This is a genomic window from Reyranella sp., from assembly GCF_965279465.1.
Taxonomy (GTDB): domain Bacteria; phylum Pseudomonadota; class Alphaproteobacteria; order Reyranellales; family Reyranellaceae; genus Reyranella.
The window spans coordinates 1289836-1401359 of record NZ_OZ257242.1 but is presented as its reverse complement, the minus strand read 5'-3'; the positions used below and the strand labels follow the sequence as shown (position 1 = coordinate 1401359).

Genomic DNA, 111524 nt, shown 5'->3' with positions numbered 1-111524 from the left:
AGCCGACCGGCAGGCCGCGACGGCGAATCGCATCCTCGACCCCCCATTGCCTGAAGAGCTCCATCGTTCGGGAGAAGCACCCGCGCGACTTCGGGTGATCCGTCGTCGTGCTGGATTTCTCCACGACGACGGCAGGTATGCTGAAGCGATGAAGGAGGACCGCGGTTGCCAAGCCAACCGGCCCGCCACCGACCACGAGCACCGAAGTGCGCTTTTCTGTTTCGACCATGCATGAATAGGATGGGCCGGCGCGGACTTTGCAGGCCAATACAATAAAGCGAGCCGCCCGATCTCTTTGGGAGATGAATTTGGATTTGCGCCAATTGCGCTACTTCGTGGCGATCGCCGAGTGCGGTGGTTTCAGCGCGGCATCGGAAGTCCTGCACATCGCGCAGTCGGCCTTGTCGCGGCACGTCCAGAATCTCGAGCAGGAATGCGGTGGCCCGCTTTTCGAGCGCGCCTCGCGCGGCATTCAGCTGACGACCGCCGGGCTTCTCCTGCTCGATCGCGCGCGCCGCCTGTTGCGCGAGGTCGACAGCATCCGCCTCGACGTCCAGGCCGAGAACGAGGAGCCCACGGGCGTCGTTCGCATCGGCACGACACCGAGCGTGGCAGAGGCGCTGTTCACGCCGCTCGCGGTCCACTTCCTGAACAGCTTCCCGAAGGTGCGTCTCGAACTCGTCGAAACGATCAAGCCGGATCCCTCCGCGCTGCTCAGCCGCGGAGACCTCGACCTCGCCATAAGCTCGCCCAAGGAAGCTTATGGCTCGCTGCATTTCGAGCCGCTCTTCATCGAGCAGATGTGCGTCTTCGGACCCGTTGGAGGGGAGGGGCCGCCGACCCCGGCGCAGGACGGGCTCGGGATGCTGCTTGATACACCGCTGGTCGTACCTGTCGGCACGGGCTGGATGCCCAAGCTCGGCCTGCTGCTCGGTGAGCGTGTGTCGCGCCTGCAGGTGCGCCTAGAGGTGGTCGGCATGACCTGCATGAAGCAGATGGTCGCAGCCGGCCTCGGTCGTGGAATCGTTCCGCACTGGACGCTGAGCCGAGAGCTCGCCGAGAAGCGGTTCTGGGCCGTCCCGATCAAAGGTTTCACGCAGGTTCGCGCGCTCGCCCGCTCGCGCGATCGGCCGATCGGGCGGATCGGGATCGAGTTCGCCGGTGCGGTGCGCCACGTCGTGCGCGACATGGGCAAGCTCGACGGCATCAAGCTCATCGGCGACGACGCGGCGCGGGCGCTTGCCAGGGATCGGACCAGGGCGAATATCCAAATGTGATCGCAAGCTTCGCGCAAAAGCATTGGAAAGCGCCGCCCTTTGCCGCGCATTTTCCCCGAAGAACCGTCGGATGAGGGAAGATGATGAGGCAAGCCAGCGACCGCGTGATGCGCGCCGTCGTCACCGCCCCCGGCGCGGCGGACCCGCTGAAGATCGCCGAGGTCGCCCGTCCCACTCCACTTCCGCAGGAAGCGCTGGTTCGGGTGCAGGCATTCTCGCTCAACGCCGGAGAAACGCGCACGGCGTTCGCAGCCGACTGCGTCTATACCCCGGGCTGGGATTTCGCCGGCATCGTCGAGCGCATCTCGGACGACGGAAAGTCTCCGGCGACCGGCACTCCCGTCTTCGGCTCAATTCCGCTCGGTGCCTGGGCCGAGCATATTTGCGTGCCGGGACCGGAGCTGGCGGTCATTCCGCCCGGCGTGACCTTCGAACAGGCGGCCGCTCTTCCGGTCGCCGCGCTGACGGCCCTGCACGCGCTGGAGTCCTATGGTTCGGCGCTCGGCCGGCGCGTCCTGATCACCGGCGCCTCGGGCGGCGTCGGGCGCTACGCCGCCCAACTCGCCCATCTGGGCGGCGCGAACGTCTTTCTGGTCAGCCGGCGACCGACTCTCGCGAGGTTGATCCAGGGCGACGGAGTCGAAGGCGCGACAATCTTTGCCGATGTGTCGGCCGCCTCTCGCCATGGTTCCTACGATCTCATTCTCGACTCTGTCGGCGGTCCGATGCTTGCCAGCGCCCTCGACTCACTGGCGCCCGGCGGCACCTGCATCAACTTCGGCAATTCGTCGAACGAGCCGACGACCTTCGATGTCCGACGATTCTACCTGAAGGGAAACACCACGCTGCGCGGGCTATATCTCGGGGCCGAACCTGCTGGTCGAGCACAGCCGTTGACCCGCCTGGCACTGCTTGTCGCAGAAGGAAAGCTGCGCACGCCAATCGATCGAACGCGTTCGTGGGTCGAGATTGCGGAGGCCGCCCGCAGCCTCGTCCTGCAGGCGGTCGACGGCAAGTCCATATTGGTCGTCGATTGATTGATCGACCAGTTGCGGGCCGGCAGACGCCGAACCTATCCAAGCCAGAGCTACTGGATATTTGAGGTCGCAGCGGACTTGTCGCATCCTCGCCAGGTGAGACCCCAGCGTCCCTCAGATTCGTTACAACCGCTTCAGCTCGCTCGACGCCGCCCAGTTGACCTCCGATGTCGTCGGGCAGCGCGCCTGGGCGAGCTGGAGCTGCTCGCGTGCCCGCTGCTTGTCGCCGCGGCGCACGGCGTCCATGCCGATAAAGTAGGCGGCCAAGCACTTTCCGTTGCTCTTCTTGGCGGCGTCGTCGGATTCAGCGGCGACCTCGAGCTCGCCCGCGGGCAGGCGGCCCATCAGGAACTTGGCGATCGGGCCGGGCCATTCGTAGAGATTCTCGTTGCCGATGTCGCGGATCAGCACCCCCCGTGCGTCCTGCCGGCCGCGCACCTGGGCGGCGTAGCGCCACAGCACGACGCCGAGGCGGTTCTTGAGCGCCGTCTGGCCCTCGAGCGCGGCATCGAAGTCCCGGGCAGCCTGCGCGAAGTTGCCGAGGTCGAGGTTGGCATGGCCGCGGAAATAGAAGGCAGGGCGTCGCTCGACCGCGCTGGTGGCGGCGGCGACCGCCCCATCGAGCGTCGCGAGCGCGTTGGCGAAGTCGGCGATCTGCATCTGGACCTGGGCCTGGGCGATCAGCAGCCAGGGGTCGTTGGGCTTGCGCTCCAGCCCGTAGGCCAGCGAGCGCAGCGCCGCCCCTCGGTCGCCGCCGCCGGCCAGCGCCGGCATGGTCATCCACATCATCACCGGCCAGCCCTGCGGGTTGATCCGGCCCATCTCGGCCACGTCCTTCTGGCTGTCCGCCTCGCGGCCCATCCGGCTGAACACGAAGGCGCGCAGGCTGAGGTAGAAGGTGCGGTTGGCCGGCGACAGCTGCGAGGCCGACAGGATCTTGCTCAGCTCCTCGACCGAGGTATTGCGCGGCGCCGACGGCAGGCTGCCGGCGCCGCGCAATTCGCGCGCCGTAGGGTCCCAGTCCGCGCCGCCGCCCTGGAACTGCGCCCGTGCCGTACCGCAAACCGTCAGCAGGGCGGCAAATGCACCGAATAGTCCAAGCCATGGGCGTTGCATCGGTGCAATCTGGCACAGCGGTCAACGCTCTGCATCCGCCGATTGCCTGACCCCGCGCCGCCCCCTATTTTGCCCACCACTTCGCCAGACAGCCCTCCAGGAGTAAGCCCGATGCCCGCCGTCCATCCCAATAGTTTCAAGGCCCGTAAGACGCTGGCGGTGGGGGCCAAGAGCTACACCTACTGGAGCCTGAAGGCGGTCGAGAAGGAGGTCGGCGACCTCTCCCGCCTGCCCTTCTCGCTGCGCATCCTGATGGAGAACCTGGTCCGGCACGAGGACGGCACCACGGTCAAGAAGGAGGACATCGCCGCCTTCGCCGACTGGGTGAAGAACGGCGGCAAATCGACCAAGGAGATCAACTTCCGCTGCGCCCGCGTGCTGATGCAGGATTTCACCGGCGTGCCGGCCGTGGTCGACCTCGCCGCAATGCGCGACGCGATGCAGAAGCTGGGCGGCGACGCCAAGAAGATCAACCCGCTGGTTCCGGTCGACCTGGTGATCGACCACTCGGTGATCGTCGACAATTTCGGCAACAACTCGGCCTTCAAGGCCAACGTCGCGCTCGAGTACGAGCGCAACCTCGAGCGCTACCAGTTCCTGCGCTGGGGCGCGATGGCGTTCGACAATTTCCGCGTCGTGCCGCCCGGCACCGGCATCTGCCACCAGGTCAACCTCGAGTTCCTGTCGCAGGTCGTCTTCCAGCAGAAGAACGGCAAGGAGACGGTGCTCTATCCCGACACGCTGGTCGGCACCGACAGCCATACCACGATGGTGAACGGCTTGGCCGTGCTGGGCTGGGGCGTCGGCGGCATCGAGGCCGAGGCTTCCATGCTTGGCCAGCCGCAGCCGATGGTCATTCCCGAGGTCGTAGGCTTCAAGCTCACCGGCAAGCTCAAGGAGGGCGCCACGGCGACCGACCTGGTGCTGACCGTGACGCAGATGCTGCGCAAGAAAGGCGTGGTCAACAAGTTCGTCGAGTTCTACGGCGACGGCCTCGAGGACCTGCCGCTCGCCAACCGCGCGACCATCGCCAACATGGCGCCGGAGTATGGCGCGACCTGCGGCTTCTTCCCGATCGACGAGATCACGCTCGGCTACCTCAAGACCACCAACCGCGGCAACGCCGCGAAGATCGTCGAGGCCTATGCCAAGAAGCAGGGCCTGTGGCGCTCCAAGAAATCCCCCGAGCCGGTCTTCACCGACACGCTGTCGCTCGACCTCGGCGACGTGGTGCCGAGCCTGGCCGGCCCCAAGCGCCCGCAGGATCGCGTGCCGCTCGACGAAGCGGCCCAGCAGTTCGTCGCCAACATGGAGAAGGAGTTCGAGCGCAAGGACGACGGCAAGCGCATCGCGTGCGAGGGCACCGACTACGACCTCGGCCACGGCGACGTGGTGATCGCGGCCATCACCTCCTGCACCAACACGTCCAATCCCTACGTGATGCTGGGCGCCGGCCTGATCGCGCGCAACGCGGTCAAGCACGGCCTCAAGGTCAAGCCTTGGGTGAAGACCTCGCTGGCGCCGGGCTCGCAGGTCGTGACCGAATATCTCGACGCCTCGGGCCTGACCAAGGACCTCAACAAGATCGGCTACAACCTGGTGGGCTACGGCTGCACCTCGTGCATCGGCAACTCCGGCCCGCTGCCCGATCCGGTCACCAAGGCGATCGCCGACGGCGACCTCGTGGTCTCCTCGGTGCTGTCGGGCAACCGAAACTTCGAGGGCCGCGTCAATCCGCTGACCCGCGCCAACTATCTCGCCTCGCCGATGCTGGTCGTGGTCTACGCGCTGGCCGGCTCGATGAAGATCGACATCACCAAGGATCCGATCGGCATGGGCAAGGGCGGCAAGCCGGTCTATCTCAAGGACATCTGGCCCTCGAATGCCGAGGTCGCGAAGTTCGTCGACAAGTTCGTGACCGCCAAGGCCTTCAAGAAGCGGTACGCCGATGTCTTCAACGGCGACAGGTTCTGGCGCTCGATCAAGACCAAGCCGACCCTGACCTACGCCTGGGACGACAATTCGACCTACGTCCGCAACCCGCCCTACTTCGAGGGCATGGGTGCCACGCCAGGCGGCCTGTCGAACATCGCCGGCGCCCGGCCGCTCGGCCAGTTCGGCGATTCGATCACCACCGACCACATCTCGCCCGCCGGCTCGATCAAGAAGGACAGCCCGGCCGGCGCCTATCTGATGGAGCACGGCGTCGAGGCGAAGGACTTCAACCAGTACGGCACGCGGCGCGGCAACCACGAGGTGATGATGCGCGGCACGTTCGCCAACATCCGCCTCAAGAACGAGATGGTGCCAGGCATCGAGGGCGGCTTCACCCACCACTACCAGACCGACCAGCCCGAGCCGATCTTCGACGTCGCGATGCGCTACAAGAAGGAGCACACGCCGCAGATCCTGATCGCCGGCAAGGAATACGGCACCGGATCGTCGCGCGACTGGGCGGCCAAGGGCGTCAACCTGCTCGGCGTCAAGGCCGTGGTGTGCGAGACCTTCGAGCGCATCCATCGCTCGAACCTGGTCGGCATGGGCGTGCTGCCACTGCAGTTCAAGGACGGCATGACGCGCAAGACGCTGAACCTGACCGGCCACGAGAGCTTCGATGTCGAGGGCATCGAGGGCGGCCTGCGTCCGGGAATGGACATCCCGCTCACCATCCATCGCCGCGACGGCACGAGCGAGAAGGTCACCCTGACCTGCCGCATCGATACCGCCGAGGAGATCGAGTACTTCAAGAACGGCGGCGTGCTGCACTACGTGCTGCGAAACCTCGCGCAGGCGGCGTAATTTGGCCGCGCCGCAAGCGCGCCATGCCGGTGGTGCTCTTCGTCTGAGTGCCTCGGCAGCCGCGTGCGCCCTGGCATGACGTCCGCGCTCGCAGGCCACATGGTCGCCATGGCGCGCAACAACGCCTGGTCGAACCACCGCCTGCTCAGCGCCTGCGAGGCGCTGACGCCGGAGGAGTTCGCCGCCCCGCGGGTCGGTTTCTTCCCGTCGCTGCGCGCGACCTTCAATCACATCCTGTGGGTCGACCAGTACTATATCGATGCCGTGGCGGGGCTCGACGCGCTCCGCCGCTACAGCGAGCCTGATCCCGATTTCGCCGATGCCCGCTCGATGCGCGAGGCGCAGGTCGCGAGCGACCGCCGGCTGATCGAGTTGTGCGAGCGCCAGACCGACGAAAGCCTGGCGCGCGACTGCGTCCTGCCGCGGCCCAACCGCAAGCCGCCGCCGACCCGCACCGACTTCGTGCTGGCCCACCTCTTCCAGCACCAGATCCATCATCGCGGCCAGGCGCATGCGATGCTGTCGAGCACACACGTCAAGCCGCCGCAGCTCGACGAATTCTTCCTCGCCGGCGAGGAAGGTTTGCGACGCGAGGAACTTCGCGCGCTGGGCCTCCCCCTGCGCTGATGAAATCAGCAAGGATCGCTGTATCCGATCCTTACCTCCCCCGTCTTGGGGGAGAGGCAGAGATTTCGAGGTGAAGCCACGGGCGTCCTTCGCTGGCGCCGCGGTCGAAGTGAGCGACCTCGGCCGCTCGATCGCTTTCCATCGTTTGTGGCTGCCCATGTTGGGATTCCACCGCGTCTGGGCGAGCCCGGACCGGGTGCTTTGGTCGCGCGGCTACGATCACTTCGTGATGCGCCAGGCCAAGGACGGCATCTCCTACGGGCCGGGCGCGCTTTGGCTCGCAGTCTCGGCCGAGAGCCGCGGCCAGGTCGACCAGGTCCATGCTGTTATGCGCGAGGCGGGGGCCGAAATGCTGCAGGCGCCCAAGGAACTCGACTATTTCGCGCCGGGCTACTATTCGGTCGCCTTCCGCGATCCCGACGGCGTGCCGATCGAGGTGGCGCATCGTTGGGAGGATCTGCCCGACCTGCCCGATGCCGAGCTGGTCAAGGTGGCGGGACACGGCGTCACGCTCGGTGGCTACCTCTTCAAGCCCCAGGCCGGCAAGCCGCCCTATCCGGCCGTGATCCTGTTGCATGGCTTTGCCGGCCACGCCTTTCAGCTCGCCGCACTGGCGCGGCTCACCGCGGCAAACGGCTACGCCGTGCTTGCGCTGTCGCTCCGTGGCTGGCTGGGCTCGGAAGGCGAGAACGATCAGGGACTCCGCCAGCCGCTCGATGTCCTTGCAGCGATCGACTGGCTGGCCAACCGGCCGCTGGTCGACCGCGAGCGGATCGGGCTGGTCGGCGCCTCGATGGGCGGCCAGGTCGCGCTGCTCGCCGCCGCGCACCACCCGCCGATCCGCGCCGTCGCCTCCTACTTTGCGCCGACCGATCTCGCACGATGGCGCGACGGCAATCCCTTCGTGCGCGACTATCTCGACGATCTGTGCGGGCCCGAGGGCCTGCCGGTGCGGTCGCCGATCCTGCGCGTCGCGCAGATCGATGCGCCAGTGCTGCTGATCCATGGCGACCATGACGAGAATGTTTCCGTGCAGCAAACCCTCGCTATGGCCGAGGCCCTGCAAAGCCACGGCAAGGACGTCGAGACCTTCATCGTGCCCGGCGCCACCCACTATTTTACCGAGCAGCAGAACGCCGACGCCCGCCGCCGGATGTTCGACTTCCTGCGCCGGCACCTGAACCGCGGCTGACCTCCTCCTGGATCAGATCCGGTCGTCATCGTGCGGCGGCTCGCCGCCCTTGCGTCGCATCAGCCGGTCAACGCCTTCATATCCGCGCGCGAGCGACGCTCGGCGAACCACGTCGCGGCATTCAATGCCGAAACCTTCTGGGCAACCGCCAAGGTTATGAACTGGTTGACGCTGATGCCCTCGCGCTTGGCGAGCTTCGCCACTTCGGCCCGGATGCTCGCGGGCAGCAGCCGTAACGGATAAGTCGTCGAAGCTCTCACGTCGTGTTCCTTTTCAGGATGTCGCTTGGCTTTTGAGGTTGGCCTCAGATCTGTCGTCCTGAGCGTAGCGAAGGAACTCGCAGAATGACCAGGAGCGGACCGTTGTCGCCAGCGAGAGATCCTTCGCTGCGCTCAGCGTTTGTGAATTTATTGGCCAGCGGTGAAATGACCGGTCTGGCAACCCTCCCGCCTCATCCTGAGGAGCGTAGCGCAGCGGAGCGTCTCGAAGGATGGCCACTCGAAGGACGTGGCAACGGTGCTGGAAACACGGGAGTTCAGCAAGGTCGTGCGCGTTGCCACCCTTCGAGACGCTCCGCTGCGCTGCGCTCCTCAGGGTGAGGCAAGTGGGAAGCGAGATCGTCATTGAGTCGCGACGTCGATTTTTTCACAAGCTCTCAGGATGACAATATCCTGGATCAGGATATTTGGGTCATTCCTCACCATAATTCTTCATGAGTCTCGTCATGCGGCCCATGGCCCTTCCACTCCTTCGAGGCGCCTCCCCTTGGCGGGTTCCGCCAAGGGGAGGAAAGCTGATACCGTGCGGCGCGAAAATGAATCAAAGGACGAGCGTTTGATGAAAGTGTCCGAAGCGATCAACAGCCGCCGTTCGATGCGGGTCTTCAAGCCGGATCCGGTGGCCCAAGCGGACATCGAATGGATCATTGCCAATGCCACGCGTGCGGCGTCGAACGGCAACCTGCAGCCTTGGCATCTCTACGTCACCATGGGCGCGGCGCGGAAGCGGCTGTCGGCGGCGATCCTCAAGGCGATGGACGACAACGATCACGGGCCGGGCGGCGAGTACGACGTCTATCCCAAGGAGTTCACGCCGGTCTACGACGCGCGGCGCAAGCTGGTCGGCAAGCAGCTCTATACGCTGCTCGAGGTGCCACGCGGCGACACGGCCGGCATGCAGAAGCAGTTCCGCAAGAACTTCGACTTCTTCGACGCCCCGGTCGGCATGATCCTGTGCGTCGAGCGCCGCATGGGCGGTGGCCAATGGATCGACTGCGGCATCTTCCTCGACCAGCTCATGCTGCTCGCCCGCGAGAAGGGCCTGCATACCTGCCCGCAGGCAGCCTTCAGCCGCTATCAGCACGTCGTGCGCCGCGAACTGGGGATTCCCGACGACCAGATCGTGATCTGCGGCCTGGCATTGGGCCAGGCCGATCCGGACGAAGTGCCCAACAACCTGATCACCGAGCGAGCGCCGATCGGGGATTTCACCAAGTGGTTCAGCGAGTAGCGAGTGCGGCCAAAGTCGAATTGCGGGGGGCGGGCGGCGCGCGCTAAGACTCTGTGCAATTCGCGCCAATAAGGCTTTCGGGAGGATTCCATGAGCGATGAACTGATCGCGGTCAGCGCCGAATGGGCCAAGCGCGCCTATGTCGACGACGCCAGGTACAAGAAGATGTACGAGGCCTCGGTGAAGGACCCGGCTCGGTTCTGGGGCGAGCACGGCAAGCGGGTCGACTGGATCAAGCCATACAGCGCCAACGCGGTGCGCGACGTTGACTATACTGGCGATGTCCGCATCCGCTGGTTCCATGACGGCGTGCTGAATGTGTCGGCGAATTGCGTCGACCGCCACCTCGCCAAACGCGCCGACCAGGTGGCGATCATCTGGGAAGGCGACGACCCGGCCAGGAGCAAGAAGATCACCTACCGCGAGCTGCACGCCGAAGTGAGCCGCATGGCCAACGCCCTGAAGGAACTCGGCGCGAAGAAGGGCGATCGCATCACGATCTACCTGCCGATGATTCCGGAGGCGGCCTACGCGATGCTGGCCTGCACGCGCATCGGCGCGATCCATTCAGTGGTGTTCGGGGGGTTCTCCCCGGATTCGCTCGCGAACCGGATCGTCGATTGCGAGAGCACGATCGTCGTCACCGCCGACGAGGGCCTGCGCGGCGGCAAGCCGGTGCCGCTGAAGGTCAACACCGACGAAGCGATCAAGAAGGCACCAGACGTCCGGAAGGTGCTCGTGGTCAAGCACACCGGCGGCAAGGTTGCCTGGGACGCCGGCCGCGACGTGTGGTGGCACGAGATCAGGGAGAAGGTCTCCGCCGACTGCCCGCCCGAGCCGATGGGAGCGGAGGATCCGCTGTTCATCCTCTACACCTCGGGCTCGACGGGTAAGCCCAAAGGGGTGCTGCACACGACGGGCGGCTATCTCGTCTTCGCCTCGATGACGCACCAATACGTCTTCGACTATCACGACGGCGACATCTACTGGTGCACCGCCGACGTGGGCTGGGTGACCGGCCACAGCTACATCGTCTACGGACCGCTGGCCAACGGCGCGACCACGCTGATGTTCGAAGGCGTGCCCAACTATCCCGACACCAGCCGCTTCTGGCAGGTAATCGACAAGCACCAGGTCAACATCTTCTACACCGCGCCGACGGCGATCCGCGCCCTGATGCGCGACGGCGAGGCGCCGGTGAAGAAGACCAGCCGCAAGAGCCTGCGGCTGCTGGGCTCGGTCGGCGAGCCGATCAATCCCGAGGCCTGGCTGTGGTATCACCGCGTGGTCGGTGACCACCGCTGCCCGATCGTCGATACCTGGTGGCAGACCGAGACCGGCGGCATCCTGATCACGCCGCTGCCCGGCGCGACGGCGCTCAAGCCCGGCTCGGCGACCCGGCCGTTCTTCGGCGTCACCCCGGTAATGGTCGATGCCGAGGGCAAGGAGCTGCAGGGCGCCTGCTCGGGCAATCTCTGCCTGATCAATTCCTGGCCCGGCCAGATGCGCACGGTCTATGGCGACCACCAGCGCTTCATCGACACCTACTTCAGGACCTACCCCGGCATGTACTTCACCGGAGACGGCGCGCGGCGCGACGAGGACGGCTATTACTGGATCACCGGCCGTGTCGACGACGTGATCAACGTCTCGGGCCATCGCATCGGAACCGCCGAGGTCGAGAGCGCGCTGGTCGGCAACACCAAGGTCGCCGAGGCCGCCGTGGTCGGCTACCCGCACGACATCAAGGGTCAGGGCATCTATGCCTATGTCACGCTCAAGGCCGGCCAGACGCCGTCCGAGGAGCTGCGCAAGGAGCTCAACGCCTGGGTGCGCAAGGAGATCGGGCCGATCGCCACGCCCGACGTGATTCAGTGGGCTCCCGGCCTGCCCAAGACCCGCTCGGGCAAGATCATGCGCCGCATCCTGCGCAAGATCGCCGAGAACGATTTCGGCCATCTCGGCGACACGTCCACACTCGCCGATCCCATGGTCGTCGACGACCTGGTTAAGAACAGAGGCCAATGAACCCCACCATCCAGCAGCTTGCGTCCGACCTCGCGGCCGGCCGCACCACCTCGCGCAAGCTCACCGAAGATGCGCTCCAACGCATCGCTGATCCGGCGGGCGAAGGTTCACGGACCTTCATCAAGGTCTACAGGGAGCAGGCGCTCGCCGCGGCCGATGCCAGCGACTCGCTGCGCAAGGCGGGGATCGTGCCGGGGCCGCTCGCCGGCATCCCGGTGTCGATCAAGAACCTGTGCGACGTTGCGGGCGAGACGACGCTGTCCGGCTCCCGGGCGCTCGACGACGCGCAGCCCGCCTTGCAGGACGCCCCCGTCGTGGCGCGGCTGCGCGCGGCCGGCGCTGTGATCGTCGGCAGCACCAACATGAGCGAGTTCGCCTTCTCGGGCGTGGGCTTCAATCCGCACTACGGCACGCCAGGCAACCCCGCCGACCGCAAGCGCGTGCCGGGCGGCTCCTCCGCAGGCGCCGCGGTTTCGGTCGCCGACCGGATGGCCGTGGCCGCCCTCGGCACCGACACTGGCGGCTCGGTGCGCATTCCGGCCGCCGTCTGCGGCATCGTCGGCTTCAAGCCGACCGCACGCCGCGTTCCAATCGACGGCGTGGTGCCCCTCTCGACCTCACTCGATTCCATCGGCCCTCTCGCCAACTCGGTCGAATGCTGCGCCATCGTCGACGCCGTGTTTGCGGCCGAGCCGATCGTCGTGCCCGAGCCCGTGCCGCTGGCCGGCCTGCGCTTCGGCGTGCCCCGGCAGTTCGTGATGGACGAGCTCGATCCGGTGGTCGAGACCGCCTTCGAGCGCGCCTGCAGGGCCCTCGTCGCCAAGGGCGTCGCGGTCGAGCACGTCGACCTGCCGCAGCTCAACGAGCTGCCGGCGATCAATGCCAAGGGCGGGTTCGCCGCATCCGAGGCCTTCGCCTGGCATCAGAAGCTGATCGCCCGGCGCGGCAAGGACTACGACCAGCTTGTCTATCCACGCATCATGCGCGGCAAGGAGATGAGCGCGGCCGACTACATCGATCTCCTCGCGGCACGCGCCGACCTGATCAAGCGCGTCTCGGCGATCACGGCGAACTACGATGCCGTCATCATGCCAACCTGCGCCGTCACCGCGCCGACGCTGGACGAGGTCTCGACGCCTGAAGGCTTCACGAAGAAGAACATGCTGCTGCTGCGCAACACCACGGTCGGCAACTTCCTCGATCGCTGCGCCGTCAGCCTGCCCTGCCACGCCGCCGGCGAGCTGCCGGTCGGCTTCATGCTGATGGGCGAGGCCATGGCCGACAAACGCGTGCTGGGCATGGCGCGCAGCGTGGCGCCCGTGGTCGGCGGCTGACCGGTCGATTGCACACTCCAGGCGAGAGGATTACGCTCGCGCGTCCTGACCTCGGAGGCGAGCATGAGTTCTCATCGCAGTCCTTCAGAAGTACGCGCAGGTCTGAAGCATCCCATCATCGACGCTGACGGCCACTGGATCGAATACAATCCGGTGTTCGCGGAACGTATGCGCAAGCTCGCGGGCGACAAGGCGGCCGACGGCTTCCTGGCCTCGCAGCGGCGTATCCCCGACGCGCTGAAGCTCTCGATTGCCGAGCGCAAGCAGCGCGGCATCGCCATGGAGGGTTACTGGACGCGGCAGACCACCAACACCCGCGACCGCGCCACCGCCATGCTGCCGCGCCTGCTCTACGACCGGCTCGACGAGCTTGGCATCGATTTCGGCATCATCTATCCGACCGCCGGGTTGAGCGTGCCGCGCATCGCGGACGACGCGACGCGTCGCGCCGTCTGCCGGGGCTTCAACCTCGTCACCGCCGAGTACTTCGACAAGCTCGGCGATCGCCTGACGCCGGCCGCGGTGATCCCGATGTTCACGCCCGAGGAGGCGATCGAGGAGCTCGAGTTCTGCGTCAAGCAGCTCGGCACCAAGGTCGCCATGTTCGGCAACGCCGCCCGCCGCATGGCAAAGGCCAAGGACATTGATTCCGACCTGAGCCGCCACACCGTGACCTACGAGCGGTTCGGTATCGACAGCGACCATGACTACGATCCGGTCTGGCAGAAGTGCCGCGAGCTCGGCATTGCGCCCACCTTCCACGCCGGCGGGCGCGGCTTCGGCCTGCGCAATTCGCCCAGCAACTTCACCTACAACCACATCGGCCACTTCGCCGCCGCCGGCCATGCCATCGCCAAGGGCCTGTTCCTGGGCGGCGTGACGCGGCGCTTCCCCGACATCAACTTCGCTTTCCTCGAAGGCGGGGTAGGCTGGGGCTGCCAGCTGTTCGCCGACTTGATCGAGCACTGGGAGAGGCGCGGCGCCAAGGGCATCGCCTACATGGATCCCAAGAAGCTCGACCGCAAGCTGCTGCGCAGCCTGGTCGAGAAGTACGGTCACAGCGACATGGCCGCCGAACTCGACAAGCGCGACGGCTGGCCGGCGCGCGACGAGGACGAGCCGACCGGGGGCGTGCCGGTGCTCGACGACTTCGCCGCCTGCAACATCACGCGCAAGGAGGACTGGGTCGATCTGTACGCCCGGCCGTACTTCTTCGGTTGCGAGGCCGACGATCGCATGAACGTCACCGCCTTCGGCCGCGCCAATCCGTTCGGCGCGCGCATCAACGCGGTGTTTAGCTCCGACATCGGCCATTTCGACGTGCCGGACATGCTGAACCCTGTGCCCGAGGCTCACGAGCTGGTCGAGGACGGGCTGATCACCGACGGCGACTTCCGCGACTTCACCTTCGCCAATGCCGTGCGGCTATGGGGCACGCAAAATCCGCACTTCTTCGAAGGAACGCGGGTCGCCAAGGAGGCTGCCGCCGTCCTCGCCGCGACGGCGCCGGTGCGCGCCGCTGCAGAGTAATCTACACAAACACCACTGTGCAGAATTGCAGCCTCGCTGCTATTCTATACAGCATGAAAGTGAAGCAGCAAGTCCGGGAGCTTTTTCCAACGCCGCTGTGGGTGCTCGACATCCCGCCGTCGGATGCCGCACCCTTCAATGCAAAGCTGCGCGACGAGATCGAGAAGATCATCTCGCCACGCCCCAACGTGCCGAGCGGCAGCAACTGGCAGACGCCGCACGACCTGCATACACGGCCGGCTTTCGCCGACTTCACGAAACTGGTCGAGATCTCGGCGCGCAGCGTCGCCCAGTTCCTGAATGTCGAGCGCTATCCGATGATGATCACCGGCTGCTGGGCCAACATCAATCCGCCCAGCGCCTATCACCCGACGCACAATCATCCGAATAACTACCTGAGCGGTGTCTACTACGTTGCCGTTCCCGAGGCGGGCCCGGACCTCATATTCCAGGATCCACGCCCATCCCTGATCATGCCATGGACCGGCAAGCTCAGTCCTCTCACCGCCAATGCTTCAGCCGAGCAGGCGGTGCCGGGCCGCATGATTATCTTCCCCTCCTGGCTCCGGCACCATGTCCCCTCCAACGAGGGCACGAGCGAGCGCATCAGCATCTCATTCAATCTCATGTTCAGGAACTTCGCCGAGACCGCCGCCAGCCCACGCTGGAAAGCAACGGCGGGCCAGGAATAGCGGCGGCGTCAGCCGCCGTACTGCAGCAGCGCCTCTCCGTTCTTTTTGAGCCAGGCCTGCGGCGGCTCCATCGGCCCGTCGCACAGGGCACGGGCCTGTGCCCAGAAGCGGGCGCTGTGGTTCATATGGACGAGGTGCGCGACTTCGTGCGCCACGAGATAGTCGAGCACCTCGGGCGGCGCGAACACCAGCCGCCAGGAGAACGACAGGCTGCCGTCGGGGCCGCAGCTTCCCCAGCGCGACCGGCCGTCGCGCAGGCTGATCTTCTTCACGAGCCGCTGCACGCGCCCGGCCTTGGCGTGGACCAGCGGGACCAGACGTCGCCGCAGCTCCGCCGTCAGCCAATCGCGCAGGCGGCGCGGCAGATACTCGGCGCGGCCGGCGACATGGATCTCCTGCGCCTCGAGCCAGACCGTACCGCGCGCGTCGGGCCGGTGGCGGATGCGATGCGCCACGCCGAACAGCGGCACCTCCGCGCCGTCGAGGAAGGGCTGGCGCGCCGGCAGGCGCTTGAGGCGGGCGGCGATCCAGCCGGCCTGCGCTTCCGCAAAGCCCACGGCCATGGCGCGCGACAGGCGCAGCGGTGCGGTGAGGACGATCCGACGCCGGGCCGAATCGACGCGCAGCGACACGCGCCGCGCCCGCGCGCTGCGCAGGAACGTCACCGGCAGCTCGGAATCGGCATGAACGATAGAGAGCTGCTCGGGTTCGGGCAGGAACAACGGCACGGCGGAATCATACGGCATTCGTCTGCCAACGCTACCAACGATATATTCAACAGACGCGGCGCAAGCGCCTACCATCGCCACCATGACTACCATCGATTTCCACTCCGACTCCAATCGCGGCACCTATGCCCGGCGCAAGGCCGACACCGGCTGGGCCGACGCCATGACCACGATCGTCAATCCCGTCGGCAAGCGCGTCGCCGATATCGGCTGCGGCGGCGGGATCTATTCGCAGGCCTGGCACGAGCTCGGCGTATCCGATGTCGTCGGTGTGGATTTCTCGGCGCAGATGGTGGCCGATGCGCGCGAGGAGATAGCCGGGTTGAAAGGCCTCGCCTTCCAGCAGGGCGATGCGGCAGACACCGGCCTCGCGCCAGCAAGCCGCAGCATCGTTTTCGCGCGCGCCTTGATCCATCATCTCGATAACTACGAACCGACCTTCACCGAGGCGCGGCGCGTTCTCGTGACCGGCGGCCGCCTGATCGTGCAGGACCGCACGCCGAGCGATGTCGCGCTGCCCGGAAGCCCGAGGCATCTCCGCGGCTGGTTCTTCGCACGCTTTCCCAGGTTGCTGGAGATCGAGAGGGGTAGGCGGCCGACATCCGATGCGGTGAAGCACGCCATGCGAGCGGCCGGTTTTCGCGCCGTCCAGACCCGGCACCTGTGGGAGGTGCGCCGGACCTACGCCACTGTCGAGGATCTCGAACGCGACCTCGCGGCGCGCACCGGCCGCTCGATCCTGCACGCCCTCGACGACGATGAGCTGCGTGATCTCATCGCCTTCATCCGTGAGCGTATCGGTGCACCGCCGATCATCGAGAAGGATCGCTGGACCATCTGGAGCGCCACGGCCTGATTGCTTTCCTTTGGCACGCGAATCGCACACCATGCACGCGGGGTCGAATGGAGAGCGGTATGATCGGTCGGCGGACGTGTGCGGGGGTCGTGGCCGCGCTGGGCCTGTTCCTTGCGGGAACGGCAGAGGCCCAATCGGTGCTGCGCGTGGCGCCCGAGACCCTGTCGCGTATCCTCGATCCGCATTTTACCACGTCCTTCACGACGCGTGATTTCGGCTACCTGGTGTTCGACACGCTGTTCGCGGTCGACAACCACTTCGAGCCCAAGCCGCAGATGGTCGAGCGCTATGCGCTGAGCGACGACAAGCTCACCTACACGTTCGTGCTGCGTCCCGGCCTGAAATGGCACGACGGCCAGCCGGTGACGGCCGCCGACTGCGTCGCTTCGATCCGCCGCTGGGCCTCGCGCGATCCGATGGGTCAGACCCTCACGAAGTTCACCGCCTCGCTCGAAGCGACCGACGACGGCACCATCAAGCTGGTGCTGAAGGAGCCCTACGGGCTGGTGCTCGACAGCCTCGCGAAGATCGGCGCGCCGGTGCCGTTCATGATGCCCGAGAGGATCGCCAAAACACCAGGCAACGAGCAGGTGAAGGAGATCGTCGGCTCGGGGCCCTACAAGTTCCGCGCCGACCTGCACGAGCCCGGCGTGAAGATCGTGCTCGAGAAGTTCGCCGACTATCGGCCGCGGCCCGAGCCGCCGGTCTGGGCGTCCGGCGGCAAGGTCGCTAAAATCGAGCGCATCGAGATGCTGGGCATGCCCGACGCACAGACCCAGGTCAGCGCCCTGATCAAGGGCGAGGTCGATTATCTCGAGCGCGTGCCGGCCGACATCCTCGAGTTGATCGACGCCAAGTCGGGCGCCAAGGCCGAGGTGGTAGGCGACTTCGGCTTCCAGGCGATCATGCGCATGAACCAACTGCAGCCGCCGTTCGACAATGTGAAGGTGCGCCAGGCGATCGCGCACGCCGTCGACCGCTCGCTCTATGCCGCAGTGGTCGCCGGCGATCCGCAATTCGCGTCGGCCTGTCCGGCCGTCTTCGGCTGCGGCATGCCGTACGAGAGCCGCGAGGGTGTGCCGGCCTACGACGTCACCCTGGCCAAGGCGATGCTCAAGGAAGCAAACGTCGATTTCTCCAAGCCGATCGTGATGCTCCACGTCGCCAACGCGCCCGGCATCGCGGCGCTGGGCAACGTGACGCGCCAGGTGCTGGTCGATCTCGGCTTCAAGGTCGACATGCAGGCAATGGACTTCCAGACCTTCGCCACCCGCCGGCTCAATACCAAGCCGGCGAGCGAGGGCGGCTGGAACATCGCCCACACCACCAACACCGTGCCCGACCAGGGCAACCCGCTCAGCAATCCGTTCCTGGTGGCGACTGGCCATCCGACGGCGGCCTGGGGCTGGCCGACCGATCCGAAGACCGAGGAGCTGCGCTTCAAGTTCGCGACGGCCGACAACATGGGCACGCGCAAGCTGCTCGCCAGCGAGATCCAGGTCCGCGCCTACGAACAAGTCCTCTACGTTCCGCTCGGTCAGTTCACCACGCCGTCGGCGTGGCGCAACAATCTCCAGGGCGTGCTGAAGTCGCCGGTCATGCTGCTCTACAACATCGAGAAGAAGTGATGGCGGATACTTTGGTGAAGAGGGCGGTTTCCGACGATTACCTGCGGCGCATCCCCAAGGCCGAGCTGCACTGCCATTTGGCCGGCACCTTGCGGGCAACGACCGTGGCCGAGCTCGCCAAGCGCGCCGGCCTGCCGTTGCCGCGGCCGGCAGACAAGCTTTACCAATGGCCGGATTTCAACGGATTCCTCGAGATACTGCGCCTCACTGCGTCGGTGCTCCGCACGCCTGAGGACTTCAGCCGGGCGGTCTACGAATACTGCGAGGATGCCAAGCGCGACGGCAACCTGCGTCACGTCGAGTTCTTCTTCAATCCCGACTATTTCTATCCCAACGGCATCGACTATCCGTCGATGGTGGCGGGCATGGCCGATGGGGTCGAGCGCGTTGCCCGAACCCTCGGCATCTCTGCCCGGCTGATCTGCTGCATCGATCGGTCGATCAACTCCCCGGCGCAAGCCGTCGAGATCGTCGAGACGGCGATTGCGCACCGACATGAGCTGGTGGTCGGGATCGGATTGGACGGCAACGAGGGTGTGGGCCCTCCCGCGATCTTCGCCGAAGCCTACGCCTTGGCCCGCAAGGCGGGGCTGCGCTGCACGGCGCATTGCTGCGAAGACTACCTGACACCCCTCGAAGCGCCGCCGACCAACTACCTGATCTGCCGCGACGTGCTGCGGTGCGACCGCATCGACCACGGCTACAATATGCTGGCGTCGGACTTCGTGATGAACGAGGCACGCAAGGACGGCCTGTACTTCACGCCCTGCGCCTGGACCAGCCTGCTCCATAACCGCCCGCACCGGCCGCAGCGCATCCGGCGCATGGTCGAGGCCGGGCTCAACGTCACGATCAACACCGACGACCCGGCGATGTTCGGAACCAACCTCGGCCACGGCTTCACGACGCTGTTCAACACGATCGGCTGGGGGCCGGACATGGCCCGCAAGTTCAGCCTGAACTCGGTCGACGGCTCATGGCTCGACGAGAGTGCGAAGAGCGCGCTGCGGATGGCCTTCCGCAAGGAGATCGCCGCGCTGGACAAGGAGTTCGGCTACGCGACAGCAGAGCCGACGGTGTGATGTCCCGTCATGCCGCCCTGGGAAGGCGCTCCATCGCGTCGATCATCGTGTGGGACAGCATGCCGTAGACAGAGGTCCAGGCCGCCTTCACCTCGGGTGTGAAGGCAGGGCCCAGGCCCTGCTCCAGGGTCCAGAGCAGCGCGGCGCCGACCGACGCGAAATGTGCGGCGGTAACACCGTATCCCGCATGCCGCTCGCCGAGCGCCTGGACGACCGGGATCAGCGCGTCGAGCCGATCGAGGGTGCCGACAGCGGCGCCCAGCATCTGCATAAGCTTCTTCTTCTGTCCCGCCATGTCCTCGGGGAAAAGGCGGCGGACATCCGGCGCGATCTCGAACAGTCGGCCGTAGAACAGATCGGCCGCTCTGGGAGCGATCGGGGCGACCTTGGCGAAGCTCGTCTGCACGAGCATGATTTCCTGCGGTGTCATGGGTAGCGGCTTACGCGCCGCCCGCTGCCGGGGCATTTCTGCACCGGCCCGAATTACTACGTGTGTTGCACGGCATCTTATTCCTCTCTCCGATATGGAGAGAGGTCGGGTGCGAGGGGTAGAGGGCGCGCCGCCTACTCGGCCGCGACGCCGAGACCGATCGGGCAGCTCACGCCGGTGCCGCCGAGGCCGCAATAGCCGCCGGGGTTCTTGGCGAGATATTGCTGGTGATAGTCCTCGGCATAGAAGAACTGCGGCGCGTCGATGATCTCGGTCGTGATCGCAGCCATGCCATGCTTGGCCAATTCCTTCTGGAACATGGCCTTCGAAGCCTCGGCCGCCTTCTTCTGCTCCGGCGAGAAGGTGTAGATGCCCGAACGGTACTGCGTGCCGACATCGTTGCCCTGGCGCATGCCCTGGGTCGGGTCGTGGCCTTCCCAGAACACCTTGAGCAGGGTCTCGTACGAGGTCTTCTTCGGGTCGAACCACACCATCACCACCTCGTTGTGGCCGGTGTAGCCCGAGCAGACTTCCTCGTAGGTCGGGTTGGGCGTCATGCCGGCGGCATAGCCGACGGCGGTCGAATAGACGCCCGGGACCTTCCAGAACATGCGCTCGGCGCCCCAGAAGCAGCCCAGCCCGAACATCGCCTGCTCGAGGCCGGCCGGAAACGGTCCCTGGATGCGGTTGCCATTGACGAAATGCTCCGCCGGCACGGCGAAGGCGGGCTTGGCGCGGCCCGGCAGGGCTCGATCGGCGGTCGGCATCTCAGCTTTCTTGCGAAGCATCTGCCACATGACGCAGCTCCTGATCTTTGGTGTCCCGCCAATATGGCCCTAGAGTGCCCCCAAATCGAGGGGGAGTGTGCCGTGGCGATCTTTTTCATCTGCGCCGGCCTGATCGGCGTCCTGGCGGTCCTGCTGACCCTCCATGTCGGCCGCGTGCGTACCCAAAAGAAGATCTTCCTGGGCGACGGCGGCGACGCGGAAATGGTCGCGGCGATCCGTGCCCACGGCAACCTGATTGAGTTCGCGCCGCTCTGCCTGCTCATCATCTGGCTGCTGCATGGGCCCTACGGCCACCGCACGATCGCCGTCATGGGCATCGTCCTGCTGGTCGCCCGCGTACTGCATGCCGGCGGCATGCTCGGTCTGATCCCGATGGGAAGGTTGTTGGGGGCCGCCGGCACAACGGTCCTGCTCGCCGTCGCCTCGATCATGCTCGCGCTGGCGGGTATCCGGGCGCTCTGATCGGGGGTCCGGCCATGGGCGAGCCGGTCTCCGTCCCGCTCTGGCTGTTCCTGGCCATCGTGGCCTTCGCGCTGTGGTCGCTGCTCGATCGGCTGCTGATCCCGAGCGCGCGTTGGTTCCTGCGCCGCCGCCTCAACCGCCTGATCGACCGCGTCAACCGGCGGCTCGATGTCGAGATCAAGCCGTTCCAGCTCACCAAGCGGCAAGTGCTGATCGACCGGCTGGTCTACGACCCGCAAGTCGTGGCCGCCGCAAACGAGCACGCGCGCACCGCCAACTTGCCGCGCGAAGTCGCGATGGCGGAGGTCCAGCGCTACGCGCGCGAGATCGTGCCGACCTTCAACGCCTATATCTACTTCCGCATCGGCTATTCGCTGGCCCGCACCGTCGCCCAGTTCTTCTATCGCGTGCGACTGGGCTTCGCCGACGAGAAAACCCTGGCTGGCGTGGCGCCCGGTACGACGGTGGTGTTCGTCATGAACCACCGCAGCAACATGGATTACGTGCTGGTCGCCTTCCTGGCGGCGGAGCGCACGGCGCTGTCCTACGCCGTCGGCGAATGGGCCCGCATCTGGCCACTGCAGCAGCTGATCCGCTCGATGGGCGCCTATTTCGTGCGCCGCAACTCGAATAGTCCGATCTATCGCCGGGTGCTGGAACGTTATGTCCATATGGCGACCGAAGCTGGCGTGGCGCAGGCGATGTATCCCGAAGGCGGCCTGTCGCGCGACGGGAAGCTGCGCGAGCCCAAGCTCGGCCTCTACGACTACATGCTGAAGTCGTTCGATCCGCAGGGCGCGCACGACATTGTCTTCGTACCGGTGGCGCTGAACTACGACCGCGTGCTGGAGGATCGCACGCTGCTCCGCTCGCTCGACCGCGAGCTGCCGCGGCGCGGCGTCTGGTTCGCCGCGCACACGACCCTGCGGTTCTGGCTCGGCCAGTTCGGCCTGATGCTGCGCAGCCGCTGGTACCGCTTCGGTTACGCCTGCGTGAACTTCGGCCGGCCGGTCTCGGCGCGCGACTGGCTGGCCGCCCACGGCGGCGACCTGCGCCCTCTCGACAAGGATCGCCGCTTCGAGGTCATCGGTCGGCTTGCCGCCGACGTGATGGCGGAAGTGGCGCGCCTGGTGCCGGTGCTGCCGGTGTCACTGATCGCCACCGTGCTGATCGACGCCGAGGCGCCGGTCGACGAGCTCGAGCTCAAGGTGCGGGCCGGCAGGCTGATGGCGCATTTCGAATGTAACGGTGCGCGGCTATATGTGCCGCGCGGGGATCGCGACTACGCCATCCATGTCGGCCTGCGCATGCTGGCGCTGCGCAACCTCGTCGAGGAGCGTGACGGTTTGTTCACGATGGTGGCGGCGGAGCGGCCATTGCTCGCCTACTATGCCAATTCGGTGGCACACTTGCGCTCTCGATGCTGAACAAGCTCTGGCAGATCTTCCTGACGTCGTTCTACGGCTTCTTCACCCACCGGCTGTCGACGTCGGCCGCGGCGATGGCCTTCTACACGATGTTCGCGCTCGGCCCGATCATGATCTTCAGCATCGCGATCGCCGAGCCGTTCGTCGGCAAGCTGATGGCGCAGCAGGCGATCTTCGACGCGCTGAGCACGCTTATCGCACCCGAGCACCTCAAGGGCATCCAGCGCTTCGCCTCGGAGGACCTGTTCCGCGGCGGCGGCCTCGCCGCGCTCGCCGGCGCGGCCGTGCTGCTCTACACCGGCAGCCGCGTGTTCGTGGAGCTCGACGATGCGTTCGACGTGATCTGGCGCGACGCCAGCCCGCGCCGGCTCCATCCGGTGCTGGCCGGCCTGCTATCGCGGCTGCTTGCGCTGGTGATGATGGTGCTGCTCGGCGTGCTGCTGATCGCGGTCATCGTGACCAGCGTTGCCCTGTCGGCCTATGCCGGCGCCCTGCAAGCCTTCCCGGTGCTCGGCCAATGGATCGGCCCGGCGATCTCGAGCTTCACCCACTACGGCATCCTCACCGGCTTCTTCACCTTGATCTACAAGTGGCTGCCGACCGGCGGCGTGCCGTGGCGCTTCGCGCTGGTCAGCGGCGCGGTCAACTCGCTGCTGTTCGCACTCGGCAACCGGGCACTGGTCTACTACTTCGAGGTGACGCAGATCACCTCGGCATTCGGGGCTACTGCCGGCTTCGCGGCGATCATGGTATGGATGTATTGGACCTCGCTCACCATCCTGATCGGTGCCCAAGTCGGCCGCGCGACGCGCGACGTGATCATGAACCCTTCGGGAGAGCGGATTGAAGTGCCGGAGGACAAGATCTAGACACGGTTGGTCTGTAGGTTCTCCAGTAACGAGATAACGAAACAATACTCACAATTATAAGTGGCATCGGAGATCATCATGTTGAATAGGGTTGGATTCGCAGTTCTCTTCTTGTCGTTCGTTCCCGCAGTGGCCCACGCCCAGGTCTATTGCCGGGCCGTCGGCATCCCCCACGGGTGCGTCGTGCGGCCGCATGATGTCGGCGCCCCCGGCGTGGGCGTCGCGCCGGGCGTCGGCGCAGGAGCGGCAGGTGTCGGCGTTGCTCCCGGCGTCGGTGTCGGCGCGCCCGGTGTCGGTGTCGCACCGGGAGTCGGAGCCGGAGCGCCGGGTGTTGGCGTAACGGAGGGACCCGGCGTCGGCGTGAACCGCGGCGGGCCGGTCAATCGCGCCGGCGTTCGTTAGAGTCGCTTACGCTTGGGGCGCGCCCCTCCGGTGGCGCGTTCTTGTCTTTTCTGCACGGTGCGGGCTCTCTCGCCTCAGTGATTTGGTCGGAAACGACCAAATCACGAGAAGGCGCTGCCGCCCGCCAGCGCATGTGAATGCGCTTAGAACATCGTGGCGAGGACCCGGTCCGGCGGCTTGTGGCCGTCTGCGAAGGTCTTGATGTTGATCAGCACCTTCTCGCCCATCTCGATACGGCCCTCGAGCGTCGCCGAGCCCATGTGCGGCAGCAGCACGACGCCGTCGAGCTCGAGCAGCTTCGGATTGACCTGCGGCTCGTGCTCGTAGACGTCGAGACCGGCGCCGGCGAGCTCGCCTGCCTTCAGCATGCGCACCATGGCGTTTTCGTCGATCACCTCGCCGCGCGCAGTGTTGACGATGATCGCGGTCGGCTTCATCAGCTTCAACCGCCGCGCCGACAGGAGATGGAACGTGGCCGGCGTGTGCGGGCAGTTGACCGACACGATGTCCATGCGCGCCAGCATCTGGTCGAGGCTTTCCCAGTAGGTCGCCTCGAGCTCGCTCTCGACGTCGGGATGGAGGCGCTTGCGATTGTGGTAGTGGATGGAGAGCCCGAAACCGCGCGCGCGCCGCGCCAGCGCCTGGCCGATGCGTCCCATGCCGACGATCCCCATGCGCTTGCCGAGCAGCCGTCCGCCCAGCATTGCAGTCGGGCTCCAGCCGGTCCACTTGCCGGCGCGCACCAGCCGCTCGCCCGCGCCCATGCGCCGCGCCGTGGCCAGCACCAGCGCCATCGTCATGTCGGCCGTGTCTTCAGTCAGCACGCCCGGGGTGTTGGTGACGGTGATGCCGCGCTGCCGCGCGGTGTCGAGATCGATGTGGTCGACGCCGGTGCCGAACGACGCGATCAGCTTGAGACGCGGACCGGCCTGCGACAGCACCCGGCTGTCGATCCGGTCGGTGACCGTGGGCACCAGCACGTCCGCCGTCTTGACCGCCTCGACCAGCTCCGGCGCGGTCATCGGTTTGTCGTCGGCATTCAGCCGCGTATCGAACAGCTCCATGAGCCGCGTCTCGATCGCGCTGGGGAGGGTGCGGGTGACGATCACCAGCGGCTTCTTCTTCGGACTGGACGGCATCCCTGCCCGGATAGCAAGTCCGCTCGGCGCTTGTCCAGCCGCGCGCCACAACTATCCGAATGCTCGAAAAGCCGGCGTTTCCAACTGGTTGAGAGCTCCTGTTTCCAACTGCTTGTCGTCCGAAGCGAAGAAATGCGGTATAAAGGGGGCAATGCGAATTCGCCGATCCCTCCCGCTCTGGGCGGCCTGTGTTGCGTTGATTTTGCTGGGCAGCCCCGCACAGGGGGCTGATCCCGCGAGTTCTGCCCAACGCAAGGGGTCGGGCCTGCCCATCCCTCGCTTCGCCTCCCTTCGCTCCGACGAGGTCAATGTCCGCACCGGTCCGGGCACGCGCTATCCCGTCGACTGGGTATTCAAGCGCAAGACCATGCCGGTCGAGATCGTCGCCGAGTACGAGAACTGGCGCAAAATCAGGGACTGGCAGGGCGCCAGCGGCTGGGTTCACCAGAGCCTGTTGACCGGCAAGCGAAGCTTCATCATCCCATCGAAAGCCGCCAGCCTGCACAAGACACCGGCCCCTGCGGCAGAGGTGATCGCCAAGCTCGAGCCCGAGGTGATGGGCGAGATCCGCTCCTGCTCCGGCGAGTGGTGCCGCGTGAAGGTCTCCAGCGTCAGTGGCTGGCTTGAACGGGCAGACATGTGGGGCGTCTACAAATCCGAACCGATAAACTAGCGGCAGGCCCAGCCGCCGCTTAGAACGGGGTCACCGTGGCCCACGCCGTCAGCGCCTCCTACGTCCGTTCCGACCACATGTCGCTCGTGGCCGCCGTCCTGGCGGCCGCGCTGCACGGGGTGGCTGCACTTGCCGTCTGGTGGATCTCGCCGCTGCATCGCCACGACATCGAGGACGATGCCATCGAGATCACGATGGAGGAGTCGAAGCCGCCACAAGAGACGCCGCCGCCTGCGCTGGAGATGGTGAAACCACCGCCACCGCCCGCTCCTCTCCCGACGCCCTTGCCAACCCCGCTGGCCGAGCAAGCCCCTGAGCCACCGGCCCCACCGCCGCCCGCCGCCGCGGCACCGCAACCGCGACCCACGCCACAGCCGTCCGTGGCAACGCGTGATCCTCTTGGCCTGCCACCGGAACCACCGGAGGCAAAGCCGTCGCTCGAGCCACCAAAGCTGGCCACGCCGGTACCGGAGCCGACGCCAGAACCGCCGAAGCCGGCCGTACAGCCCTCCGAGCCGAAGCCGGAACCTCCCAAGCCCGTTGCGCAAGCTGCCGAGCCGACACCCGAACCCGACCAGTCGACCGCGCAGGCTCCGGAACCGCCGGCCGCGCCGCAGCAGGAAGCCGCCGCTGCCCCGCCGCCTGAGCCGCCACCGACCCCTGCTGCGCCGGAGCCATCGCTCGAGAAGATGATTCCTCCGGTGGAGGCGCCTCCGGCCCCGCTGTCGATGCGCGATTTCGCCCGAGTGTTGCCGCCGCCACCGGCACCGCCCCGACCGTCTCCTCCGCCGCAGCACACGGCGCCGCAGCCCCGCGGGCCATCGCCCTCGCCGCTCCAGCATTCGCCTCTGTCATCGACGCCTCGTCAGCAACCGTCGACCGGCGCGGCGACCTCGACACTCGTCAACCCCGCACAGAATGCGGCCAGCACGCGGATCAAGGACGCCTATCTCTGGCAGGTCATCCGGAAGTTCTCCCAGTACCTGCCCGACCTGCGCCAGAAGAATGAAGGCGGGACCGTCGTCCTGCGCTTCGTCATCGCGCGCGACGGCCGCCTGGTGGATGCCAGCATCGTGCAGTCAAGCGGTGTGATCGCCCTCGACAGGGGATTGCTGGAGTCGCTCAGGGCAGCGTCACCCTATCCGCCCCTGCCTCCGGAAATTCCCGGCAGCCAGGTGGTGTTCACCCAGCCGATCGCCGCCCGGCGCTAATTCAGGCGAAGTCCCTCGACAGCGCTTGGCGCACGGCCGGCGGCATCACCGCCATGTGGCCGTAGTTGGGATGATCGAAGCCCACGATCACGTCGCCGGCACCGCCGCGGAACGCCTCGACCTGTGTCGCGGTGAAGGGAAAGCGCATGAACTGCACCGATGACGCCTTGCCGTCGTCGCGCGTGCGTTCCTGATCCTCCTCCGCCACGGCGCGGATCGTATCGGCGCCGACCCGCAGGAAGGCCTTGTGCTCGATCCCGCCCAGCATGCCCAGCACCCGCGCGCGGCGGACCGGGTCGTCGATCTCGAACATCACCGTCGCCACCAGTTCGCTGCCCTGCGGGATCAGCGGGTTGTAGGCGGCGAGCTCGTCGGGAAGCTGCTCGGCGCCGCCCTTCTCGATGAAGAGCATCTCGTGCACCTGGTGCAGCATGGTGTCGTAGGACTCGAAATAGAAGGTCGCGAAGGGCCCGACCTCGAGCCGGCGATCCTTCTTGATCTCCGACATGCGCCTGCGCCGCTCGGCGCGCAGGGGGCCGTACTCGGTGATCGGGATGATGGCCGAAGGCTCGATCTTGCGCAGCGTCATGACGATTGCTCCGTCAGCCCGTAGGCGCGGGCGAAAATCTCGATCGGATGATCGGCGCGGAACGGCTTGGGCGTCTCCTGGCCCTCGGCCATTTCCATCACCTGGACCAGATGCTCGGCCGCCAACGGACATTCCGACGCGACGTGGCTGGTATTGTTCTTCAGCGCCGCCTGCGCCGCCGGCTTGCCGACCTTCACGGCGATATCGAAGTTCTCGGTCCGCGTGCCCCAGATGCCGCCATGGCCGCTACAGCGCTCGATCACCGCGACCCGCGTCTTGGGAATGAGGCGCAGCATCTCCGCGCCCTTCGCACCCATGTTCTGCGCCCGCGCGTGGCAGGCGAGATGCAGGCTGACGCCGCCCTCGACCGGGGCCAGGCCTTCAGCCAAGCCATGCTTCTTGGCGATGTCGACGACGTATTCGGAGAGATCGAAGGTCGCCCGGGAGAGCCGCGCGATGGCGGGATCCCCGGGCAGGATCAGCGGCCATTCGAACTTCAGCATAAGCGCGCAGGACGGCGTCAGCGCCACGATGTCGTAGCCCTTGTCGACCCACGGCAGCAGCGCCTCGGAAACCGTGCGGGCTGCGGCGGCGACCGTCTCAAGATCGCCCAGCTCGAGCTTGGGCATGCCGCAGCATGCCGGATGCACGACCTCGGCTTGGACGCCGTTCCGAGCCAGCACGGCCAGCGTCGCCGCGCCGATCGCGGTGCTGTGGAAGTTCACGAAGCATGTGGCGTACAGCACCGCCTTGCGCTTGCCGTAGGCCGGTGCGGCCTTGTTGATCTCGACCGGCTCACGATGGGCCAGCTGTTCGAAGGTCTCCGCCGCCTGTTTGGGCAGGCGCGCGCCATGATGAATGCCGGCGACGTTTTCCAGCGTCCGGCGCGTCGCCTGGTTGCGCTCGTCGATCGCCCAGTTGATTAGGGGGGCTGCGAAGGTGCCGAGCCGGCCGACGAGGTCGGTCTCGGCCAGCCGGTTCTCGACGAAGCCGATCCCGTGCTTGCGCGCCTGGACGGCGCGATGACGCAGCATCAGATGCGGGAAGTCGACGTTCCACGCATGCGGCGGCACGTACGGGCACTTGGTCATGAAGCACATGTCGCAGAGCGTGCAGGCCTGCTCGACGTCGGCGTATTTCTCCTTCGGCACACCGTCGACCTCGCCGGTCGGACCGTTGTCGATCAAGTCGAACAGGCGCGGGAAGGAGTCGCACAGATTGAAGCAGCGTCGGCAGCCGTGGCAGATGTCGAAGACCCGCTCCATTTCCTTTTCGAGCGCGGCCTCGTCCCAGAACCAGGGGCTCTGCCAGTCGAGGGCGTGGCGGGTCGGGGCTTCGAGGCTGCCTTCGCGCATGGGTCAATCGCTTCGCTAGGGGTCGCTTCGCCAAAAGACGTCGGACGAAAAAGGGGACCCGGACGGGTCCCCTTCGTAACCCGGCGGCCCGTTCAGGCCATCGTGTCGAGGGCCTTCTGGAAGCGGCCAGCGTGGCTCTTCTCGGCCTTCGCGAGGGTCTCGAACCAGTCGGCGATCTCGCCGAAGCCTTCCTCGCGCGCAGTCCGCGCCATACCCGGATACATGTCGGTATATTCGTGCGTCTCGCCCGCGATCGCGGCCTTGAGGTTGTTGTCGGTCGCGCCGATCGGCAGGCCGGTCGCCGGATCTCCGCTCACCTCGAGAAACTCGAGATGGCCATGCGCATGGCCGGTCTCACCTTCCGCCGTCGAGCGGAACACGGTGGCGACGTCGTTGAAGCCCTCGACGTCGGCCTTCTGAGCGAAATACAGATAGCGGCGATTGGCCTGGCTTTCGCCCGCGAATGCAGCCTTCAGATTGTCCTCGGTCTTGGATCCCTTGAGATTCGCCATGGTGCTTCTCCTGAAAATGACGGGTGGATTTTGGGAAGCGGCGTCGGCGACGTCAAGCAGTTTAGAATATTTCTAAAGCTGCAAACGATTCTCAAGCGGTGACGTCAGCGGCGCACGCGCACGATAACATCGACGCGTGACACCTTTGTGCCCTGCGGCGGCGCCGGTACCCCGCCGACCGTCACATCGTCCGACGGGAAGTCGAGCAACTCGTTGTCGGTCTCGACGAAAAAGTGGTGGTGATGGCCGGTATTTGTATCGAAATAGGACCGTCCCGGCGCTACCACCACTTCGCGCAATAGTCCGGCATCCCTGAACTGGTTCAGTGCATTATACACCGTGGCCAGAGACACCGGGATCATCGTCGCCTTGACCTCTGCATGCAGGCTTTCGGCCGTCACATGGCGGTGGCCGCCCTCGAACAGCACGCCCGCCAAGGCTACCCTCTGGCGGGTTGGCCGCAGGCCAGCGTCGCGCAGGCGCGTGGCGAAATCGGAGCTGGGACTGGCGGAGGACATTGTTAACATCATATGTAGGATGCGAAATGAGGCGTGGGAAGGGCCCTTTGGGATCGATTCGGCGGTTTGCGCAACGCAGCCGCCGTCCCTATTCTGCCGTCCGCTCCGGTTGGGGCAGCCGTTAGGACGTGAACAGTGAGCGAACAGAAGCATAGTTACAGTTTCGAAGACCTGATCGAGTGCGCCAAAGGCCACCTGTTCGGCCCCGGCAACGCGCAGCTTCCGCTGCCGCCGATGCTGATGCTCGACCGCATCGTGAAGATCGACGATACCGGCGGCAACTTCGGCAAGGGCGAGGTCGTGGCCGAATTCGACATCAAGCCGGACCTCTGGTTCTTCGCCTGCCACTTCAAGGGCGATCCGGTGATGCCGGGGTGCTTGCCACTGGATGCCCTCTGGCAGATGCTGGGCTTCTTCCTGGGTTGGAAGAAGGCGCCCGGTCGTGGGCGGGCGCTCGGCGTCGGCGAAGTCAAATTTACCGGCATGATCGTGCCGACCGTCAAGAAGCTCACCTATCATGTGCATCTGAAGCGCGTCGTCCTGCGCAAGCTGGTGTTGGGCATCGCCGACGGCTTCGTCCATGCCGACGGCAAGCAGGTCTACGAAGTGAGCGGCCTCAAGGTCGGTCTGTTCCAGGACGGGGCTCCTGTTGCGGTGGCCGGCTGATATGAAACGCGTCGTCGTCACGGGTCTGGGCGTGGTGTCCTCGATCGGCAACAATGCCGCTGAGGTCACTCAATCACTGAAGGACGGCAAATCCGGCATCGAATTCATGCCGCAGTACAGGGAGCTCGGCTTCCGGAGCCAGATCGCAGGCACGTTGAAGCTCAACGCCGAGGCGCTGATCGATCGCCGCCTGATGCGCTTCATGGGCAACGGCGCAGCCTACGCCTATCTCGCCATGAAGGAAGCCATCGCCGACGCCGGCTTGAGCGACAACGAAGTCTCCAACGAGCGCACGGGCCTGGTCGCCGGATCCGGCGGACCGACCACGGGCGCGCTCGTGCAGGCGGCCATCACCACCAAGGAGAAGGGTCCCAAACGAGTCGGACCGTTCCAGGTGCCGCGCGCCATGTCGAGCACCGTCTCAGCCAACCTCGCGACCGCGTACAGGATCAAGGGACTCTCCTACTCGATCAGCTCGGCCTGCTCGACTTCGGCGCACTGCATCGGCAACGCCGTCGAATGCATCCAGCTCGGCAAGGCCGACCGCATGTTCGCGGGCGGCGGCGAAGAGCTCGAGTGGACGCTGTCGGTGCTGTTCGACGCCATGGGCGCCCTGTCGTCGAGGTTCAACGACACTCCGACCCGCGCCAGCCGCGCCTACGACAAGGACCGCGACGGCTTCGTGATCTCGGGCGGCGGGGGCATCCTGGTGCTCGAGGAACTGGAGGTCGCGCGCGCGCGCGGCGCCAGGATCTACGGCGAGGTGATCGGCTACGGCGCCACCTCTGACGGCGCCGACATGGTCGCTCCGTCGGGCGAGGGCGCACTGCGTTGCATGAAGCTCGCGGTCGATGGCTTTCCGGGCGCCGCGCGGCGCAATTCGCCGGTCGATTACATCAACAGCCACGGCACCGCGACGCCGGTCGGCGATATCACCGAGCTGGACGCGATCCGCGCCGCATTCGGCGACAAGCTGCCGACCGTGAGCTCGACCAAGTCCTTGACCGGCCACAGCCAGGGCGCGACGGGCGCACACGAAGCGATTTATTCGCTGCTGATGCTGAAGCACGACTTCGTCGCCGCCTCGGCCAATATCGAGAACCTCGACCCCGGCGCCGAGGGATATCCGATCGCCCGCCAGCGCATCGACAATGCCGGCCTGCAGACCGTGATGTCGAACAGCTTCGGCTTCGGCGGCACCAACGCCTGCCTGCTGTTCTCGCGCTACGATCACTAGAGGGGAAGATGCCTGACGCTGCTTCGGGGGAGGCGACCGAGACGTCGTCGAAAGCCGTCGCGCTACCCGCCGTCGCCAGGCTGATGGAGGGCAAGCGCGGCCTGATCATGGGCGTGGCCAACGAGCGGTCGATCGCCTGGGGCATCGCGCAGGCCGCCCATGCTGCCGGTGCCGAGCTTGCCTTCACCTACCAGGGAGCAGCGTTCGGCAAGCGCGTGCTGCCGATGGTCGAGAAGCTCGGCGCGAAGATCGTCCATGAAGCCGACGTCGAGAACGAGCAAAGCCTGCAGGCGCTGTTCGCCCGGTTGGAACGTGAATGGGGCCGGCTCGACTTCGTGGTCCATGCCATCGCCTTTTCCGACAAGGAAGAGCTGAAGGGCCGCTACGTCGACACGACCAAGGCCAACTTCGTCCGCAGCCTCAGCATCTCCTGCTACTCCTTCACCGAGATCGCACGTCTGGCCCTGCCCTTGATGACCCAGGGCGGCAGCCTGATCACCTTGACCTACGAGGGCGCCACACGGGTGATGCCGTCGTACAACGTCATGGGCGTCGCGAAGGCGGCGCTCGAGGCCAGCGTGCGCTATCTCGCCGCCGACCTCGGCCCGCAGGGCGTGCGGGTCAATGCGCTCTCGCCCGGCCCGATGCGCACGCTCGCCGGCGCGGTGATCGGCGGCGCGCGCTATGTCTATCGCGTCTCTCGCGAGGCCTCGCCGCTGCGCCGCAACGTCGAGCTGACCGACGTCGGCGGCGCCGCGCTCTATCTGCTGTCCGACCTCAGCGCAGGCGTCACCGGCACCGTGCACTTCGTCGATGCCGGCTACCATGCCATCGGACTCCCCCACGACGGCAGCGCTGTGCCGAGCGACATTGGCGAGAAGTAAGATCTACGGAGCCGCGCTACCAAGGGTGTGCGGCCAAATTTGAGCACAGATCTCGCGGACGCCGGATCCTTGTAGCGTCGTCGTGGCGGAGCTTCCTAGACTATCGAGAAGTCATTGGCAGCCACCGTAAGGCCGGCGTCTAGTTTTGCGAACTGGATCGAGCCGCCGGCAGCGCTGCCGTTGCTGTCGTAGAACAGCTTGCCGGTATCGGTTTCGTAGATGATGCGGTCGCTGGAATCCTGCGCCGTGCCGCTGGCACTGGCGGCGAATTGGGCCAGGCTCAGAACGCCAGTCCCGGTAATGGTGCTGAAAACCGTCCGATTGAGCTGGATGGTGTCCGTGGCGACGTTGAAGTCGGTGATCGTGTCGATGTTGGACGCGCCAAGGGCGTCCTTGAAGACGAATGTATCGGCGCCGAGCCCACCGGTCAGCATGTCGGAACCCGCCCTGCCGTCGAGGACGTTGTTGCCGGCGTTGCCGACGAGGGTGTTGGCGAGCGAGTTGCCGCGGCCGTTGATGTTGGCGCTGCCCGTGAGGGTGAGCCATTCGATGAACTTGCCGGTCAGGTCGAAGCCGACGGAGCTGTTGACCAGGTCGGTTCCCTCGCCCTCGTTCTCGATCACTTTGTCGCCGGCATTGTCGACCGTGTAGGTGTCGTTGCCGGCACCGCCTGCCATCGTGTCCGCACCCGTCCCGCCGCTGAGGCCATTATTGCCCGAATTGCCGGTGAGGGTGTTGGCGAGCGAGTTGCCGATTCCGCTGATGTTGCCGCTGCCGGTCAGGATCAACCGCTCGATGTACTGGCCACTCAGGCTGAAGCTCACGGAGCTGTTGACCAGATCGGTTCCCTCGCCGTTGTTCTCGATTGCCTTGTCGCCGGCATTGTCGACCGTGTAGGTATCGTCGCCGACGCCGCCCGCCATCGTGTCCGCACCCGTTCCGCCATTGAGACCATTATTGCCGGCATTGCCGGTGAGGATGTTGGCGAGCGTGTTGCCGGTGCCGTTGATGTTGGCGCTGCCGGTCAGGGTCAGACGTTCGATGTACTGGCCGACCAGGCTGAAGCTCACGGCGCTGTTGACCGTATCGGTGCCCTGGCCGTTTGCCTCCCCTGCCCGATCACCGGCATTGTCGACATAGTAGGTATCGTTGCCCGCGCCACCCTTCATCGTGTCCGCACCCGCCTTGCCGTCGAGCGTGTTCTTGCCGGTATTGCCGGTCAGCAGGTTGGCGAGCGCGTTGCCCGTGCCTTCGACGTTGGCGCTGCCGATCAGAGTCAAGTTCTCGATGCTGGCAAGAGCCGCAAGGCTTCGGCTGATCGTGGATGTGACGACGTCGATGCCGCCCGAGTCCGTGACGCTGTCGGCACCATCGGCGAGAACGAAGGTATCGTTGCCGAGACCGCCGATCAGCGTGTCGGCGCCGAGGCCACCCTCAAGCAGGTCGTTGCCATTGCCCCCGTCGAGCTTGTCGTTGCCGTCGCCGCCGAAAAGCGTGTCATTCCCGTCCAGGCCGCTCACGGTATCAGCGCCAGCATTGCCACGCAGGTCGTTCGCGGCGACATTGCCGGTGATCTTGTCGTTACCACTGCCGCCCAGCGCATTCTCGATCAGCGACCTGAGGTCGCCATTGAACTGGAGCGCGTTGAATATATTGCCCCGCGCCTTGATATCGTCTTCGGTATTGAGGATTGCGAGTTGCGCCTGCGACGTGATCGAGAAACTTCCGGGATTGAGGCCGATCGTGAGATTGTCGGTGTAGTTCGCCATGTCATAGGTGTCGATGCCGTTGCCGTCCCAGATCGTGAGGAACACGCGATTTGCACCGGGCGTCCCCTGTCCCACGCCATTGACGAACATCTCGCCTGTGGTGCGGCTCCAGCTGTAGGTGGTGTTGCCGGCGTTGGTGCTGAAGTCGGCACCGTAGAGATACTGCAACGCCGCGATATCGTTCATCATGTAGGTCTGGGCGTAGCCGAAGTCTTCGTTGCGATAATGGTCCGTTTGACCGCCCACATTCGAACGATAAGTCATTATCGAAAATTCCATCGAATCGTGTGCGGCGGGCAGCGCTGCAATCACGAAACTGCTACCCGGCGCGTTCTGCGCGATATGCCCGTGCTTCAGTCCAAGCGTGTGCCCTATCTCGTGAAGAACCGTGGCATAGGCAAAGTTGCCCTTTACCGGCGTGTTGTAAGTGGTGGTGTTGAAGAACATGTCGCCGTGCGCGAAGGACGGATAATTGACGTCGTCGGGCGGCGTGCCCACCGCGGTCGTGATGACGCCCGGCACAGGCAGGAGCGTGGTCTGGTCGAAGTACTGGAGAACGGAACTGGCTTCGGCAAAACGCAAATTCGCCTGTGAAGGGTCGTTGGTCAGCGTTATGCCGAGATTGAAGAGGCTATTGAGCTGATTGACGGCGCTCGTGGCCGCAGCCTTCTGACCCGCATTGAAAGCCTCGAACCCGCTTATGCTACCGACTTGATAGCCGGAATACTGGCTGGTTTGGGTTGCAAAGCCGTAGGTGAGCGAATTCAGGTTCCACTTCACCCCCCACAGGATACCGTCGATATCCGGATCTCCGCTCAACGCCACGAGGGGCATTACTCACCTCTTTGTCAGATGAATGAGTTGGCTACAGCAAAAAGCCTGGCCTCGAAAGTGTTACCGGTACAGATCAACTCGTTGGTACCCTCGGAGAGGTATGGTTTGGCTGGGTATCGTCAGCGACGGCCTCGCGGCGCACATGTCGATGTCGATGGACACAATTGCCTGCGGGCCTGACAGCCGACGAAGCAGAGCGAGAGCATCGTGCCAACAAAGGGAAGCGAGGGATTTCCAAGACCACGATCTCATACTCGTCCCAGCAGCGGACGAAGAGGTCGCTGCCCACCTGCATGGCCGGCCGGCACGCCTAGGCCGGCGGGCAACAGGCGCGCGCGACGGGCACGCAGGAACTTACCCAACGCGCGTTGCGGACGGCAGGAGCCGTCCGCCATGGCGGCATCCATGTTCCGCACCGAGCAGCTCACTCTCTCGATCAACGCGATGCCGGCGCGCGCCGGCCAGCTTCGCCGTCTCGGCTTCGAGGACCACGGAGCAACGGGCTTCTCCTCGGACCACGACGTCAACGGCATCGCATGGGAACTGTTCTCGCGATCCCGGCCGGGCCAGAGCGCACCGGTCATGATCGGCACGGTGCATTTCGTCGACACCGGCTATCGCGCGATCGGCCTGCCGCACGACGGCAGCACGGTGCCGAGCGACAACGGCGAGAAGTAAACGCCCCTCAAGCCCTGGGCGGACTCGAAGGCATCACGATGTCCATCCATGTCGTATAAGCGCCGGACTCCAGACTGTTGGCCGGTTCGAGGCGCATCTCGATCATAGCCTGATTGCGCGGATTCCCGCGGATCGCCTGACGCCAGACGAAGTCGCCCTCGTTGCGCGGATCGCCCGCGAGATAGAACTGGGTCGTGAGGCGCCGGGTCTCCGGCGTCTGGACCTTGAGATGGATGTGCGGCGTGCGACCGGGATAGGCGACCGGCTTCAAGGTGCGAAAGCTGTAGCGGCCGTCGGTGCCGGTGAGCACCGCGCCGTATCCCTGGAACGCCGCGTCGCGCTGCTCGCGCCCCGGCTGGTGCGGATGATCGTACAGGCCCTGCGAATCGCACTGCCAGATTTCGACCGTCGTACCGCCGGGCACGGGCACACCCGAAGCATTGAGGACGCGCCCGTGCAGATGCAGCACTGTGCCCATGGCACGCGCGGGGGAACCGCGCACCTGCACGAGGTCGTTGTCGGCGTCGACCGGAAGGGACGTCGGGTAGAACGGTCCCTCGGTCTGCAGCGGAGTCAGGGCTCGCATGTCCGCGAACGCCGGGCCTCGCGGCACGACGGCCGTCGCGGCGGTGGCCAGCACCAAGCGGCGGGACACGGTTGGCATGACACCTCCCTTTATCGGCCGATCAACATTACCAGCTTGAGATCGACCCGGCTCGCCAGGGTGAACGCAATCTGCTCATAGAGAAGCCGGCCATCGCGGGGGTGCTCGAAAGCGCGCTCCCCGCCCAGCGGGACCACCACCTCATGCTCGTCCCAGCAGCGCGCGAAGAAGTCGCTGCGTGTCCGCAGGTCGTCGACCAGCGCGACCAGAGCAGGGTCGTCGAGGCGTCGGCTCGACTCGGCGCGGAACTCCGCCAGCACGCGGCGAGCCCGCTCCATCCAGTCGGGAATGACCTGACGCGCGATGGGGTTCAGGAACACGTAGCGCAGCAGGTTGGGCTCTTCACCATCGAGCCAGCCGACGAACAGGCGGCGGGCCGCGTCGTTAGAGCGCGAACGAACTCGCCCAGCGCGCGCTGCTGACGGCCGGAACGGTCGGTCATGGTGCCATTTATACTCGTATAACTGGTTGCCTTGCACCAGCGTGTGCAATCTGGTGACCTACGCGGCGTCACCAAAGGGGAGGCCAACTTGCGCCGCTTTCATATCGCTCTCGCCGTCGCCGACCTCACAGCCTCGATCGAGGACTATAGCCGTCGCCTCGGAGTGACGCCCACGGCCGTCGTGCCCGGCAAGTATGCGCTGTTCCGCACCGAGCAGCTCAATTTCTCGATCAACGAGATGCCGGCGCGGGCCGGTCAGCTGCGCCATCTCGGCTTCGAGGACGACGTGGCAACTGGCTTCTCCTCGGACCACGACGTCAACGGCATCGAATGGGAGCTGTTCTCGCCGGCCGGCCAGGACGCCAAGATCCCGGAGGTCTACGGCACGAACGTCGTGTGGAGCCGGCGGGCAGCTGAATGAAAAACGGCGGCCCGAAGGCCGCCGTTTTCGTCTTAGGGTGGGTCCGGCCTACTCGGCGGCCGGCGCGTCGGCAGGCTGCGGCTTGATTTCCTCGCCGGTCTCCTGGTCGACCGACTTCATCGAGAGGCGGACCTTGCCTCGGTCGTCGACGCCCAGGACCTTGACCTTCACCTGGTCGCCTTCCTTGATCACGTCGGTCACCTTGGCGACGCGGCGCGGCGCCAGCTCGGAGATGTGCACGAGGCCGTCGCGAGCGCCGAGGAAGTTCACGAAGGCACCGAACTCGACGGTCTTCACGACCTTGCCGTTGTAGACCACGCCCACTTCGGGCTCGGCGACGATACCCTTGATCCAGTCGATCGCGGCCTGACCCTGCTTGGCGTCGACCGCGGCAACCTTGATCGTGCCGTCGTCCTCGATGTCGATCTTGGTGCCGGTTGTCTCGGTGATCTCGCGGATCACCTTGCCGCCGGTGCCGATCACTTCCCGGATCTTGTCCTTCGGGATGGTGAACTGGGTGATGCGCGGCGCGTTCTGGCTGACGCTCTCACGCGCGCCGCCCAGGCCCTTGGCCATCTCGCCCAGGATGTGCAGCCGGCCGTCCTTGGCCTGATCCAGCGCCACCCGCATGATCTCCTCGTTGATCGAGGTGATCTTGATGTCCATCTGCAGCGCGGTGATACCACGATCGGTGCCGGCGACCTTGAAATCCATGTCGCCGAGATGATCCTCGTCACCCAGGATGTCCGACAGGACGGCGAAGCGGTCGCCTTCCTTGATCAGGCCCATGGCGATGCCCGCGACCGAACGCTCGAGCGGCACGCCGGCATCCATCAGCGACAGCGCGCCGCCGCAGACCGAGGCCATCGACGACGAGCCGTTGCTTTCGGTGATCTCCGACACGATGCGGACCGTGTAGGGGAACTTGTCCTTGCCGGGCAGCATCGGGCGCAGTGCGCGCCAGGCGAGCTTGCCGTGGCCGATCTCGCGGCGTCCGGGCGAGCCCATGCGACGCACTTCGCCGACCGCGTACGGAGGCATGTTGTAGTGCATCATGAACGCCTCGCGGTACTCGCCCTCGAGCGCGTCGATGATCTGCTCGTCCTGGCCGGTGCCGAGCGTGGCGACGACCAGCGCCTGGGTCTCGCCACGGGTGAACAACGAGGAGCCGTGGGCGCGCGGCAGGATGCCGACCTCGGCCACGATCGGGCGCACGGTCTTGGTGTCGCGGCCGTCGATGCGCTTGCCGGTGTCGAGGATGGCATTGCGCACGACGTCGGCCTCGAGGTTGCCGAACTGCTCGCCGAACGCGAGGAGCTCCGCATCCTTGCCTTCGAACAGCTTCCGGGCCTCGTCCTTGACCGCACTTACCTTCTTCTGACGCGCCAGCTTGACGGTCTCGGTGTAGGCCTCGGCCATCTTCTCGCGCATCGTGGCCTTCAGCGTCTCGGCCACCGTCTTGGCGGCTTCCGGCGGCTCGCTGAGCGGCAACGGATCCTTGGCGGCATGCTCGGCGAGCTGGATGATCGCCTCGATCACCGGCTGGAACGAGCGATGGCCCTCCATTACCGCCGACAGCATCACATCTTCGGGCAGTTCCTTGGCCTCGGACTCGACCATCAGCACGCCTTCGGTGGTACCGGCAACGACGAGGTCGAGCGTGCTCTTCTCGGTCTGCTCGAGCGTCGGATTCACGACGAACTTGCCGTCGAGATAGCCGATGCGCGCCGCGCCGATCGGGCCCAGGAAGGGCGCGCCCGACAGCGTCAGCGCCGCCGAGGTGGCGACCAGCGACAGGATGTCGGGATCGTTCTCCATGTCGTGCGCGAGCGTGGTGATCACGACCAGCGTCTCGTTGCGGAAGCTTTCGTGGAACAGCGGCCGGATCGGGCGGTCGATCAGGCGCGAGGTCAGCACTTCCTTCTCGGAGGGACGGCCCTCGCGCTTGAAGAAGCCGCCCGGGATCTTGCCGGCGGCGAAGGCCTTCTCCTGGTAGTTGACGGTCAGCGGGAAGAAATCGAGGCCGGGCTTCGGCTTCTTCTCGAACACGACGGTGGCCAGCACCGTGGTGCCGCCGTAGGTGGCCAGAACCGCACCGTCGGCCTGACGCGCGATCTTGCCGGTCTCCAGGACCAGCTTGCGGCCGGCCCAGTCGATTTCCTTGCGGAACACTTTGAACATATCGCTCATATCGATCTTTCCTTTCCTACCGGCCGTGCGCCCCCGTTTGGCGACGACCGCCTGCCGACGCCCTTGCATCGGCAGGACCGGGACAGGCCTTTGCAACAGCCCCTGCCTTCCCGGTACCTGCGAGGTCGCATCGACCGGCCGTAAGAATCGGGGACCGGAAGATGCGACGCGAAAAGGCCCCGCCGAACGGGCGGGGCCATGAACTCAACGACGCAGACCCAGACGCTCGATCAACGATGCGTAGCGCTTGCTGTCCTTGGCCTTGAGGTAGTCGAGCAGACGACGGCGCTGGCCGACCATCTTGAGCAGGCCGCGGCGCGAATGATGATCCTTCGCGTGGCCCTTGAAGTGCTCGGTGAGGTTGGTGATGCGTGTGGTCAGGATCGCGACCTGCACTTCCGGCGAACCGGTGTCGCCTTCACCCTGGGCATACGACTTGATGAGCTCCGCCTTGCGCTCGGCTGTGATCGACATCGGACTCTCCTGAAAACTAGAGGTTGAACACGCGTACCGGCTGAAGGGCCACGCCGTCGGAACGGACGAGAGCCACCAGCTTGCTGCCTGTTTCGGCGCGGACCAGCGCGCCGGACGGCGGTACGTCCCGGGTCAAGAGCACCGGCTGGCCGTGGCGCAGCTGGTTCGCTTGGGTTTCCGTCAGGGCCAGCGCCGGGATGTCGTCCAGCGCGGTCGCGACGGGGGCCAGGGCCCCGAGAAGCGGCGGAATATGCCCGAGGGCCTCCAGTTTGGGAAGCGAAATGGCCGCGTCCTCGCGGAACGGTCCGGCGACGGTCCGACGCAGCGCCGAGAGGTGTCCGACGGTGCCAAGCATCAGCGCCAGATCCCGGCCAAGTGACCGGATATAGGTGCCCTTGCCACAGGCCACCACGAAATCTGCCTGGTCCGCGTCGAGACGGCCCAGCAGCTCGAGGCGGTCGATCCTCACCGTGCGCGGTTTCAACTCGACCGTCGCGCCGGCGCGCGCGAGGTCATAAGCCCGCTTGCCGTCGATTTTCAGCGCCGAGAAGATCGGCGGCATCTGCTCGATGTCGCCCAGGAATCGGGGGAGTGCCTGGCGGATCGCCTCGTCCGCCGGCCGCGCGTCGCTGGTTGCGGTCACCTCGCCTTCGCCGTCCTCCGTCGAGCGCGCCTCGCCGAACCGGAGGGTGAAGCGGTACTCCTTGCGGCCGTCCATGACGAACGGGACGGTCTTGGTCGCTTCGCCCAGGGCGATCGGCAACACACCGGTGGCGAGCGGATCGAGCGTGCCGCCGTGGCCGGCCTTCTCGGCCGAGAACAGCCAGCGCACGCGCCCGACCGCCGTGGTCGAGCCCATGCCCAGCGGCTTGTCGAGCACGACCCAGCCGTCGATCTTGTTCTTCGGTCGCTTCATGATTCAACGCTGGGAGCGCGGGTCTCCAGACCCGCTCGGATTCATCAGCGGGTCTGGAGACCCACGCTCCCAGCCTCACTCCTCTTCGATGTCGCGCGCCACGTCGGGACGGCGCAGGAGGGCGCCGATCTTGTCGGCCTCGTCGAAGGTGCGGTCGAGCTGGAAGCGAATCTCGGGGGCGCTTCGCAGACCCGCCTTCTCGCTCACCCGGGCACGGAACCACGGCGCCGCGCGCCGCAAGGCGGAGAGCAGCCGATCGGTGTCCTTGCCGCCGAGCGGCATCACGAAAGCGATCGCATTGCGCAGATCGGGGCTGACATCGACCGACGTCACCGTGATCGTCGCATCGCGCAGATCCGGATCGCGCATGTTGCCGCGCTCGAGGAGCTCCGCGAGCAGGTGGCGAATCTCCTCGCCGACGCGGAGCTGCCGCTGGCCAGGGGCGCGATTTTCTTTTTCAGGGGCGTGACGCCGGGGCATGGCGTGTTCCTCATCGTCTCGTGGACTGCGCCTCCTGCGCGCTCATGAGCTCGAGCGCGCAGGAGGCGCAGTTCGGAAGAGCAAGGCGCGCCACGTGTGTGGCGCGCTGCCAGCCTTTACAGGGTCGGCTTGACCTCTTCGACGTCGAAGCACTCGATCACGTCGCCGACCTTCATGTCGTCGTAGTTCTCGAACGCCATGCCGCACTCGAAGCCGTGCTGGACCTCGCGGACCTCGTCCTTGAAGCGGCGCAGGGTCTTCAGCGTGCCTTCGTGGATCACGACATTGTCGCGCAGCAGGCGGACCTTGGCGCCGCGCTTGACGATGCCTTCCGTGACCATGCAGCCCGCGACATTGCCGGTCTTGGTGATGCGGAAGATCTCGCGGATCTGCGCATTGCCGAGGAAGGTCTCCTTGTAGGTCGGATCGACGAGGCCGAGCATCAGCGCCTCGATGTCCTCGGTGACCTTGTAGATGATGCTGTAGTAGCGGATGTCGATCTTGTCGCGCTTGGCGATCTCACGGGCCTGCGGGTTCGCCCGCACGTTGAAGCCGATGATCAATGCGCCCGACGCCTTGGCGAGCGTCAGGTCGGCCTCGCTGATTCCGCCCACGCCGCTCAGCACGACGCGGGTCGCCACCTTTTCGGTCGACAGCCGCGAGATCGCGCCCGCGAGTGCCTCGGCCGAGCCCTGCACGTCGGCCTTGATCAGCACCGGCAGTTCCTTGGCCGTACCCTCGCGGATGCCCTTCATCATCTCTTCCAGCGTGCCGCGGCCACCGGCGACGCGGGCAAGCTGGGCCTGGCGGTCGCGACGGACGCGGAAGTCGGCGATCTCGCGCGCACGCGCCTCGCTCTCCACGACATGGAACTCATCGCCTGCCTGCGGCGTGCCGTCGAGGCCCAGGATCTCCACGGGGAATGCAGGCCCCGCCGACTCCACCACCTGGGCGTGATCGTCGACCAGGCGACGCACACGACCCCACACCGCGCCGGCGACGAGGACGTCGCCGACTTTCAGCGTGCCGCGCTGGACCAGCACGGTCGCGACCGAGCCACGGCCCGGATCGAGCTTGGCCTCGACCACGACGCCGTCGGCAGCGCGATCGGGATTGGCCTTGAGGTCGAGCAGCTCGGCCTGCAGCAGGATCGCTTCCTCGAGCTTGTCGAGGTTCATCCTCTTCGTGGCCGAGACCTCGATCGACTGCACCTCGCCGCCCAGCTCCTCGACCTGGATCTCGTCCCGCAGCAGCTCGTTACGCACGCGGCTGGGATCGGCGCCCTCCTTGTCCATCTTGTTGATGGCCACGATGATCGGCACGCCGGCCGCCTTCGCGTGGGCGATCGCCTCCCTGGTCTGGGGCATGACACCGTCGTCCCCCGCGACCACCAGCACCACGATGTCCGTCACCTTGGCGCCGCGGGCGCGCATGGCGGTGAACGCCTCGTGACCCGGCGTGTCGAGGAAGGTGATCTTCTGGCCCGAGGTCAGCGACACCTGGTAGGCGCCGATGTGCTGGGTGATCCCACCCGCTTCGCCGCCTGCCACATCCGTGGCGCGCAGTGCGTCGAGCAGCGAGGTCTTGCCGTGGTCGACGTGGCCCATGATGGTGACCACCGGCGGCCGCGCGACCCGCTTGTCGTCGGCATCGGCGGCATCGACCAGACCGGTCTCGACGTCACCTTCGGTGACGCGCTTGAACCGGTGACCCATCTCGGTCACCACCAGCTCGGCGGTATCGGGATCGATCACCTGGTTGATGGTGGCCATCACACCCATGCCCATCAGCGTCTTGATCACGTCGGCGCCGCGCTCCGACATGCGGGCGGCGAGTTCCTGGACCGTGATGGTCTCGGGAATGGTGACCTCGCGATAGACCTTCTGCTGCGGCTCGTTGGACGCATCGCGGCGACGCTCACGCTCCAGGCGGCGGCGCTGCTGCGCCACCGACCGGCTGCGGAAATCGTTCTCGCCCTCGACCGCGCGACCCACGTCGATCTTGTCGGAGCGGCGCTTCGGTCCCTCGCGGCGCGCACCCGGCGCTGCCGCCGGACGCTTGGGCGGGGCCAGGGGCGGGCGTGCCGGTGGACGACGCAGCGCGCCGGTGCCAGCACCTGCGCCGGCGGCCGGCGGCGGCGACCCCGGCGGGCGGCGCACGATGGTCGGACCGCCCGGATTCGGGGTCGACAGCGTCGGCCGCGCCGCGCCGATCTCCTCGACCTGCCGAGCCATCGGCGTCTGCGGCGCCGCGCCTGCCTGGTCCATGCGCTTCTGGACGAGCGCATCGGCCTTGCGCTTGATCTCGTCCTCGGTCTTCTTGCGCGCCTCTTCCTCGGCGAGGCGCTTCCTGTGCTCCTCTTCGGCCGCGGACCGCAGCTTCTCCTCGGCCTCGCGACGCTTGGCCTCCTCGGCCGCGCGCTGGCGCGCGATCTCGGCGTCCCGGTTGGCGTCGACCAGGGCCCGGGCGCGGGCGATCTTCTCCTCTTCCGTCAGCGTGCGCAGCACGATGCCGCGACCACCGGACTGGCCCGGACGGTTCGACGAGCCCGACCGCGGAGGCGCGGACGGCGACGAGGAGCGCTGCGACGTCGGGGCGGGCGCGGAACCACCGCCCGACCGAAAGCCGGGACGAGCGGGCGGCGCCGGTGCACGGCCCGACGGTGCGGGCGACGATGCGCGGACGGGCGGCGCGGGGGCGCGGACGGGCGGCGCGGGCGCGCGGACGGGCGGCGCGGGAGCGCGGACGGATGGCGCGGGCGCTGCAGTCGCCACCGGAGCGGGCGCAGGGGCTGGGGCTAATGCCGGGGCCGGCGGTGCCGGAGCGGGCGTCGGCGCGGCTGCCGCCGGCGCGACTGCTATCGGTGCCGGCGCGGGAGCCGGCACCACGACGGGAGCGGGGGCAGGAGCCGGCGCAGGGGCGACAGGCTGCTGAACGGGCACGGCGGCAGCAGCCGCTGCTTTCGCGGCGGCGGCGGCGGCCGCAGCAGCAGCAGCAGCATCGGCAGCAGCAACGGCGGCTGCAGCAGCAGCTGAAATTGGAGCCGATGGCGCAGCCGCTGCCGGTGTCGGGCGCTTGATCGGCTTCTTGACCTCGACCGTGACCGCGCGCGTGCGTCCATGCGAGAACTTCTGGCGCACCTGCGTCTCGCCGCCCTTCGACACTGCCGCGCCGGTACGCGCCGTGGTCGACAGGGTCAGCGGCTTGGTCGGCTTGGTCGTTTCTTTCTGTTCGGTCATACGCTTCTTGTCCTTGCTCCGCTTCGGCCCGTCAACCGGCGCCGTTCGAGCGATAGCCGCGCCAACGCGCCGCCCCACCCGCAATTCGTTGAATGAACTGGCCCGACGCATCGTCGCGCGCCACGGCCACATAGACGGCCCGATCGCGCCCGAACACGCCGCCCAGGGCAGCCGCATCGCCCAGGCGCTCGATCGGCAAGCCTGTCGCCTCGAGCTTGGCCAGGCCGTCGCCGTCCGCCTCGCTCGCCACGATCAGCAGCCCTGCCCGGTGCCGGCCGATCATCTGCTCGACCCGGACGAAGCCCGCCACGGCACGGCCCGCACGGCGCGCACGGCTCAGATCCTCGAGCACCCGCCCCAGCAACAACATCTCGACCCGATCCGGCAGGTCGGCCGCCGCCTTGACCGCGGCGCGTGCCGCCCGGGCGAACGCCTTGCGGGCGATCGCCTGCTCCAGCACCGCCCGCTCGGCCCGCAGCCACATCCCGCGCCCCGGAAGACGTCGCGCCAGATCGGGCACGACGTCGCCGTCCGGCCCGACGACGAAGCGGATCATCCGCTCCGGCGCAGCCGTCCCGCCGGTCACGATGCAGGTGCGCAGCCGACCGGGAACGGCGTCGACCGGGGCTTCTGGGGCCGTCGGTTCGGGGGTCATGGCGAGTGCCATGGTCAAGCGGTCTGTCTCCTTCTCTTCTTCAGGCCTTGGCCGCCTCGTCCGAGGCAGCTTCCTCGGCCGGGAACCAATGCTCGCGCGCCTTCATGATGATGGCGTTGGCGGTGTCGGCATCCATGGCGCTCTCGCCCACGATCTCGCGCAGCTCGTCCGAGGCCAGGTCGCCCAGGTCGTCGAGCGACTTCACGCCCTTGTCGCCCAGTGCCACCAGCATCGGCAGGGTGAGCCCCTCCATGCCGCGCACCTCCTCGCTCATGCCCAGCTCTCCCAGCCGGTTGGCGAGCTCGGCGTCGCGCCGTTCGATGAATTCCCGCGCTCGGCGCTGCAGCTCGCTGGCAATGTCCTCGTCGAAGCCTTCGACGGTCTGCAGATCCTCGACCGCGGAGTCGGAGATATCCTCGACCGCGGCGTAGCCTTCGGCCACGAGGAGATGGGCAATGACGTCGTCGACATCAAGCGCTTCCTTGAACAGCTCGGTGCGCTCGCGCGTCTCCTTCTGGCGACGCTCGCTCTCCTCGGCCTCGGTCATGATGTCGATCTCCCAGCCGGTGAGCTGCGAGGCGAGCTTGACGTTCTGGCCGCGGCGGCCGATCGCCAGGCTGAGCTGGTCGTCGGGCACCACGACCTCGGCCTTGGTGGTCTCCTCGTCCATCAGCACCTTGCTGACTTCCGCCGGCGCCAGCGCATTGACGATGAAATTCGCGACCTCGGGCGACCACGGGATGATGTCGACCTTCTCGCCCTGCAGCTCCTGCACGACGGCCTGGACCCTGCTGCCGCGCATGCCGACGCAGGCGCCGATCGGGTCGATCGAGCTGTCGTGGGAGAGCACGGCGATCTTGGCGCGGCTGCCCGGATCGCGCGCCACTGCCTTGATCTCGATGATGCCGTCGTAGATCTCCGGCACTTCCTGGGTGAACAGCTTGGCCATGAACTGAGGATGGCTGCGCGACAGGAAGATCTGCGGGCCGCGCGGCTCCTCGCGCACGTCGAAGATGTAGGCGCGCACTCTATCGTTCACGCGCAGGCTCTCGCGCGGGATCGTCTCGTCGCGGCGGATCACGCCTTCGGCGCGCTGCAGGTCGACGGTGATGTTGCCGTAGTCGACGCGCTTGACCACACCGGACACGATCTCGCCGACGCGATCCTTGAATTCCTCGTACTGCCGCTTGCGCTCGCTCTCGCGCATGCGCTGGGTGATCACCTGCTTGGCGGTCTGGGCGGCGACGCGGCCGAAGTCGATCGGCGGCAGCTCATCAGTCAGGAAGTCGCCGACCTGGGCCTCGGGATTGCGGCGCTGGGCCTCGACGACGGAAACCTGCGTGTTCTCGTTCTCGATCGGCTCGGCGACCTGCATGTAGCGCAGCAGCTTGATCTCGCCGGTCTTGCGGTCGATCTCGGCACGGATGTCGTGCTCCAACCCGTACTTGGCGCGGCCCGACTTCTGGATGGCCTGCTCCATCGCCTCGAGCACTTCCTCGCGCTCGATGCCCTTTTCGCGGGCGACCATGTCGGCCACCTGGAGCATCTCCATGCGCGGGATATCGGCAGTCGTTGCCATGATTGTCTTCCTCTCGCTTCCTTATTCTCAATGTGCCTGTTCCGCGCCTTCCTGGGCGCGGCGGTGTTCGTCGAGCAATGCGTCGGTCAATTCGAGCTTGGCGCGGGACACGATGGACAGCGGCACGAGCGCCTCCTTGCCGTCCTCGAGCTTCAGCCGTACCGCGCCGTTCTCCAGTCCAAGGAGCATGCCCTTGAAGCGGCGCTTGCCTTCGACGGGCTCCAGCGTCTCCACGCGGGCGATGTGCCCAGCCCAGCGGACATAGTCCTTCTCGCGCGTGAGCGGCCGGTCGATTCCGGGCGAGCTCACCTCCAGCGTATAGGCGCCGGGAATCGGATCCTCGACATCGAGCACCGCCGAGAGGGCGCGCGAGACGTTCGCGCAATCCTCGACATCCATCGGCCGGCCGTCGGCGGGCTCGATCATGATCTGCAAGGTGCCGCCCCCCCGGCTCATCGCGACACGAACCACCTCGAAGCCCATGCCGACGATGGTCGGGGCGACGATGTCTTCGATGCGACGCAGGATATCGGTCACTAAGGGCGATTCTCGAGGCTTTGGGCGAACGGAAGGCCGACAAATGAAAAGAGCGGGTTTTCGGCCCACTCTTTTTGTTTGGCTCGTCCCGCGAACCCGATGAGGATGGGCGCGGATATAGGCGCAGTTGCGCCGGCTGGCAAGCATTTCCCGGCATTCGCCCGCACTTCCTGGTGATTTCCGAAAACCGCCAGCCGCTGTCGCTGCACCGTGCCAAATTCCGCGGTGATGGAAACCAACAAGCGTTACCACGGCTGGTGGGTCGTCTTCTGCTCCTTCGTCATCGCCCTCTATGGGTGGGGGCTCGGCTTCTACGGGCTCAGCCTCTATCTGGTCGCTCTCCAAAAAGCGCAGGGCTGGTCGCCGGCCACGATCTCCTCGGCCGTCACCTTCTACTACATCGCCGGCGCCTTCCTCGTGATGCAGGTCGGCGATGTCATCCACAAACGCGGTGCACGACCGGTGGTGATCGCGGGCGCGGGTCTGATGGGCGTGGGAGTGCTCTGCCTCACCGTCATCGACCGGCCGTGGCAGCTCTATCTCGCCTTCCTGCTCATGATCCCGGGCTGGGCGGCGATGGGCGGCGGCTCGATCAACACCATCATCGCGCAATGGTTCAACCGGCGGCGCGGGCTGGCCGCCAGCCTGGCCCTGAACGGCGCCACCTGCGGCGGGCTGCTGTTCGCGCCGGCCTTCGCCTGGGCGATCGATACGCTGGGCTTCGCAACGGCCTGCATGGCCGCCGTCGCTTTCGTGCTGGCGACGCTGTGGCCGCTTGCGCTGTTCGCGCTGCGGCCGCGCCGTGACGGCGAGCATGACGCGGGCGACGAACCGAGCGCCGCGCACGACATCGGCGGCGAGCCAATGAGCCGCGGTCAGCTCCTGCGCGAGCCCCGCTACCTCACGATGGTCGGCGCCTTCTCGCTGGGGCTGCTGGCCCAGATCAGCTTCATCTCCCACCAGGTCGCCTATCTCGAGCCGACGCTCGGCCTGAAGGGCGCGGGCTGGGCGGTGAGCGCGACCTCGCTGTCGGCGCTGGTCGGCCGGCTCGCGGTCGGGCTGGTGATCGATCGGGTCGATCGCCGTGCCGCCAGCGCCGCGGTGCTCTGCGTGCAGGTCAGCGCGATGATCGTGCTGCTGTCGAGCGAGTCGCTGTTCGGGCTCTATCTCGGCTGCGTCCTGTTCGGCTTCGGCGTCGGCAACCTGATCACCCTGCCGGGCCTGATCGTGCAGCAGGAATTCCCGCGTCGCGATTTCGCCCGCGCCGTCAGCCTGAACGTCGCGATCAACCAGCTCGTCGCCGCGACGGGGCCGTCGATCCTGGGCGTGCTGCACGACCTGTCGGGCAGCTACCGCACCTCGCTGATGGTCTGCCTCGCCCTGCAGCTCGCGGCGGCGATCCTGGTGCTGTTCCGGCCGCGTGGCGCGGTCAGAGACGCCTGAAGCGCGTCAGACGCGCCGGAAGCGGAGAAACACGGGCTTGTGCCCGGCAAGCATCTTCTGTTCGTAGCGCGTCGGCGGCCAGTCGTCCGGTCGGCTCCGCCAGTCGGCCGGGCGTTCAGCAAGCCACATGAAGGCCGGATGGGTGCAGGCATGCTCGACCATCCACGGCAGGTAGCTCGGATCGTCGGTCGCCAGCCGCAGCTCCGAGCCGGGCTTCAGCAGGCGCGCCAGAATGTCGAGCGTGTCGCGTTGGACGAAGCGCCGCTTGTGGTGACGCGTCTTGGGCCACGGATCGGGAAACAGGACGAAGGCGCGCGACAGTGACTGGTCGGGCAGCGCGCCCATCACCAGCCGTGCATCGTCGGTGAAGAGGCGCACGTTGCCGACGCCCGTGCGTTCGATATGCGCGAGGCACTTGGCGACGCCGTTCATGTAGGGCTCGCAGCCGATCAGCCCGACGTCGGGATGCTGCTCGGCCTGCCACACCAGATGCTCGCCGGCGCCGAAGCCGACCTCGAGCCAAATCTCGCACGCGCCGCCGAACAGGGCCGCCGGGTCGATCTTCTGGGGCTCCGGCGGGACGGAAACCAGAAGCCTGGGCAGCAGCGTATCGAGCAGCGCCTCCTGGCCGGCCCGCAGCTTCTTGCCGCGGCGGCGGCCGTAGAGGGTGCGCTGACGCTCCTCGCTCACATGATCACGTCGATCAGGTACGGGCCCTTCTGCGACATGGCGTAGGTCAGCTGCTTGGTCAGCTCCTCGAGATCGTGCGCCTTGCCGCCGGGAACACCCATGCCCTTGGCGAGGTCGGTGAACTGCAAGGTTGGCCGGTCGAGCGTCAGCATGTCGATGGCGCGCGGGCCGGGATTGGCGGCGCCGACATCGGCAAGCTGGCTGTAGAGGATGTTGTAGGAGCGGTTCGAGAAGATCATCACGCAGACGTCGAGGTTCTCGCGCGCCATCGTCCACAACGACTGGATCGTGTACATCGCCGAGCCGTCGCCGATCATGCAGATGACCTTGCGGCCCGGGCAGGCGACCGCGGCGCCGACCGCGACCGGCCCGCCGAAGCCGATCGAGCCGCCCATGTTGTTCAGCCAGTCGTGCGGTGGCGCGCCGGCGCTGAACGGGAAAAAGCCGCGCCCCGTGGTAACCGATTCGTCGACCACGATCGCGCCTTCCGGCATCGTTGCTCCCAGCGCCTGGCCGAGACCGTCGAGCGTGAACTTGCCCTTCGGCCGCTCCGGCCGATGCGGCTGGGCAACGCCTGCCGCCGTCTCGTTCATTGCGTCGAGCTCCATCGCCAGCGCCTCGAGCGAGGCCAGCGGATCGCCCTCGACGGGGCAAAGAGTCATGGTCTCGCAGCCGTCCGGCGTCAGCACAGACGGCTTGCCCGGATAGGCGAAAAAGGCGAAGGGCGCCTTGGCGCCGCACAGCACCATCTGCTCGGTGCCCTTGAGCTGGGCCTGCGCCGCCTCGATCACGAAATGCAGGCGCAGCACCGGCACACGCCCTGCGCCGCGTTCGATACGCGCGGTGCCGCCCGCGCCCTGGACCTTGCAGCCGGTCTTCGCCGCGATCTTGCCGGCGAGCTCGAGCCCGCGCGCCCGCAGCGCGCGGCCGCCGATGAACAGCATCGCGTTCGGCTTCTTCAGTGCCTTGGCCGCAGCCACCACGGTTTCCTGGCTCGGCTTCTCGGGAGCGGGCGTCGCCGGCGTCTCGGCCGGGCCGTCGGCCTCGGTCCAGGCCGTGTCGGCGGGCAGGATCAGCGTCGCGATCTGGCCCGGCGCCACCCGCGCGGCCTGGATGGCAAGCGCGCCGTCGCCGGCCACGGTCTTGGAGGTCGGTGACGTCTTGACCCAATGCGAGAACGGCCGGGCGATGCCCTCGATGTCGGCGGTCAGCGGCGTGTCGTACTTGATATGATAGAGCGCGTGCTCGCCCACGATATTGACGACGCCGGAGCCCGCCTTCTTGGCGTTGTGCAGGTTGGCTGCGGCATTGGCGAGGCCCGGCCCGAGATGCAGCAAGGTCGAGGCGGGCTTGTCCGTCATGCGGTAATAGCCGTCGGCCGCGCCCGAGCAGACGCCTTCGAACAGGCCAAGGACGCAGCGCATGCCCTCGACCCGGTCGAGCGCGCCGACGAAGTGCATTTCCGACGTGCCGGGATTGGCGAAGCACACCTCGACGCCGCCCTTCACCAGGGTCCGAACCAGACTTTCCGCACCGTTCATTGCCGCAGCTCCCCGCCGCTCGGGTTGAAATTGGGCCGCCACCCTAAGCCGTAGCCCGGCATGAAGCCACGCCGATTCAGGACAGGATTTCGCGCTGGGCTGGAGACGCCCGGTTTCCGTGCATTGGTCGTCCTGTCGCGTTGCCAATGCCGTCCCGGCTGCCGAGAGTCACGTGATATGAAGAGCCGCGTATTCCTTCTCGCCGCCGCACTGCTGTCGCTTGCGCTGCCGGCTCTGGCCCAGGAGCTCCGGATCGGGCTGAAGACCGAGCCGAGCTCGCTCGACCCACAGTACCACAATCTCGGTCCCAACAATCAGATCGCCCAGCACCTGTTCGATCCGCTGGTCGCCAAGGATGCGCAGCAGCGGCCGGTCCCGGCGCTGGCACTGTCGTGGAAGGCGGTCGGCGACACGGTGTGGGAGTTCAAGCTGCGACCTGGGGTGACGTTCAGCGACGGCTCGCCCTTCACCGCCCAGGACGTCGCCTTCACCTTCGATCGCGCGGCCAAGGTGCCGAACAGCCCCTCGCCCTTCACCCTGATCACGCGCCAGGTGACGCGGCTGGAGATCGTCGATCCGCTCACCCTGCGCCTCTCGACCGCCTCGCCCGCGCCGCTGCTGCCGCTCGACCTCTCCGGCCTGCCGATCCTGTCGCACACCGCCGCGGCCGGCGCGGCGCCGGAAGGCAGGACGACGGCGGAGCTCAACCGCGGCGAGGGGCTGGTCGGCACCGGGCCGTTCAGGTTCGTCGACTGGAAACGCGGCGGCGACCTGGTGCTGGCGCGCAACGACGCCTACTGGGGACCGAGGCCCACGTGGGAGAAGGTGACGTTCCGGCCGCTGACCAACGCCGCCTCGCGCCTCGCCGCGCTGCTGGCCGGCGACGTCGACCTGATCGAGGACCCGCCGACCGCCGACCTGCCCAGGCTCAGGCAGGAACCGAAGCTCGCCCTCGCCGAGGCGGTGTCGAGCAGGGTCATCTATATCGCGCTCGACCACTTCGCCGAGCCGTCGCCCGGCATCCCCGACGCCGACGGCAAGAACCCGCTGAAGGACAAGGCCGTACGCCAGGCGCTGAGCCAGGCGATCGACCGCAAGGCGATCGTCGACAGGATCATGGAAGGCGTCGCCCTGCCCGCCGGCGACTTCCTCCCGTCGCCCGCATTCGGCACCTCGAAGGACACCGGTCCCGACAGTTTCGATCCCGCCGCCGCCCGTATGCTGCTGGCCGGCGCGGGCTATCCCAACGGCTTCTCGATCACGCTGGGCACGCCCAACGGCCGCTACATCAACGACCTCAAGGTGGCGCAGGCGGTGGCATCGATGTGGAGCCGCATCGGCGTCAGGACCGAGGTCGAGGCGACGGCGCCGCCGGTCTTCTTCAAGAACCGCGACGAGTTCAAGTACAGCGCCTACCTTTCCGGCTGGGGCAGCGATTCGGGCGAGATGTCCAACCCGCTGCGTGCGCTGGTCGCCACGCCCAACCGCGAGAAGGGCATGGGTGGCACCAACCGCGGCCGCTATTCCAATCCCGCGATGGACGCGAGGCTGGAAGAGGCGATGCGCACCGTCGACGACGCCCGGCGCGAGGCGCTGCTGCAGGAGGCAAGCCGGCTGGTGATCGCCGACTACGGCGTGCTGCCGCTGCACTTCGAGCTGTCGGTCTGGGCGATGCGCCGCGACCTCGCCTATGCCGGCCGCGCCGACCAGGCGACGCTGGCGCAATTCGTCCAGCCGAGGGCCGCGCCGTAAGAGGCCGAGTTGGCCGGCAAGATCGACGCTGGCCCGCGAAAGCGCCGTGTCGATGCCTCGAGGCGGTGGCAGATCGGTCGGAACTGTCGCAGACTCCGGCCGGCGCCCCTCGTCAAGGCCAGCATTCGCCCAGGACGTCCTCATCATGTCACGCTGGATTCGATCAATGACGTTGCTGCTCCTCTGGCGAGGGATGTTCATCGTGGGCTTCTTGGTGCCGGCGACGGGCTCCGCTGCCGATCCGGCCACGATCGCCATAGCGATGCGGCTCGACAACATCTCGGGATTTTCGACCCGGGAGAAGACCTTCTCGGTGGATGGCACCCTCTGGCTGTCCTACAGCGACGAACTGGCTGGCGCGCTGGACGCGCGCAACATCAAGCCGATCGACCTCATCCTGTTCCAGAACCGCCTCAATCCGTGGGACTCGACGATCGATCAGCTTACCCACGGGCACGCCAGGCTGGCGAGCGGCAGGCAGTACAGTGGGTATCAGTTTGCCGCCACGTTCTACGCCAACGAAATCGACTACCAGCACTTTCCCTTCGGTGGAATAACGCTGTCCGTCGTCGTCGAGCCGAGGGTCGGAGCTGCCGAGCTGCTTGGCCGCGAGCTTCGAGTAGCGGTCGTCCCAGATGGCGCCGAACTCGGGTCGCGCGCCGGGCTGAGTGGTTATGATCTCGATCGGTGGGCCTTCGTGGATGAGGCCTACAAGCGCAGCACGAAGATCGTCGGGGGAGCCGCGGCCACCGAAAGCCGCGCCGTCTTCAACGTTTACTACACCGCAAACAACTATGCGGCAGCGGTGAAATGGGTTCTGCCATTGACGGTCGTGATGCTTATCATGCTGTTGACGCCGTCGCTGAGCGGCTCACTGGTATCCGAACGGCTTGCCGTACCGCCTACGATCCTGCTCACCATTGCGCTCATGCAGCAGAGCTATCGCGAGAACCTCCCCTCGGTTCCCTACCTCACCTTTCTGGACAAGCTCTATGCCTATTCCTTCGTCGTCACGCTCGCCTTCTTCCTGAGCTTCATCTGGGCCGCCAATGCACAGCGCGCCTCATCTCGAACCGATGACGTTGGGCAAGCCGGCAGAAGAAGCCGCGTCGACCTGGCAACGCAGGCACTCACACTGGTCGGTTACATCCTGATCGTTGCGATATCGGCATAGGGTACCCATCGCATCGAAGCCCCTCTCCGGACGAGCCGCTGGAGCCCGCCTCTCGCGCCGTGGGATCGGGACTATGCGGCCGCGTCGCCCAGCTCGACCTGCACGAGGTTGACCCAGTAGGCCGCGCCGGTCGTCAGGATCTCGTCGCTGAAATCGTAGAGCGGCGAATGGACGTTCTGACAGCCGCCTTCGCCCGTGCCGCCGTTGCCGATCATGATGTACGCCCCGGGCTTCTTCTCGAGCATGAAGGCGAAGTCCTCGGCACCGGCGAGCGGCGCGGCGCTGGCATTGACGTTCTCGCGACCGACGGTCAGCGCCGCCGCCTGGACCGCGATCCGGGTTTGGTCGACCGCGTTGACCAGCGCCGGGTAGCGGCGATGGTACTTCGAGATCGCCTCGCAGCCGCCCGCCCGGGCGATGCCGTCGGCGACCTCGGCCAGGCGGCGCTGCAGCAGGTCGCGCACCTCGGCCGAGAAGCTGCGCGCGGTGCCCTTCACCAACACCTCGGACGGGATGACGTTGGGCGAGCCCGGCGTGCCGGCATGGATGTGGCCGACGCTGAGCACCGCCGGCTGGGTCGAGACGACATTGCGGCCGATGATGCCTTGCACCGCGACGATGAACTGCGCCGCGACATAGGTCGGGTCGGTGCCGCGGTCGGGCATGGCGCCGTGCCCGCCGGTGCCCTTGAAGGTCACCTCCCAGCTGTCCGACGAGGCGAGCATCGGACCGGTGCGGATGGCGAAGTGGCCCTTCTCGTAGCCCGGCATGTTGTGCATGCCGTAGACGGCGTCGCAGTTGAACCTGTCGAACAGCCCTTCCTCGATCATCACCCGCGCCCCGCCGAGACCCTCCTCGGCCGGCTGGAAAATGAAATGCACGGTGCCGGCGAAGTCCGGCTCGGCGGCGAGGTGCCTGGCCGCGCCCAGCAGCATGGTGGTATGGCCGTCATGACCACACGCGTGCATCTTGTTGGGAATCGACGAGGCGTAGTCGAAGTCGTTCTTTTCCTGCAGGTGCAGCGCATCCATGTCGGCGCGCAAGCCGATCGTCTTCTGGCCCGGCCGCGTGCCCTTGAGCGTGCCGACCACGCCGGTGGTGGCGAGGCCGCGATGGATCTCGATGCCCCACGAGGTCAGCTTGTCGGCGACGATCTGGGCCGTGCGCGTCTCCTCGAAGGCGGTCTCCGGGTGGCGATGAATGTCGCGTCGGATGGCGGTCAGCTCGGCCGCGAGGCCAGCCAGACGGTCGGGGGTGATATGGGTCATGGCCGGAGACTAGCCCCCGCCGCCAGGCCTTGCCATAAGACTGCGACACCAGCGTAGGAGGAAGTGGGATGAGCAGGATCGGCACGCTTGCCGCCGCCGCGGCGAGCGCCCTGGTATTGATGAGCCTGTCGGCAGCGGCACAGGAACTCAAGATCGGGATCAAGACGGAACCAAGCTCGCTCGACCCGCAGTTCCATACGCTCAATCCCAACATCCAGGTGGCGCAGCATTTCTTCGACGCGCTGGTCAAGCAGGATGCCAGCCTCAAGCCGCAGCCGGCGCTTGCCCTGTCGTGGAAGCCGATCGGCGACACGACCTGGGAGATCAAGCTGCGCCCCGGCGTCAAGTTCCATGACGGCTCGGATTTCACCGCCGAGGACGTCGTGTTCACCTACGAGCGGGTGCCCAAGGTGCCCAACAGTCCCGGGCCCTACACGATCTACACGCGCTCGATGAAGAGCTTCGAGATCGTCGATCCGCTGACGTTGCGCATCCACACCAACGGCCCCGCGCCGCTGCTGCCGCTCGATCTCGCCGCCCTGCCGATCCTGTCGAAAAAGGCGATGGCGGGCCCGGCGGCCGAAGGCAAGACCTCGGCCGAGCTCAATGCCGGCAACGGCCTGGTCGGCACCGGCCCGTTCAAGTTCGTCGAATGGCAGCGCGGCAGCCGCATCGTCGGCGAGCGCAACGACAGCTACTGGGGAGAGAAGCCGGCGTGGTCGAAGGTGATCCTGCGGCCGCTCAGCAACAACACCGCGCGCGTCGCCGCGCTGCTGTCGGGCGACGTCGATCTGATCGAGGATCCGCCGACGACCGACCTCGCCAAGCTCAAGACCGATCCGAAGATCCATCTCGATCGCGCCATATCCAATCGCGTGATCTACATTCATCTCGACCAGCACGGCGAGCCGCCGATCGCCATTCCCGACACCAACGGCAAGAACCCGCTGCTCGACAAGCGGGTGCGCGAGGCGTTGTCGATCGCGATCGATCGCAAGGGCATCGCCGACAAGATCATGGAAGGCGTCGCGGTGCCGGCCGGCGACCTGCTGCCCTATCCGATGGGCGGGACGAGGAAGGACACGCCGGTCGACCCGTACGATCAGGCGAAGGCCAAGACGCTGCTGGCCGAGGCGGGTTATCCCAACGGCTTCTCGATCACGCTCGGCACACCGAACGGCCGCTACATCAACGACCTCAAGATCGCCCAGGCGGTCGCCGCGATGTGGACCCGCATCGGCGTCAAGACCGAGGTCGATGCCGCCGCGCCGCCCGTGTTCTTCAAGAACCGCGACAGCTTCAAGTACTCGGCCTACATGGCGGGCTGGGGCGCCAGCACCGGCGAACTCAGCAACGCGCTGAAAGCGCTGCTTGCCACGCCGGACCGTCCGAAGGGCATGGGCACGACCAATTCCGGCCGCTACTCGAACAAGGCGATGGATGCCAAGCTCGAGGAGGCGCTGGTCACCGTCGACGACGCCAAGCGCGAGGCGCTGCTGGCCGAAGCGAGCAAGATCGCGATCCAGCAGGACCACGGCCTGATCCCGATCCACTTCGAGCTCTCGGTGTGGGCGATGAAGAAGGGGCTCACCTACGAAGGCCGAGCCGACCAGAACACGCTCGCCGTCGGCGTGAAGCCGGCGAAATAGCCATGTCTTCGCTGGGAGCGCGGCTCTCCAGAGCCGCTCTTTGGATGTCGAAGACCGAAGAAAGAGCGGCTCTGGAGAGCCGCGCTCCCAGCAAATGATCGTCTACATCATCCGCCGGCTGATGCAGGCGGGGCTGGTCATGATCGTGATGTCGGCGCTCGTCTTCGCCGGCATCTACCTGATCGGCGATCCGGTCGCGATGATGATCAGCCCGGATGCCAGCGAGCTCGAGCGCGAGGCGGTGCGCAAGACGCTCGGCCTCGACCTGCCGATGTGGCAGCAATATCTCGTGTTCATGAACGACGCTATCCACGGCAATTTCGGCAAGAGCTTCCTCGCCGGCCAGCCCGCGATGGGGCTGATCTTCGAGCGCTTCCCCGCAACGCTCGAGCTCGCCTTCGCCTCGCTGGTGCTGTCGCTCGCGATCGGCTTGCCGATGGGCGTCTATGCCGGGCTGCGGCCCCACACGCCGGGCTCCAAGGCGATCATGACGGGCTCGATCCTGGGCTTCTCGCTGCCCAACTTCTGGGTCGGGCTGATGCTGATCATGGTCTTCGCCGTGCTGCTGCCCGACCTCATACCTTGGTGGCCCCGCCTGCCCGCGTCGGGCCGCGGCGCGACCGTCGATGTGCTGGGCGTCAAGCTCTCCTTCCTCACCGCTGACGGGCTGCTTCACCTGCTGCTGCCGGCGATCACCCTCTCGCTCTACAAGGGCGCGCTGATCGTGCGCCTGGCCCGCGCCACCGCGCGCGAAGTGCTGCCGATGGACTATGTGAAGTTCGCCCGTGCCAAGGGCCTGAGCGAAAGCCGCATCGTCGGCGTGCACGTGCTGAAGAACATCATGATCCCGATCGCCACGGTGAGCGGGCTGGAGTTCGGCCAGACCGTCGCCTTCGCCGTGGTCACCGAGACGATCTTCTCCTGGCCGGGCGTCGGCAAGCTGCTGATCGATTCGATCCTGCTGCTCGACCGCCCCGTGGTCGTGGCCTACCTGGTGGTCATCGTCTTCTTCTTCGTGCTGCTGAACCTCGCTGTCGACCTGCTCTATTCGGTGCTCGACCCGCGGGTTCGCCTCGAAGGCCGCGGCTCATGACCGACGCCGCGCTCGATCCGGTCGCCGCCGCACCGGTGCAGTCGCCGTTCCGCCGCGTCGTCTCGGACTTCTGCGAGAATCGCCTCGCGGTGTTTGGCCTCGTGCTCGTGCTGCTGTCGGCCTTCGTCGCGCTGTTCGCGCCGTGGATCTCGCCGCAGAACCCGTTCGACATCGGCGCGCTCGACCTGCTCGATGCCAAGTCGCCGCCCGGCACCGTGTCGGGCGACGGCAGGATGACCTACTGGCTGGGCACCGACGGCCAGGCGCGCGATATGATGTCGGCGATCTTCTACGGCATGCGGATCAGCCTGATGGTCGGCTCGGTCTCGGTGGTGGCTGCGCTGGCGATCGGCATCGTGGTCGGTCTCGTCGCTGCCTACGCCGGTGGCAAGCTCGATGCGTTCCTGATGCGCGTCGTCGACATCATGCTGTCCTTTCCCGCGATCCTGGTGGCGTTGATCCTTCTGTCCATCCTGGGCAAGGGCATCGACAAGGTGCTGGTCGCGCTGATCCTGGTGCAATGGGCCTACTTCGCACGTGCCGCCCGCAGCGCTGCCCTCGTCGAGCGCAACAAGGAATATGTCGAGGCAGCGACCTGCCTCGCGCTGCCGGCATGGCGCATCGTGTTCCGCCACATGCTGCCCAACTGCATGCCCTCGCTGATCGTGATCGCCACCATCACCTTGGCGCGCGCCATCGCCCTCGAGGCGACGCTGTCCTTCCTCGGCGTCGGCGTGCCGGTGACCCAGCCGTCGCTCGGCATGCTGATCTCCAACGGCTTCGAATTCCTGCTCTCAGGCAGCTACTGGATCAGCTTCTTCCCCGGCGTGGCGCTGGCCATCGCCATCATCGGCATCAACCTCGCCGGCGACCATCTGCGCGACGTGCTCAACCCGCGGAACCTGCGATGAGCGCGACGCTCAGCGTCCGCGACCTGCGCACGCATTTCTTCACCAAGGAAGGCGTCGCCAAGGCGGTCGACGGCGTCGATTTCGAGGTGGCCCCGGGGGAGATCCTGGGGTTGGTCGGCGAATCCGGATCGGGCAAGACCGTGACCGGTTTTTCAATCCTGGGCCTGATCGATCCGCCGGGCCGTATCGTCGTGGGCAGCTCGATCCGTCTCGGGGGCGAGGAGCTGACCACCGCATCGCCGGAGCGCCTCCGCGCCGTCCGCGGCGCAGAGGTCGCGATGATCTTCCAGGACCCGATGATGACCCTCAATCCGGTCCTTCGGGTCGATACCCAGATGATCGAGACGGTCCAGGCGCATTCGAACGTGAGCCGCGCCGAGGCGCTGGCGCGGTCGCGCGCCGCGCTGGTGCAGGTCGGCATCGCCTCGCCCGACGAGCGGCTGCGCGCCTATCCGCACCAGTTCTCCGGCGGCATGCGCCAGCGGGTGGCGATCGCCATCGCGCTGCTGCACAAGCCAAAGCTGATCGTGGCCGACGAGCCGACCACGGCGCTCGACGTCACGATCCAGGGCCAGATCCTGTTCGAGGCCCAGCGCTTGTGCCGCGAGTCGGGCACGGCGATGATCTGGGTGACCCACGATCTCGCGGTGGTGGCCGGCCTCGCCGACCGCATCGCCGTGATGTACGCTGGCCGCATCGTCGAGACCGGCAGCACGGCCGACGTGATCGAGCGGCCGATGCATCCCTACACCAAGGGGCTGATCGGCTCGGTGCCGTCGCAGAACACGCGCGGCCACAAACTCACCCAGATCCCCGGCATGACGCCGTCGCTGCTCAAGCTGCCGCGCGGCTGCGCCTTCAAGGCGCGTTGCCCGATCGCGATCGACAAGTGCAACGAGATGCCAGCGCTGGAGGAGCACCAGCCCGGCCATTGGGCGCGCTGCTGGCGTGCCGCGGCCTGAAACGGAGGTGGAGATGCTTGCAAGACGTTCCTCGTTGATCGCCGGCATGGTTGCGCTGGTCGCCGGCCCGGCGGCCTTCGGCCAAACGCCCGAGGTGGCGCAGCTGCGCGACGAGCTGATGGCGCTCGAAAAGGGAAGCTGGGATTTCATGCGCGACCGCAACTTCGACGGCATGCGCAACTTCCTGGCCGACGATGCGCTGCTGATCTTCGGCGACGGCACACGCTTCAACAAGCGGCAGATGATGGAGCTGATGGCCGACTACACGATGGTCGGCGACATCAAGATCGAGCCGACCTTTGCGGTGCGCATGCTGACTCCGGACGTGGCAACGCTGCTCTATCGCGTCACCTACACGAGCTCCTACAAGGGCTCGCCGCCCACGACGCTCAAGGTTCTGTCGTCCAGCGTCTACGTCAAGCGCAACGGCAAATGGCTGAGCGTGCTGTACCAGGAAACGCCGCTCAAATGACGGCAGCGGGAGGTCCTATCCTCTCCCTGCGCGGCATCACCAAGCGCTTCGTCCAGCGCGTCGATCTCGCCGGCAGGATCGCCAATGCCTTTGGCGCCGGCGTGCGCGAGACGGTCGTGCAGGCCGTGTCCGACGTCGATCTCGACGTCGGCGAGGGCGAGGTCGTCGGCCTGGTGGGCGAATCGGGCTGCGGCAAGAGCACGCTCGGCCGCATCGTGGCCGGTATCCTGCCGCAGACTGCGGGCGCCATGCTGTGGCGTGGCCAGGATGTCGCCGCGATGGGCACGAGCGACAGGCAGGCCTGGCAGCTCGCCGTGCAGATGATCTTCCAGGACCCGTTCGCCTCGCTCAATCCGCGGCTGCGCGTGTCGGAGATCGTCGGCGAGGCGCCGAGGGTGCATGGGATGGTCGCGCGCAATCGCCAGGCCGAGTACGTCGCCGAGACGCTGCTCCAGGTCGGCCTCGACCCGATCTATGCGAGCCGATACCCGCACCAGTTCTCCGGCGGCCAGCGCCAGCGGGTGGGCATCGCCCGCGCGCTGGCGGTGAAGCCCGCCTTCATCGTCTGCGACGAAGCGGTGGCAGCGCTCGACGTCTCGATCCAGGCGCAGGTGCTGAACCTGTTCATGGAGCTGCGCCAGCGGCTCGGCCTCACCTATCTTTTCATCAGCCACAATCTCGCGGTCGTCGAGCATCTCTCCGACCGGGTGGCGATCATGTATCTCGGCCGCCTGGTCGAGATCGCACCGGCAGACGAGCTGTTCGCCCATCCCAACCATCCCTATACCCAGGCCCTGCTGGCCGAGGTGCCCAAGCTCGAGGCGCACCAGCGCACCTACAAGCCGATCGCCGGCGAGCTGCCCTCGCCGCTCGACCCGCCGCCCGGCTGCGCCTTTCACCCCCGCTGTCCGCACGCCTTCGATCGCTGCAAGATCGAACGCCCCGCGATCCGGGAAGTCGCGCCGGGCCATATGAGCGCCTGCCACCTGAACGACCGGTAGTGGCTGGGCATTGAAGGATATCCCAGCGATAATTAACTTCGGGGCGCAAGGAGGCGGACATGCAGCTTACGGCCGTTCTTATTCCTGATCCTGAGGGCGGTTACACGGCCTCCAATCCAGAAACCGGCACAACGTCCCAGGGAGAGACGATCGATGAGGCGGTAGCCAATCTTCGCGAGGCTACGGAACTCTTTCTCGAAGAGTTCCCGCTTCCGGCTCGCGGGCGATCGTTGATCACGACGTTCGAAGTGGCCGTCAATGCCTAGTCTACCGCGCGCTTCGGGGCGGGAAGTCATTCGCGCGCTCGAAAAGCTCGGCTTTACGGTAAGACGCCAACGCGGAAGCCATGTGATCCTCAGTCGCGGGTCCGTCGGATGCGTGGTGCCAGATCACAAGGAACTCAAGACCGGCACCCTGAACGGGGTGCTAAAGCAGGCTGGCGTTGCAGTGGAAGACTTCCTGACGGCGCTCAGGTAGTCCCTGAGCGCCTACTCCGTCCCGCATTCGCCGTGGCCGGCGGAAAGAGGTAGGGTGAGCTTCGGTCCATACAGGGTCGAGGGGAACTCGCATGACCTATAGGCTTTGGTGGACCGTCGGCTATGTCTGCACCACCGAGAAGGAATTCAAGGCCGCCAAGCACAGGCTCCTGCCGGCGGCCTATGAGGCGCTCGACGATGCCTTGCGCCGGGCCAATCAGGTTTTTCGTGCCGGCGGCGTCGCCTGGCTGATCGAGGGCGACGACAAGACCCGCCTGGATCGCCGCGCCATCGAGTCGACGCTTGCCAAGCGATCGACGGAGCTCGCGGTGCAGCCCGTCGGCCGGTGACGGCTGGCGGATGACAGAGATCATCCGACGCGCTAATCCAGCGCCGCGATGATCCTTTTTCCCGCGATCGACCTCAAGGACGGCAAGTGCGTGCGCTTGCTGCGTGGCGACATGGCGCGCGCCACGGTGTTCAATGACAGCCCGGCGGCCCAGGCCAAAGCGTTCGCGCACGCCGGCTGCGAATGGCTGCATCTGGTCGATCTCAACGGCGCGGTCGAGGGCCATCCGGTCAATCGTGCGGCGGTGGTCGAGATCCTGGAGGCGGTCGAGGTGCCGACCCAGCTCGGGGGCGGCATCCGCACCATCGAGAGCATTGCCCAGTGGTTCGACGCCGGGGTGAAGCGGGTCATCCTGGGCACCGTTGCGGTCAAGGAGCCGGGGCTGGTCAAGGCTGCCTGCAAGCAGTGGCCGGGCCAGGTCGCAGTCGGCATCGATGCGCGGGACGGCATCGTCGCGGTCGACGGCTGGACCAGGCAGAGCACGGTGCGCGCGCTCGACCTGGCGCTACGCTTCGAGGATGCCGGCGTCGCCGCCATCATCTACACGGACATCGACCGCGACGGCGCGATGGGCGGCGTCAATATCGACGCGACGATCACCCTCGCCCAGCACCTCACCACGCCGGTCATCGCCTCGGGCGGGGTCAGCTCGCTCGACGACCTGCGTGAGCTGAAGCCGACCGAGGAGCACGGCATCATCGGCGCCATCGTTGGCCGCGCCCTCTATGACGGCCGGGTGACGGTGCCCGATGCCATCCGCGTGCTGAAGGGCGAGTGATGCTCAAGGTCCGCATCATCCCCTGCCTCGACGTCAAGGACGGCCGCGTGGTCAAGGGCGTGCAGTTCGTCGACCTGCGCGATGCCGGCGACCCGGTCGAGCAAGCTCGGGTCTACGACGCCGCCGGCGCCGACGAGCTCACCTTCCTCGACATCACCGCCAGCCACGAGAATCGAGATACGATCCTCGACGTGGTCGGCCGCACCGCGGAGCAGTGCTTCATGCCGCTGACGGTGGGCGGTGGCGTACGAACGATCGAGGATATCCGCCGCCTCCTGCTGGCCGGCGCCGACAAGGTCGCGATCAACTCCGCCGCCGTGACCCGCCCGGAGTTCGTGCGCGAGGCCGCCACGAAATACGGCGACCAGTGCATCGTCGTGTCGATCGACGCACGCCAGACCTCGCCGGGAAAATGGGAAGTCTTCACGGTGGGCGGGCGCAAGGGCACCGGGCTCGACGCCATCGACTGGGCGCGGCGCATGACCGACCACGGTGCGGGCGAGATACTGATCACCTCGATGGACAATGACGGCACCAAGTCGGGCTTCGACCTCGCCCTCACGCGGGCAGTGTCGGACGCGGTGACGGTGCCGGTCGTGGCCTCGGGCGGCGTCGGCACGCTCGACGACCTTGTCGACGGAGTCATCAAGGGCGGCGCATCTGCCGTGCTCGCCGCGTCGATCTTCCATTTCGGTGAGTTCACAATTGCGCAGGCCAAGGAACATTTGGCACAAGCAGGCGTTCCCATCCGGCAAATCTCGCGCACGGCGTGATTTTGGCGTAGAGTGGGTCTCTGCGCCCATCCAAGAGGCGCTACAGAGTACCCCTCAATGGCCAAGAAGAAGAAAGCCAGCAAGAATGCGCTCAAGAAGAGCGAGCAGAACGGCAGCGCCGCCGGAGAGCACGTGCTCGACCGGCTGTATGAGGTAATCGACAGCCGCAAGGGCGCCGACCCCAACACCTCCTATACCGCCCGCCTGTTCAGCCGCGGCCGCCAGCAGATCGCCAAGAAGCTCGGCGAAGAGGCTGTCGAGACGTTGATCGAAGGCATTCGCGGCGACAAGCCCAAGCTCGTGGGCGAGAGCGCCGACATGCTTTATCATCTGCTGACGCTCTGGGCGTCGGTCGGTGTCCAGCCGGCCGCCATATGGGCGGAACTGGCGCGGCGCGAGGGTCTGTCGGGCATTGCGGAGAAGGCCGGGCGGAAGCAGAAATAGCGGCCATGCCGCTCTATGACCGCAACAACATCTTCGCCAGAATCCTGCGCGGAGAAGCCCCCTGCACCAAGGTCTACGAGGACGAGTTCGCGCTCGCCTTCAATGACATCCGTCCCAAGGCACGGGTCCATGTGCTGGCGATTCCCAAGGGCGAGTACGTCTCGCTGATCGATTTCTCGCAGTCAGCGCCGCCGGAAACGGTCGCGGGCTTCTGGCGCGCTGTGACCAAGGTCGCCGAGCAGTTGGGGGTCGCCGACGGCTATCGCGTTAGCTCCAACGTCGGCCCCGGCGGCGGCCAGGTCGTGTTCCACTTCCACGTTCATATATTGAGCGGCCCTCGGACATGAAGCGCCGCGCGCTGCTGACGGGTGCGGCCGCGCTTGCCGCTCCCGCGGCAGCCGCGCAGAAATATCCGATGGGCACGAAGCAGCGGCTGCTGCGCTTCCCCGGCGCGGGCGGCGTCGAGCTCCATGGGACGCTGCTGCTGCCCCTGGCCAGCGAGTTGCAGCGGGTGCCGGGCGTCGTGCTGATTGGCGGCAGCGGCCCGACCGACCGCGACGGCAACAACTCCCTGCTGCCATTGCGCATCGACCTCCTGAAGCTGATCGCCGAGCTTCTGGCGCGGAACGGCATCGCTTCGCTGCGCTACGACAAGCGCGGCGTCGCCGCTTCGGCGAAGCAGTCGCCGGCCGGGCTCGACGCGCAGGAACGCTACTACGCCTGGGACAACTATGTCGGCGACGTGATGGCCGCCCACGCCGAGCTTCTGCGACACGACGAGATCAAGCCATACGCGACCGCGCTGCTCGGTCACAGCGAAGGCGGGCTGCTTGCCCTCGCCGCCGCCGCGGCGATGGGCAAGCGCGCACCCTACGCTCTGGTGCTGGCGGGCACGCCCGGCCGGCCGCTGATCGACATCGTGCGAGCGCAGGTCTCCCGCACGGGTCCGCAATACAGCGCTGCCTCCGAGCGCATCATGAAGGCCATCCTCGACACCGGTCACGTCCCGGCCGACACGCCGGCCGAGCTTCAGCTCATCTTTCCGCCCTACGCTGGCCCGTTCTTTCGCGGCATCCTGACCTTCGATCCCGCGCAGACTGTGGCGACTCTCGATATAGCCTGCCTGCTGCTGCACGGTGGCGCCGACGCTCAGGTCGTGCCGATGGACGACATCCAGCCGCTGATCGATGCGCTGGCCAGGCGCGGCAAGCCGGGCGAGGCAATTGTCTTCCCGGCGGTGAGCCACAATCTCAAGCCGGTCACCAGCGCCATAGACCCCGGCTTCGTCGGGCCGCTGGCGCCCGCCGTGGCCGACAAGCTCGCGAGCTGGCTGCGGTTCGTGCTGGGCGCTTGATCGCGCCCTACGGTCGGCCGATCATTCCCGCCAGGAACGGAGGAAACGATGGCTGTGACCCTGCGCCCGCTGACCGACGCAGTCGGCGTCGAAGTGATCGGCGTCGATCTCAAGGCAATGACCGAGGCTGAGTTCGCCGCGGTGGAACGCGCCTGGCACCAGCATTCGGTGATCCTCCTGCGCGGCCAGCAGCTCGGCGACGACGACCTGCTGGCTTTCAGCCGGCGCTTCGGCGAGCTCGATCCGCCGCCCAACCAGGAGCGTGGCCGGATCAGCCCACCCGGCTATCCCGAGGTCTATGTCGTGTCCAACGTGCTCGACGAGAACGGCGATCCGATCGGCGCGCTCGGCGCCGGCGAGGCGGTGTGGCACACCGACATGAGCTATCTCGACGAGCCGCCCGACGCCTCGATGCTCTATGCCCTCGAGATCCCGCCCTCCGGCGGCAACACCTGGTTCTGCGGCATGCAGGCCGCCTGCGCCGCGCTGCCGGCGGACCTGCGCCGGCGCCTCGGCAACCGCCGGGTCAAGCATGACGGCACCTACAATTCCGGCGGCTACCTGCGCAAAGGCGTGACGCCGACCGACGATCCGATGATGGCGCCGGGCGCCTGGCATCCGGCGATCCTGAAGCATCCCGCCAACGGCCGGCCGACACTCTATCTCGGCCGGCGGCGCAATTCCTACATCGAAGGCCTCGCGCGCGAGGAGTCCGACACCTTGCTTGAGGACCTGTGGGCGCACTGCACCCAGCCGCAGTTCCTTTACGAGCATGTCTGGCGACTGGGCGATCTCGTGATGTGGGACAACCGCTCGACCATGCATCGCCGCGACCCGTTCGACGGCGAGGCACGGCGCATCATGCATCGCACCCAGATCAAGGGCAGCGGCGCGCCCATCGCCTTCGCCGCGTAGTACCGCCGCTTCCTCCGCGGCCACAGAACCAAGGAAACGCCATGAGACGCCAGAAGAAGTTCTATGCGTGGGGCTATGCCGACGAAGACCTGTCGGCCGACGAGATCAAGCCGTGGGAGGCGGAACTCGCGGAGCGTTACAGGGTCCCCGGGTTCGATGTGACACCGGCGCCCAAGCCGGAGGAGATCACGCTGCGCAAGCCGCGGGTCGAAGTACCCTCGGCGCTGCAGTCGATCGTGCAGACCGATCATCTGACACGACTCGAGCACTCCTATGGCAAGGCAGGCTTCGACACCTGGCGCATGTTCATGCGATCGGTGCCCAACCCGCCCGACGCCGTGGCTTTCCCTGAGAACGAGCAGGACATCGTCCGCGTGCTCGACTGGTGCGATTCCATCGGCGCCAAGGCGATTCCGTATGGCGGCGGCTCATCGGTCGTGAAAGGCATCGAGCCCCAGGCCTCGTTCGACAAGGTCGTGACGATCTCGATGCGCCACATGGACAAGATCCTGGAAGTCGACGAGGTGAGCCAGGCCGCGCGTATCCAGGGCGGCATCTATGGGCCCGCGATCGAGGACGCGCTACGCAACACGCCGCTCACCATGCGACATTACATGCAGGCCTATCGCTGCTCGACGCTCGGCGGCTGGATCGCCACGCGCTCCGGTGGGCATTACGCCACGCTCTACACCCACATCGACGATTTCGTCGAAAGCACGCGCATGATCACGCCGGCCGGCGCGCTGGAGACTCGGCGCCTGCCGGGCTCCGGCGCCGGGCCGAGCCCCGACCGCATGGTCCTCGGCTCCGAGGGGATCCTGGGCATCATCACCGAAGCCTGGGTGCGGCTGCGCATGAAGCCGACCTTTCGTTCTTCCGCTTCGGTGCGCTTCAAGGATTTCTTCACCGGCGCCGAGGCGGTGCGAGGCATCACCCAGGCCGGCCTCTACCCCGCCAATTGCCGTCTGCTCGAGGCGCGCGAGGCGCTGCCGGGCATTCCCTGGATCAATGAAGAGGCCGTGCTCGTCCTGGCCTTCGAATCGGCGGACCACCCGCTCGATGCCTGGATGAAGCGCGCGCTGGAGATCTGCGCCGACCATGGTGGCGTGGCCGACCAATCCGACCCCGACGATGCGAATGCCCATCGCTCGGGCGCGGCCGGCGCGTGGCGCAACCGCTTCATCCGGGCGCCGCATTACGGCGAGCATGCGGTGGCGCGCGGCATTCTCTCCTCGACATTCGAGACCGCGATGACCTGGGAGCGCGTGCCTGATTTCCACGCGAAGATCACGAAGATCACCAGGGACACGATCAAGCGCGTGACCGGCCGCGAAGGCACCGTCACCTGCCGCTTCACGCATGTCTACCCCGACGGGCCGTGCCTCTATTTCACCTTCGGCGGCATGCTCGACAAGGCGAAGGGGCTCGAGCAGTTCATGGAGGTGCTGTCGACCTGCACCGTCGCGACCGTCGAGCATGGCGGCACGACCACGCACCATCACGCGGTCGGACGCTTCCATCGGCCGTTTTACGACAAGCAGCGGCCCGAACTGTTCGCGAGGGCGCTGCGCGGCGCCAAGCGCGAGCTCGACCCGAAGGGCATGATGAATCCCGGTGTGCTGATCGATCCGTGAGCCCCAACGACAGTCACATCGTCCGTGCTTGCAAGACGGCGGAGGTGCTGAGCCTCGATGCCGCCGACATCATCGACTGGAAGGCCTGGCATCAGCGGGTCTGGAGGCGCCAGTGATCCCCGGAGAGATGACGTTACGCGGCTGGCGCGACATTTACCGCGGGGCGATGCCTACGCTCGATCCGGCCTGCCATGCGGTGATCGAACGATCGGCGGCTGCCGTCGCGGCGATCATCGCCAAGGGAGTGCCCGTCTACGGCATCAACACCGGCTTCGGTAAGCTCGCCAACGTCCACATCCCGCCCGCGGACCTCGCCACGCTCCAGCGCAACATCGTGCTGTCGCATTCGGCGGGCGCCGGCGCGCCGATGCCGGTTCCGGTCGCGCGGCTGATGATGGCGCTCAAGCTCGCCAGCCTGTCACAAGGCGCGTCGGGCGTGCGGCTGGAGACGGTGCGCCTGCTCGAAGCTCTGCTTGCGAGGGGACTGACGCCCATCGTGCCCTGCCAGGGCTCGGTCGGCGCGTCGGGCGATCTCGCGCCGCTGGCCCACATGTCGGCGACGATGATCGGTGTCGGTGAGATGATCGTCGACGGCAAGGTCTTGCCGGCCGCGACAGCTCTCGCCGATGCGGGCCTGCAGCCGCTGTCGCTCGGCGCAAAGGAAGGGCTGGCGCTGCTGAATGGCACACAGTTCTCGACCGCCTATGCGCTGGCGGCCCTGTTCGAGTGCGAGACGCTGTTCCAGTCGGCGCTGGTCACCGGCGCCCTGTCGACCGACGCCGCGCGCGGCTCCGACGCACCGTTCGACCCGCGAATCCACCGACTGCGGCGCCATCGCGGCCAGATCGACACGGCCGACGCGCTGCGTGGCCTGATGGCCGGCTCGGCCATTCGCGCCTCGCACCTCGTCGGCGACGAGCGGGTCCAGGACCCGTACTGCCTGCGCTGCCAGCCGCAGGTCATGGGCGCGGTGCTCGACCTGCTGCGCCAGGCGGCGGCGACGCTCGAAACCGAGGCCAACGGCGTTACCGACAATCCGCTGATCTTCCCCGAGACAGGCGAGGCGCTCTCCGGCGGCAACTTCCACGCCGAGCCTGTAGCGTTCGCCGCCGACGTGATCGCGCTTGCGATCTGCGAGATCGGCTCGCTGGCCGAGCGGCGCATTGCCATGCTGGTCGATCCCGCCCTGTCGGGCCTGCCCGCCTTCCTGACACCGAGGCCAGGCCTGAACTCTGGCTTCATGATCCCGCAGGTCACGGCGGCGGCGTTGGTGTCGGAGAACAAGCAGCGCGCCTATCCGGCCAGCGTCGATTCGATCCCGACCTCGGCCAACCAGGAAGACCATGTCTCGATGGCGGCCCACGGCGCACGCCGCTTGATGGACATGGCCGACAATATCGGAACGGTGATCGCGATCGAATTGCTCGCCGCCGCGCAAGGTTGCGACTTCCACCGCCCGCTCGCCTCCAGTCCTCCGCTCGAAGCGGTGCGCATTCTCTTGCGCCGCGAAGTGCCGCATCTCGACGAGGACCGTGCCTTGCATCCGGACCAACAGGCCGCGACCAGAATGATCCGCAGCCGCGCCGTCGTCGAAGCTGCCGGCCTCGACCGCCTCCCGACCCTTTGCGCCTGACGAGGACCCATGAGCCGCATCGACAACGACCGCCAGATCCGTGCGCCGCACGGCACGACCTTGTCGGCCAAGAGCTGGCTCACCGAGGCGCCCTTGCGCATGCTGATGAACAACCTCGACCCCGATGTCGCCGAGAAGCCGAGCGAGCTGGTGGTTTACGGCGGCGTCGGCCGTGCCGCGCGCGACTGGCAGAGCTTCGACCGCATCGTGGCCTCGCTGCGCAGCCTCGAAGACGACCAGACGCTGCTCGTGCAGTCGGGCAAGCCGGTCGGCGTTTTCCGCACACACCCCGATGCACCGCGCGTGCTGATCGCCAACTCCAATCTCGTGCCGCACTGGGCGACCCTCGAGCATTTCAACGAGCTCGACCGCAAGGGCCTGATGATGTTCGGCCAGATGACGGCGGGCTCATGGATCTATATCGGCAGCCAGGGCATCGTGCAGGGCACATACGAGACCTTCGTCGAGATGGGCCGCCAGCATTATGGCGGCAGCCTCGCCGGCCGCTGGATCCTGACCGCGGGCCTGGGCGGCATGGGCGGCGCCCAGCCCTTGGCGGCCACGATGGCCGGCGCTTCGTGTCTTGCCATCGAATGCCGGCCGAGCAGCATCGAGTTCCGCCTGCGCACCGGTTATGTCGACTGCCGGGCCAAGGACCTCGACGACGCGCTGGCGATCATCCAGCGCTCGACGGCGGACAAGAAGCCCACATCGGTCGCGCTGCTCGGCAACGCGGCCGAGATCCTGCCCGAGCTGCTGCGCCGGGGCGTAAGGCCTGATTGCGTCACTGATCAGACGTCGGCGCACGACCCCGGCAACGGCTACCTGCCGGCCGGCTGGAGCCTTGCCGATTGGGAGGATCGCCGGACCAAGACTCCGGCCGCCGTGGCGAAAGCGGCGAAGCAGTCGATGGCCGCGCATGTCCGCGCCATGCTCGAGTTCCACAAGCTCGGCGTGCCGACAGTCGATTACGGCAACAACATCCGCCAGATGGCCCTCGAGGAAGGCGTGTCCGACGCGTTCGCCTTCCCCGGCTTCGTGCCGGCCTATGTACGGCCGCTGTTCTGCCGCGGCATCGGGCCATTCCGCTGGGCCGCCCTGTCGGGCGATCCCGAGGACATCTATCGCACCGACGAGAAGGTGAAGGAGCTGCTGCCCGACAACAAGCACCTGCACAACTGGCTCGACATGGCGCGCAAGCGGATCAGGTTCCAGGGCCTGCCGGCGCGCATCTGCTGGGTCGGGCTGGGCGATCGCGACCGGCTCGGGCTGGCCTTCAACGAGATGGTGGCGAAGGGCGAGCTCAAGGCGCCGATCGTGATCGGCCGCGACCATCTCGATTCGGGCTCGGTCGCCAGCCCCAACCGGGAAACCGAGTCGATGAAGGACGGCAGCGATGCCGTGTCCGACTGGCCGATGCTCAACGCGCTGCTGAACTGCGCTTCGGGGGCGACTTGGGTGTCGCTGCATCACGGCGGCGGCGTCGGGATCGGCTACTCGCAGCATGCCGGCATGGTGGTCGTGTGCGACGGCACTCCGGAAGCAGCCAGGCGGATCGCGCGCGTGCTGTGGAACGACCCGGCGACGGGCGTGATGCGCCACGCCGATGCGGGCTACGAGACCGCGATCGAGTGCGCAAGGGAGAAGGGCCTGAGTCTTCCCAGTCTTGATCTTCCGGACCGCGAGCGTCCCCCTCGCTCATAGTCATGAGCGAGCGGGACGCTCGCGGTCCGGAAGATTACGTCGCGGCCGCAGCCAGCGACTCGGCGCGGATTTCCTCGGTGAGGCGCGCCTTGAGGGCGACGAACTCGGGCGCGGTCTTGATCGTGTAGTGGCGCGGATGCGGGAGGTCGACCGGAACCTCGCTCTTGATGCGGCCCGGCCGGCGCGTGAAGACCACGACCCGGCTCGCCATGAAGATCGCCTCCTCGATGTCGTGGGTCACGAACAGCACCGTCTTGCGCTCGCGTTCCCAGATGCCGAGCAGCAGCTCCTGCATCAGGACACGGGTCTGGTTGTCGAGCGCACCGAACGGCTCGTCGAGCAGCAGGATCTTGGGATCGTTGGCCAGCGCGCGAGCGATCGCGACCCGCTGTTGCATCCCGCCGCTGAGTTGCTTGGGAAAGTGATCCTCGAAGCCGCGCAGGCCGATCTCCGCGATGAAACGCTCGCTGATCTCGCGCTGCTGCGCCGTCGCCATCCCCTTCTGCCGGAGCCCGAAGCAGATGTTCTGGCGCACGTTGAGCCACGGGAAGAGCGTGTAGCTCTGGAACACCACGCCGCGGTCGGCGCCAGGCCCGTCGACCAGCGTGCCGTCGAGCAGGATCTTGCCCGTGGTCGGCTCCTCCAGCCCGGCGACGAGGCGCAGCAAGGTCGACTTCCCGCAGCCCGAAAGACCCAGGATGGTGATGAAGGCGTTGTCCTCGACCTCGAGGCTGACCGGCAGCAGCGCCTGGGTCGGCGCGCCGCCGTTCACGCCGGCAAAGGTCTTGCCAACGCCCTGGATCGAAAGGCGACTCACTACAGGTAGCTCCAGGCGAAGAGCTTGCGGTTGGCCTGCTTGAACAGCAGGTCGGTGGCCATGCCCACCAGCCCGATCACGACGATTCCGGAGATGATGTTCTCGGTCGCCATCAGCGCCTGGCTGTCGGTGATCATGTGGCCGATGCCCGACGAAGCACCGATCAGCTCGGCGACGATGATGTAGGTCCAGCCCAGCCCCAGCACCTGGCGCAGCGCCTCGGCGATCTCGGGCGCCGCGCCCGGCAACAGCACGTCGCGCACGGTGCCGGCCTGCGTCGAGCCCAGGGTGTAGGCCGCCTCGACCAGATCCCGCCTCGTGCCGGCGACGATCATCGTAATCATCAAGGTGAGCTGGAAGAAGCAGCCGAGAAAGATCACCGCAAGCTTCTGGCTCTCGCCGATGCCGACCCACAGGATCAGCAGCGGCACGAAGGCGGAGGCCGGCAGGTAGCGCGCGAAGGAGACGAACGGCTCGAAGAAGGCCTCGACCGGCTTCCAGGCGCCCATGGCGATGCCGAGCGGCACGGCGATCACGGCGGCGAGCAGGAAGCCGCCGACCACCCGCCAGATCGTCATGCCGACGTCGTGGCCAAAATCGAACTTCGCGAAGAGCTCCCACGCCGCCGTCAGCGTCTCCGGCGGCGAGGCGAGGAACTGCGGCGGCACGACGCCCGAGGCGGTGAGCATCCACCACACCGCCACGAACACGACGAAGAAGGCGATGCCCAGCCCGATACGTTGCCCGCGCGGAACGGGGACGAACAGGCCGGCGCGTCTCACGTCAGGAAGCCCCTACTTCAGGAAGCTCGTATCGTACAGGCTGTCGAGGTTCGAGGGCGCGGCCTTGATCACGCCGATCTCGAGCAGCAGCGCGGCGGCGTCCTTGTTGAAGGCCTGGATCTCGCCATTGAAGAACTTCTCGTTGGCGGCGCGGTCGGCCCACTTGATCTTGGCCTGCGAGGCCTCGAACTGCTCGGCCGTCTGCTTCACGTCGGCGCCCATGAGGGTGAAGGCCTTGGTCTTGTCGGCGGCGATCATGTCGAGCGCCTGGAAGTAGCTGTCGACCAGCGCCTTCACGGCCTTCGGGTTCTCCTTGATGAACTTGGGCGTGCAGCCGAACGAGTCGAACACGACGGGAAGGCTGAGAGAATCGACGATCAGCTTGCCGGACTCGGGCTTGTTGCGGACCAGGCTGAGATAAGGCTCGTAGGTCACCGCGCCATCCAGGCCGGAGTTGCCCGCCACGAAGGCGTTGGCGGCCGGCGCAGGCTCGAGCGTGACCAGCTTGATGTCGCTCAACTTCATGCCGGCCTTCTTCAGCGCCCACGACAGGAAGAAGTGCGGGCTGGTGCCGGGGGCAGAGGCCGCGACCGTCTTGCCCTTGAGGTCCTCGACCTTCTCGATGCCGGGCTTGGCGACCAGGCCGTCCGAGCCCATGCCCTGGTCCATCTTGAAGAGCTGGGTGGTGGCGACGCCGTTGGCGTTCCACACGATCCAGGTTTCCACCGTGGTCGCGGCGCACTGGATGTCCCCCGAAGCGATCGCGAGGTGGCGGTCCTTCTGCGGAATCTTCTTGATCGACACGTCGAGGCCGTTCTTGGCGTAGATGCCGGCTTCCTTGGCCAGGGTCAGCGGCGCGAAGCCGGTCCAGCCGGAGATGCCGATATTGACCTTGGTGTCCTGCGCAAACGCGGACGTCGCACCGAACGCGGCCGCCGCAAGGGCGGACAAGGCGAGAAGGGATTTCATCGGAGGCTCCTGAACTTAAGAACGATGGATGACCGGGAAGATCGGCGCGTCGAACGGCGCACCGTCCTCGAAGGCGAGTTCCCTGAACGGCGGCGAGGTCGTGCCCGAGCGCCTGGCGAAGACGGCGTCGTCACCGACCCAGCGCGCCGAGAAGACGCGGCGCGGCGTGGCCGCGGCATTGCCCGGCGCGGCGTGCAGCGTGCGGAAGTTGAAGGCGATGGCGTCGCCCGGCTGCATGTCCCAGACGGCGAGGTCGAGCGTCGGCCGGAGCGCCTCCATGTCGGGCATCTCCTCGAAATCGTCCTCGGCATAGAGCCGCGTGCCGTTGAAGCGCATCGGCCGGAACCCCTTGCCCCAGCGGTGCGAGCCGCGCACGCACTCCATCACCACGTCGCGCGACACCGGGTCGAGCGGAATCCAGAAACTCACGCTCTGCAGGCCCTCGACGCAGTAATAGGGCTGGTCGTGATGCCACGGCGTCACCGTGGTGGTGCCGGCCTGCTTGACCAGCACATGATCGTGGAAGAAGCGCGCGGTATGCGAGCGCATCAGGGCGGCAGCGATCGCCGCACCGCGCGGGTCGAGCACGAACGACCTGAACTCGGGAATGCGCTGCCAGTTGCAGAGATCCTGGAAGAACGGCGCCGAGCCGTCGGCCGGCGTCACCGTGCGTTCGAGCGGGCTGGGATCGGCCATCAGCGCGGCGATGCCGGCGCGCAGCGGCTCGACCCAGTCGGCGAAAGCGCCGCGCAGAAGAACAACGCCATCGGCTTGGTAGGCGGCGATCATCTCCTCATCGATCTCTTGCACTGGTGGCGTCATGAGCTCCTCCGGCAGCAGAATCCGTGCCAGCGGTATCTCAGCGCAGATTGCCGGTGTGGCCCAGCGAATAACGCCCCGGTTGCGGCCAGACGGTGAGGCCGTGCGGCTCGCGGCCGACCTTGACCTTGTCGACCGCACCAGATGTGGTCTCGAAGCGGTAAACTACATCGTCGAACCGGCCGCTCAGCCAGAGATACTTGCCGTCAGCGCTGACATTGCCCATGTCGGGACTGCCTCCGCCCGGGATCGGCCAGGTCTTCACCACCTTGCGTGTGGCGAAGTCGATCACCGAGACGCTGCCCTTGCCGCCCTTGGGACCGATCATCTTGTTGGTGCCGCGGTTCGCCACATAGAGCGATTTGCCGTCGCGGCTGGGATAGAGGCCGTGCGCGCCGACGCCGGTCGGGATGAAGCCGATCTGCTGAAACGAGGCGCCATCCACGACATGCACGCCGTCGGCCAGCATGTCGGCCACGAAGAACGTCGTGCCATCGGGCGAAATGCGGATGTCCTGCGGCATGCCGCGCGAGGTGCAGATCGCGCCGCCCAGCTCGGGCGCCTCCTGGACGATGACCTGCTGTGTGGTGATCAGCTGCGACTTCTTCTTCTCGAGCGCGGTGAGCTGGGCCACCACGTCGGGCCGCGCAAAGTACGGGCTGAGCGTGAGAGTACCGATCACGGTGCGCTTCACGAGGTCGATCTTGGTGACGGCGCCATCGAACTCGCAGGTAAAGAGCGCGAAGCTGCCATCGATCGAGAAGTCGGCATGGTTGATGCCGCCGCACTTGGGCGTCGCGATAGAGTACTGGAGTCGCATCGTCTGCGGATCGCGGAAGTCGAGTCGCTTGTGCTCCTCGGCCACGATGATCGCGGACTTTCCGTCGGGCGACCAATAGACGTTGTAGGGATCGTCGACCGGGATCGCGGGCCCGGCTTTGCCGGTCCACGGGTCGATCGGGCTCAGGCTGCCGTCGGTACGACCCTCGGCATTGTTGGCGACCCACAGTGTCTTGAGGTCCCACGACGGCACGACATGCTGCGGATTGCGACCGACCTTGAAGGTGTCGACGACCTGCATCGTCTCGGGATCGATCACCGAGACGGTGTTGGCGCGACGGTTGGGAACATAGACCCTCGACAGGGCGCCCTTGACGGCAGGGCTGAGCTTGCCGGCGACGGTCTCGCTGTAGAGGTTCGCAGGATCGGCGACGGCCGGCATGCCGGGGACCGTCGCGACGGCGGCGACAACGGGCCGGGTCTGAGCCGTTGCCCACCATCCGGCAACGCCAAGTCCCAGCGTCAGGGAAATGGCGGCGACGACACGGCCGATCTTCATTGGTCTAACGTTTCTCCGCCCGCGCTTTTCGAATCGCAGCGACAGTCTGCGATACGACGAGGTCTACTCCAATCTGGCCCAATGCCGCGCTCGATGGGCCGGGGTCGCCGTTCGTGCCTTCGGCCGGGCCGTGATCGCCCGCAAGATGATCGGACCGCACCAGCGAGGGATCGATCGCCAAGGTCAACGACGTGTCGGCCGTGCCGGCATGGCTGCCGATCTGGACGTCGCTCAGGCCCTTTGCGCGCAGGGCGCGCACATAGGCGACGTCGACGGCGCTGTAATAGTCCTTGATGTAGTGAGCCCGCGCGCCACTGCCCGCCCACTCCTTGTTCAGCTCGGCAGCGGCCTGTTTCAGGATCGACTGATAGCCGCCGTGATCGCCGACCAGCACGATATGGGTGAAGCCCGCCCGCCGCAGGCTGCGGCCGGTTGCCTCGAGAGTATTCTTGAATACGGCATCCGGAATCGAGATCGTCCCGGGAAAGAGCATGTGGCCCGACGGCGGCGAGATCGCGCCCTCCGGCACATAGGCCAGCACAGGCGCCACCAGCGTGTCGCCCAACGCGGCGGCAATCCGGCCGGCCAGCACGCGGGCGCGGACATTGTGCTTGCCGAGCGCGATGTGCGGTCCGCTTTGCTCGGTGCCGCCGGCCGGCACGATGATGGTGGTGGTGCCGGACTGGATGGCGGCGCGCACCTCGGTCCAGGTCAATTCCTCGAGCTGGACACTGGGCGGTGCGGCCTGGGCAGCAGCACCGAAGCACAGGACCGACAGCACGGACAGGACCGCCAAGCGCATTGCTGCCTTCTACGCCCTCGCCATGGAATTCGAAAGCGGCAAGAGATTCCGAAATTCGGGCGCCACTACGCGCGTCACCGACCACATCGACAACCGCATGATGTTGGAATCCCTCAGGGCGAAGTTCACCAGCGCCGGCGTATCAGCCAGGATGAACACCTCGGAGGCGATGTCATTGACACCGATCATTGACGTGATGCCGATCCTGGCGTCGAGATCGCGATTTGGAGCTAGCCTTCGGTCGGACCATTGCTGGATGAGAGACGGCGTCGCGTCAGGCTGCCAGAATGTTCCGCGGCTCCTGGCGGCGATAGCTCAACGCCTCTGCGATATGCAGCCGCCGCACGGGATCGGAGCCGTCGAGATCGGCGAGCGTACGCGCGACCCGCAAGGTGCGATGCCAGGCGCGGGCCGACAGGCCGAGCCGTTCGGCGGCGCGGGTCAGCAGCGCCCGGCCTTCGGCGTCGGGCTCGGCGATCGCCGCGAGGAGCTTGCCGTCGGTGTCGGCGTTGCACCGCGGCCTCGACCAGCCGCGCGCCCAGTCGGACAGCAGGCCGGCACTGGGCTCCGCTTCGACCTCCGTGAGCGTGGACCGGAGCTTCGCCAACCGTTCGCGCTGGACGGCGCGCGCCGCCGCCACGCGCGCGGCGACATCGGCGGAACTCTCGGCCGGCGGCGGCAAGGCGAGATCGGCGGCCTCGACCCGGGGGACATCGATGCAGAGATCGATACGGTCGAGCAAAGGGCCCGACAGCTTGCCCTGGTACTCGAGCCCGCAACGCGGGCCGCGGCGGCAATTCTGGCCGCAGCGGCAGGGATTCATCGCGGCCACCATCTGGAACCGCGCCGGATAGGTCACATGTGCATTGGCGCGCGCCACAGTCACTCTTCCGGTCTCCATCGGCTGCCGCAGGGCCTCGAGCGTAGTGCGGTTGAACTCGGGCAATTCATCCAGAAAAAGCACTCCATGGTGCGCGAGCGACACTTCTCCCGGCCGGGCGCGGTGACCGCCGCCGACCAGCGCCTGCAAGGTCGCCGAATGATGCGGATCGCGGAAGCTGCGGCGCAGGGAGAGCTTGCCGTCGCCGGTCTCACCGGCCAGGGAGCGCACCATCGTGGCTTCGAGCGCCTCGTCCGCTTCGAGCGGCGGCAGCAGGCCGGGCAAGCGCGCAGCCAGCATCGACTTGCCCGAGCCCGGCGGGCCAATCATCAAGAGATTGTGGCCCCCGGCCGCCGCAACCTCGAGCACGCGCTTGGCCGTCTCCTGGCCCTTGATATCGACGAGATCGGGGTACTTGGCCGTGTCGTCCGCAGCGACGGACTGCGGCCGCAGCAGGGTCTGCTGGCCGCGCAGATGATTGATCAGGGCGAGCAGCGATGGGGCGGCAACGATCTCGACATGCTCGCCGGCCCACGCCGCCTCGCCACCGCAGGCCGCCGGACAGATCACGCCGCGCTCGCTCTGCGAGGCATAGAGCGCGGCCGGCAGGACGCCGGGCACCCGCGACAGCGAGCCGTCGAGCGCCAGCTCGCCCAGCGCGACCAGGCCCGACAGGCTCTCCCTGGCGATCACACCCATCGCGGCGAGCAGCGCCAGCGCGATCGGCAGGTCGTAATGGCTGCCTTCCTTGGCAAGATCGGCCGGCGAGAGATTGACCGCGATGCGCTGCGGCGGCAGAGCCAGCCCAAGCGCCCGCAACGCCGCGCGCACCCGCTCGCGACTTTCGCCGACCGCTTTGTCCGCCAGCCCGACGATGGCGAAGGCGAGGGTGCCGGGGGCGATCATCACCTGCACATCGACCGGCACCACCTCTACGCCCTGGAATGCTACCGTCTGCACCCGTGCCTGCATGACATCTCCTGTCCCAACAAGAACAAGTATAGAACGATCTACGATAAAGTAAAACACGTGTAAGTTGTATCGACGCGCGCCGAGCCGGCTGATTGAATGCCGGCCATGTATCGTCGTTCCTTTCTGCCGCTCGTCGCGGGCGTCATGGCAGCGCCGGCAGCCTTCGCCTGGCCCGACCAGCCGGTGCGTATCGTCGTGCCTTTCACCCCGGGCACCGGTCCCGACATCGTCGCCCGCTTCGTGGCAGAAAAACTGTCGCCCAGGTTCGGCCAGCCGGTCGTCGTCGACAACGTCCCCGGCGCCTCGGGCAATATCGGCAGCCAGCAGGTCGCGCGTGCCAAGCCCGACGGACTGACCCTGATGTCCTCGGTCAACACGCTGGTCATGAACGCCAGCCTGTTCAAGAACCTGCCCTACGACCCGGTGACCGACTTCGCGCCGATCAGCCTGACCGCCTGGGGCTCGCTGGTGCTGGTCGCAAACCCCGCCCAAGCGGCAAATACGCTGGCCGAGCTGGTCACCGCCGCGAAGGCCAACCCGCGCAAGCTGACCTACGGCAGCCCTGGTGTCGGCACACCGCATCACCTGTCGATGGCATTGGTCGAGCAGGCGAGCGGCATCGAGCTGCTGCACGTACCGTACAAGGGCACGGCCGGTGCGGTTCAGGACCTGCTGGGCGGCCAGATCGGCTACATGTTCCTGCCGGTCCATGTTTCGGCCCAGTACATCCGCGGCGGCAAGCTGAAGGCGATCGCCGCCGGCAGTCCCCGACGCCAGCCGCAGCTGCCCGACGTGCCGACCTTGATCGAGGCCGGCCTGGTCGGCGCCGATGTCGACATGTGGTACGGCCTGTTCGCCCCGAAGGCCACACCCACGCCGCTGGTCGAGCGTCTCAATCGCGAGGTTTCCGACATCCTGGGCAGTGCCGACGCCAGGACCATCTTCGAGGCGCAAGGCATGGTCCCGACCACCTCGACGCCGGACGCGCTGGAAACAATCGTGGCGCGTGACCGCAAGCGCTGGGCCGAGATCGTCGCCAGCCGCGGGATCGTTGCCGAATGAGCGCCCCAACCTCCTCCCCCGATGTGCTGATCGTCGGCGGCGGCATCGGCGGCTTGACCCTGGCGCTCAGCTGCCACCAGGCCGGCATCTCGTGCCGCGTGTTCGAGGCCGCGCCCGAGATTCATCCGTTGGGTGTCGGCATCAACCTGCTGCCGCATGCCATGCGCGAGCTCTCCGAGCTGGGCCTCGCCGACAGGCTCGCCGCGCACGCCATCGAGACGCGCACGCTCGCCTACTACAGCCGCCACGGCCAGCCGATCATCAGCGACGCCCGCGGCCGCTATGCAGGCTACGACTGGCCGCAGCTCTCGATCCATCGCGCCGATCTGCACAGGGTGCTGCTCGACGCCACCCGCGAGCGGCTGGGCGAGGACGCGGTGCGGCTCGGCCACAAGGTCACGCGCCTCGACCAGAATGCCACGCGCGCCACCCTGCATTTCGACAACGGCCACTTCACGCACGGCAAGGTCGCGATCGCCTGCGACGGCATCCATTCGGCGGTGCGCCGCCAGCTGTTCCCCGACGAAGGCCCGCCGAAATACTCCGGCGTCAACATGTGGCGCGGCGCGGTGCATTGGCCGCCCTTCCTCGGCGGCGACACCATGATCTCGACCGGCTGGATGACGGTCGGCAAGACCGTGATCTATCCGGTCCGCCGCGGCGCGCCGGAGACCGGCGGGAAACCGCTGATCAACTGGGTCGCCGAGCTGGAGCGGCCCGAGGCGGTGCGCCAGGACTGGACCGGGCGCGGCCGGCTCGAGGATATGATGCCGGCCTTCGCAGGGCTGAAGTTCGATTTCCTCGACATCACCGGCATGATCGAGGCGACCGCGGAGATCCTCGAATATCCGATGGTCGACCGCGACCCGCTGGAGCGCTGGAGCTTCGGCCGGATCACACTCCTGGGTGACGCCGCGCACCCGATGTATCCGCGCGGGTCCAACGGCGCGGGCCAAGCGATCGTCGACGCGCGCTTCCTCACCGGCCGGATCAAGACGCTCGGCGCCACGCCGGCCGCGCTCACCGCCTACGAGGCGGTGCGCAATCCGGCGACGTCCAAGGTCGTCCTCACCAACCGCACCGATCCGCCCGATGCCATCTTGCGCGAGGTCTGGAACCGCTCCGGCGGGAAGCGCTTCGACCGCCTCGAGGAGCTCATTCCGATGGCCGAGCTGGAGGCGATCCTCGAGCGCTACAAGAAGATCTCCGGCTTCGATCGCGAGACGCTGCGGACGCGGCCGAGCTTCGTGTGATTGCCGCGGTCCGTTGACCATGATCATTCGCTGCCGAGCATGCTACTGTCCGGCATGGACATAAACTTCGCCCCACCGACCGAGTTCGTCGAGCTTGCCGAGAAGACCAAGGCCTTCGTCGTCGCCAAGGTCATCCCCTATGAGAAAGACCCGCGCTGGACGTCGCACGGACCGACCGACGAGCTGCGGATCGAGCTGAACAACCTCGCCCGGGAAGCCGGCGTATTCGCACCCCATGTCGCGACGGAATTCGGCGGCCGCGGCCTGAACCAGGTCGGTCGGGCGCTGGTCTTCGAGGCGGCCGGGTATTCGATGCTGGGTCCGATGGCGATCCATTGCGCCTCGCCCGACGAAGGCAACATCCATCTCCTCGACGTCGTGGCGCGGCCCGACCAGCGCGAGCATTTCCTGCGGCCTCTGGCGGAAGGCAAGGTCCGCTCCTGCTTCTGCATGACCGAGCCGGGCGGCGCGGGCTCCGATCCCGGCATGTTGCAGACCACGGCGCGGCAGGACGGCAACGAATGGGTGATCAACGGCACGAAATGGTTGATCACCGGCGCCGACAACGCCGGCTGGGCGATCATAATGGCCAAGCTCGAGGGCGGGCCGATGAGCGGTCACGCCACGCTGTTCCTCGCCGACCTGCCCAATCCGGCGATCAAGATCGAGCGCACGCTGGACACGATCGATTCGAGCTTCACCGGCGGCCATGCGGTGATGTCGTTCACCGATCTTCGCCTGCCGGCCGACGCCGTCCTCGGCGAGATCGGCAAGGGCTTCCGCTATGCCCAGGTGCGGCTCGCGCCGGCGCGGCTCAGCCACTGCATGCGCTGGCTGGGCTCGGCCAACCGGGCACAGGACATCGCCACCGACTACGCCCGCACGCGCGAGGCGTTCGGCAAGAAGCTCGGCGAGCACGAGGGCGTGTCGTTCATGCTGGCCGACAACGCCATGGATATCCACCTCGCAAGGCTCTCGATCTGGCACACCGCCTGGATGCTCGACCGCGGCGAACGGGCGTCGAACGAAAGCTCGATGTCCAAGGTGATCTGCTCCGAGGCGATCGCCCGCGTCGCCGATCGCTCGCTGCAGATCCTGGGCGGCCTCGGCATCACGCGCGACACGGTCGTCGAGCGCATCTTCCGCGACACCCGAGCCTTCCGCATCTACGACGGCCCGTCGGAGGTCCATCGCTGGGCGCTCGGTGCGCGCATCGTCTCGGGGAAGATGTAGGCCGGCCGCTCCGGCTTCAGAACACCTTGCGCAGGTTCGCCAGAACCGAGGCACCCTGCCCGTACAGGCAGTTCGTCGCGCTGCTGCATTCGGACACGTAGCGCGTGTCGAGGAGGTTGGTCGCGTTGACGGCCGCGACGAAGCCGCCGAGCTTCGGCATGAGGCCGCCGAGATCGTAGGACACCATCGCATCGAGCAGCGTGTAGGCCGGGATCTGCAGCGTATTGGCCGAGGTGGAATAGGTGAACCCGATGTGGCGCACGCCGCCGCCGAGCTTGAAGCCGTACAGCGCACCCGACTGGATCGTGTAGTCGCTCCACAGCGAGGCGGTTACGTTGGGCACGAAGGCCGGCATGTTGCCGATGTCGCGGTTGTTGCTCGCCGTGATCTTGGGATCGTTGTAGGAGAACGCCCACATCACGTTCAGCCCCTCGGTGGGTACCAGCAGGCTGCTGAGCTCGACACCGCGCGAGCGAACCGCGCCGGTCTGGATCTGGAAGAGCGCGTTGGCAGGATCGGCGGTCAGCACGTTCTGCTGCGTGATCTGGTAGACCGACGCCATCGCGAAGCTCTTGCCGCCGGCCGGCTGGAACTTGATGCCCGCTTCGATCTGCTCGCCCGTCGTCGGCTTGAACGGCGCGCCGGTCGCGGTGACGCCGATGGTGGGCTGGAAGGATGTCGAATAGCTCAGATACGGCGCTACCCCGCTGTCGAAAGCATAGACGAGCCCGGCCCGGCCCGACAGCTTGGCATCGGCCTGCGTCGCCGTGGTGTTGACGAGCTGGTTGGTCGTCGCCGCGTTGGCCCAGTCCTGCCGCAAGCCGAGCACGAGCGACAGCCGGTCGAAGCGGATCTGGTCCTGCAGGTAGAGGCCGAGCTGGTTCTCGGTCTGCTGCGCGCTCGTCACCAGGTTGGTCGGGCCGACCTGCACGCCGTAGACCGGTGCATAGATGTCGATCGACGGCACGTTGAAACCGAGCCCGAGCCGCTGCGTGAAGTTGTTCCAGCGGAAATCGATGCCGGCGAGCAGGCGATGCTGGAGCGGGCCCGTCGGGACGCTCGCCTCGAGCTGCGTGTCGACCGAGACGGTCGTCAGATATTCGGTGTCCGACGCGTTGTAGCGAAAGAGCGTGCGGCCGTTGGGAGCGAGGGCAGCGCCCAGCACCTGGCTGAGCTGGCCGTTGGCCGTCATGTAGCGGAAGTTTTGCCGGACGGTGAAGGTGGACGACAGCCGCCGCTCGGCGAGATAGCCGACGGAGAACTGGTCACGGCTGTACTGGTTGAAGTTGGGATCGCCCGCGAAGAAGTTGCGCGGAATGTTGCCGTTGGGATTGGGCAGCACCGAGCCGGCGGCCGGAATGAAATTGTACAGCCCGACATAAGGATCGTGCTGGTAGCTCAGCATGACGGTGACGCTGGTGTCGGTATCGGGCCGCCAGGTGACGGATGGCGAGATCGACAGGCGCTGCGACTTGTTGAAGTCGACCTGGGTGTCGGCCGTGCGCGCGACTCCGACGAGGCGATAGAACAGCGTGTCGCTGCCGGGCACCGGACCGCCGACATCGATGCCGGCCGCGAAACTGTTGTAGTTGCCGCCCTGCAAGAAGGCCTCGTAGCGCGGCGTCGTGGTCGGCATCTTGCCGACTAGGTTGACCATCCCGCCCGGCGAGGCCGCACCGTAGAGGACGGATGCGGGGCCGCGCAGGACCTCGACGCGCTCGAGGTTGAAGACGTCGATCTGCGGCGTGACGAAGCCGGAGGCGCCTTCCAGCCGGAGGCCGTTGAGATAGCGGTCCATGATGAAGCCGCGGCCGAAGATGATATCGGCGCTGCCCGCCAGGGTGCCCCGGCTCTCGGGCTCGATGCCGGCCGTGTAGCGCAGCGTCTGCGGCACGGTCTGCGCGTTCTGGGTCTCAATCTGGTCGCGCGTCACGACCGAGATCGACTGCGGCGTGTCGAGCAGGGAGGCATCCGTCTTGGTTCCGGTAGCGCTGCGGCTCGCGATGTAGCCTTTAACGGGCCCGAGCGCGGTCTCCGCGCTTGCCCCCTGGCTCTCGACCCGCACCGGCCCGATCTGGACGACGTTGGGGTCGACCTGTCCGAGCTGCGTGGCCTTCTGGACGACGACCGTGCGGCCGCCGCTGATCGTGAAGGTGAGACCGGTGCCGGTGAGGAGACGCGCCATCGCGTCGGTCGGTGACATCGCGCCGCTCACCGGCTGCCCCGAGAGGCCGGTCAGGAGGTCGCCATGGACCGAGACCTGCCAGCCGCTCTGGCGCCCGAAGAGGGTGAGCGCGTCGGTCAACGGCTGGGCCGGAATGTCGAACTGCACCAGCGCGGCCGACTGGGCGACGGTCTGGGCGATGCTCCGGGCGATGCCGGGGGCGTCGTCACCGGTCGTCTGCGCCTGCAGCGCCCCGGCGGGCACCATGACCGCGAGCGCGGCCACCGATCCGGTGAGCCAGCGCCCGCCCGCCCGTGCATGCTCAATCGCCTTGCCGTTCCTGGCCAACATGATCGTCATCCCCGTCGCCGAAGGAGGCCTGGAATGTCTGCAACGCACCGGCATCCTTCCTCTTGCTCAACAGACGACGGTCGCCCTTCCGATATTCAAGCCGGCGAGCAGATCTCAGATCAGGGGCCGGAAATCACCACGATCCATGGCGATAGCTGGCGCAGCGTCGCGCCTTGCGCCCGCGCCACCGCATTCAGTGCCGCGAGCGGATCGGAGAGGTCGTAGAAGCCGGTCAGCGGCTGGTCGGGCATTCGCTCGCCGCGCAGCACGATGAAGCCGTCGAAGTAGGGACGCAGCGCGTCGACGACCTCGGACACCGGCCGGTTCTTGGCGACGAGGTGTCCCCTGGTCCAGCTCGCCACGTCGTCGAGCGCGATGCGACCGCGTTCGGTTCGACCGGCGGACGTGATGCGCAGCCAGTCGCCCGGCACGAGCTGTTCGGTGACGCCGGACGCCCGCTGCGCCGGCGTCACCTCGACCAGGCCCTCGCGGACCGAGACGTCGGTCGATCCCGTGCCGAGCCGGACATCGAACGCCGTGCCCAGATCCTTCACCGAGATCTCCCGCGCCTCGACCACGAAGGGATGGCGCTCGTCATGGATCACCTCGAAGAAGGCCTCGCCCTTCAGCAGGCGGACATGCCGGCTTCCGGTGACTTCGACCGCGCTGCGCGGCGCAAGCCGAATGGTGCTGCCGTCGGACAGGCGTATCTTGCCGGAAGTCGTCGCGCCGCTCGCGTGATCGGCACGAAGCGCCATCATCAGGTCGGAGCCGAAGACGAGGAAGAGGCAGGCCGCCGCCGCGACGAGTGGCATCCAGCGCCATCCCAGGGCCGTCGCCGGCTGCGGCAGCCGTGCCTCGGACACTGCCTCCGGCACTCTCGCGCCGGCTGCCGCCCGCTCGGCTCGACGCCGCGCCGCGAAAGCTTCCCAGGGCTGCGGCTCTCCCGGGCGGGCGCTGCCCACGAGCCGGGCCGTGCGCGAGATCTCGGCCCATTCCTCGGCATGGGCTGGGCTGGCTGCGAGCCAGGCATCGAATCGCTCACGCAGAGCGATGCTCTCGGGCCGATCGGCGAGGGCGACGAGCCATTCGCTGGCCCGTACGGGCTGCGCCTCGTTGGCCGGATCTGGCGCTCTATCCATTATCAATAGACGACCGGAGATGGCACCAAATTCAACAGGGATATGGGTCTCCTACCCCAGAGACTGGCGGCGCAGGGCCGCGCGGCAATGCTCGAGCCCCTTGACCACGAGCGCATGGGCCGAGCCGATCGAGATGCCGAGATAGTCGGCGATGTCCTTGACCGTACAGTCGCCGAGCCGGTGCATCTCGAGGGCGATGCGCATCTTCTCCGGGAGCTCGTCCATGATGGAGCGCATGGCGCGGATCTCATCGCGCCCCGCCACCTCGATCTCCGGCGACGGCCGGTCCTCGGCGACCTCCTCGGCGTTACGATCGACGCCCTGGCTGAGATAGCGACGTTCCCGCAGCAGCTTGCGCTGGCCGTCCAGCGCAAGGTTACGGACGATGCGGTAGAGATAGCCGACCGGATGGTCGACGGTGCCGCCGGCCGCGGCGCCGTCGAAGCGCAGCCACGCCTCCTGGACGATGTCCTCGGCATGGCCTCGATCGCCGACAATGCCGTTCGCATACGAGGTCAGGGTCCGGCGATGCGCCGCGAAGAGGGCGAGAAGCGCTCGGTCGCGCGGAACGCTCATAAGGGAAGGTTAACGCGACCGCGACTTATTTGCAACTACACCGAGACTTGGAGTTCAGCGCAGACAGACGGAGCATTCGAGACCGCGGTCGAAGGGCAGGGTCATCATGCGGAAGCCATTCGCCGGATCGTTCAGGAACGCGAAGTAATCGGCGTAGGCCTCGGAATAGGCACTGGTGTTGTCGCAGATGACGACGGCGCCGCGTCGCAGGTGGGGCGTGAGCAGCTCGAGCGCTGGCCGAGCCATCTCGATCCAGCAGGGTTTCGCGCAGGTCGCCTTCCCGGAGATCGATGAATTGCTCGAGGCCGGCCTGGGCGACGTTCGCCTGGGCTGCCGTGGCCTTGCCGGCTTCGTACTCGGTACCGATCACCACACCGTTTCCGCCCGACAGCGCGATCGCGTCGCGCACGGCGGCGGCGAGATAGAGCGTCGAGACACCATACGACGCGCCGATCTCGACGATGCGGCGGGCCTCGGATGCGCGACAGAGCTGGTAGCAGAAGAGCGCCTGTCACGATCGAGAGCGACCAGCTTGTCGCTGACATAGTCCTTCATGCGCGCGGCGCGTTCTTCTGTCGGCAGCGCTGCGACCTCCTCGCGCCAAGCACTGCGACGTTCGCTCATCGCCTTGCCTGGTCGTCGCTCCGCATGTGCAACGTCTCCAGCAGCGTTTCCAGAGGCGAATCGGCCAGCCATGATCGTCCTTTCCGGTCCAACGCTCCGACTTGTTTCGACACATCGCGATCACGGTCAACACGGCCGCAGGCCACTTCCCCTGCCTGGAGCGTGGCACGCGGAAGGCCGCAGTGGCCGTCAGGCAGCGGCGTGCAGGTGGCAGGCCACCGCGCGGCCGTCGGCCATCTCCTTCATCGCCGGGTCGACCGACTTGCAGACCTCCATCGCCTTCGGGCAGCGGGTGTGGAAGCGGCAGCCTGGGGGCGGGCGGAGCGCGCTCGGGATTTCGCCGATGATGATCTGCTGGCCGCGCTGGGCCTCGATCTCCGGATCGGCGATCGGCACGGCCGCGAGCAGCGCCTGCGTGTAGGGGTGCAGGGGGTCCTTGTAGAGCTGGTCGCGCGTGGCGATCTCGACGATGCGGCCGAGATACATCACGGCAATGCGGTCGCTGATGTGGCGCACCACGCTGAGGTCGTGGGCGATGAAGATGTAGGTGAGGCCGAGCCGCTCCTGCAGCTCCATGAACAGGTTCACGACCTGCGCCTGGATCGAGACATCGAGCGCCGAGACCGGCTCGTCGCAGATCAGCAATGTCGGCTCCAGGGCAAGCGCGCGGGCGATGCCGATGCGCTGGCGCTGGCCGCCGGAGAATTCGTGCGGATAGCGCTCGGCCATGTCGGGCAGCAGGCCGACCATCTTGAGCAGCGCGGCGACCCGGGCGCGGTACTTGTCCCTGTCCGACGCCAGCCCATGCACGACCAGCGGCTCGCCGACGATATCGGCCACCTTCATGCGCGGGTTCAGCGAGCCGTAGGGGTCCTGGTAGACCATCTGCATCTTGGCGCGGATCGGCCGCATGCGCGCGCGGTCGTAGCCCGAGATGTCCTCGCCCTCGAACTCGACCTTGCCCGAGGTGATGTCGAGCATGCGCAGCACGGCCAAGCCGGTCGTCGACTTGCCGCAACCCGATTCGCCGACCAGCCCGAGCGTCTCGCCGCGCCGCACGGAGAAGCTCACGCCATCGACGGCTTTCACCGTGCCGACCACCTTCTTGGCGATGATGCCGGTCGTGACCGGGAAATGGACCTTGAGGTCCCGGACGGTGAGGACGGGATCAGGCCGCGAGGCGTTCATGATAAAAGCAAGCCGAGAAATGGTTGGGGCCGCTCTCGAACAGCGGCGGACGTTCGATACGGCAGCGCTCGGTGGCATCCTTGCAGCGCGGCGCGAAGGGGCAGCCCGGCGGCAGGCTGGCGAGATCGGGCGGCTGGCCTTCGATCGGGATCAGCGGCCGTTCGGTGTCGCCGTCGAGCCGCGGCACCGAGGCCATCAGGCCACGCGTGTAGGGATGGCGCGGGGTCTTGTAGAGCTGGCGCGCCGGCGCGGTCTCGACGATGCGGCCGCCATACATGACGGCGACCCGATCGGCGTAGCGCGCCACGACGCCGAGATCGTGGGTGATCAGGATCATCGCCGAATTGGTCTCGCGCGTGAGCTCCTTGAGCAGCGCGAGGATCTGCGCCTGCACCGTCACGTCGAGCGCCGTGGTCGGCTCGTCGGCGATGATCAGCTTGGGCTGGCAGGCCAGCGCCATGGCGATCATGACCCTCTGGCGCATGCCGCCGGAATACTGGTGCGGGTAGGAACCGAGACGGCTCCGCCCGTCGGGAATGCGCACCTTGCCGAGCAGCTCGGCCGCTTTGTCGAGCGCTTTCGCCCACACCGTCTTGCGATGCAGGTTTATCGGCTCGCCGACCTGCAGGCCGACGGTAAGCGCCGGATTGAGCGAGCTCATCGGCTCCTGGAAGATCATGGCGATGCGGTCGCCGCGGATCGCCCGGATGCCGGCGTCGTCGAGCTTCAGCAGGTCCTTGCCGTCGAACAGGATCTCGCCCGCTTCGATCTTGCCGGGCGGATCGGGGATCAGGCGCAGGATCGAGAGAGCGGTCACGCTCTTGCCCGAGCCGGACTCGCCCACGATCGCCAGGGTTTCGCCGGGAGCGACGTCGAACGAGACATTGTCGACCGCCCGCACCGTGCCGCGGTCCGTGCGGAAGCGGGTCGAGAGGTTGCGGACGCTGAGGAGCGGAGTCATTGGACCTCATGCTCATCCGGACCGCGAGCATCCTGCTCGCTCGGATTCATGAGCGATCTGGAAGCTCGCGGTCCGGAGGACAATGACATGATGCTCATCGTCCCATCTTCTTCTTGAGCTCTTCGTCGATCCACATGCGGGCGTAGATCGGACCGGGGCGCACCGCGCCGGCGCGCAGCTCGCCGTTGTAGCCCTTCACCCACGGCCACCACGCCGTATAGATGTAGGGCGTCGGCAGCCAGATGTAGGGTGCCTTATCGAGGATCTCGCGCGTCATCTCCTTGATCATCGCCTGGCGCTTGCCCTCGTCGCGCTCCTGGTACATGTCGGCGACCTTCTTATCGAGCGCCGGGTCGGAATACTGCGAGGGGTTCCATACTTCCTTGGTGACGAAGCTCTTGCGGATCGTCGTCGTCGGATTGGTATGGCCGTTGTTCATGAAGTAGCCCGGCGCGACTGTCTTGGTCGTCATCGCCGACAGGAAGGCGGCGTACTCCATCGGCTGGATCTCGACCTTGACGCCGACCTGCTCGAGGTAGGCCGCGACCAGCGGGAGCATGTCCATGTGGTCGGGGTTGCAGGAGCAGACCTGGACCTTGAAGCTGAAGCCCTTGGGATAGCCCGCCTCGGCGAGCAGCTTCTTCGCCTTGTCGGGATTGTACTCGAACAGTTCCTTGATCGAGGCCGGCATCGCGTCGAGGGGCTCGAAATAGCCGAGATAGTCCGGATGCTGCGGATAGGCGAAGAGCTCGGCATTGCCGCCGTAATAGGCCTGCACGATCTCCTTCTTGTTCACCGCCATGTTTAGCGCGCGGCGCACGCGGATGTCGTCAAACGGCTTGGTGTCGACCCGCATCGACAGGAAGGTGCCGGACATGTTGAGCCAGCGCGACCATTTGAGTTGCGGCGTGCTCTTCTTGAGATCGTCGGCGGCGCTCCAGCGGATGTTCTCCAGCAGGTCGAGCTTGGCGGTGCGCAGCGCCGTCAGGAACGTCGCCTCATCCTTGATGGTGCGGTAGGTGATCTTGTCGATAAACGGCAGCTTGTATTCGGTGCCGCCGATCGTCTCCTTATCCCAGTAGTCCGGATTCCGAGTGTAGGTGTTCGAGCTGCCCTGCACGAAGTCGGTGAGCATGTAGGGGCCGGTGCCGTTCACGTTCTTCCAGTTGGTGGCGCCGGCGTCGGCGACCTCCTTGGGCGTGATCGTCGAGTAATAGCCCCATCCGAAGCGGTAATCCCATTCGGCATTGAAGTACTTGAAGGTGAACACGACGGTGCTCTTGTCCGTCGCCTCGACCTTCTCGACGTGATCGAAATAGCCGGCGATCTTCTTCGGGCTGGTGCTGAGACGTGCGTAGGCAAAGACGATGTCCTCGGCCGTAAGCTCGCGCTTCTTCATGACGCCGGGCTTTTCGGGGAACATTACGCCGGGGCGCACCTTCATCGTAACGCGGAGCGGATTCTCCTCCCACTTCCAGCTCTCGACCAGCTCTCCGCGGATCGCGTCGGACGGCAGCCAGGCGTCGGCATAGAACGGATGCTTGCCGCCATGCTGCTTGCTCTTGCTCAGGTCGGCGGCGAAGAGCTGCTCGTAGAACAGGCCGGTGTCATGGTTCAGCTTCCAGTTCCAGTCGGCCGGATCGAACGACAGCGCCGACAGGGTCACATAGACCGTGCCGATCTCCAGCGAGCCGCCGTACTTCGGCTTCTCCGGCGCTTCGGCCGACACAGCTGTCGCAGTGAGCGCCAGAGCGGCGCCCAGCAAGGCCGATTTCAGGATACGCATAACGGACTCCCTGCCCCTGTTACTCTTTTCGTCGCACTTCTTCTCTTCGTCTTCCTCCTCTCCCCCGCTAGGGAAAGAGGAAGGGCCCGGCATACAAACCGACTACCGCCCCATCTTTTTCTTCATCTCCTGGTCGATCCAGATTCGCGCGTAGATCGGGCCCGGACGGATCGAGCCGACGCTGAGCTCGCCGCTGTAGTTCTTCACCCACGGCCACCACGCCGAATAGACGTACGGCGTCGGCAGCCAGATGTACGGCGCAGCGGTCACGATCCGCGCCGTCAGGTCGCGGATGATCTCCTGCCGCTTGGTCTCGTCGCGCGTGCGATAGGCCTCGTCCATCTTGGCATCGAACTCGGCGTCCTTGTGCATAGCCGGGTTCCAGGTCTGGCCGCTGACGAAATTCTTGCGTATCGATGTCGTCGGGTTGGTATGGCTCGATTGCATCAGGTACCCGGCCGCATGCTTCTTGGTCGTCATCGCCGAGAGGAAGGCCGAGTATTCCATCGGCTTCAGCTCGGCCTTGACGCCGACCTGCTCTAGATAGGCGACAAGCAACGGGGCGAGCTCGCTCTGATCGGGCGAGCAGGCGCAATACTCCATGGTGAAGGTGAAGCCCTTCGGATACCCGGCCTCGGCGAGCAGCTTCTTGGCCTTGGCGGGATTGTACTCAAACAGCTCACGCGCCTCGGCCGGCAGCTTGTCGAGCGGATCGAAATAGCCCGTCCACTCCGGATGCATCGGATAGGCGTAGAGCTCGGCCTCGCCGCCGTAATGCGCCGAGACGATCTCCTGCTTGTTGATCGCCATGTTCATGGCGCGCCGCACGCGGACGTCGTCGAACGGCTTCTGGTCCTCGCGCATCGCCATGAACGATCCCAGCACCGACAGCCACTTGTTCCATTTGAGGTCGGGTGCGCTCTTCTTCAGCTCGGGCACGTAGCGCGCGTTGATCGATTCCAGGATGTCGATCTTGGCCGTGCGGAGCGCGACATGCGTCGTCATCTCGTCCTTGATGGTGCGATAGATCAGCTTGTCCACGAACGGCAACTTGTAGTCGACGCCGTCGAGCTTCTCCTTGTCCCAGTAGACCGGGTTCTTCGAATAGGTGTTGGAATTGCCCTGCACGAAGTCGGTCAGCATGAACGGGCCGGTGCCGTTCACGTTCTTCCAGTTGCCGGCGCCGGCCTCAACCACTTCCTTGGGCGTGATCGTGGTGTAGAAGCCCCACGCCAGCCGGTAGTCCCACTCGGCGTTGAACTCTTTGAAGGTGTAGACGACCGTGTACTTGTCCTTGGCCTCGACCTTGTCGACGAAATCGTAATAGGTGCCGATGTATTTCGGGCTGGAGCGCACACGATTGTAGGCATAGACCACGTCGTCGGCGACGAACTCGCGCTCCTTCATGACTCCGGGCTTGTCCGGGAACATCACGCCCTTGCGCAGGGTGAAGGTGACGGTGTTGCCGTCCTCCTTCCAGCTCTCGGCCAGCTCGCCGCGCTGGGCGTCGGCCGGCAGGAAGGCGTCGATGATGAACTTGTACTTGCCGCCCTTCTTGACGCTCTTGTCGAGGTCGCCGGAGATCAGCTGCTCGTAGAACGGGCTGGTGTCGTGGTTCAGCTTCCAGTTCCAGTCGTAGGGATCCCACGACAGGGCCGACAGCGTATAAAACATGGTCGCAATCTCGAGCGTGCCGCCATATTGCGGCTTCTGCTGCGCACCTGCGCTGGTGATCAGCGCCAGACTCGCGGCACCGGCTAGAAGGCCGGCGCTCCACTTCCTGATCGACATGGTTTCCTCCGTTGGTTTTTCATTTTCATTTTTTGTCTCAGCGCGAGCCACGCATCCGCGGATCGAGCAGATCGCGCAGCGCGTCGCCGAACATGTTGGTGGCATAGACCACGATGGTGAGGCAGAGGCCGGGCGCCAGAGCGAGCCACGGGCCTTGCAGCATGTAGGTGCGCCCGCTGCCCGACAGCAGCCCGCCCCAGGTGGGCGCCGGCGGCGGGACGCCGAGCCCGAGGAAGGCGAGGCCGGACTCGGCCAGGATCACGCCGCCGACATTGGTCGTGAACAGCACGATCACCGGCGGCAGGACGTTGGGCAGGATGTGGCGCCACAGCACGCGAAAGGTCGAGGCGCCGGTCGATTGCGCCGCGTGGACGTACATGTTCTCGCGCACCGAGACCACGGCGCTGCGGATGATGCGCGAGCCGCCGATGCCGAACAGCAGCCCGAGGGTCACGATGATCTGCGGCATGCCCGGCCCGACGACCGAGACGACGACGATCAGCACGATCAGGCTGGGGAAGCTCATCCAGGCGTCGACGAAGCGCTGCAGGATCAGGTCGAAGCGACCGCCGAGATAGCCCGAGACGATGCCGATCAGGGTCGAGACTATGGTGGCGATTCCTGCGGCGGTGAAGCCGATGATCACCGAAAGCTGCGCGCCGTAAAGGCAGCGCGAAAGCATGTCACGGCCGAGATTGTCGGTGCCGAAGGGGAAGTCCAGCGACGGTGGCCGCAGCCGCTTGAGCGGGGCAATCTGGTTCATGCCGTAGGGCGCCAGCACGTCTGCGAAGATGCCGCAGAACAGGAACAGGACGAAGACCACGGCGCCCGCCGCGCCGAGCGGCTTCTCGCGGAACAGGCGGAAGACGAAGTGCAGCAGCGAGCTCTTTGGCCGGCGCGGTGCGCTCGTGGTGACGGCGGGATCGGCGATGGTCGCCATCAGCGATACCTCACCTTGGGATCGAGCAGGCCGTAGCTGAGATCCACGATCAGGTTGATGCACATGACCGCCACGCCGACGATCAGAAACACGCCGGTGATCACCGGATAGTCGCGCTGGCTGACCGCGTCGAGCAGCAGCAAGCCCATGCCTGGAATGACGAAGATCTGCTCCATGATCACGGCGCCGCCGATCAGCAAGGGCGCCTGCAGGCCGATCAGGGTCACGACCGGGATCAGCGCGTTGCGCAGCGCATGGCGCGACACGACCAGCTTCTCGCCCAGTCCCTTCGCCCAGGCAGTGCGGATATAGTCCTGGCGCAGCACCTCGAGCATCATGGTGCGGGTGAGGCGCATCGTGATCGCCGACAGCGAGCAGCCGAGGATGATCGCCGGGATGATCATCTGGCTGAGATTCTGGATCGGATCCGTGCTGAACGGCACGAACTTCATCTCCGGCGACCAGCCCCACCAGATCGACGGGAAGACCATCACCATGGTCCCGAGCCAGAAGGACGGCACCGCCAGCATCAGGATCGAGAAGGAGCGCGCCACGTAGTCGCCCGGCGTATCCTGGCGCACGGCCGAATAGACGCCGATGGGGATGGCGACCAGAAGGCCCACGATCAGCGCCATCAGCCCGAGCTCGAAGGTGATCGGCAGCCGCGCCGTCAGATATTCGCCGACCGGCGTGTTTTGCCACAGCGACTTGCCGAAATCGCCATGCAGCAGGATGTTGCCGACCCACTTGCCGTACTGGATCCACATCGGCGTGTCGAAGCCCAGCGCTTTCTCGAGCTGCTCGCGGCCCATCTTGGCGGCAGCGATGTCGTTCTGGCTCAGCATCAGGTCGATCACGTCGCCCGGGATCATCCGGACTGTGACGAAGACGATGACGCTGGCGAAGAACAGCGTCGGGATCAGCGCCAGCAGGCGGCGGACGATATAGGCCTGCATGTCACTCGGCCGCCGCCGCCAGGCTCCGATGGGAGGCCATGGCGGCGATCATGTGATCACGCGAGGCTTCCAGCAGCGTCCGCGCGATGCGCTCGGCGCCGGCTGCGTCACCAGTCTCCATTGCGTCCAGAAGCGCGCGCCACAAGCGGGCCGATTGCTGGCGGCGGGCACGGGTCGTGAAGTCGAGCGGGGTGTCGCTCCAGGCCATGCGCCAGAGCGCGCGGCCGGTCAGCTCTTCCAGGGTTTTCAGCAGCGGGCGGTTGGCGGCAAAGCGCGCAATCAGGTGCTGGTTGTCTCCCGCAATGACGGCATGCTCGCGCGGGCTGATATCCATCTTCACGGCCGATTGGCGTAGCCGCTCGACCTGCTTGCCGAGCAGGTCGATGAGCTCGGAGGATCCCTGCTCGGTAGCCTGGCGCGCGGCGAGGCCGAACAAGACGGCGCGGATACTGAACAGTCCGGCAAGGTCGGCCGGATCGAACACCCGCACGCGGGCGCCGTGACGCGGCACGATCTCGACGAATCCGCGGCGCTCGAGGATGCGGAAGGCTTCGCGGACCGGCCCCCGGCTCACGTCATAGAGCTCGGCGAATTCCTCTTCCTTCAGGCGGCTGCCCGGTACGAGCTCGCCGTTCATGATCCGATGACCGAGGTGGTCGGCGATCTGCTGCGGCAGCGTCAGCGCGCAAATCGGGGCCGGGGCCGTCTGCTGCTCCACGTTTTCCTCCCAAGGAGCGCTCTTGCCGGCGCATCACATGGCATGAGTTTGCGAACCCGATCGAAAAATTGTCAACAAAAAACAAACCGCGTCAACCGATCACGTCACGATCTGCCGGTTCGGCATAGAGCCGCGCGACATCGGCTGCGCGCCGCTCCAGCACCCGCCGCGCGTTGATCGAGCGCTTGTCGGTGACCTCGCCGGCATGCGGCTGCGGCAACTCATCGAGCGGCAGCAGCCGTCTGACGCGCGTGCTCGACCCGCCCGGCCGGCTATTGAACGACGTGAGCAACCGCGCCAGCGCCGGCCGCCACACCGTCTCGCCGCCCGCTTCGGCGCAGGCCGTCGCATCGAGCCAGAGCAGCGCGCCGAGCCATGGTCGATCGGGAGCCGCGATCACCAGGTCGCGGACATAAGGCCGCAGCGCGTCGATCAACTGCGTGCGCAAGGTCGTCGCCCGCACCCAGGTGCCGGACGACAGTTTGAATTCCTCCGACAGTCGGCCGGCAAAGGCGATGCCGGCTTCCGGCCGGCTCTCATCGACCCAGCGCGCGGCGTCGCCGGTCCGGAAGAAACCTTCCCCGTCGAATGCCTCGGCCGTCGCTGTGGGATCGCGGTAGTAGCCCGGCATGATGTTCGGGCCCTTCACGCGCAGCTCGTAGCGGTCGCCGGCCGGCACCAGCTTCGCCAGCATGCCGGGCTGCGGCAGGCCCAGAAGGCCGGCATGATCGACGTTCCAGTAGACCATCAGCCCGGTGCTGGTCGTCTCGGTCATGCCCCAGCCGCAGCCGAACGGCAGGCGCTCGCCGAGTTGCTCCGTCGCCACGCCCTGCAGGCGGTCGAAGCTCTCCTGCGGCAGCAGCGCACCGCCATAGCCCAGGCCGCGCATGTTCTTGAAGAACTTGGCGCGCAGGTCGGTGTCGCGCTCGAGCGCCTCCAGCAGCATCGGATAGGCCGCCGGGACCGTTCCGAAGCCCGACGGCGAGAGCTCGCGCAGATTTTCGAGCGTCTCCTGGAAGCGGCCCGGCAGGGGCCGGCCGCCGTCGATATACATCGAACCAGCGACGCGGATGATGCTGTTGAGGTTTGCGTTGCCGCCCCAGGTGTGATGCCAGGGCAGCCAGTCGAGCGAGAGGGCGATCCTCTGATCGTCGAGCGGCTCGCCGACCATGCGGATCATCTCGGCGGCCGAGGCGAGATTGCCGTGCGTGTTCAGCACGCCCTTGGCCATGCCGGTCGATCCCGACGTGAACAGGATCTTGGCCGGCGTATCGACGGTGATATGCATCCGCCGCTCGGCAACCGCGGCATCGACCGAGGCTGACGAGAGCGCCCCGAACGGCAGACCGCGCTTGCCGTCGACCGTAACGATGCGGGCTTGAATTCGATCGAGTGCATTGCCGTAAAGAGCGGAGTCCTGCGCGAAGATCAGCGCCGGCTGGACCAGCCCGAGCGCATGGTCGAGCCGGGTGAAATCCCCCGACAGCGAGTAGTTGGGCGAGATCGACGCGACCAGCAGCCCCGCCCGCATCGCGCCGAACAGGAACAGCGCATTCTCGAGGCTGTTGTCCGACAGAATAGCCGCGGGCGGCGAATCGAGTCCGAAACCTTTTGCGATCAGCCATGACGCGACCGCGCCCGTCCTGGCCCATGCCTCGGCGTAGGTGAGGCACTGCCAGGCCCGGTCCGGCCCGCGCCGCTCGGCGAGGAAGGTAACCTGCGGCCGGCGCTCGGCCGCGCGCTGCAACCAGTCGATCATCAACGGCAGCCCGTCCGGCAGCCCGCGGCTGGCCGAGAGCACGAGCACGCCATCGGGCCGCCGTTCGACGGACACCGCAGGCTTGGGCCGATTGAGCGAACGCATGGGCGCCGCGTGACTCACCCGCCTGCTTCCTCCTTCTGTCCGGTCGATCGGAAGCTGCCGGGATTGCCGGCGGAGGTCAATTTGCGAGTGCCGTCTTGCCGAAATATTCGATCAGTGCATCGGCGACCATGTGATTGAGCAGCGGTGTTGGATGACCGTCGTGCGGAATGAAGTAGCGGTCCCAGGTCGCTGGCGGCCCGATCATCTTGCGGACGGAAATCACCGGTGCGCCGATACCGCGCAGCCCGTCGAATGCCGGCAGGAAATTGAGGTCGGGCTGATCCGCCGGAGAGGGCTCCGGACCGTTGCTCAGCAGGATCAGCGGCGCGCCGAAACGCTCCCGCACCAGCTCCTGCAGCCGCTCGATGAGGTCGACATAGAGCCTGGTCTGCAAACGTTCCTGCGACGCATTGGTGAACCGCCGCACGATCTGCAGGTGGGCGCGCGCCAGATAGGCCAGGCCGTCCAGCGGATGCGACCAGCGATATTCCTTGAAGGTACCGGTGTGATGCAGCTTGCCCTCCGGTCCGTAGTCGTAGCGTGGCGCATTGTCGAGCCAGGAGGAATCTCCGGTGACCCGTTCGAGATGGGGCGGCGTCACCCAGATGATGACTGCCGCGACCTTGCCGACGACATACTTGTCGAACAGGCCGGCCTCGACCGCTCGAACCATGTGCGTGGCGCCCCATCCGGGCACGCCGAGATTCACGACATGCGCCGGTGGCTTCAACTGCTGCGCGAATTGCGAAGGCAATGTCTCGCCGTCCTCGACGCCTTGCGAGAAGGTATAGGAATCGCCCATGAACATATAGGTGGGGCCGCTGTCGACCGAACCCGGCACCGCGCGATCACCCGACGGCAGAATCCTGTACTTGACGTCGTAGAGGAGCTGATCGCGATACGTCGCGCGCGCCTTCACGACGATGTCGGGCGTCGGCCGGAACTGGACCACCGGATCGTATGGATACCACCATTTCGGATCCTGGACCCGGACAGCGCCGACTTCCTCGCCGCGCGGTTCGAGGATGCCGAGGGCGAATTCGATGCCCGCTAGCCCCAGCAGCATCGAGCCCGCGACGAGTGCGGTGTTGCGCCAGAGCGGCCGGCGCAACCGCACGATCGAGACCAGGCAGACCAGTGCCGTGACAACGAGCGCCGCGGGAAAGGGCAGCCCAACCATGGCAACAACGATAATGGCGAGCGCCAGAAGCGGCGGCCAAAGCTTTCGCAAGAACGCGGACATCGATCTGGGTTGGGCTGTAAATCGTCGGGAGGAAAAACTCAATGGGCGGGTGATGGTGGTCAGCTTGGCCCGGCTGCGACAAGCCGGCGCGCGGGCCGATGAGTTCTAGGCGGCCATCTCCTCCGCGGCGCGCACGCGCTTGACCTCATGCTTCTTCAGGATCGGCAGCACCTCGGCGGCGAAGCGGCGGATCTGGTGGATGAACATGTCGTGCGGCATCGCCCCGCGATTGAGGCCGATCTGCACCATGTTGGCACCGGCGTGCTCGGCCTGCGCGATGATCCGTTCGGCCACTTCCTGCGGCGTTCCGTAGGGCAGGTTCTCGGCCTGGCGCTCGAACTGCTCCTGGGTGAGGTTGCGGAAATCCTCGCGCAGCAATGCCGCCGCGCGCTGGTTCTCCGGCCGCACATAGTCGGTCGAATGCTCGCCGACGTAGCCCGCCTTCCGCTGCGCCGCGGTCTCGGTGAAGCTACCGTGGCTGAACAGCGTCTTGTTGAAATAGAGATGATAGGGCCCGACCTCGCGCACCGCCTGCGCCTTGGAATCGGCGACATAGGCGTTGAGCGCGAGCGACAGATGATCGGGCGTGATGCGATGGCCAGCCAAGGCGAGCGACTTCGCATAGTGCCGGACGATGTCGTCGCGCAGGCCGCCGCCCGCCAGGCCCGGCGTGATGCCGATGTTGTGCCGGCCGGCGAACTCGATCGATTCGTGGCTGCCGACGATCGGGATCATGATCGGCGGATAGGGCTGCTGCACCGGCCGCGGCCAGATCGACACGTCCTTGTAGGACCAGAACCTGCCCGAATAGGAGAACACGTCCTCGGTCCAGGCCCGCGTGACGATCTCGTACGCCTCCTCGAACCGCGCCCGCGAATCGGCAAGTGGCACGTTATGCACCTGGTACTCGCGCGGAATGCCGCGCGCGAACCCCGAGATGACGCGCCCGTTGCTGAGGCAATCGAGCATGGCGATCTCCTCGGCCAGACGCAGCGGCTCGTGCAGCGGCAGCAGGTTGCCGTAGATCAGCAGCTTGAGATTCTTCGTGCGCTGCGCCGCAGCCGAGGCCATCAGGTTGGGCGAGTTCATCAGCCCGTAGGGCGAGCAGTGATGCTCGTTGAAGCCGACGCCATCGTAACCGAGCCTGTCGATCTCCTCCCAGGCCGCGAGATGCTCGGCGTAGGTGCGCACCGCGACGTCCGACTTGAAGTGGCGCTGCGACAGCGGATAGGGCAGCTCGGTGCCCTCCTTGATGTGGTCGAGATTCTCACCATAGGCGAGGAGATCGAAGACGAAGACCTTCATGACGATGCCCTGCTTTCGGGAAATTCACGAATGTTCGTCAAGCCACCGGCGCGCGGCGTGGATGCTGGCGAACACCTCGACCGGCCGCTCGTCGCCCATCAGCTGGGCAAACACCCGGGCCAGGCCTGCGAGCTCCTTGTCGGCGACCAGCGCGATCGGACCACGCTCCTTCGGCGGCAGTGCCATCTGGCGGATGCGCTCGCGGAACGCCGCGAGGCCCTCGGCCGTCAGGCCGGAGGAGGCGCCCATCACGTCGATGATCTTGCGATAGCGGAGCGCCTTCGCCGCCACGATCTCCGCCACGAAGCCGTCGAGATCCTGCGGCGTGACCGTGCCGCGGACGATGCCGATGAGCATGCGGTCGGGATGAGAGATCTGCAGCATGATGGGCATGACGGGTAGTCGGAGTATGGTGACCGCCCGCATACCGGACAAGCCGAGCAGGAGGAGGCAGGCATGCGCGAGGGAGGTTGCCTGTGCGGCGCCGTTCGTTTCACCGCGGAGGGCACGCCGAAATGGACCAGCTATTGCCATTGCCAAAGCTGCCGCCGCCACACCGGCGCGCCGGTCGCGGCCTATGCCGGATTCGAAGCCGCCACGGTGCGCTTCACCAAGGGCACGCCGACCTGTTTCACTTCATCGCCCGGCGTGCAGCGCAGCTTCTGCCCCACCTGCGGATCGACTCTCACCTACGAAGGCGACCGCTGGCCGAATGAGCTGCACATCCATCTCGGCGCCTTCGACGATCCGTCGACCCTCGTCCCGACCGGCCAAGCCTTCGCCGAGGAAAAGCTGCCCTGGCTGCACCTCGGCTAGGCCGCCCGCTTCGACGGACCACGAAGGGCGGCCTGGACGATGTAGGCCGAGCGGGAGAGACCCGTAGCCTGCGCTCGTCTGTCGATTTCCTCGATCTGCTTCTGCCGCGCCGTGATGTTGATGCGGACGGCTTTTCCAGCGTTGTCATCCAGCGGCACGAGGAATGCCACTGCGTCCTGGAGCTCGCGATTGCGCGTTCCCTCGCGTTTGGATATCCGGCATCATCCGCGAGGGGGAGTTCTTGTCGTCGTCCATCAATAGCAGCCTGAAGCGACTTTCGGCGTCGTGGTGGTCGCCCGATTATCGCCGCCGCGGCCGCGCCTATAGCTGCGACTGCGGGCGGACGACCTTCTTCCGCCACAGCAAGTGTTCCGCCTGCGACGCGCCGCTCGGCTACGATCCCCTGCTCGGCGAAAGCCGGACGCTGGTGGCCGGCCCGGCCGCCGATACGTGGCGGCTGTCGGACCGCGCGAATGGCTCGCGCGATTATCGCCGTTGCGTCCGGTTCAACTCGCCGGCCCGGTGCAACTGGCTGGTGCCGGTGGAGGATCCGTCACCGACATGCATCTCCTGCCGCCTGAACCGCACCATCGCGGACATGGACGACCTGGACAACCGCCGTTACCTGTGGGCCATCGAAAAGGCCAAGCGGCGGCTGGTATCAGAACTGCTCGCCTTGGGCCTCCCGGTCAAATCCAAGATCGACGAGGATCCGGAGCACGGCGTGGCCTTCGATTTCCTGCGCTCGCCTCCCGGCGGGCCTGTCGTGATGACCGGCCACGCCGGCGGCCTGATCACCTTGAATGTCGAGGAAGCCGACGACGCCAGGCGCGAGAAGATCAGGCAGGATCTGCGCGAGCCCTATCGCACGCTGGTCGGACATTTCCGCCACGAGATCGGACATTACTACTGGGACCGGCTCGTCGCGGGGACCGTGTGGCACGAGCCGTGCCGGGCGCTGTTCGGCGACGAACGGGCCGATTATGCCGCGGCTCTCCGGGCCAACTACGAGAAGGGGCCGCCCGCCGACTGGCCGAGCCGCCACATCAGCTCCTACGCCTCGACGCATCCGTGGGAGGATTGGGCGGAGAGCTGGGCGCACTATCTGCACATGGCGGACAGCCTCGATACCGCAATTGGCTTCGGCTTTACCGGCAGGAAGATCAGGATCGAGGTCGAGCAGTTCACCCTCGCCGACCTCTATGCACCTGGCCATCCGGGCGCCAGGCGCTTCCTGTCCCTGGTGAATTCCTGGGTCCTGCTCACGACCGTGGTGAACGAGCTGTCGCGCAGCATGGGGCAGCCCGACTTCTATCCCTTCAGGATGCCGCCCGCTGTGCTCCGCAAGCTGCATTTCATCCACCTGGTGGTACGCGGCCAAGAGGCCTACGCTTCGCCGGTCAGGAACAGACCGCGGCGCTCCTCTCGCCGATGATCGCGCCCGGAGTTCCGCCTTTCCAGCCAGCCGTTCAGCGCGGCTCGTAGGGCGTCACGGGGAGGCCGGTCCCCCCTTCGCCGCTGCGACCGGAATACGTGTGGGCATAGCGGCCGTCGGCGCCGGGCATGTCCTTGCAGGCCACCAGACAGCAGGCCACGATCATGCTCCAGGCGACGGCATTCAGCCTCCACATGTCGAAAGCATGCCCTTGCCGGCCTCGGCCGGCAACCTGACAATCCCCGGCAAGCAACAGGAGGAACGCGCCATGAAGGTCGGAATGGGCATGAACATGCTCTACGAGCACGGCAAGCCGGACGCGGCCGTCGTGCAGGAACACTTCGCGCTGGGCGATCTGGTCGAGCCGCTCGGCTTCAACTCGCTTTGGGCGCTCGAGCATCACTTCACCGGCTACGCCATGTCGCCCGCGCCGACCCAGCTGCTGGCCTACTTCGCTGGCCGTACGAAACGCATACATCTCGGCACCTCGGTTATCGTGCTGCCGTGGCACGATCCGGTGCGGGTCGCCGAGCAGATCGCGCTGCTCGACATCATGTGCGGCGGGCGCTGCCTGTTCGGCTTCGGCCGCGGCGCCGCCTCGACCGAGTACGAAGGCTTCCGCATCCCCATGGGCGAGGCGCGGCCGCGCTTCGCAGAGGCGGCGCAGGTCGTGGTCAAGGCGCTGCGCGAGGAAACGTTCGAGCACGACGGTGAATTCTTCAAGATCCCGCGCATGTCGATCCGCCCGCGGCCCATCTCCAATCCCGAGCGGCGTTTCTACGCCAGCTCGGTGAGCCCGGAATCGGCCGAGATCATCGCCAGGCTCGGCTTCGGCATGCTGTTCATCATGCAGAACGAATGGAGCAAGTGCCGCGAGGACATCCTGAAGTTCCACGCCATGAGCGAGGCAGCCGGCTTCGCGCCCAAGCCGCCGATCATCCTGACCAACATCTCCTGCGCCGAGAGCCGCGAGGAGGCGCAGGAGCGCGCCTTCACGTATCTCGGCCGCAAGTGGCAATCCATCGACGACCACTATCACTTCTCCGACGGCCATCTCGCGGACGTGAAGGGCTACGAGGCCTACGGCAAGACGGCGAAGACCTACGCCAAGCTCAAGGACCCGGCGAACCTCAAGAAGGCGACCGACTTCTATGTCTCGATCCAGATCGTCGGCACGCCCGACGACTGCCTGCAGCAGCTCGGCCAGCTGCAGCAGGTGACGGGAATGGAGCACTTGGTCGCCGAATTCTCGTTCGGCAACCTGCCGCACCACGAGTCGGAGAAAGCCATGCGCCTGTTCGCCGACAGGGTGTTGCCGACGCTGCAGCACGATCCGGCCTATGCCACGCCGAAGACCATCCGCGCCGCGGCAGCCGGCGGTGCACGCACGGCAAGCGAGGACATCTTCGCTCCGGCTTAATCGCCGTCAGGATTCCGGAATCGACCGATCGACCTGCCAGGTCGCGCCCGACACCTGCGGCTCGAGGCTGAGGCGACCGACGATCTGCTCCAGGGCAGCATCGTTGCGCTTGGCCACCATCGCCTGGGCGGTGACACGGACCCGGGCGCTGTCCTCAATGTCCTCGCTGTCGAGGCGGCGCAGGCCGAGTCCGGCCTGCGACAGCTCGCGCAGCAGCAGTGAGCGGACATGCGCCTCCTCGGCGGCGCGGGTCACGATCTCGACCGAATAGTGCGTCTCGGCATCGGGAGCCGCGAGGGACAGGCGATTGACCCGCCGCACCAGTGGCCGCAGCAGCAGGTTGGTGCCGATCACGAACGCGGCGGCGAGCAGGCCTTGCGCCACGTAGCCCGCGCCGGAGATTGTACCGACCATCGCCGAGCACCAGAGGGTCGCGGCGGTATTCAGCCCGTGCACGTTGATGCCGTCGCGCAGGATGATGCCGGCACCGAGGAAGCCGATGCCGCTCACCACCTGGGCGGCAACGCGTGTCGGATCACCCTGGCCGACCAGGCCTGAGAAGACCACGAAACCGCAGGCGCCCAGCGCCACCAGGGCATTGGTGCGCAGGCCGGCCATTTTCTGGTGCCATTGCCGCTCGAAGCCGATGGCCAAGCCGAGCAGGAGCGCGACCGTGAGCCGGAGCGCCGACTCGCCGAAGGAAGCCAGATCGAAGACCATAGGCCTTCGATGGCGTGTCCCTGTTGCGGTTTGATGACGGTCCCGACGGGAGCGGCGCTCAGCCCACCCTCAGGCCGGTGGCTTCGTCGACACCGGTTTTGAGATTGATCGTCTGCACCGCCGCACCCGACGCACCCTTGCCGAGATTGTCGAGCGAGGCGACGGCGAGGATCTGCTCCTCGGCCGGGTTGGCATAGACGGCAAGCTCCATCGAGTTGGTGTCGATCAACCGGTCGGCGCGCAAGAACCGGTCGCGTTCCAGCCAGCTGCGGTCGGCGAACGGCCGCACGGTGACGAATTTCTCGCCTTCGTAGCGCTCGGCCAGCACCTGCTGCACGTCCTTGGCATCGACCGACTTGGTGGTGACATCGCGTGTGATCGGCAGGACGATCAGCATGCCCTGGGCGTAGTGGCCGACCGACGGCACGAACAGCGGCGCATGCTTTAGCCCGCTGTACTTCTTCATCTCCGGCACGTGCTTGTGCGTGAGCTCCATGCCATAGAGGCCGAACGGCTCGACGTCGGTATTTTCGTGGACCGCGATCAGCTCCTTGCCGCCGCCGGTATAGCCCGAGACACCGAACACGGCGGGCGTCGAGTCCGCACGCAGCAGGCCTGCGTCGATCAGCGGCCGCATCAGCGAGATTGCGCCGGTCGGATAACAGCCCGGATTGCTGATCCGCTTGGAGTCGAGCAGCTTCTGGCGCTGGTCCTTTGCCAGCTCGGGGAAGCCGTAGGTCCAGCCGTCGGCGACGCGGAACGCCGTGCTGGCGTCGATCACCACGGTGTCCGAATCGCCCAGCGCGGCGACCAGCTCCTTGGCCGCGGCATCGGGCAGGCACAGCACGGCGATGTCGGCGGCGCGCGCGATCTCGGCCCGCTTGGCGAGGTCCTTGCGGTCGGCCATCGGCAATTCGAGCAGCTCGATGTCGGCGCGGTCCTTCAAACGATCCTGGATCTGCAGACCGGTGGTGCCGTGCTGGCCGTCGATGAAAATTTTCGTCCGGTTGGCGTAGGTCTTGTTGCTGGCGGTCATGGTCTTCTCTCTCGCAAGTTCAGGGCCTTTGGGAAACACGGCCGATGGAGAAGAAGGGAGGTGGTGTTGGAAGCCGCTCGATCCTCTCCAGCGGCTTCATTGAACGGCGCGTTTGTTACGCGCGCACGTCTATGCGCCGCTTGTCGAAGCGGCGGCGTCGCGACCGGAGGAGGGCGAATGGTGTCATCGCGGCCGGATATTTCACCCGACACACGCGATGTCAAGGTGTAGGCTCACAAATCCATTTGGGGAGTGCCCAGGATGACGCAAGCCAGTCAGCCAGCCGTTCAATCGTCCGCCCATCCCGAAGGCCTGTCGATGCTCGAGAAGCGCAGGATCGAGGCCGAGATCCTGAAGGAGGTCTACGAGACGCTGAAGGCGAGCCACGGCGAGGAGATCGCGAAGAAGACGATCGCCGAGTCGGTGCGCCGCTCGGCGATCGAGCAGGCGCGCGCTTTCGCGGCCGCGGCACCGGGCGGGCCGTCGCTCCAGGCGTTCCAGGACGTGATGCCGCTGTGGACCAAGGGCGGCGCGCTCGAGATCGAGTTCAAGGAGCAAACCGACACGAGCTTCACCTTCAATGTCGTGCGCTGCCGCTATGCCGAAACCTATAAGGCGATGGGGTTGAGCGAGATCGGGCATCTGCTGTCGTGCAACCGCGACGGCGCGTTCTGCGAAGGCTACGATCCCAGGCTCAAGCTCGACCGCAGCCAGACTATCATGCAGGGCGCCAGCCACTGCGACTTCAAGTACAGCTACGAGAAATAGGGAAGGCGAGTATTCATCGCATCTCATCGCTGCGAGCGGCTCTCCCGAGCTGCTCGTGGGATGTAGCAAACCGAAGAAAGAGCGGCTCTGGAGAGCCGCGCTCCCAGCACTCCGAAAGATTCTGAGTTCACGGCCGGTCGAAAAATCAACGCGTTCTGACGATGAAGGCTATCGATCAAGAAGCGCGCTCGCCGGTCACTTCGGCTGCGCGACGACTCGCAGGTAGGGCTTCAGGGTCTTCCAGCCGTTCGGATATTTCGCCGCGGCCTGTTCGTTGGACACCGCGGGCGGGATGATCACGTCCTCGCCATGCCTCCAGTTCACGGGGGTCGCCACGGTGTGCCGGGCGGTCAACTGGCAGGAATCCAGCAGCCGCAGCACCTCGTCGAAATTGCGGCCCGTCGTCATCGGGTAAGTCAACATGGCCTTGACCTTCTTGTCAGGACCAATGACGAACACCGAACGAACGGTGGCGTTGTCCGCCGCGGTGCGGCCGTCGGAGGTGGTGCCGGCGCCTTCAGGCAACATGTCGTAGGCCATCGCTACCTTCAGCTCGGTATCGCCGATCATCGGGAAATTGACCGCGTGACCCTGGGTTTCCTCGATGTCATGCGCCCACTTCGAATGATTTTCCACCGGATCGACGCTCAGGCCGATGATCTTGGTGTTGCGCTTGTCGAACTCGGGTTTCAGGCCAGCCATGTAGCCGAGCTCGGTGGTGCAGACCGGTGTGAAGTCCTTGGGATGCGAGAACAGGATGGCCCAGCTATCGCCAATCCAGTTGTGGAAGTCGATCATGCCCTCCGTGGTCTTGGCGGTGAAGTTCGGCGCCTCGGAGTTGATTCGCAGCGACATGTGACGGCCTCTCCTCGATTGTGCGCCTGCCATGGACATGCGGTCCCAGGGAATCAGGCGCCTGTTCTTGTGCGGCGGGAGGGTGCGTCGCTCCCGGTGCGGAGTCCTGAAAGGGATCGGAAGAATTTCCGAAATCCTTGCGAAGTGTCTAGAATCGGCGATGCGATGATTTATGTTTTGGGACCGTTTCGCCTGGACACCCAGGACAACCTCCTGCTCCGCGGACGCGAGCCACTGGCGCTCGGTCAACGGGCGCTCGCGTTGCTGCGTGCGCTGGTGGAACGGCCCGGTACATTGATTTCGAAGAACGCGCTGATCGAAGCCGCATGGCCCGCCCAGGCCGTCGAGGAGAGCAATCTGACCGTTCAGATCGCGGCGTTGCGCAAGGTATTGGGCGAGGCTCCCGGCGGCGACCGCTGGATCGAGACCATGCCCCGCCGTGGGTATCGCTTCATCGCCCCGGTCATCGCGGAGGACGCGAACGCCCTTTCGCCGCTACCGATCGATGCCAGATCGGATTCTGCACCAAGCCCGCGCGCCGGCGCCGAACGCCGGCAGATCACCGCCCTGTCCTGCGAGCTGATCGGAACATCCGGGCGCACCGACGGCCTCGATCTTGAAGACATGCGCGACGCGGCCACCGCCTTTCAGCGCTGTGTCGCGGAAACAGTCGATCGCCACGGCGGGTTCGTCGTCGAGCAACTCGGCACTGCGGCGCTCGTCCTGTTTGGCTATCCGGCAGCGCAGGAACACGACGCCGAGCATGCAGTCCGCGCCGGGCTAGCCCTATGTGCGGCGGTCGGCGCCGCGGGACAGGGTGCGCGCACGCCGCGGCAATGCCGCGTGGGCATCACGACGGGCATGGCGATCATCGGTGACATCGGCCCGAGCGGTGCGAGCGAGGAGCGCGAGATCGTCGGTGACGCACCGAACCTGGCGATGCGGCTTCGGCTATCGGCGCAACCAGGTGTCGTGGCGATCGAAGCGGTCACAAGGCGGCTGATCGGCGGCCTGTTCGATTGCCGCGATCTTGGTACCATCGACTCCGCCGGCGACACCGTTCCCGCGCGCGCCTGGAAGGTTCTGGGCGAAGCCCTCACTACAAATCGCTTCGAGGCACTCCGCGGGCCAGCGCCGACGCGGCTGGTAGGCCGCGAGGAGGAGCTCAGACTGCTGCTGCGGCTCTGGTCGCGTGCCATGGCCGGCGAGGGCCAGGTCGCGCTGGTCTCGGGCGAAGCCGGTCTCGGCAAATCGCATCTCACCGTGGCGCTGGAGGAGCGCCTCGCCGCCGAGCCGCATTTCCGCATGCGATATTTCTGCTCGCCCCATCATCGCGACAGCCCGTTGTTTCCGTTCGCCGACCAGCTCGGACAGGCAGCCGGGTTCGTGCGCAACGACACGCCCGCGTCGCGGCTCGAGAAACTCAAGGCCCTGTTGGCCGGCGCCGACCTGCCGGATGAGGATGCGGCCTTCCTCCTCGATCTGCTCGCGCTGCCGATGCCGGAGGGCCAGTCTCTGCCGCCCCTCGCTCCCGCGCGGAAGAGACAGCGGATCCTGGAGGCGCTGGGCCGGCACCTCGAGGGTCTCGCGCACCGGCATCCGGTGCTGGTGATCTTCGAAGACGTGCACTGGATCGACGCGACATCGCGCGAGCTGCTCGACACGATCGTCGAGCGCGCCCGCGACCTGAAGGTGCTTGTGATCGTGACCTTTCGGCCCGAGTTTCAGCCGCCCTGGACCGGCCAGCCGCACGTGACGATGCTCACGCTGAACCGCCTGGACAGGCGCGACCGGATCGCACTGGCCGTACAGGTCGCCGGCAAGGCGCTCCCGGACGCCGTCATCGACCAGATCGCCGACCGCACCGACGGCGTACCGTTGTTCGTTGAGGAACTCACCAAGAGCGTGCTGGAGAGCGGAGTCCTGCGCGCGGAGCCGGATCGTTATGTCATCGACGGGGCGTTGCCGACGCTCGCGATTCCGACGAGCCTGTACGCATCGCTGCTGGCGCGCCTCGACCGCCAGATGTCGGCGCGGCTGGCCGCGCAGATCGGGGCGGCGATCGGACGCACATTCACCTACGGTTTGCTGCGGGCAGTATGGGCTCTCTCCGACGATGAGCTGCAAGCCGCGCTTGCTCGACTGGTCGCGTCCGAACTGGTGCACCAGCGTGGCACGCCGCCCGACGCGATCTACAGCTTCAAGCATGCGTTGGTGCGGGATGCGGCTTACGGCAGCCTGCTGCGCGACTCCCGGCAAAAATTGCACGCACTCATCGCCCAGGCTCTGCAGGCGCAGTCCGCGGAGTTGATGGAAACCCAACCGGAACTGTTCGCGCGGCACTACGCCGAGGCTGGCCTCACGGAGAATTCGGTCGGCTTCTGGGCCAAGGCCGGACAACGGTCCGCGGCGCGCTCGGCATTAGCAGAAGCGGCAGCACATTTTCAAAAAGGCCTCGACCTCCTGGCGCTGCTGCCGGAAAATGCCGGACGCCTGCGCCAGAAGCTCGAAATCTGCAGTGCCTTGGGGGCGGCGCTGCGAGCCGTCAAAGGCCTGGCGGCGCCGGAAACGGGTCAAGCCTACGCCCGGGCACTCGAGTTGTGGCAGCAGCTGGATTCTCCCTCGGCGTTCATCGAAATTCCCTTCGGGCTGTCTCGCTATCACGCCTACTGTGGCGCGTTCGATCTGGCGCTGCGTCTGGACGAGGATTTGCTGCATCTCAGCAAGCAACGCGGCGATTTCGCCGGGCTCGTCTTGGCTCACCTCTCTTCCGGCCGAAACCTGATGTATTGCGGCAAGCTCGGCCTGTCCCGATCGCATCTGGAAGACCTGCTCGCCATTGACGATCCGGTCTCCCACCGCTCGGTCGTCAGGCAGGTCGGATTCTACCCTCTGGGCAACGCGCAGGCTTGCCTGGGGGTCGTCCTTCTCTGTCTCGGCTATCCGGATCAGGCATTGGTCCAGAGCAGCGCGGCGATTACCGCGGCCCGGGACCTGGCCCATTTGCCGTCCCTGGTTTCAATCCTCGCACTCGGCGCCCTGCCCCATTCGCTCGTCGGAGACCCCGCAGTCCTCGGCGAGTGGGCGGATGAGCTGGTCGCGATCACGACCGAGCAAGGTTTTCCCGTGTGGTGTGCGATCGGAACGACGTACAGCGGATGGGTCAAGGTCAAGAGGGGCGATATAATGGAGGGAATATCGCTCCTGCGCGCCGGCACAGCGGCTTTTCGCGTTACAGGGGCCGCGCTGTTCGCGCCCTTTCTCGTCATTCTCCTGGCCAGCGCCTGTGAGACCGCAGGGCATGTCGAGGAAAGCCTGGCCCTGTTGGACGAGGCGTCGCAAATCGTCGAAAGGACAGGGGAGCGCTGGTTGGAAGCCGAGCTCCATCGGCAAAGAGGCGAATTGCTGCTGCGGCAGGGAGACGCCGCCGGCGCGGAGGAACTGTATCGCAAGGCATTGGGCATCGCGGCGGACCAGGGAGCGAAGTTCTGGGAATTGCGCGCTGCCACGAGCGTCGCCCGGCTCCGCCGCGAACAGGGTCGCCATGCCGAAGCCCGCGACGTCCTCGCGCCGATCTACGGCTGGTTTACCGAGGGCTTCGACACCGCCGATCTGAAGCAGGCGAAGGCATTACTGGATGAGCTGACGTGAGTGCGGCAGGTTACGCCAGCCACACGAACTTTCGGACCGGAGATCAGTTCAGGAACTCCGCGACCACGATGTGATTGTCCTTGGTCGGCCAGGTGCGGGTGGCGATCGTCTCGTTATTGAAGACGGCGACGACAGTGCGCGGGGCGGCGTCGAAGGCCAGGCGGCCGGTCGAGACGGCGGGTACGCCATCGGTGATGCCGGGCGGCACCTTGCCGTCGAGCGAGAACTTGTCGCGGCCGACGCCGAAATAGCCGCGCGGCCGGCTCATGAGCACGACGGAGGCTGCACCATCGTCCCCCTTCGCGAAGGGCTCGGGGCGCAGATGCACCACGTCGCTGGAGCGCAGGAACGGCGAGCGATAGGTATGAGTGACCGGCTGGCTCGCCATGTGCAGCACGAACTCATAGCAGGCGTCGGAGCTGCCGATGAAGGGTCCCCATTGGCCATCGGCGCCGGTCGTCTTGCGATGCACCGGCTGCGTCGTCTTACGCTCGCCGGTCTTGGCGTCGACCTCGTGGATCTCGACCTCGGCATCGGCGACGGGAAGATTGGTGTAGAGCCCGTCGGCCATGCCGGTGACCCGGCCGTTCAGGGTCGGCTTCGGCTCCTGGGCGATGAACAGCGTGCCGGCGGCCTTGCCCGTGATGAACTGGTACTGCGCGGCGAAGGCCAGCTTATGGAACGCCGTCTCGCGATGATCGACACCGTCGAGGATGACGTTGCGGGCACCGCGCAACTCCGACGCATCGAAACCCACGCCGGTCGGCTTTCCGGTCTGGCCGATAAAGCGGCCGT

109 protein-coding genes (2 of these 109 only partly in view) are annotated in these 111524 nt (G+C 66.4%); 55 read left to right on the top strand and 54 right to left on the bottom strand.

Annotation, left to right across the window (positions count from 1 at the left end):
* Window positions 1-229, bottom strand: the 5' portion of a protein-coding gene (locus ACQY8M_RS06775) for an FAD-dependent monooxygenase (protein ID WP_428670159.1). Its footprint begins 1379 nt before the window's first position; the window shows 229 of its 1608 coding nt (coding positions 1-229); it begins with the start codon at window positions 227-229; the stop codon falls past the left edge of the window.
* Between the two features lie 79 nt (window positions 230-308).
* Between ACQY8M_RS06775 and ACQY8M_RS06770 the strand changes: the two genes are divergently transcribed.
* Together ACQY8M_RS06770 and ACQY8M_RS06765 are read left to right on the top strand one after the other, a co-directional pair.
* Window positions 309-1277, top strand: a complete 969-nt coding sequence (locus tag ACQY8M_RS06770; protein ID WP_428670157.1) for a LysR family transcriptional regulator — start codon at window positions 309-311, stop codon at window positions 1275-1277.
* Window positions 1278-1357: 80 nt separating this feature from the next.
* On the top strand, window positions 1358-2314 hold the full coding sequence (locus ACQY8M_RS06765; protein WP_428670155.1) for a zinc-binding dehydrogenase: 957 nt from the start codon (window positions 1358-1360) through the stop codon (window positions 2312-2314).
* A 123-nt stretch (window positions 2315-2437) separates the two neighbouring features.
* Here the strand turns inward: ACQY8M_RS06765 and ACQY8M_RS06760 are convergent, their stop codons facing one another.
* Window positions 2438-3430, bottom strand: a complete 993-nt coding sequence (locus tag ACQY8M_RS06760; protein ID WP_428670153.1) for a hypothetical protein — start codon at window positions 3428-3430, stop codon at window positions 2438-2440.
* A 111-nt stretch (window positions 3431-3541) separates the two neighbouring features.
* Between ACQY8M_RS06760 and acnA the strand changes: the two genes are divergently transcribed.
* The 3 genes from acnA to ACQY8M_RS06745 all read left to right on the top strand — a co-directional run bounded on the left by acnA (window position 3542) and on the right by ACQY8M_RS06745 (window position 8048).
* Window positions 3542-6229: an aconitate hydratase AcnA gene (gene acnA / locus ACQY8M_RS06755; RefSeq protein ID WP_428670151.1), complete on the top strand. Its 2688-nt coding sequence runs from the start codon at window positions 3542-3544 to the stop codon at window positions 6227-6229.
* 75 nt (window positions 6230-6304) lie between these two features.
* The gene (locus ACQY8M_RS06750; protein WP_428670149.1) at window positions 6305-6856 is read left to right on the top strand and encodes a DinB family protein; all 552 of its coding nucleotides are present in this window, start codon (window positions 6305-6307) and stop codon (window positions 6854-6856) included.
* Between the two features lie 70 nt (window positions 6857-6926).
* Window positions 6927-8048, top strand: coding sequence for an alpha/beta fold hydrolase (locus ACQY8M_RS06745; protein WP_428670147.1), 1122 nt, complete (start codon window positions 6927-6929; stop codon window positions 8046-8048).
* A gap of 59 nt (window positions 8049-8107) precedes the next feature.
* Here ACQY8M_RS06745 and ACQY8M_RS06740 read toward each other — a convergent pair whose 3' ends face one another.
* A complete protein-coding gene (locus ACQY8M_RS06740; protein ID WP_428670145.1) occupies window positions 8108-8308 on the bottom strand; it encodes a hypothetical protein in 201 nt (66 codons plus the stop codon).
* Window positions 8309-8885: 577 nt separating this feature from the next.
* On the opposite strand from ACQY8M_RS06740, the gene ACQY8M_RS06735 reads away from it, so the two are divergent.
* From ACQY8M_RS06735 to ACQY8M_RS06715, 5 genes are all read left to right on the top strand, one after another.
* Window positions 8886-9557, top strand: a complete 672-nt coding sequence (locus tag ACQY8M_RS06735) for a nitroreductase family protein (protein ID WP_428670143.1) — start codon at window positions 8886-8888, stop codon at window positions 9555-9557.
* 90 nt (window positions 9558-9647) lie between these two features.
* Entirely contained in the window at window positions 9648-11585 is a 1938-nt protein-coding gene (gene acs / locus ACQY8M_RS06730; protein ID WP_428670141.1) for an acetate--CoA ligase, read from the top strand.
* Entirely contained in the window at window positions 11582-12919 is a 1338-nt protein-coding gene (locus ACQY8M_RS06725; protein ID WP_428670139.1) for an amidase, read from the top strand. Before acs ends, ACQY8M_RS06725 begins: the two co-directional genes overlap by 4 nt.
* A 63-nt stretch (window positions 12920-12982) precedes the next feature.
* Window positions 12983-14449 (top strand): amidohydrolase family protein, encoded by a 1467-nt coding sequence (locus ACQY8M_RS06720; protein WP_428670137.1) that lies wholly within the window; start codon window positions 12983-12985, stop codon window positions 14447-14449.
* A gap of 59 nt (window positions 14450-14508) precedes the next feature.
* Entirely contained in the window at window positions 14509-15141 is a 633-nt protein-coding gene (locus ACQY8M_RS06715) for a TIGR02466 family protein (RefSeq protein WP_428670135.1), read from the top strand.
* 8 nt (window positions 15142-15149) lie between these two features.
* Here the strand turns inward: ACQY8M_RS06715 and ACQY8M_RS06710 are convergent, their stop codons facing one another.
* The gene (locus tag ACQY8M_RS06710) at window positions 15150-15887 is read right to left on the bottom strand and encodes a M48 family metallopeptidase (RefSeq protein WP_428670133.1); all 738 of its coding nucleotides are present in this window, start codon (window positions 15885-15887) and stop codon (window positions 15150-15152) included.
* Window positions 15888-15951: 64 nt separating this feature from the next.
* On the opposite strand from ACQY8M_RS06710, the gene ACQY8M_RS06705 reads away from it, so the two are divergent.
* Genes ACQY8M_RS06705 through add form a run of 3 tightly spaced genes read left to right on the top strand, consistent with a single transcriptional unit; the run spans window position 15952 to window position 19435 of the window.
* On the top strand, window positions 15952-16725 hold the full coding sequence (locus ACQY8M_RS06705; RefSeq protein ID WP_428670131.1) for a class I SAM-dependent methyltransferase: 774 nt from the start codon (window positions 15952-15954) through the stop codon (window positions 16723-16725).
* Window positions 16726-16784: 59 nt separating this feature from the next.
* Window positions 16785-18353, top strand: coding sequence for an ABC transporter substrate-binding protein (locus ACQY8M_RS06700; RefSeq protein ID WP_428670129.1), 1569 nt, complete (start codon window positions 16785-16787; stop codon window positions 18351-18353).
* Window positions 18353-19435, top strand: coding sequence for an adenosine deaminase (add, locus tag ACQY8M_RS06695; protein WP_428670127.1), 1083 nt, complete (start codon window positions 18353-18355; stop codon window positions 19433-19435). The genes ACQY8M_RS06700 and add overlap by 1 nt, the downstream gene beginning before the upstream one ends.
* Window positions 19436-19442: 7 nt before the next feature.
* On the opposite strand, the gene ACQY8M_RS06690 is transcribed toward add, so the two are convergent.
* Together ACQY8M_RS06690 and msrA are read right to left on the bottom strand one after the other, a co-directional pair.
* Window positions 19443-19865 (bottom strand): globin family protein, encoded by a 423-nt coding sequence (locus ACQY8M_RS06690; protein ID WP_428670125.1) that lies wholly within the window; start codon window positions 19863-19865, stop codon window positions 19443-19445.
* 134 nt (window positions 19866-19999) lie between these two features.
* Window positions 20000-20662 carry a peptide-methionine (S)-S-oxide reductase MsrA gene (gene msrA / locus ACQY8M_RS06685; protein WP_428670123.1) on the bottom strand — a complete coding sequence of 221 codons (663 nt, stop codon included), beginning with the start codon at window positions 20660-20662 and terminating at the stop codon, window positions 20000-20002.
* Window positions 20663-20734: 72 nt separating this feature from the next.
* Between msrA and ACQY8M_RS06680 the strand changes: the two genes are divergently transcribed.
* From ACQY8M_RS06680 to ACQY8M_RS06665, 4 genes are all read left to right on the top strand, one after another.
* Entirely contained in the window at window positions 20735-21115 is a 381-nt protein-coding gene (locus ACQY8M_RS06680) for an MAPEG family protein (protein WP_428670122.1), read from the top strand.
* A 14-nt stretch (window positions 21116-21129) separates the two neighbouring features.
* Window positions 21130-22542, top strand: coding sequence for a 1-acyl-sn-glycerol-3-phosphate acyltransferase (locus ACQY8M_RS06675; protein WP_428670121.1), 1413 nt, complete (start codon window positions 21130-21132; stop codon window positions 22540-22542).
* Window positions 22536-23411, top strand: a complete 876-nt coding sequence (locus ACQY8M_RS06670) for a YihY/virulence factor BrkB family protein (protein WP_428670119.1) — start codon at window positions 22536-22538, stop codon at window positions 23409-23411. The genes ACQY8M_RS06675 and ACQY8M_RS06670 overlap by 7 nt, the downstream gene beginning before the upstream one ends.
* Before the next feature lie 78 nt (window positions 23412-23489).
* Window positions 23490-23813, top strand: a complete 324-nt coding sequence (locus ACQY8M_RS06665; protein WP_428670117.1) for a hypothetical protein — start codon at window positions 23490-23492, stop codon at window positions 23811-23813.
* A 143-nt stretch (window positions 23814-23956) separates the two neighbouring features.
* Here the strand turns inward: ACQY8M_RS06665 and ACQY8M_RS06660 are convergent, their stop codons facing one another.
* Window positions 23957-24952 carry a 2-hydroxyacid dehydrogenase gene (locus tag ACQY8M_RS06660; RefSeq protein WP_428670115.1) on the bottom strand — a complete coding sequence of 332 codons (996 nt, stop codon included), beginning with the start codon at window positions 24950-24952 and terminating at the stop codon, window positions 23957-23959.
* Here ACQY8M_RS06660 and ACQY8M_RS06655 point away from each other — a divergent pair.
* The gene (locus ACQY8M_RS06655) at window positions 24912-25625 is read left to right on the top strand and encodes an SH3 domain-containing protein (RefSeq protein ID WP_428670113.1); all 714 of its coding nucleotides are present in this window, start codon (window positions 24912-24914) and stop codon (window positions 25623-25625) included. The two genes, ACQY8M_RS06660 and ACQY8M_RS06655, sit on opposite strands and share 41 nt — an antisense overlap.
* A 35-nt stretch (window positions 25626-25660) precedes the next feature.
* A complete protein-coding gene (locus ACQY8M_RS06650; RefSeq protein ID WP_428670111.1) occupies window positions 25661-26836 on the top strand; it encodes an energy transducer TonB family protein in 1176 nt (391 codons plus the stop codon).
* A 1-nt stretch (window position 26837) separates the two neighbouring features.
* Here the strand turns inward: ACQY8M_RS06650 and ACQY8M_RS06645 are convergent, their stop codons facing one another.
* The 4 genes from ACQY8M_RS06645 to irrA all read right to left on the bottom strand — a co-directional run bounded on the left by ACQY8M_RS06645 (window position 26838) and on the right by irrA (window position 29810).
* The gene (locus tag ACQY8M_RS06645) at window positions 26838-27425 is read right to left on the bottom strand and encodes a DUF3501 family protein (protein WP_428670109.1); all 588 of its coding nucleotides are present in this window, start codon (window positions 27423-27425) and stop codon (window positions 26838-26840) included.
* A complete protein-coding gene (locus tag ACQY8M_RS06640) occupies window positions 27422-28780 on the bottom strand; it encodes a heterodisulfide reductase-related iron-sulfur binding cluster (protein ID WP_428670107.1) in 1359 nt (452 codons plus the stop codon). Before ACQY8M_RS06640 ends, ACQY8M_RS06645 begins: the two co-directional genes overlap by 4 nt.
* Before the next feature lie 92 nt (window positions 28781-28872).
* A complete protein-coding gene (locus tag ACQY8M_RS06635) occupies window positions 28873-29292 on the bottom strand; it encodes a rubrerythrin family protein (RefSeq protein ID WP_428670105.1) in 420 nt (139 codons plus the stop codon).
* A gap of 104 nt (window positions 29293-29396) precedes the next feature.
* Window positions 29397-29810: an iron response transcriptional regulator IrrA gene (irrA, locus tag ACQY8M_RS06630; RefSeq protein ID WP_428670103.1), complete on the bottom strand. Its 414-nt coding sequence runs from the start codon at window positions 29808-29810 to the stop codon at window positions 29397-29399.
* A 135-nt stretch (window positions 29811-29945) separates the two neighbouring features.
* Between irrA and fabA the strand changes: the two genes are divergently transcribed.
* The 3 genes from fabA to ACQY8M_RS06615 all read left to right on the top strand — a co-directional run bounded on the left by fabA (window position 29946) and on the right by ACQY8M_RS06615 (window position 32597).
* Window positions 29946-30476 carry a 3-hydroxyacyl-[acyl-carrier-protein] dehydratase FabA gene (gene fabA, locus ACQY8M_RS06625; RefSeq protein WP_428670101.1) on the top strand — a complete coding sequence of 177 codons (531 nt, stop codon included), beginning with the start codon at window positions 29946-29948 and terminating at the stop codon, window positions 30474-30476.
* A gap of 1 nt (window position 30477) precedes the next feature.
* A complete protein-coding gene (fabB, locus tag ACQY8M_RS06620) occupies window positions 30478-31713 on the top strand; it encodes a beta-ketoacyl-ACP synthase I (RefSeq protein ID WP_428670099.1) in 1236 nt (411 codons plus the stop codon).
* An 83-nt stretch (window positions 31714-31796) separates the two neighbouring features.
* The gene (locus ACQY8M_RS06615; protein ID WP_428675322.1) at window positions 31797-32597 is read left to right on the top strand and encodes an enoyl-ACP reductase FabI; all 801 of its coding nucleotides are present in this window, start codon (window positions 31797-31799) and stop codon (window positions 32595-32597) included.
* A 95-nt stretch (window positions 32598-32692) separates the two neighbouring features.
* Here the strand turns inward: ACQY8M_RS06615 and ACQY8M_RS06610 are convergent, their stop codons facing one another.
* Window positions 32693-35200, bottom strand: a complete 2508-nt coding sequence (locus ACQY8M_RS06610; RefSeq protein WP_428670097.1) for a M10 family metallopeptidase C-terminal domain-containing protein — start codon at window positions 35198-35200, stop codon at window positions 32693-32695.
* A 393-nt stretch (window positions 35201-35593) separates the two neighbouring features.
* Between ACQY8M_RS06610 and ACQY8M_RS06605 the strand changes: the two genes are divergently transcribed.
* Complete coding sequence (locus tag ACQY8M_RS06605) at window positions 35594-35878, top strand: hypothetical protein (RefSeq protein WP_428670095.1); 285 nt, start codon at window positions 35594-35596, stop codon at window positions 35876-35878.
* Between the two features lie 7 nt (window positions 35879-35885).
* Here the strand turns inward: ACQY8M_RS06605 and ACQY8M_RS06600 are convergent, their stop codons facing one another.
* Both ACQY8M_RS06600 and ACQY8M_RS06595 read right to left on the bottom strand, forming a co-directional pair.
* Window positions 35886-36542 carry a hypothetical protein gene (locus tag ACQY8M_RS06600; protein ID WP_428670093.1) on the bottom strand — a complete coding sequence of 219 codons (657 nt, stop codon included), beginning with the start codon at window positions 36540-36542 and terminating at the stop codon, window positions 35886-35888.
* 11 nt (window positions 36543-36553) lie between these two features.
* Window positions 36554-37033, bottom strand: a complete 480-nt coding sequence (locus ACQY8M_RS06595) for a hypothetical protein (protein WP_428670091.1) — start codon at window positions 37031-37033, stop codon at window positions 36554-36556.
* Between the two features lie 39 nt (window positions 37034-37072).
* On the opposite strand from ACQY8M_RS06595, the gene ACQY8M_RS06590 reads away from it, so the two are divergent.
* Window positions 37073-37405, top strand: coding sequence for a hypothetical protein (locus ACQY8M_RS06590; protein WP_428670089.1), 333 nt, complete (start codon window positions 37073-37075; stop codon window positions 37403-37405).
* A gap of 48 nt (window positions 37406-37453) precedes the next feature.
* On the opposite strand, the gene pnp is transcribed toward ACQY8M_RS06590, so the two are convergent.
* From pnp to rimP, 8 genes are all read right to left on the bottom strand, one after another.
* A complete protein-coding gene (gene pnp / locus ACQY8M_RS06585) occupies window positions 37454-39586 on the bottom strand; it encodes a polyribonucleotide nucleotidyltransferase (protein WP_428675321.1) in 2133 nt (710 codons plus the stop codon).
* Between the two features lie 213 nt (window positions 39587-39799).
* A complete protein-coding gene (gene rpsO / locus ACQY8M_RS06580) occupies window positions 39800-40069 on the bottom strand; it encodes a 30S ribosomal protein S15 (RefSeq protein ID WP_428670087.1) in 270 nt (89 codons plus the stop codon).
* 16 nt (window positions 40070-40085) lie between these two features.
* Window positions 40086-40985: a tRNA pseudouridine(55) synthase TruB gene (gene truB, locus ACQY8M_RS06575; protein WP_428670085.1), complete on the bottom strand. Its 900-nt coding sequence runs from the start codon at window positions 40983-40985 to the stop codon at window positions 40086-40088.
* A 75-nt stretch (window positions 40986-41060) separates the two neighbouring features.
* On the bottom strand, window positions 41061-41465 hold the full coding sequence (gene rbfA / locus ACQY8M_RS06570; RefSeq protein WP_428670083.1) for a 30S ribosome-binding factor RbfA: 405 nt from the start codon (window positions 41463-41465) through the stop codon (window positions 41061-41063).
* 116 nt (window positions 41466-41581) lie between these two features.
* Entirely contained in the window at window positions 41582-44704 is a 3123-nt protein-coding gene (gene infB, locus ACQY8M_RS06565) for a translation initiation factor IF-2 (RefSeq protein WP_428670081.1), read from the bottom strand.
* Between the two features lie 31 nt (window positions 44705-44735).
* Complete coding sequence (locus ACQY8M_RS06560) at window positions 44736-45371, bottom strand: RNA-binding protein (protein WP_428675320.1); 636 nt, start codon at window positions 45369-45371, stop codon at window positions 44736-44738.
* Between the two features lie 28 nt (window positions 45372-45399).
* On the bottom strand, window positions 45400-46938 hold the full coding sequence (nusA, locus tag ACQY8M_RS06555; RefSeq protein WP_428670079.1) for a transcription termination factor NusA: 1539 nt from the start codon (window positions 46936-46938) through the stop codon (window positions 45400-45402).
* Between the two features lie 27 nt (window positions 46939-46965).
* A complete protein-coding gene (gene rimP, locus ACQY8M_RS06550; protein ID WP_428670077.1) occupies window positions 46966-47475 on the bottom strand; it encodes a ribosome maturation factor RimP in 510 nt (169 codons plus the stop codon).
* A gap of 228 nt (window positions 47476-47703) precedes the next feature.
* Here rimP and ACQY8M_RS06545 point away from each other — a divergent pair, with 228 nt between their 5' ends.
* The gene (locus ACQY8M_RS06545) at window positions 47704-48918 is read left to right on the top strand and encodes an MFS transporter (RefSeq protein ID WP_428670075.1); all 1215 of its coding nucleotides are present in this window, start codon (window positions 47704-47706) and stop codon (window positions 48916-48918) included.
* 6 nt (window positions 48919-48924) lie between these two features.
* Here ACQY8M_RS06545 and trmB read toward each other — a convergent pair whose 3' ends face one another.
* Together trmB and ACQY8M_RS06535 are read right to left on the bottom strand one after the other, a co-directional pair.
* Window positions 48925-49608: a tRNA (guanosine(46)-N7)-methyltransferase TrmB gene (trmB, locus tag ACQY8M_RS06540; protein ID WP_428670073.1), complete on the bottom strand. Its 684-nt coding sequence runs from the start codon at window positions 49606-49608 to the stop codon at window positions 48925-48927.
* Window positions 49605-51149 carry an acetolactate synthase large subunit gene (locus tag ACQY8M_RS06535; RefSeq protein WP_428670071.1) on the bottom strand — a complete coding sequence of 515 codons (1545 nt, stop codon included), beginning with the start codon at window positions 51147-51149 and terminating at the stop codon, window positions 49605-49607. The genes trmB and ACQY8M_RS06535 overlap by 4 nt, the downstream gene beginning before the upstream one ends.
* 177 nt (window positions 51150-51326) lie before the next feature.
* Between ACQY8M_RS06535 and ACQY8M_RS06530 the strand changes: the two genes are divergently transcribed.
* Together ACQY8M_RS06530 and ACQY8M_RS06525 are read left to right on the top strand one after the other, a co-directional pair.
* Complete coding sequence (locus ACQY8M_RS06530) at window positions 51327-52901, top strand: ABC transporter substrate-binding protein (protein ID WP_428670069.1); 1575 nt, start codon at window positions 51327-51329, stop codon at window positions 52899-52901.
* 166 nt (window positions 52902-53067) lie between these two features.
* Window positions 53068-54075 carry a hypothetical protein gene (locus ACQY8M_RS06525; RefSeq protein ID WP_428670067.1) on the top strand — a complete coding sequence of 336 codons (1008 nt, stop codon included), beginning with the start codon at window positions 53068-53070 and terminating at the stop codon, window positions 54073-54075.
* 71 nt (window positions 54076-54146) lie between these two features.
* Here the strand turns inward: ACQY8M_RS06525 and ACQY8M_RS06520 are convergent, their stop codons facing one another.
* A complete protein-coding gene (locus ACQY8M_RS06520; RefSeq protein WP_428670065.1) occupies window positions 54147-55343 on the bottom strand; it encodes a M20 aminoacylase family protein in 1197 nt (398 codons plus the stop codon).
* Between the two features lie 68 nt (window positions 55344-55411).
* On the opposite strand from ACQY8M_RS06520, the gene ACQY8M_RS06515 reads away from it, so the two are divergent.
* From ACQY8M_RS06515 to hutU, 18 genes are all read left to right on the top strand, one after another.
* Window positions 55412-56992 (top strand): ABC transporter substrate-binding protein, encoded by a 1581-nt coding sequence (locus ACQY8M_RS06515; RefSeq protein ID WP_428670063.1) that lies wholly within the window; start codon window positions 55412-55414, stop codon window positions 56990-56992.
* A gap of 94 nt (window positions 56993-57086) precedes the next feature.
* A complete protein-coding gene (locus ACQY8M_RS06510) occupies window positions 57087-58085 on the top strand; it encodes an ABC transporter permease (protein ID WP_428670061.1) in 999 nt (332 codons plus the stop codon).
* Entirely contained in the window at window positions 58082-58996 is a 915-nt protein-coding gene (locus ACQY8M_RS06505) for an ABC transporter permease (RefSeq protein ID WP_428670059.1), read from the top strand. The genes ACQY8M_RS06510 and ACQY8M_RS06505 overlap by 4 nt, the downstream gene beginning before the upstream one ends.
* Window positions 58993-59958 (top strand): ABC transporter ATP-binding protein, encoded by a 966-nt coding sequence (locus tag ACQY8M_RS06500; RefSeq protein WP_428670057.1) that lies wholly within the window; start codon window positions 58993-58995, stop codon window positions 59956-59958. Before ACQY8M_RS06505 ends, ACQY8M_RS06500 begins: the two co-directional genes overlap by 4 nt.
* 13 nt (window positions 59959-59971) lie before the next feature.
* Complete coding sequence (locus ACQY8M_RS06495; RefSeq protein WP_428670055.1) at window positions 59972-60430, top strand: nuclear transport factor 2 family protein; 459 nt, start codon at window positions 59972-59974, stop codon at window positions 60428-60430.
* Entirely contained in the window at window positions 60427-61431 is a 1005-nt protein-coding gene (locus ACQY8M_RS06490) for an ABC transporter ATP-binding protein (RefSeq protein ID WP_428670053.1), read from the top strand. The genes ACQY8M_RS06495 and ACQY8M_RS06490 overlap by 4 nt, the downstream gene beginning before the upstream one ends.
* A 59-nt stretch (window positions 61432-61490) precedes the next feature.
* Entirely contained in the window at window positions 61491-61697 is a 207-nt protein-coding gene (locus tag ACQY8M_RS06485) for a type II toxin-antitoxin system HicB family antitoxin (protein ID WP_428670051.1), read from the top strand.
* The gene (locus tag ACQY8M_RS06480; protein ID WP_428670049.1) at window positions 61690-61908 is read left to right on the top strand and encodes a type II toxin-antitoxin system HicA family toxin; all 219 of its coding nucleotides are present in this window, start codon (window positions 61690-61692) and stop codon (window positions 61906-61908) included. The genes ACQY8M_RS06485 and ACQY8M_RS06480 overlap by 8 nt, the downstream gene beginning before the upstream one ends.
* Before the next feature lie 91 nt (window positions 61909-61999).
* On the top strand, window positions 62000-62257 hold the full coding sequence (locus ACQY8M_RS06475; protein WP_428670047.1) for a hypothetical protein: 258 nt from the start codon (window positions 62000-62002) through the stop codon (window positions 62255-62257).
* A gap of 48 nt (window positions 62258-62305) precedes the next feature.
* Complete coding sequence (hisA, locus tag ACQY8M_RS06470) at window positions 62306-63034, top strand: 1-(5-phosphoribosyl)-5-[(5-phosphoribosylamino)methylideneamino]imidazole-4-carboxamide isomerase (RefSeq protein WP_428670045.1); 729 nt, start codon at window positions 62306-62308, stop codon at window positions 63032-63034.
* Window positions 63034-63807: an imidazole glycerol phosphate synthase subunit HisF gene (gene hisF / locus ACQY8M_RS06465; RefSeq protein WP_428670043.1), complete on the top strand. Its 774-nt coding sequence runs from the start codon at window positions 63034-63036 to the stop codon at window positions 63805-63807. The genes hisA and hisF overlap by 1 nt, the downstream gene beginning before the upstream one ends.
* Window positions 63808-63864: 57 nt before the next feature.
* Window positions 63865-64251, top strand: coding sequence for a phosphoribosyl-ATP diphosphatase (locus tag ACQY8M_RS06460; RefSeq protein ID WP_428670041.1), 387 nt, complete (start codon window positions 63865-63867; stop codon window positions 64249-64251).
* Window positions 64252-64256: 5 nt separating this feature from the next.
* Entirely contained in the window at window positions 64257-64598 is a 342-nt protein-coding gene (locus ACQY8M_RS06455; protein ID WP_428670039.1) for a histidine triad nucleotide-binding protein, read from the top strand.
* Window positions 64595-65605 (top strand): alpha/beta hydrolase family protein, encoded by a 1011-nt coding sequence (locus ACQY8M_RS06450; protein WP_428670037.1) that lies wholly within the window; start codon window positions 64595-64597, stop codon window positions 65603-65605. Before ACQY8M_RS06455 ends, ACQY8M_RS06450 begins: the two co-directional genes overlap by 4 nt.
* Window positions 65606-65653: 48 nt before the next feature.
* Window positions 65654-66520: a TauD/TfdA dioxygenase family protein gene (locus ACQY8M_RS06445; RefSeq protein ID WP_428670035.1), complete on the top strand. Its 867-nt coding sequence runs from the start codon at window positions 65654-65656 to the stop codon at window positions 66518-66520.
* A gap of 41 nt (window positions 66521-66561) precedes the next feature.
* Complete coding sequence (locus tag ACQY8M_RS06440) at window positions 66562-68154, top strand: FAD-binding oxidoreductase (protein WP_428670033.1); 1593 nt, start codon at window positions 66562-66564, stop codon at window positions 68152-68154.
* A 127-nt stretch (window positions 68155-68281) separates the two neighbouring features.
* Window positions 68282-69787: a histidine ammonia-lyase gene (hutH, locus tag ACQY8M_RS06435; RefSeq protein ID WP_428675319.1), complete on the top strand. Its 1506-nt coding sequence runs from the start codon at window positions 68282-68284 to the stop codon at window positions 69785-69787.
* Window positions 69788-69796: 9 nt separating this feature from the next.
* The gene (gene hutU, locus ACQY8M_RS06430) at window positions 69797-71491 is read left to right on the top strand and encodes a urocanate hydratase (protein WP_428670031.1); all 1695 of its coding nucleotides are present in this window, start codon (window positions 69797-69799) and stop codon (window positions 71489-71491) included.
* A gap of 34 nt (window positions 71492-71525) precedes the next feature.
* On the opposite strand, the gene ACQY8M_RS06425 is transcribed toward hutU, so the two are convergent.
* The 8 genes from ACQY8M_RS06425 to ACQY8M_RS06390 all read right to left on the bottom strand — a co-directional run bounded on the left by ACQY8M_RS06425 (window position 71526) and on the right by ACQY8M_RS06390 (window position 78871).
* Entirely contained in the window at window positions 71526-72308 is a 783-nt protein-coding gene (locus ACQY8M_RS06425; RefSeq protein WP_428670029.1) for an ABC transporter ATP-binding protein, read from the bottom strand.
* Window positions 72308-73090, bottom strand: coding sequence for an ABC transporter permease (locus ACQY8M_RS06420; RefSeq protein ID WP_428670027.1), 783 nt, complete (start codon window positions 73088-73090; stop codon window positions 72308-72310). The genes ACQY8M_RS06425 and ACQY8M_RS06420 overlap by 1 nt, the downstream gene beginning before the upstream one ends.
* Window positions 73091-73102: 12 nt before the next feature.
* Complete coding sequence (locus ACQY8M_RS06415; RefSeq protein WP_428670025.1) at window positions 73103-74059, bottom strand: ABC transporter substrate-binding protein; 957 nt, start codon at window positions 74057-74059, stop codon at window positions 73103-73105.
* A gap of 15 nt (window positions 74060-74074) precedes the next feature.
* Window positions 74075-74881, bottom strand: a complete 807-nt coding sequence (locus tag ACQY8M_RS06410) for a phytanoyl-CoA dioxygenase family protein (protein ID WP_428670023.1) — start codon at window positions 74879-74881, stop codon at window positions 74075-74077.
* 37 nt (window positions 74882-74918) lie between these two features.
* Window positions 74919-76217, bottom strand: a complete 1299-nt coding sequence (locus ACQY8M_RS06405; RefSeq protein WP_428670021.1) for a hypothetical protein — start codon at window positions 76215-76217, stop codon at window positions 74919-74921.
* A gap of 4 nt (window positions 76218-76221) precedes the next feature.
* Entirely contained in the window at window positions 76222-77019 is a 798-nt protein-coding gene (locus ACQY8M_RS06400; RefSeq protein ID WP_428670019.1) for a creatininase family protein, read from the bottom strand.
* Window positions 77020-77028: 9 nt separating this feature from the next.
* Window positions 77029-77208, bottom strand: a complete 180-nt coding sequence (locus tag ACQY8M_RS06395; RefSeq protein ID WP_428670017.1) for a hypothetical protein — start codon at window positions 77206-77208, stop codon at window positions 77029-77031.
* A gap of 85 nt (window positions 77209-77293) precedes the next feature.
* On the bottom strand, window positions 77294-78871 hold the full coding sequence (locus tag ACQY8M_RS06390) for a YifB family Mg chelatase-like AAA ATPase (RefSeq protein WP_428670015.1): 1578 nt from the start codon (window positions 78869-78871) through the stop codon (window positions 77294-77296).
* A gap of 105 nt (window positions 78872-78976) precedes the next feature.
* On the opposite strand from ACQY8M_RS06390, the gene ACQY8M_RS06385 reads away from it, so the two are divergent.
* Genes ACQY8M_RS06385 through ACQY8M_RS06375 form a run of 3 tightly spaced genes read left to right on the top strand, consistent with a single transcriptional unit; the run spans window position 78977 to window position 82419 of the window.
* Window positions 78977-79933: a Bug family tripartite tricarboxylate transporter substrate binding protein gene (locus tag ACQY8M_RS06385; RefSeq protein ID WP_428670012.1), complete on the top strand. Its 957-nt coding sequence runs from the start codon at window positions 78977-78979 to the stop codon at window positions 79931-79933.
* Complete coding sequence (locus ACQY8M_RS06380) at window positions 79930-81186, top strand: flavin-dependent oxidoreductase (protein WP_428670010.1); 1257 nt, start codon at window positions 79930-79932, stop codon at window positions 81184-81186. The genes ACQY8M_RS06385 and ACQY8M_RS06380 overlap by 4 nt, the downstream gene beginning before the upstream one ends.
* Window positions 81187-81240: 54 nt before the next feature.
* Complete coding sequence (locus ACQY8M_RS06375; protein ID WP_428670008.1) at window positions 81241-82419, top strand: acyl-CoA dehydrogenase family protein; 1179 nt, start codon at window positions 81241-81243, stop codon at window positions 82417-82419.
* 16 nt (window positions 82420-82435) lie between these two features.
* On the opposite strand, the gene ACQY8M_RS06370 is transcribed toward ACQY8M_RS06375, so the two are convergent.
* From ACQY8M_RS06370 to ACQY8M_RS06355, 4 genes are all read right to left on the bottom strand, one after another.
* Complete coding sequence (locus ACQY8M_RS06370) at window positions 82436-84943, bottom strand: TonB-dependent siderophore receptor (RefSeq protein WP_428670006.1); 2508 nt, start codon at window positions 84941-84943, stop codon at window positions 82436-82438.
* Between the two features lie 110 nt (window positions 84944-85053).
* On the bottom strand, window positions 85054-86076 hold the full coding sequence (locus ACQY8M_RS06365; RefSeq protein WP_428670004.1) for a FecR family protein: 1023 nt from the start codon (window positions 86074-86076) through the stop codon (window positions 85054-85056).
* Between the two features lie 51 nt (window positions 86077-86127).
* Window positions 86128-86652, bottom strand: a complete 525-nt coding sequence (locus tag ACQY8M_RS06360) for an RNA polymerase sigma factor (RefSeq protein ID WP_428670002.1) — start codon at window positions 86650-86652, stop codon at window positions 86128-86130.
* Between the two features lie 25 nt (window positions 86653-86677).
* Window positions 86678-87061, bottom strand: coding sequence for a hypothetical protein (locus ACQY8M_RS06355; RefSeq protein WP_428670000.1), 384 nt, complete (start codon window positions 87059-87061; stop codon window positions 86678-86680).
* Between ACQY8M_RS06355 and ACQY8M_RS06350 the strand changes: the two genes are divergently transcribed.
* On the top strand, window positions 86948-87199 hold the full coding sequence (locus tag ACQY8M_RS06350; protein WP_428675628.1) for a hypothetical protein: 252 nt from the start codon (window positions 86948-86950) through the stop codon (window positions 87197-87199). The genes ACQY8M_RS06355 and ACQY8M_RS06350 overlap by 114 nt on opposite strands.
* 266 nt (window positions 87200-87465) lie before the next feature.
* On the opposite strand, the gene ACQY8M_RS06345 is transcribed toward ACQY8M_RS06350, so the two are convergent.
* From ACQY8M_RS06345 to ACQY8M_RS06305, 9 genes are all read right to left on the bottom strand, one after another.
* Window positions 87466-88464 (bottom strand): ABC transporter ATP-binding protein, encoded by a 999-nt coding sequence (locus ACQY8M_RS06345; protein WP_428669998.1) that lies wholly within the window; start codon window positions 88462-88464, stop codon window positions 87466-87468.
* Entirely contained in the window at window positions 88445-89425 is a 981-nt protein-coding gene (locus ACQY8M_RS06340) for an ABC transporter ATP-binding protein (RefSeq protein ID WP_428669996.1), read from the bottom strand. The genes ACQY8M_RS06345 and ACQY8M_RS06340 overlap by 20 nt, the downstream gene beginning before the upstream one ends.
* A 94-nt stretch (window positions 89426-89519) precedes the next feature.
* Entirely contained in the window at window positions 89520-91211 is a 1692-nt protein-coding gene (locus tag ACQY8M_RS06335; protein WP_428669994.1) for an ABC transporter substrate-binding protein, read from the bottom strand.
* Between the two features lie 102 nt (window positions 91212-91313).
* Window positions 91314-93002 carry an ABC transporter substrate-binding protein gene (locus ACQY8M_RS06330; RefSeq protein ID WP_428669992.1) on the bottom strand — a complete coding sequence of 563 codons (1689 nt, stop codon included), beginning with the start codon at window positions 93000-93002 and terminating at the stop codon, window positions 91314-91316.
* Window positions 93003-93039: 37 nt separating this feature from the next.
* Window positions 93040-93942, bottom strand: a complete 903-nt coding sequence (locus ACQY8M_RS06325) for an ABC transporter permease (RefSeq protein ID WP_428669990.1) — start codon at window positions 93940-93942, stop codon at window positions 93040-93042.
* Window positions 93942-94898, bottom strand: coding sequence for an ABC transporter permease (locus ACQY8M_RS06320; protein ID WP_428669988.1), 957 nt, complete (start codon window positions 94896-94898; stop codon window positions 93942-93944). Before ACQY8M_RS06320 ends, ACQY8M_RS06325 begins: the two co-directional genes overlap by 1 nt.
* 1 nt (window position 94899) lies before the next feature.
* The gene (locus ACQY8M_RS06315; protein ID WP_428669986.1) at window positions 94900-95616 is read right to left on the bottom strand and encodes a GntR family transcriptional regulator; all 717 of its coding nucleotides are present in this window, start codon (window positions 95614-95616) and stop codon (window positions 94900-94902) included.
* A 91-nt stretch (window positions 95617-95707) separates the two neighbouring features.
* Window positions 95708-97480 carry an AMP-binding protein gene (locus ACQY8M_RS06310; protein WP_428669984.1) on the bottom strand — a complete coding sequence of 591 codons (1773 nt, stop codon included), beginning with the start codon at window positions 97478-97480 and terminating at the stop codon, window positions 95708-95710.
* Window positions 97481-97556: 76 nt separating this feature from the next.
* Window positions 97557-98660 carry a hypothetical protein gene (locus ACQY8M_RS06305; RefSeq protein WP_428669982.1) on the bottom strand — a complete coding sequence of 368 codons (1104 nt, stop codon included), beginning with the start codon at window positions 98658-98660 and terminating at the stop codon, window positions 97557-97559.
* On the opposite strand from ACQY8M_RS06305, the gene ACQY8M_RS06300 reads away from it, so the two are divergent.
* Entirely contained in the window at window positions 98659-98832 is a 174-nt protein-coding gene (locus ACQY8M_RS06300) for a hypothetical protein (RefSeq protein ID WP_428669980.1), read from the top strand. The two genes, ACQY8M_RS06305 and ACQY8M_RS06300, sit on opposite strands and share 2 nt — an antisense overlap.
* Here ACQY8M_RS06300 and ACQY8M_RS06295 read toward each other — a convergent pair.
* Together ACQY8M_RS06295 and ACQY8M_RS06290 are read right to left on the bottom strand one after the other, a co-directional pair.
* Window positions 98829-100028, bottom strand: a complete 1200-nt coding sequence (locus tag ACQY8M_RS06295) for an LLM class flavin-dependent oxidoreductase (protein WP_428669978.1) — start codon at window positions 100026-100028, stop codon at window positions 98829-98831. The two genes, ACQY8M_RS06300 and ACQY8M_RS06295, sit on opposite strands and share 4 nt — an antisense overlap.
* A gap of 24 nt (window positions 100029-100052) precedes the next feature.
* Window positions 100053-100421, bottom strand: coding sequence for a hypothetical protein (locus ACQY8M_RS06290; RefSeq protein ID WP_428669976.1), 369 nt, complete (start codon window positions 100419-100421; stop codon window positions 100053-100055).
* Between the two features lie 63 nt (window positions 100422-100484).
* Between ACQY8M_RS06290 and ACQY8M_RS06285 the strand changes: the two genes are divergently transcribed.
* Entirely contained in the window at window positions 100485-100844 is a 360-nt protein-coding gene (locus tag ACQY8M_RS06285) for a GFA family protein (RefSeq protein WP_428669973.1), read from the top strand.
* On the opposite strand, the gene ACQY8M_RS06280 is transcribed toward ACQY8M_RS06285, so the two are convergent.
* The gene (locus ACQY8M_RS06280) at window positions 100841-101014 is read right to left on the bottom strand and encodes a plasmid mobilization protein (protein WP_428669971.1); all 174 of its coding nucleotides are present in this window, start codon (window positions 101012-101014) and stop codon (window positions 100841-100843) included. The two genes, ACQY8M_RS06285 and ACQY8M_RS06280, sit on opposite strands and share 4 nt — an antisense overlap.
* A 71-nt stretch (window positions 101015-101085) precedes the next feature.
* Here ACQY8M_RS06280 and ACQY8M_RS06275 point away from each other — a divergent pair, with 71 nt between their 5' ends.
* Window positions 101086-102279: a zinc-binding metallopeptidase family protein gene (locus ACQY8M_RS06275; RefSeq protein WP_428669969.1), complete on the top strand. Its 1194-nt coding sequence runs from the start codon at window positions 101086-101088 to the stop codon at window positions 102277-102279.
* Between the two features lie 34 nt (window positions 102280-102313).
* Here ACQY8M_RS06275 and ACQY8M_RS06270 read toward each other — a convergent pair whose 3' ends face one another.
* Complete coding sequence (locus ACQY8M_RS06270; protein ID WP_428669967.1) at window positions 102314-102475, bottom strand: hypothetical protein; 162 nt, start codon at window positions 102473-102475, stop codon at window positions 102314-102316.
* Between the two features lie 72 nt (window positions 102476-102547).
* On the opposite strand from ACQY8M_RS06270, the gene ACQY8M_RS06265 reads away from it, so the two are divergent.
* On the top strand, window positions 102548-103699 hold the full coding sequence (locus ACQY8M_RS06265; protein ID WP_428669965.1) for an LLM class flavin-dependent oxidoreductase: 1152 nt from the start codon (window positions 102548-102550) through the stop codon (window positions 103697-103699).
* A 6-nt stretch (window positions 103700-103705) separates the two neighbouring features.
* Here the strand turns inward: ACQY8M_RS06265 and ACQY8M_RS06260 are convergent, their stop codons facing one another.
* Together ACQY8M_RS06260 and argC are read right to left on the bottom strand one after the other, a co-directional pair.
* Window positions 103706-104419 (bottom strand): MgtC/SapB family protein, encoded by a 714-nt coding sequence (locus tag ACQY8M_RS06260; RefSeq protein WP_428669963.1) that lies wholly within the window; start codon window positions 104417-104419, stop codon window positions 103706-103708.
* Window positions 104420-104477: 58 nt separating this feature from the next.
* Entirely contained in the window at window positions 104478-105455 is a 978-nt protein-coding gene (gene argC, locus ACQY8M_RS06255) for an N-acetyl-gamma-glutamyl-phosphate reductase (RefSeq protein WP_428669961.1), read from the bottom strand.
* Between the two features lie 261 nt (window positions 105456-105716).
* Between argC and ACQY8M_RS06250 the strand changes: the two genes are divergently transcribed.
* Window positions 105717-106223, top strand: coding sequence for an L-2-amino-thiazoline-4-carboxylic acid hydrolase (locus ACQY8M_RS06250; protein WP_428669959.1), 507 nt, complete (start codon window positions 105717-105719; stop codon window positions 106221-106223).
* A 195-nt stretch (window positions 106224-106418) separates the two neighbouring features.
* Here ACQY8M_RS06250 and ACQY8M_RS06245 read toward each other — a convergent pair whose 3' ends face one another.
* Window positions 106419-107078, bottom strand: a complete 660-nt coding sequence (locus ACQY8M_RS06245) for a peroxiredoxin (protein WP_428669957.1) — start codon at window positions 107076-107078, stop codon at window positions 106419-106421.
* Window positions 107079-107243: 165 nt separating this feature from the next.
* On the opposite strand from ACQY8M_RS06245, the gene ACQY8M_RS06240 reads away from it, so the two are divergent.
* Entirely contained in the window at window positions 107244-110729 is a 3486-nt protein-coding gene (locus ACQY8M_RS06240) for an AAA family ATPase (protein WP_428669955.1), read from the top strand.
* 43 nt (window positions 110730-110772) lie between these two features.
* Here the strand turns inward: ACQY8M_RS06240 and ACQY8M_RS06235 are convergent, their stop codons facing one another.
* Window positions 110773-111524: the 3' portion of an alpha/beta fold hydrolase gene (locus tag ACQY8M_RS06235; RefSeq protein ID WP_428669953.1), read on the bottom strand. 619 nt of this gene lie beyond the right edge of the window; 752 of the gene's 1371 nt are visible here — the last part of the coding sequence; the start codon falls outside the window, past its right edge — the gene reads right to left on this strand; its stop codon occupies window positions 110773-110775.

What these genes read in the sequence shown, in the direction of transcription:
- hutH (WP_428675319.1), top strand. Translation starts at nt 68,282, where the DNA reads ATGACGTTACGCGGCTGGCGCGACATTTACCGCGGGGCGATGCCTACG.
- ACQY8M_RS06450 (WP_428670037.1), top strand. Translation starts at nt 64,595, where the DNA reads ATGAAGCGCCGCGCGCTGCTGACGGGTGCGGCCGCGCTTGCCGCTCCC.
- ACQY8M_RS06710 (WP_428670133.1), bottom strand. Translation starts at nt 15,887, where the DNA reads ATGCCGTATGATTCCGCCGTGCCGTTGTTCCTGCCCGAACCCGAGCAG.
- ACQY8M_RS06270 (WP_428669967.1), bottom strand. Translation starts at nt 102,475, where the DNA reads ATGTGGAGGCTGAATGCCGTCGCCTGGAGCATGATCGTGGCCTGCTGT.
- ACQY8M_RS06605 (WP_428670095.1), top strand. Translation starts at nt 35,594, where the DNA reads ATGGCGGCATCCATGTTCCGCACCGAGCAGCTCACTCTCTCGATCAAC.
- ACQY8M_RS06295 (WP_428669978.1), bottom strand. Translation starts at nt 100,028, where the DNA reads ATGAAGGTCTTCGTCTTCGATCTCCTCGCCTATGGTGAGAATCTCGAC.
- ACQY8M_RS06520 (WP_428670065.1), bottom strand. Translation starts at nt 55,343, where the DNA reads ATGACCCATATCACCCCCGACCGTCTGGCTGGCCTCGCGGCCGAGCTG.
- ACQY8M_RS06290 (WP_428669976.1), bottom strand. Translation starts at nt 100,421, where the DNA reads ATGCCCATCATGCTGCAGATCTCTCATCCCGACCGCATGCTCATCGGC.
- ACQY8M_RS06395 (WP_428670017.1), bottom strand. Translation starts at nt 77,208, where the DNA reads ATGATCGGTGTCAATGACATCGCCTCCGAGGTGTTCATCCTGGCTGAT.
- ACQY8M_RS06390 (WP_428670015.1), bottom strand. Translation starts at nt 78,871, where the DNA reads ATGCAGGCACGGGTGCAGACGGTAGCATTCCAGGGCGTAGAGGTGGTG.
- ACQY8M_RS06525 (WP_428670067.1), top strand. Translation starts at nt 53,068, where the DNA reads ATGACGTTGCTGCTCCTCTGGCGAGGGATGTTCATCGTGGGCTTCTTG.
- infB (WP_428670081.1), bottom strand. Translation starts at nt 44,704, where the DNA reads ATGACCGAACAGAAAGAAACGACCAAGCCGACCAAGCCGCTGACCCTG.
- ACQY8M_RS06690 (WP_428670125.1), bottom strand. Translation starts at nt 19,865, where the DNA reads ATGACACCGCAGGAAATCATGCTCGTGCAGACGAGCTTCGCCAAGGTC.
- ACQY8M_RS06700 (WP_428670129.1), top strand. Translation starts at nt 16,785, where the DNA reads ATGATCGGTCGGCGGACGTGTGCGGGGGTCGTGGCCGCGCTGGGCCTG.
- ACQY8M_RS06505 (WP_428670059.1), top strand. Translation starts at nt 58,082, where the DNA reads ATGACCGACGCCGCGCTCGATCCGGTCGCCGCCGCACCGGTGCAGTCG.
- ACQY8M_RS06330 (WP_428669992.1), bottom strand. Translation starts at nt 93,002, where the DNA reads ATGTCGATCAGGAAGTGGAGCGCCGGCCTTCTAGCCGGTGCCGCGAGT.
- ACQY8M_RS06665 (WP_428670117.1), top strand. Translation starts at nt 23,490, where the DNA reads ATGTTGAATAGGGTTGGATTCGCAGTTCTCTTCTTGTCGTTCGTTCCC.
- ACQY8M_RS06360 (WP_428670002.1), bottom strand. Translation starts at nt 86,652, where the DNA reads ATGAGCGTTCCGCGCGACCGAGCGCTTCTCGCCCTCTTCGCGGCGCAT.
- acnA (WP_428670151.1), top strand. Translation starts at nt 3,542, where the DNA reads ATGCCCGCCGTCCATCCCAATAGTTTCAAGGCCCGTAAGACGCTGGCG.
- ACQY8M_RS06615 (WP_428675322.1), top strand. Translation starts at nt 31,797, where the DNA reads ATGGAGGGCAAGCGCGGCCTGATCATGGGCGTGGCCAACGAGCGGTCG.
- ACQY8M_RS06345 (WP_428669998.1), bottom strand. Translation starts at nt 88,464, where the DNA reads ATGAACGCCTCGCGGCCTGATCCCGTCCTCACCGTCCGGGACCTCAAG.
- ACQY8M_RS06380 (WP_428670010.1), top strand. Translation starts at nt 79,930, where the DNA reads ATGAGCGCCCCAACCTCCTCCCCCGATGTGCTGATCGTCGGCGGCGGC.
- ACQY8M_RS06760 (WP_428670153.1), bottom strand. Translation starts at nt 3,430, where the DNA reads ATGCAACGCCCATGGCTTGGACTATTCGGTGCATTTGCCGCCCTGCTG.
- ACQY8M_RS06610 (WP_428670097.1), bottom strand. Translation starts at nt 35,200, where the DNA reads ATGCCCCTCGTGGCGTTGAGCGGAGATCCGGATATCGACGGTATCCTG.
- ACQY8M_RS06545 (WP_428670075.1), top strand. Translation starts at nt 47,704, where the DNA reads ATGGAAACCAACAAGCGTTACCACGGCTGGTGGGTCGTCTTCTGCTCC.
- ACQY8M_RS06445 (WP_428670035.1), top strand. Translation starts at nt 65,654, where the DNA reads ATGGCTGTGACCCTGCGCCCGCTGACCGACGCAGTCGGCGTCGAAGTG.
- irrA (WP_428670103.1), bottom strand. Translation starts at nt 29,810, where the DNA reads ATGTCCTCCGCCAGTCCCAGCTCCGATTTCGCCACGCGCCTGCGCGAC.
- ACQY8M_RS06335 (WP_428669994.1), bottom strand. Translation starts at nt 91,211, where the DNA reads ATGCGTATCCTGAAATCGGCCTTGCTGGGCGCCGCTCTGGCGCTCACT.
- ACQY8M_RS06635 (WP_428670105.1), bottom strand. Translation starts at nt 29,292, where the DNA reads ATGGCGAATCTCAAGGGATCCAAGACCGAGGACAATCTGAAGGCTGCA.
- pnp (WP_428675321.1), bottom strand. Translation starts at nt 39,586, where the DNA reads ATGTTCAAAGTGTTCCGCAAGGAAATCGACTGGGCCGGCCGCAAGCTG.
- ACQY8M_RS06365 (WP_428670004.1), bottom strand. Translation starts at nt 86,076, where the DNA reads ATGGATAGAGCGCCAGATCCGGCCAACGAGGCGCAGCCCGTACGGGCC.
- ACQY8M_RS06265 (WP_428669965.1), top strand. Translation starts at nt 102,548, where the DNA reads ATGAAGGTCGGAATGGGCATGAACATGCTCTACGAGCACGGCAAGCCG.
- ACQY8M_RS06305 (WP_428669982.1), bottom strand. Translation starts at nt 98,660, where the DNA reads ATGGTTGGGCTGCCCTTTCCCGCGGCGCTCGTTGTCACGGCACTGGTC.
- ACQY8M_RS06675 (WP_428670121.1), top strand. Translation starts at nt 21,130, where the DNA reads ATGGGCGAGCCGGTCTCCGTCCCGCTCTGGCTGTTCCTGGCCATCGTG.
- ACQY8M_RS06245 (WP_428669957.1), bottom strand. Translation starts at nt 107,078, where the DNA reads ATGTCGCTGCGAATCAACTCCGAGGCGCCGAACTTCACCGCCAAGACC.
- ACQY8M_RS06510 (WP_428670061.1), top strand. Translation starts at nt 57,087, where the DNA reads ATGATCGTCTACATCATCCGCCGGCTGATGCAGGCGGGGCTGGTCATG.
- ACQY8M_RS06405 (WP_428670021.1), bottom strand. Translation starts at nt 76,217, where the DNA reads ATGAAGATCGGCCGTGTCGTCGCCGCCATTTCCCTGACGCTGGGACTT.
- ACQY8M_RS06310 (WP_428669984.1), bottom strand. Translation starts at nt 97,480, where the DNA reads ATGCGTTCGCTCAATCGGCCCAAGCCTGCGGTGTCCGTCGAACGGCGG.
- ACQY8M_RS06250 (WP_428669959.1), top strand. Translation starts at nt 105,717, where the DNA reads ATGACGCAAGCCAGTCAGCCAGCCGTTCAATCGTCCGCCCATCCCGAA.
- ACQY8M_RS06375 (WP_428670008.1), top strand. Translation starts at nt 81,241, where the DNA reads ATGGACATAAACTTCGCCCCACCGACCGAGTTCGTCGAGCTTGCCGAG.
- acs (WP_428670141.1), top strand. Translation starts at nt 9,648, where the DNA reads ATGAGCGATGAACTGATCGCGGTCAGCGCCGAATGGGCCAAGCGCGCC.
- ACQY8M_RS06340 (WP_428669996.1), bottom strand. Translation starts at nt 89,425, where the DNA reads ATGACTCCGCTCCTCAGCGTCCGCAACCTCTCGACCCGCTTCCGCACG.
- truB (WP_428670085.1), bottom strand. Translation starts at nt 40,985, where the DNA reads ATGAAGCGACCGAAGAACAAGATCGACGGCTGGGTCGTGCTCGACAAG.
- ACQY8M_RS06750 (WP_428670149.1), top strand. Translation starts at nt 6,305, where the DNA reads ATGACGTCCGCGCTCGCAGGCCACATGGTCGCCATGGCGCGCAACAAC.
- fabB (WP_428670099.1), top strand. Translation starts at nt 30,478, where the DNA reads ATGAAACGCGTCGTCGTCACGGGTCTGGGCGTGGTGTCCTCGATCGGC.
- ACQY8M_RS06500 (WP_428670057.1), top strand. Translation starts at nt 58,993, where the DNA reads ATGAGCGCGACGCTCAGCGTCCGCGACCTGCGCACGCATTTCTTCACC.
- ACQY8M_RS06370 (WP_428670006.1), bottom strand. Translation starts at nt 84,943, where the DNA reads ATGACGATCATGTTGGCCAGGAACGGCAAGGCGATTGAGCATGCACGG.
- ACQY8M_RS06480 (WP_428670049.1), top strand. Translation starts at nt 61,690, where the DNA reads ATGCCTAGTCTACCGCGCGCTTCGGGGCGGGAAGTCATTCGCGCGCTC.
- ACQY8M_RS06670 (WP_428670119.1), top strand. Translation starts at nt 22,536, where the DNA reads ATGCTGAACAAGCTCTGGCAGATCTTCCTGACGTCGTTCTACGGCTTC.
- ACQY8M_RS06640 (WP_428670107.1), bottom strand. Translation starts at nt 28,780, where the DNA reads ATGCGCGAAGGCAGCCTCGAAGCCCCGACCCGCCACGCCCTCGACTGG.
- ACQY8M_RS06535 (WP_428670071.1), bottom strand. Translation starts at nt 51,149, where the DNA reads ATGAACGGTGCGGAAAGTCTGGTTCGGACCCTGGTGAAGGGCGGCGTC.
- ACQY8M_RS06515 (WP_428670063.1), top strand. Translation starts at nt 55,412, where the DNA reads ATGAGCAGGATCGGCACGCTTGCCGCCGCCGCGGCGAGCGCCCTGGTA.
- argC (WP_428669961.1), bottom strand. Translation starts at nt 105,455, where the DNA reads ATGACCGCCAGCAACAAGACCTACGCCAACCGGACGAAAATTTTCATC.
- rpsO (WP_428670087.1), bottom strand. Translation starts at nt 40,069, where the DNA reads ATGTCGATCACAGCCGAGCGCAAGGCGGAGCTCATCAAGTCGTATGCC.
- ACQY8M_RS06260 (WP_428669963.1), bottom strand. Translation starts at nt 104,419, where the DNA reads ATGGTCTTCGATCTGGCTTCCTTCGGCGAGTCGGCGCTCCGGCTCACG.
- hisF (WP_428670043.1), top strand. Translation starts at nt 63,034, where the DNA reads ATGCTCAAGGTCCGCATCATCCCCTGCCTCGACGTCAAGGACGGCCGC.
- add (WP_428670127.1), top strand. Translation starts at nt 18,353, where the DNA reads ATGGCGGATACTTTGGTGAAGAGGGCGGTTTCCGACGATTACCTGCGG.
- ACQY8M_RS06660 (WP_428670115.1), bottom strand. Translation starts at nt 24,952, where the DNA reads ATGCCGTCCAGTCCGAAGAAGAAGCCGCTGGTGATCGTCACCCGCACC.
- ACQY8M_RS06300 (WP_428669980.1), top strand. Translation starts at nt 98,659, where the DNA reads ATGGCAACAACGATAATGGCGAGCGCCAGAAGCGGCGGCCAAAGCTTT.
- ACQY8M_RS06720 (WP_428670137.1), top strand. Translation starts at nt 12,983, where the DNA reads ATGAGTTCTCATCGCAGTCCTTCAGAAGTACGCGCAGGTCTGAAGCAT.
- ACQY8M_RS06530 (WP_428670069.1), top strand. Translation starts at nt 51,327, where the DNA reads ATGAAGAGCCGCGTATTCCTTCTCGCCGCCGCACTGCTGTCGCTTGCG.
- hutU (WP_428670031.1), top strand. Translation starts at nt 69,797, where the DNA reads ATGAGCCGCATCGACAACGACCGCCAGATCCGTGCGCCGCACGGCACG.
- hisA (WP_428670045.1), top strand. Translation starts at nt 62,306, where the DNA reads ATGATCCTTTTTCCCGCGATCGACCTCAAGGACGGCAAGTGCGTGCGC.
- ACQY8M_RS06410 (WP_428670023.1), bottom strand. Translation starts at nt 74,881, where the DNA reads ATGACGCCACCAGTGCAAGAGATCGATGAGGAGATGATCGCCGCCTAC.
- ACQY8M_RS06495 (WP_428670055.1), top strand. Translation starts at nt 59,972, where the DNA reads ATGCTTGCAAGACGTTCCTCGTTGATCGCCGGCATGGTTGCGCTGGTC.
- ACQY8M_RS06415 (WP_428670025.1), bottom strand. Translation starts at nt 74,059, where the DNA reads ATGAAATCCCTTCTCGCCTTGTCCGCCCTTGCGGCGGCCGCGTTCGGT.
- nusA (WP_428670079.1), bottom strand. Translation starts at nt 46,938, where the DNA reads ATGGCAACGACTGCCGATATCCCGCGCATGGAGATGCTCCAGGTGGCC.
- ACQY8M_RS06765 (WP_428670155.1), top strand. Translation starts at nt 1,358, where the DNA reads ATGATGAGGCAAGCCAGCGACCGCGTGATGCGCGCCGTCGTCACCGCC.
- ACQY8M_RS06645 (WP_428670109.1), bottom strand. Translation starts at nt 27,425, where the DNA reads ATGACGCTGCGCAAGATCGAGCCTTCGGCCATCATCCCGATCACCGAG.
- ACQY8M_RS06560 (WP_428675320.1), bottom strand. Translation starts at nt 45,371, where the DNA reads ATGGCACTCGCCATGACCCCCGAACCGACGGCCCCAGAAGCCCCGGTC.
- ACQY8M_RS06285 (WP_428669973.1), top strand. Translation starts at nt 100,485, where the DNA reads ATGCGCGAGGGAGGTTGCCTGTGCGGCGCCGTTCGTTTCACCGCGGAG.
- ACQY8M_RS06400 (WP_428670019.1), bottom strand. Translation starts at nt 77,019, where the DNA reads ATGCGCTTGGCGGTCCTGTCCGTGCTGTCGGTCCTGTGCTTCGGTGCT.
- ACQY8M_RS06320 (WP_428669988.1), bottom strand. Translation starts at nt 94,898, where the DNA reads ATGCAGGCCTATATCGTCCGCCGCCTGCTGGCGCTGATCCCGACGCTG.
- ACQY8M_RS06455 (WP_428670039.1), top strand. Translation starts at nt 64,257, where the DNA reads ATGCCGCTCTATGACCGCAACAACATCTTCGCCAGAATCCTGCGCGGA.
- ACQY8M_RS06475 (WP_428670047.1), top strand. Translation starts at nt 62,000, where the DNA reads ATGACCTATAGGCTTTGGTGGACCGTCGGCTATGTCTGCACCACCGAG.
- msrA (WP_428670123.1), bottom strand. Translation starts at nt 20,662, where the DNA reads ATGTGGCAGATGCTTCGCAAGAAAGCTGAGATGCCGACCGCCGATCGA.
- ACQY8M_RS06600 (WP_428670093.1), bottom strand. Translation starts at nt 36,542, where the DNA reads ATGCCAACCGTGTCCCGCCGCTTGGTGCTGGCCACCGCCGCGACGGCC.
- ACQY8M_RS06325 (WP_428669990.1), bottom strand. Translation starts at nt 93,942, where the DNA reads ATGGCGACCATCGCCGATCCCGCCGTCACCACGAGCGCACCGCGCCGG.
- ACQY8M_RS06485 (WP_428670051.1), top strand. Translation starts at nt 61,491, where the DNA reads ATGCAGCTTACGGCCGTTCTTATTCCTGATCCTGAGGGCGGTTACACG.
- ACQY8M_RS06490 (WP_428670053.1), top strand. Translation starts at nt 60,427, where the DNA reads ATGACGGCAGCGGGAGGTCCTATCCTCTCCCTGCGCGGCATCACCAAG.
- rbfA (WP_428670083.1), bottom strand. Translation starts at nt 41,465, where the DNA reads ATGCCCCGGCGTCACGCCCCTGAAAAAGAAAATCGCGCCCCTGGCCAG.
- ACQY8M_RS06705 (WP_428670131.1), top strand. Translation starts at nt 15,952, where the DNA reads ATGACTACCATCGATTTCCACTCCGACTCCAATCGCGGCACCTATGCC.
- ACQY8M_RS06385 (WP_428670012.1), top strand. Translation starts at nt 78,977, where the DNA reads ATGTATCGTCGTTCCTTTCTGCCGCTCGTCGCGGGCGTCATGGCAGCG.
- ACQY8M_RS06725 (WP_428670139.1), top strand. Translation starts at nt 11,582, where the DNA reads ATGAACCCCACCATCCAGCAGCTTGCGTCCGACCTCGCGGCCGGCCGC.
- ACQY8M_RS06735 (WP_428670143.1), top strand. Translation starts at nt 8,886, where the DNA reads ATGAAAGTGTCCGAAGCGATCAACAGCCGCCGTTCGATGCGGGTCTTC.
- ACQY8M_RS06240 (WP_428669955.1), top strand. Translation starts at nt 107,244, where the DNA reads ATGATTTATGTTTTGGGACCGTTTCGCCTGGACACCCAGGACAACCTC.
- ACQY8M_RS06460 (WP_428670041.1), top strand. Translation starts at nt 63,865, where the DNA reads ATGGCCAAGAAGAAGAAAGCCAGCAAGAATGCGCTCAAGAAGAGCGAG.
- ACQY8M_RS06440 (WP_428670033.1), top strand. Translation starts at nt 66,562, where the DNA reads ATGAGACGCCAGAAGAAGTTCTATGCGTGGGGCTATGCCGACGAAGAC.